Annotated in this window: 94 protein-coding genes, 2 tRNA genes and 3 pseudogenes (1 of these 99 running past the window's edge); 35 read left to right on the top strand and 64 right to left on the bottom strand. The window is 38.8% G+C overall.

The window, feature by feature from the left end; translation table 11 throughout:
* Positions 1-1,196, bottom strand: the 5' portion of a protein-coding gene (gene norR, locus BT797_RS18695; RefSeq protein WP_075473138.1) for a nitric oxide reductase transcriptional regulator NorR. Its footprint begins 424 nt before the window's first position; only the first 1,196 of its 1,620 coding nucleotides appear in the window; the start codon lies at positions 1,194-1,196; the stop codon falls past the left edge of the window.
* Between the two features lie 194 nt (positions 1,197-1,390).
* Between norR and BT797_RS23495 the strand changes: the two are divergent.
* Positions 1,391-1,968, top strand: a pseudogene (locus BT797_RS23495) (NAD(P)/FAD-dependent oxidoreductase); the annotation flags it as partial.
* Between the two features lie 52 nt (positions 1,969-2,020).
* Here the strand turns inward: BT797_RS23495 and BT797_RS18680 are convergent.
* The 3 genes from BT797_RS18680 to BT797_RS18670 form a co-directional block, all read right to left on the bottom strand.
* Positions 2,021-2,488 carry an Sbal_3080 family lipoprotein gene (locus BT797_RS18680; protein ID WP_045110570.1) on the bottom strand — a complete coding sequence of 156 codons (468 nt, stop codon included), beginning with the start codon at positions 2,486-2,488 and terminating at the stop codon, positions 2,021-2,023.
* Positions 2,489-2,575: 87 nt separating this feature from the next.
* Complete coding sequence (locus BT797_RS18675) at positions 2,576-3,076, bottom strand: GNAT family N-acetyltransferase (protein WP_045110571.1); 501 nt, start codon at positions 3,074-3,076, stop codon at positions 2,576-2,578.
* A 57-nt stretch (positions 3,077-3,133) separates the two neighbouring features.
* The gene (locus BT797_RS18670; RefSeq protein WP_075473136.1) at positions 3,134-3,655 is read right to left on the bottom strand and encodes a GNAT family N-acetyltransferase; all 522 of its coding nucleotides are present in this window, start codon (positions 3,653-3,655) and stop codon (positions 3,134-3,136) included.
* 337 nt (positions 3,656-3,992) lie between these two features.
* Between BT797_RS18670 and hmpA the strand changes: the two genes are divergently transcribed.
* The 3 genes from hmpA to BT797_RS18655 all read left to right on the top strand — a co-directional run bounded on the left by hmpA (position 3,993) and on the right by BT797_RS18655 (position 5,451).
* Complete coding sequence (gene hmpA, locus BT797_RS18665) at positions 3,993-5,183, top strand: NO-inducible flavohemoprotein (RefSeq protein ID WP_045110573.1); 1,191 nt, start codon at positions 3,993-3,995, stop codon at positions 5,181-5,183.
* Positions 5,184-5,278: 95 nt separating this feature from the next.
* A tRNA-Val gene (locus tag BT797_RS18660) sits at positions 5,279-5,354 on the top strand.
* Positions 5,355-5,375: 21 nt separating this feature from the next.
* Positions 5,376-5,451, top strand: a tRNA-Val gene (locus BT797_RS18655).
* 215 nt (positions 5,452-5,666) lie between these two features.
* On the opposite strand, the gene BT797_RS18650 is transcribed toward BT797_RS18655, so the two are convergent.
* On the bottom strand, positions 5,667-6,695 hold the full coding sequence (locus tag BT797_RS18650) for a hypothetical protein (RefSeq protein ID WP_045110574.1): 1,029 nt from the start codon (positions 6,693-6,695) through the stop codon (positions 5,667-5,669).
* A 386-nt stretch (positions 6,696-7,081) separates the two neighbouring features.
* Here BT797_RS18650 and BT797_RS18645 point away from each other — a divergent pair, with 386 nt between their 5' ends.
* A complete protein-coding gene (locus BT797_RS18645) occupies positions 7,082-8,020 on the top strand; it encodes a hypothetical protein (RefSeq protein ID WP_075473135.1) in 939 nt (312 codons plus the stop codon).
* A gap of 16 nt (positions 8,021-8,036) precedes the next feature.
* On the opposite strand, the gene BT797_RS18640 is transcribed toward BT797_RS18645, so the two are convergent.
* The 19 genes from BT797_RS18640 to BT797_RS18555 form a co-directional block, all read right to left on the bottom strand.
* Positions 8,037-9,506: an SLC13 family permease gene (locus BT797_RS18640; RefSeq protein ID WP_082293735.1), complete on the bottom strand. Its 1,470-nt coding sequence runs from the start codon at positions 9,504-9,506 to the stop codon at positions 8,037-8,039.
* Positions 9,507-9,744: 238 nt separating this feature from the next.
* Positions 9,745-10,620 carry a protease HtpX gene (gene htpX, locus BT797_RS18635; protein WP_045110576.1) on the bottom strand — a complete coding sequence of 292 codons (876 nt, stop codon included), beginning with the start codon at positions 10,618-10,620 and terminating at the stop codon, positions 9,745-9,747.
* A gap of 181 nt (positions 10,621-10,801) precedes the next feature.
* Entirely contained in the window at positions 10,802-10,987 is a 186-nt protein-coding gene (locus BT797_RS18630) for a hypothetical protein (RefSeq protein ID WP_045110577.1), read from the bottom strand.
* A 174-nt stretch (positions 10,988-11,161) separates the two neighbouring features.
* Positions 11,162-11,872, bottom strand: coding sequence for a spondin domain-containing protein (locus tag BT797_RS18625; protein WP_052678322.1), 711 nt, complete (start codon positions 11,870-11,872; stop codon positions 11,162-11,164).
* A 14-nt stretch (positions 11,873-11,886) separates the two neighbouring features.
* Entirely contained in the window at positions 11,887-12,585 is a 699-nt protein-coding gene (locus BT797_RS18620) for a spondin domain-containing protein (RefSeq protein ID WP_045110578.1), read from the bottom strand.
* Positions 12,586-12,745: 160 nt separating this feature from the next.
* Positions 12,746-13,735, bottom strand: coding sequence for a 2-hydroxyacid dehydrogenase (locus BT797_RS18615; protein WP_045110579.1), 990 nt, complete (start codon positions 13,733-13,735; stop codon positions 12,746-12,748).
* Positions 13,736-13,796: 61 nt separating this feature from the next.
* The gene (locus BT797_RS18610; RefSeq protein ID WP_045110580.1) at positions 13,797-14,144 is read right to left on the bottom strand and encodes a DUF2956 domain-containing protein; all 348 of its coding nucleotides are present in this window, start codon (positions 14,142-14,144) and stop codon (positions 13,797-13,799) included.
* Between the two features lie 303 nt (positions 14,145-14,447).
* On the bottom strand, positions 14,448-15,329 hold the full coding sequence (locus BT797_RS18605; RefSeq protein WP_045110581.1) for an NAD-dependent epimerase/dehydratase family protein: 882 nt from the start codon (positions 15,327-15,329) through the stop codon (positions 14,448-14,450).
* 384 nt (positions 15,330-15,713) lie between these two features.
* The gene (locus BT797_RS18600; protein ID WP_244534240.1) at positions 15,714-16,523 is read right to left on the bottom strand and encodes an AraC family transcriptional regulator; all 810 of its coding nucleotides are present in this window, start codon (positions 16,521-16,523) and stop codon (positions 15,714-15,716) included.
* 212 nt (positions 16,524-16,735) lie between these two features.
* Positions 16,736-17,785 (bottom strand): TIGR01620 family protein, encoded by a 1,050-nt coding sequence (locus BT797_RS18595; RefSeq protein WP_244534238.1) that lies wholly within the window; start codon positions 17,783-17,785, stop codon positions 16,736-16,738.
* Positions 17,782-19,239, bottom strand: a complete 1,458-nt coding sequence (locus tag BT797_RS18590) for a YcjX family GTP-binding protein (protein ID WP_244534236.1) — start codon at positions 19,237-19,239, stop codon at positions 17,782-17,784. Before BT797_RS18590 ends, BT797_RS18595 begins: the two co-directional genes overlap by 4 nt.
* Before the next feature lie 124 nt (positions 19,240-19,363).
* Positions 19,364-20,308 carry a metal-dependent hydrolase gene (locus BT797_RS18585; protein ID WP_045110583.1) on the bottom strand — a complete coding sequence of 315 codons (945 nt, stop codon included), beginning with the start codon at positions 20,306-20,308 and terminating at the stop codon, positions 19,364-19,366.
* 167 nt (positions 20,309-20,475) lie between these two features.
* Positions 20,476-21,765 carry a DEAD/DEAH box helicase gene (locus BT797_RS18580; RefSeq protein ID WP_045110584.1) on the bottom strand — a complete coding sequence of 430 codons (1,290 nt, stop codon included), beginning with the start codon at positions 21,763-21,765 and terminating at the stop codon, positions 20,476-20,478.
* A 175-nt stretch (positions 21,766-21,940) separates the two neighbouring features.
* Positions 21,941-22,564: a porin family protein gene (locus BT797_RS18575; protein WP_052678323.1), complete on the bottom strand. Its 624-nt coding sequence runs from the start codon at positions 22,562-22,564 to the stop codon at positions 21,941-21,943.
* Positions 22,565-22,828: 264 nt separating this feature from the next.
* On the bottom strand, positions 22,829-23,656 hold the full coding sequence (nirC, locus tag BT797_RS18570; protein ID WP_045110585.1) for a nitrite transporter NirC: 828 nt from the start codon (positions 23,654-23,656) through the stop codon (positions 22,829-22,831).
* Between the two features lie 19 nt (positions 23,657-23,675).
* Positions 23,676-24,002, bottom strand: coding sequence for a nitrite reductase small subunit NirD (nirD, locus tag BT797_RS18565; protein ID WP_045110586.1), 327 nt, complete (start codon positions 24,000-24,002; stop codon positions 23,676-23,678).
* Entirely contained in the window at positions 23,999-26,548 is a 2,550-nt protein-coding gene (gene nirB / locus BT797_RS18560) for a nitrite reductase large subunit NirB (protein WP_045110587.1), read from the bottom strand. The genes nirD and nirB overlap by 4 nt, the downstream gene beginning before the upstream one ends.
* A 250-nt stretch (positions 26,549-26,798) precedes the next feature.
* Positions 26,799-27,413, bottom strand: coding sequence for an HD-GYP domain-containing protein (locus tag BT797_RS24370; RefSeq protein WP_244534233.1), 615 nt, complete (start codon positions 27,411-27,413; stop codon positions 26,799-26,801).
* Positions 27,406-29,547 carry an HD domain-containing protein gene (locus BT797_RS18555; RefSeq protein ID WP_244534232.1) on the bottom strand — a complete coding sequence of 714 codons (2,142 nt, stop codon included), beginning with the start codon at positions 29,545-29,547 and terminating at the stop codon, positions 27,406-27,408. Before BT797_RS18555 ends, BT797_RS24370 begins: the two co-directional genes overlap by 8 nt.
* 690 nt (positions 29,548-30,237) lie before the next feature.
* Here BT797_RS18555 and BT797_RS18550 point away from each other — a divergent pair.
* The 6 genes from BT797_RS18550 (at position 30,238) to BT797_RS18525 (ending at position 39,364) form a co-directional block, all read left to right on the top strand.
* Positions 30,238-30,558 carry an isoamylase early set domain-containing protein gene (locus BT797_RS18550; protein ID WP_045110588.1) on the top strand — a complete coding sequence of 107 codons (321 nt, stop codon included), beginning with the start codon at positions 30,238-30,240 and terminating at the stop codon, positions 30,556-30,558.
* Between the two features lie 33 nt (positions 30,559-30,591).
* Positions 30,592-32,841, top strand: a complete 2,250-nt coding sequence (glgB, locus tag BT797_RS18545; protein WP_045110589.1) for a 1,4-alpha-glucan branching protein GlgB — start codon at positions 30,592-30,594, stop codon at positions 32,839-32,841.
* 50 nt (positions 32,842-32,891) lie between these two features.
* Complete coding sequence (locus BT797_RS18540; protein WP_045110590.1) at positions 32,892-35,390, top strand: glycogen/starch/alpha-glucan phosphorylase; 2,499 nt, start codon at positions 32,892-32,894, stop codon at positions 35,388-35,390.
* A gap of 60 nt (positions 35,391-35,450) precedes the next feature.
* Entirely contained in the window at positions 35,451-36,767 is a 1,317-nt protein-coding gene (gene glgC, locus BT797_RS18535; protein WP_045110591.1) for a glucose-1-phosphate adenylyltransferase, read from the top strand.
* 152 nt (positions 36,768-36,919) lie between these two features.
* Positions 36,920-38,488, top strand: coding sequence for a glycogen synthase (locus BT797_RS18530; protein WP_075473134.1), 1,569 nt, complete (start codon positions 36,920-36,922; stop codon positions 38,486-38,488).
* 327 nt (positions 38,489-38,815) lie between these two features.
* Positions 38,816-39,364, top strand: a complete 549-nt coding sequence (locus BT797_RS18525; RefSeq protein WP_045110593.1) for a hypothetical protein — start codon at positions 38,816-38,818, stop codon at positions 39,362-39,364.
* Positions 39,365-39,521: 157 nt separating this feature from the next.
* Here the strand turns inward: BT797_RS18525 and BT797_RS18520 are convergent, their stop codons facing one another.
* The 8 genes and pseudogenes from BT797_RS18520 to BT797_RS24350 all read right to left on the bottom strand — a co-directional run bounded on the left by BT797_RS18520 (position 39,522) and on the right by BT797_RS24350 (position 46,825).
* Positions 39,522-39,941: a VOC family protein gene (locus BT797_RS18520; RefSeq protein ID WP_045110594.1), complete on the bottom strand. Its 420-nt coding sequence runs from the start codon at positions 39,939-39,941 to the stop codon at positions 39,522-39,524.
* A 66-nt stretch (positions 39,942-40,007) separates the two neighbouring features.
* On the bottom strand, positions 40,008-40,208 hold the full coding sequence (gene dmpI / locus BT797_RS18515) for a 4-oxalocrotonate tautomerase DmpI (protein WP_045110595.1): 201 nt from the start codon (positions 40,206-40,208) through the stop codon (positions 40,008-40,010).
* Between the two features lie 65 nt (positions 40,209-40,273).
* Positions 40,274-40,420, bottom strand: a pseudogene (locus tag BT797_RS24365) (VOC family protein); the annotation flags it as partial.
* 15 nt (positions 40,421-40,435) lie between these two features.
* The gene (locus BT797_RS18505) at positions 40,436-41,068 is read right to left on the bottom strand and encodes a LysE family translocator (RefSeq protein WP_045110596.1); all 633 of its coding nucleotides are present in this window, start codon (positions 41,066-41,068) and stop codon (positions 40,436-40,438) included.
* A 530-nt stretch (positions 41,069-41,598) separates the two neighbouring features.
* Positions 41,599-42,492, bottom strand: coding sequence for a group II intron reverse transcriptase/maturase (gene ltrA / locus BT797_RS18500; RefSeq protein WP_244534231.1), 894 nt, complete (start codon positions 42,490-42,492; stop codon positions 41,599-41,601).
* A 647-nt stretch (positions 42,493-43,139) separates the two neighbouring features.
* Positions 43,140-43,709, bottom strand: a complete 570-nt coding sequence (locus tag BT797_RS18495) for a GNAT family N-acetyltransferase (protein WP_075473133.1) — start codon at positions 43,707-43,709, stop codon at positions 43,140-43,142.
* Positions 43,710-43,910: 201 nt separating this feature from the next.
* Positions 43,911-44,933 (bottom strand): di-heme oxidoredictase family protein, encoded by a 1,023-nt coding sequence (locus BT797_RS24355; protein ID WP_075473132.1) that lies wholly within the window; start codon positions 44,931-44,933, stop codon positions 43,911-43,913.
* A gap of 95 nt (positions 44,934-45,028) precedes the next feature.
* Positions 45,029-46,825, bottom strand: a pseudogene (locus tag BT797_RS24350) (thrombospondin type 3 repeat-containing protein).
* A 601-nt stretch (positions 46,826-47,426) separates the two neighbouring features.
* Here BT797_RS24350 and BT797_RS18475 point away from each other — a divergent pair.
* Positions 47,427-48,296: a DNA replication terminus site-binding protein gene (locus BT797_RS18475; RefSeq protein WP_045110598.1), complete on the top strand. Its 870-nt coding sequence runs from the start codon at positions 47,427-47,429 to the stop codon at positions 48,294-48,296.
* 12 nt (positions 48,297-48,308) lie between these two features.
* Here the strand turns inward: BT797_RS18475 and BT797_RS24340 are convergent, their stop codons facing one another.
* A complete protein-coding gene (locus BT797_RS24340; RefSeq protein ID WP_170860789.1) occupies positions 48,309-48,743 on the bottom strand; it encodes a TM2 domain-containing protein in 435 nt (144 codons plus the stop codon).
* 414 nt (positions 48,744-49,157) lie between these two features.
* Between BT797_RS24340 and BT797_RS18465 the strand changes: the two genes are divergently transcribed.
* The gene (locus tag BT797_RS18465; protein ID WP_045110599.1) at positions 49,158-49,577 is read left to right on the top strand and encodes a CBS domain-containing protein; all 420 of its coding nucleotides are present in this window, start codon (positions 49,158-49,160) and stop codon (positions 49,575-49,577) included.
* Between the two features lie 70 nt (positions 49,578-49,647).
* Here the strand turns inward: BT797_RS18465 and BT797_RS18460 are convergent, their stop codons facing one another.
* Complete coding sequence (locus tag BT797_RS18460; RefSeq protein ID WP_045110600.1) at positions 49,648-50,907, bottom strand: multidrug effflux MFS transporter; 1,260 nt, start codon at positions 50,905-50,907, stop codon at positions 49,648-49,650.
* A gap of 99 nt (positions 50,908-51,006) precedes the next feature.
* Here BT797_RS18460 and BT797_RS18455 point away from each other — a divergent pair, with 99 nt between their 5' ends.
* Positions 51,007-51,495 carry a MarR family winged helix-turn-helix transcriptional regulator gene (locus BT797_RS18455; protein ID WP_045110601.1) on the top strand — a complete coding sequence of 163 codons (489 nt, stop codon included), beginning with the start codon at positions 51,007-51,009 and terminating at the stop codon, positions 51,493-51,495.
* 54 nt (positions 51,496-51,549) lie between these two features.
* Here the strand turns inward: BT797_RS18455 and BT797_RS18450 are convergent, their stop codons facing one another.
* From BT797_RS18450 to BT797_RS18430, 5 genes are all read right to left on the bottom strand, one after another.
* A complete protein-coding gene (locus tag BT797_RS18450) occupies positions 51,550-52,074 on the bottom strand; it encodes a hypothetical protein (protein ID WP_045110602.1) in 525 nt (174 codons plus the stop codon).
* A 326-nt stretch (positions 52,075-52,400) separates the two neighbouring features.
* Positions 52,401-53,393, bottom strand: a complete 993-nt coding sequence (locus BT797_RS18445; protein ID WP_075473129.1) for a Gfo/Idh/MocA family protein — start codon at positions 53,391-53,393, stop codon at positions 52,401-52,403.
* 159 nt (positions 53,394-53,552) lie between these two features.
* Complete coding sequence (locus BT797_RS18440) at positions 53,553-54,272, bottom strand: tRNA-uridine aminocarboxypropyltransferase (protein WP_045110604.1); 720 nt, start codon at positions 54,270-54,272, stop codon at positions 53,553-53,555.
* A gap of 135 nt (positions 54,273-54,407) precedes the next feature.
* Positions 54,408-55,001, bottom strand: coding sequence for a hypothetical protein (locus tag BT797_RS18435; protein ID WP_045110605.1), 594 nt, complete (start codon positions 54,999-55,001; stop codon positions 54,408-54,410).
* Between the two features lie 494 nt (positions 55,002-55,495).
* Positions 55,496-56,947 (bottom strand): SPOR domain-containing protein, encoded by a 1,452-nt coding sequence (locus tag BT797_RS18430; protein WP_045110606.1) that lies wholly within the window; start codon positions 56,945-56,947, stop codon positions 55,496-55,498.
* A 564-nt stretch (positions 56,948-57,511) separates the two neighbouring features.
* Here BT797_RS18430 and sbcB point away from each other — a divergent pair.
* Positions 57,512-58,954 (top strand): exodeoxyribonuclease I, encoded by a 1,443-nt coding sequence (gene sbcB / locus BT797_RS18425; protein ID WP_045110607.1) that lies wholly within the window; start codon positions 57,512-57,514, stop codon positions 58,952-58,954.
* 110 nt (positions 58,955-59,064) lie between these two features.
* On the opposite strand, the gene BT797_RS18420 is transcribed toward sbcB, so the two are convergent.
* The gene (locus tag BT797_RS18420; RefSeq protein WP_045110608.1) at positions 59,065-60,996 is read right to left on the bottom strand and encodes an AsmA family protein; all 1,932 of its coding nucleotides are present in this window, start codon (positions 60,994-60,996) and stop codon (positions 59,065-59,067) included.
* Between the two features lie 603 nt (positions 60,997-61,599).
* Here BT797_RS18420 and BT797_RS18415 point away from each other — a divergent pair.
* Entirely contained in the window at positions 61,600-63,009 is a 1,410-nt protein-coding gene (locus tag BT797_RS18415) for a YjiH family protein (protein WP_075473128.1), read from the top strand.
* A 143-nt stretch (positions 63,010-63,152) separates the two neighbouring features.
* On the opposite strand, the gene dcd is transcribed toward BT797_RS18415, so the two are convergent.
* The 3 genes from dcd to apbC all read right to left on the bottom strand — a co-directional run bounded on the left by dcd (position 63,153) and on the right by apbC (position 65,829).
* Entirely contained in the window at positions 63,153-63,755 is a 603-nt protein-coding gene (gene dcd, locus BT797_RS18410; RefSeq protein WP_045110610.1) for a dCTP deaminase, read from the bottom strand.
* Positions 63,756-63,978: 223 nt separating this feature from the next.
* A complete protein-coding gene (udk, locus tag BT797_RS18405) occupies positions 63,979-64,623 on the bottom strand; it encodes a uridine kinase (protein WP_045110611.1) in 645 nt (214 codons plus the stop codon).
* Positions 64,624-64,752: 129 nt separating this feature from the next.
* The gene (gene apbC / locus BT797_RS18400; RefSeq protein WP_045110612.1) at positions 64,753-65,829 is read right to left on the bottom strand and encodes an iron-sulfur cluster carrier protein ApbC; all 1,077 of its coding nucleotides are present in this window, start codon (positions 65,827-65,829) and stop codon (positions 64,753-64,755) included.
* Positions 65,830-66,032: 203 nt separating this feature from the next.
* On the opposite strand from apbC, the gene metG reads away from it, so the two are divergent.
* From metG to cdd, 3 genes are all read left to right on the top strand, one after another.
* Positions 66,033-68,102: a methionine--tRNA ligase gene (gene metG / locus BT797_RS18395; protein WP_075473204.1), complete on the top strand. Its 2,070-nt coding sequence runs from the start codon at positions 66,033-66,035 to the stop codon at positions 68,100-68,102.
* Between the two features lie 111 nt (positions 68,103-68,213).
* Positions 68,214-69,404 (top strand): class I SAM-dependent methyltransferase, encoded by a 1,191-nt coding sequence (locus BT797_RS18390; protein WP_075473127.1) that lies wholly within the window; start codon positions 68,214-68,216, stop codon positions 69,402-69,404.
* 103 nt (positions 69,405-69,507) lie between these two features.
* Entirely contained in the window at positions 69,508-70,416 is a 909-nt protein-coding gene (cdd, locus tag BT797_RS18385; protein WP_075473126.1) for a cytidine deaminase, read from the top strand.
* Between the two features lie 71 nt (positions 70,417-70,487).
* Here the strand turns inward: cdd and BT797_RS18380 are convergent, their stop codons facing one another.
* The gene (locus BT797_RS18380; RefSeq protein WP_075473125.1) at positions 70,488-71,327 is read right to left on the bottom strand and encodes a 2OG-Fe(II) oxygenase family protein; all 840 of its coding nucleotides are present in this window, start codon (positions 71,325-71,327) and stop codon (positions 70,488-70,490) included.
* A 227-nt stretch (positions 71,328-71,554) separates the two neighbouring features.
* On the bottom strand, positions 71,555-72,226 hold the full coding sequence (locus BT797_RS18375) for a thioredoxin domain-containing protein (RefSeq protein WP_170860788.1): 672 nt from the start codon (positions 72,224-72,226) through the stop codon (positions 71,555-71,557).
* 414 nt (positions 72,227-72,640) lie between these two features.
* On the opposite strand from BT797_RS18375, the gene BT797_RS18370 reads away from it, so the two are divergent.
* The 3 genes from BT797_RS18370 to BT797_RS18360 all read left to right on the top strand — a co-directional run bounded on the left by BT797_RS18370 (position 72,641) and on the right by BT797_RS18360 (position 79,030).
* Positions 72,641-74,554, top strand: a complete 1,914-nt coding sequence (locus tag BT797_RS18370) for a methyl-accepting chemotaxis protein (protein WP_075473123.1) — start codon at positions 72,641-72,643, stop codon at positions 74,552-74,554.
* Between the two features lie 305 nt (positions 74,555-74,859).
* The gene (locus BT797_RS18365) at positions 74,860-76,773 is read left to right on the top strand and encodes a methyl-accepting chemotaxis protein (protein ID WP_075473122.1); all 1,914 of its coding nucleotides are present in this window, start codon (positions 74,860-74,862) and stop codon (positions 76,771-76,773) included.
* A 343-nt stretch (positions 76,774-77,116) separates the two neighbouring features.
* On the top strand, positions 77,117-79,030 hold the full coding sequence (locus BT797_RS18360; RefSeq protein WP_075473121.1) for a methyl-accepting chemotaxis protein: 1,914 nt from the start codon (positions 77,117-77,119) through the stop codon (positions 79,028-79,030).
* Between the two features lie 97 nt (positions 79,031-79,127).
* Here the strand turns inward: BT797_RS18360 and BT797_RS18355 are convergent, their stop codons facing one another.
* The 5 genes from BT797_RS18355 to BT797_RS18335 all read right to left on the bottom strand — a co-directional run bounded on the left by BT797_RS18355 (position 79,128) and on the right by BT797_RS18335 (position 85,827).
* Positions 79,128-80,591, bottom strand: coding sequence for a diaminobutyrate--2-oxoglutarate transaminase family protein (locus tag BT797_RS18355; RefSeq protein WP_045110620.1), 1,464 nt, complete (start codon positions 80,589-80,591; stop codon positions 79,128-79,130).
* Between the two features lie 53 nt (positions 80,592-80,644).
* A complete protein-coding gene (gene nspC / locus BT797_RS18350; protein ID WP_075473120.1) occupies positions 80,645-81,796 on the bottom strand; it encodes a carboxynorspermidine decarboxylase in 1,152 nt (383 codons plus the stop codon).
* Positions 81,796-83,016: a carboxynorspermidine synthase gene (locus BT797_RS18345; RefSeq protein WP_075473119.1), complete on the bottom strand. Its 1,221-nt coding sequence runs from the start codon at positions 83,014-83,016 to the stop codon at positions 81,796-81,798. Before BT797_RS18345 ends, nspC begins: the two co-directional genes overlap by 1 nt.
* Positions 83,017-83,143: 127 nt before the next feature.
* On the bottom strand, positions 83,144-84,682 hold the full coding sequence (locus BT797_RS18340; protein ID WP_075473118.1) for a pyridoxal phosphate-dependent decarboxylase family protein: 1,539 nt from the start codon (positions 84,680-84,682) through the stop codon (positions 83,144-83,146).
* A 386-nt stretch (positions 84,683-85,068) separates the two neighbouring features.
* Complete coding sequence (locus BT797_RS18335; RefSeq protein ID WP_045110623.1) at positions 85,069-85,827, bottom strand: helix-turn-helix domain-containing protein; 759 nt, start codon at positions 85,825-85,827, stop codon at positions 85,069-85,071.
* A 124-nt stretch (positions 85,828-85,951) separates the two neighbouring features.
* Between BT797_RS18335 and BT797_RS18330 the strand changes: the two genes are divergently transcribed.
* Positions 85,952-86,833: an SMP-30/gluconolactonase/LRE family protein gene (locus BT797_RS18330; protein WP_052678326.1), complete on the top strand. Its 882-nt coding sequence runs from the start codon at positions 85,952-85,954 to the stop codon at positions 86,831-86,833.
* Here BT797_RS18330 and BT797_RS18325 read toward each other — a convergent pair.
* Positions 86,830-87,954, bottom strand: a complete 1,125-nt coding sequence (locus tag BT797_RS18325; RefSeq protein ID WP_045110624.1) for a DNA alkylation repair protein — start codon at positions 87,952-87,954, stop codon at positions 86,830-86,832. The genes BT797_RS18330 and BT797_RS18325 overlap by 4 nt on opposite strands.
* Before the next feature lie 562 nt (positions 87,955-88,516).
* On the opposite strand from BT797_RS18325, the gene BT797_RS24605 reads away from it, so the two are divergent.
* The gene (locus BT797_RS24605) at positions 88,517-89,008 is read left to right on the top strand and encodes a prepilin-type N-terminal cleavage/methylation domain-containing protein (protein ID WP_075473117.1); all 492 of its coding nucleotides are present in this window, start codon (positions 88,517-88,519) and stop codon (positions 89,006-89,008) included.
* Between the two features lie 328 nt (positions 89,009-89,336).
* Positions 89,337-89,786 carry an SMI1/KNR4 family protein gene (locus BT797_RS18315; protein ID WP_075473116.1) on the top strand — a complete coding sequence of 150 codons (450 nt, stop codon included), beginning with the start codon at positions 89,337-89,339 and terminating at the stop codon, positions 89,784-89,786.
* Positions 89,787-89,852: 66 nt separating this feature from the next.
* On the opposite strand, the gene BT797_RS18310 is transcribed toward BT797_RS18315, so the two are convergent.
* Positions 89,853-91,073, bottom strand: coding sequence for a hypothetical protein (locus BT797_RS18310; RefSeq protein WP_244534230.1), 1,221 nt, complete (start codon positions 91,071-91,073; stop codon positions 89,853-89,855).
* Positions 91,074-91,305: 232 nt separating this feature from the next.
* Entirely contained in the window at positions 91,306-91,935 is a 630-nt protein-coding gene (locus BT797_RS18305; protein ID WP_045110626.1) for a LysE family translocator, read from the bottom strand.
* Positions 91,936-92,212: 277 nt separating this feature from the next.
* Between BT797_RS18305 and BT797_RS18300 the strand changes: the two genes are divergently transcribed.
* Positions 92,213-93,088, top strand: a complete 876-nt coding sequence (locus BT797_RS18300; RefSeq protein ID WP_075473115.1) for an alpha/beta hydrolase family protein — start codon at positions 92,213-92,215, stop codon at positions 93,086-93,088.
* 120 nt (positions 93,089-93,208) lie between these two features.
* Here the strand turns inward: BT797_RS18300 and BT797_RS18295 are convergent, their stop codons facing one another.
* The 3 genes from BT797_RS18295 to BT797_RS18285 form a co-directional block, all read right to left on the bottom strand.
* On the bottom strand, positions 93,209-95,095 hold the full coding sequence (locus BT797_RS18295; RefSeq protein WP_082293734.1) for an Ig-like domain-containing domain: 1,887 nt from the start codon (positions 95,093-95,095) through the stop codon (positions 93,209-93,211).
* A 75-nt stretch (positions 95,096-95,170) separates the two neighbouring features.
* A complete protein-coding gene (locus tag BT797_RS18290) occupies positions 95,171-96,130 on the bottom strand; it encodes a hypothetical protein (protein WP_045110629.1) in 960 nt (319 codons plus the stop codon).
* Positions 96,130-97,467, bottom strand: a complete 1,338-nt coding sequence (locus BT797_RS18285; protein WP_244534229.1) for a sphingomyelin phosphodiesterase — start codon at positions 97,465-97,467, stop codon at positions 96,130-96,132. The genes BT797_RS18290 and BT797_RS18285 overlap by 1 nt, the downstream gene beginning before the upstream one ends.
* 368 nt (positions 97,468-97,835) lie before the next feature.
* Here BT797_RS18285 and BT797_RS18280 point away from each other — a divergent pair, with 368 nt between their 5' ends.
* Entirely contained in the window at positions 97,836-98,753 is a 918-nt protein-coding gene (locus BT797_RS18280; protein WP_075473113.1) for a polyprenyl-phosphate transporter, read from the top strand.
* A 107-nt stretch (positions 98,754-98,860) separates the two neighbouring features.
* On the opposite strand, the gene BT797_RS18275 is transcribed toward BT797_RS18280, so the two are convergent.
* The 5 genes from BT797_RS18275 to BT797_RS18250 all read right to left on the bottom strand — a co-directional run bounded on the left by BT797_RS18275 (position 98,861) and on the right by BT797_RS18250 (position 104,865).
* Positions 98,861-99,733, bottom strand: a complete 873-nt coding sequence (locus BT797_RS18275; RefSeq protein ID WP_045110631.1) for a lipase secretion chaperone — start codon at positions 99,731-99,733, stop codon at positions 98,861-98,863.
* A gap of 2 nt (positions 99,734-99,735) precedes the next feature.
* A complete protein-coding gene (locus BT797_RS18270) occupies positions 99,736-100,677 on the bottom strand; it encodes an esterase/lipase family protein (protein WP_045110632.1) in 942 nt (313 codons plus the stop codon).
* A 549-nt stretch (positions 100,678-101,226) separates the two neighbouring features.
* Positions 101,227-102,099 carry a lipase secretion chaperone gene (locus BT797_RS18260; protein WP_075473112.1) on the bottom strand — a complete coding sequence of 291 codons (873 nt, stop codon included), beginning with the start codon at positions 102,097-102,099 and terminating at the stop codon, positions 101,227-101,229.
* A 2-nt stretch (positions 102,100-102,101) separates the two neighbouring features.
* A complete protein-coding gene (locus BT797_RS18255) occupies positions 102,102-103,043 on the bottom strand; it encodes a lipase family alpha/beta hydrolase (RefSeq protein ID WP_075473111.1) in 942 nt (313 codons plus the stop codon).
* 346 nt (positions 103,044-103,389) lie between these two features.
* Entirely contained in the window at positions 103,390-104,865 is a 1,476-nt protein-coding gene (locus BT797_RS18250) for an aminotransferase-like domain-containing protein (protein ID WP_075473110.1), read from the bottom strand.
* Between the two features lie 152 nt (positions 104,866-105,017).
* Here BT797_RS18250 and BT797_RS18245 point away from each other — a divergent pair, with 152 nt between their 5' ends.
* On the top strand, positions 105,018-105,917 hold the full coding sequence (locus BT797_RS18245) for an EamA family transporter (RefSeq protein ID WP_075473109.1): 900 nt from the start codon (positions 105,018-105,020) through the stop codon (positions 105,915-105,917).
* A 9-nt stretch (positions 105,918-105,926) separates the two neighbouring features.
* Here the strand turns inward: BT797_RS18245 and BT797_RS18240 are convergent, their stop codons facing one another.
* The 3 genes from BT797_RS18240 to BT797_RS18230 form a co-directional block, all read right to left on the bottom strand.
* Entirely contained in the window at positions 105,927-106,190 is a 264-nt protein-coding gene (locus tag BT797_RS18240) for a hypothetical protein (RefSeq protein ID WP_045110637.1), read from the bottom strand.
* Between the two features lie 211 nt (positions 106,191-106,401).
* Positions 106,402-106,944 (bottom strand): inosine/xanthosine triphosphatase, encoded by a 543-nt coding sequence (gene yjjX / locus BT797_RS18235; RefSeq protein WP_170860790.1) that lies wholly within the window; start codon positions 106,942-106,944, stop codon positions 106,402-106,404.
* 3 nt (positions 106,945-106,947) lie between these two features.
* Entirely contained in the window at positions 106,948-107,466 is a 519-nt protein-coding gene (locus tag BT797_RS18230; RefSeq protein WP_244534228.1) for an NlpC/P60 family protein, read from the bottom strand.
* 466 nt (positions 107,467-107,932) lie between these two features.
* On the opposite strand from BT797_RS18230, the gene BT797_RS18225 reads away from it, so the two are divergent.
* The 7 genes from BT797_RS18225 (at position 107,933) to BT797_RS24325 (ending at position 115,226) form a co-directional block, all read left to right on the top strand.
* Positions 107,933-109,537: a wax ester/triacylglycerol synthase family O-acyltransferase gene (locus tag BT797_RS18225; protein ID WP_045110639.1), complete on the top strand. Its 1,605-nt coding sequence runs from the start codon at positions 107,933-107,935 to the stop codon at positions 109,535-109,537.
* A 9-nt stretch (positions 109,538-109,546) separates the two neighbouring features.
* Positions 109,547-110,188, top strand: coding sequence for a TetR/AcrR family transcriptional regulator (locus tag BT797_RS18220; RefSeq protein ID WP_045110640.1), 642 nt, complete (start codon positions 109,547-109,549; stop codon positions 110,186-110,188).
* A gap of 381 nt (positions 110,189-110,569) precedes the next feature.
* On the top strand, positions 110,570-111,778 hold the full coding sequence (locus BT797_RS18215) for an NHL repeat-containing protein (RefSeq protein ID WP_075473108.1): 1,209 nt from the start codon (positions 110,570-110,572) through the stop codon (positions 111,776-111,778).
* A gap of 256 nt (positions 111,779-112,034) precedes the next feature.
* Positions 112,035-112,721: a LipL32 family surface lipoprotein gene (locus BT797_RS18210; protein ID WP_045110643.1), complete on the top strand. Its 687-nt coding sequence runs from the start codon at positions 112,035-112,037 to the stop codon at positions 112,719-112,721.
* Positions 112,722-112,975: 254 nt separating this feature from the next.
* The gene (locus BT797_RS18205; RefSeq protein WP_075473107.1) at positions 112,976-113,524 is read left to right on the top strand and encodes an ECF-type riboflavin transporter substrate-binding protein; all 549 of its coding nucleotides are present in this window, start codon (positions 112,976-112,978) and stop codon (positions 113,522-113,524) included.
* Positions 113,525-113,530: 6 nt separating this feature from the next.
* Positions 113,531-113,713 (top strand): ATP-binding cassette domain-containing protein, encoded by a 183-nt coding sequence (locus tag BT797_RS24655; protein ID WP_339391034.1) that lies wholly within the window; start codon positions 113,531-113,533, stop codon positions 113,711-113,713.
* A 49-nt stretch (positions 113,714-113,762) separates the two neighbouring features.
* Complete coding sequence (locus BT797_RS24325) at positions 113,763-115,226, top strand: ABC transporter ATP-binding protein (RefSeq protein ID WP_254796134.1); 1,464 nt, start codon at positions 113,763-113,765, stop codon at positions 115,224-115,226.
* The last annotated feature ends 117 nt before the right edge of the window (positions 115,227-115,343 follow it).

The following is a 115,343-nucleotide window of genomic DNA, read 5'->3' as shown; positions in this document are numbered from 1 at the left end:
GCCAACGTTAAGTTATTAATACCGACTTTGCGTTGGATCTTAGCAAGAAAGTTACCAGCTAATAACAAAATATCATTACCGCGTTCACGCAAGCTTGGCACTTTTAATGGGTATACAGTGAGACGATGGTACAAGTCATCTCTAAAACGTCCTTCTGCAACCTCTTTAGCTAAGTCTCGGTTCGTCGCTGTAATTAAGCGAACATCAACCTTATGTGGCTTATCACTGCCTAAACGTTGGAGCTCACCAAATTGAATAACCCGTAATAATTTGGCTTGAATAGACATAGGCAATTCACCAATCTCATCTAAAAATAACGTACCACCATCAGCAAGTTCAAATTTACCTAAACGGTTTTTAGTTGCGCCGGTAAATGCACCTGCAACATGGCCAAACAGCTCACTTTCGACCATTGTTTCGGGTAATGCAGCGCAGTTAACTGTAATTAACGCTTCATTTGCACGTTTTGATGCCATATGAATTCGACGCGCGACTAGCTCTTTACCCGAACCAGATTCACCATATATCAATGCAGCTAAGTCAGAATCAGCCACTAAGTCAATTTCTAAATTAAGCATGTTCATCGCTGAACTTGAGCCGATCATGTCCTCACTGAATTTCTCGCTAATTAAACTAGCAGTCACTTGCTCTTGTCGTTGCACTCTTTGGTCTAATGCAAAGATTAAATTGGCGGTTTTTATCACGACTTCGGTCAAGCCGATCATGGAGTTTAGGATTTGTGGGTCGAGGAAATCGAAGCGTTGTGGATTAAGCGCATCCATCGTGACAATACCCCATGGCTTGTTATCAATCACTAAAACCGCGCCCATACAATCATGGACATTAAGTTGTCCATCTGGCGTTTGGATCAAACCATCATAAGGATCGGGCAGATCACAGGCTGCATCAAAACGGAGTACTTTTTTTTGTACTTCATTTTCGTAGTTAGCTAGAATCTGCTCAAATCTTGGATGTTCTGCAATGGGAAAATGTCGCCCCATTGCTTCTATTTGCAAACCGTTGGCCGATTTAGGCACCAAATTATCGCCTTCCAGCTTGAGTAATACGCACGCGTCACATAAAAAAATATCCCGCCATGCCTGCAATAATCGGTTATATCTTTGGTGCTTAGGTAGTTCTCGAGAAAGGTCATAGATAATTGTATCTATACTCTCGATAAAACGGATGTTTTCCATTGTAACTAATCCTTAAATCGGTCATTCGATAAGTATTAGTTATAGCACCGAGTAGTCATAGTGACAACGTAAAAATTATATAATTATATTTTTCATAAAAACCAATAAGTTAAATAACCATTTTAGAGTTACAAATCAACCAGCCGGAGTAAGACTCGACATAAAAAGGAATTCTTTGTGTCTTCAGCACTACTATTATCGAAAAATCGACATTCCCACGATTTTCTATGGGCGAAAGTTTATTGCCCGCGTGTATGGAATCTCTTAAAAAAGCCGATATGTTTGATGTTGTGAACGCCGCTGGTTTCCAGTTTAAAAATGGCGCAGCTTTTCATGCTTCAGGCAAATACACTGAGTTTGATTTTACAGATAAATACACACCTGGTGAAGGTACTACATTCCAAGTGCAACGTGGACATTAACCATCTTAGATAAAGATAAAAATAGCTATGAAATAGACGCTGATTTTATCCTTGATGCCAGTGGCTTTAGCCGTGTATTACCGCGTTTACTCGAACTAGAAGAACCATCAACACAGCCTCCAAGACGCGCGATCTTTACTCATATTGAAGATAACATTACTGCCAGTCACTTTGACCGTAATAAGATCTTAATTTCCGTGCATCCAGACGACTGTAAAGTTTGGTATTTGATAATTCCATTTAGTAACGGTACCTGTTCATTTGGTGTTGTGGGTGAGTTTTTAGATCCTGTATTCTCATCTGGAATGACGATTGCGATGAAATCAGCTGAGCTTGCAACTGACTTATTAATAACGAAACCTTCCTCTGCCATTGAGGAAGGTTAATAATTGAGCTTAACTATTATATTTCACCAGAGCTGATTTTAGCTTGTGCTTCTTCAACGGTTTGCTGACCAAATAAAATTTCCATCATTGATTTAATTCGCTTATCGTCATCACCAAATTTATCAAGGTTACCGCTATTTGGTGCCTTAAATTCGACTTCACCGATGATATAATTATTTTTCAACGCTTTAACGTCCGCATCGGCGATGAAAGTAACAAGATCCCAGCTCCAGCGTGAAACATACGTCAATGTCACTTCTTCTGGATTCGGCGGAGTACCATCATTTACGACTGTACAAGTGTGATCAGTTTCTACGCACCATTCTTTCATTGTGTCTAAAAACACAGCGCGAGTAGCATCGTCTTTTACAATCGTAATATTCTTAGATTGATGTACTGGCGAAATTGGTGTCGCAGAATATTTAGGCGCAGCGCAAGCAGTGAGAAGTATAGGTAACGACAAAATCAACAACGTCTTATTCATAATTAAATCCTTTTAACAAAAGACTCATTATACATAAGTTAGATTAATTTACTTGCAAAACAATGACTTCATTATATTTTAAAATACCTATAGTAGCTTTTCTATCAGTACTTCATCGATATATTTACCGCGGATTTTAGCATGCTTTTTAGCTACGCCTATTACTTCGAATCCCTGCTTTAGATACGTTGCTAATACATCTTGGTTATCATCCCGAACATAAGCAAACAGTTTTTCATAACCTTTGGATCTTGCTAGCTCAAACGTGGCGTTAAATAAGCTGGATGCAATGCCCTGCCTTCTATAGCTACTATCAACATAGGTGCCGATGATACCAACATGATCAAATGCATGGGTATACGTTGCAAACGGTTCCACGTTTTGAAAACCGACGATGGTTAATACTTCTGAGTTTAGAGCAACATTAAAGACCCCTCTTTCAGGAAAGTCTTGGATAAATTGCTCTTCCTCCTCACGTGAAAAGGTTGTGTCGAGAATCGTATAAAGACCAGCCTCGACAATAGGGTTCAATATGTCGATGATTCCTTGCGAATCTTCTTTTTTAACGTCTCTAATGATCAGTTTCATTTTTTTCCTTTAAAATATGAATAATGTGCCGACAGTTCAACACCTATTTTTATATGCTTACAATAGCAACTGGTATATATGTAATTCCTGACTTTCACTTCCAGTATTTACATAGTTAGGTATTGAATCTACTAGCTTAGCACCCGATTTTTTTGCCACACTAATACTCGCAATATTCTTTTCAAGACATCTAAATTCAATGATTTTTGCATCGGTTCTCTCTAACAAAAAAGAAGATAGCTGAGAAATAACGTTAACGATAATACCATTGCCATGCACAGCATGTGTTAGCCAATAACCAACCTCAGCAATACCACTTTCATCTGAAATAGACTTGATACCAAAGACACCACAAACTTGCGTATTGAATTTAATTTTAAACCATCGCGAGCCAGATAATCCACTATGTAAACGCTCTGCTATGTATTTATGAGCCGATACCTCATCTAGAACACTATCAACCCAATAGAGATACTTCCCTAGTTGGGGTCGACTGGATTCAACTAAATTTAATATAGTTAAGGAATCACCTTCCTCTAGAGAAAGTAATTCGATATTTTCTGTAATATTCAATTTCATCCGGGCGTCCTTGTAACATTTCAACTCAACAACGAGTAAAGTAACGTTCTTAATTACTTTATAAACAATACCTTACAAATTTAAAGTAGCAAGGTAAACGGTTGTTAGCATTCAAGCTTTATTCCATTTAACTTACATATACGACGGTTGTCATTAGGACACCCAGTTGACTTATTGACAACTAATAATGGTTGTCATAAATACAACTAGCTTTAATGTTAAATACTAATAAGATTAAAAACAACAACTTAAAAACTTGGCACGACTACTGCTATAGAGTGAATATAAATATTGATGTAGATCAATTTATTTCACTAACCTATACAAGGTAGCTATTATGTTAACACAACACACTATTGATATTATCAAAGCGACTGTCCCAGCTGTTTCTGTTCATGCTAATGATATTACGGCGCATTTTTATCCTTTGATGTTTAGAGAATATCCAGAAGTAAAACGCTTCTTCAACCAAAGTAACCAATCGGGTAATGCCCAACCTAAAGCACTGGCGAATGCCCTTGTTGCTTATGCAGGCAACATCGAAAACCTATCTGTATTAGAAGCGGCTGTAAACCGCATTATTAACAAACACGTATCACTTAATATCCAACCAGAACAATACGAAATTGTTGGCGAGTGCTTGTTAAAATCAATTAAAGCCGTACTGGGTGACGCAGCAACTGATGAAGTGATTGATGCATGGGGACTTGCATACTGGCAACTAGCAGATCTATTAATCGCAGCAGAAGAAGCTGCTTACACAGCCAATGAAGAAAAAGAAGGTGGTTGGCGTGATGTACGTGAATTCGCAGTTACGACGAAAGTAGCTGAAAGCGAAAACATCACATCATTCTACCTGACTCCAACTGATGGCAAACCTGTTACATCATTCACACCGGGTCAATTTATAGGGTTAGTATTAAATATTGATGGTGAAGAAACACGTCGTCAATACAGCTTATCTGATTCACCAAACTCGGAATACTTACGTATTAGTATCAAACGCGAAGCTGGTGGCGTAGTATCAAATTACCTACACGATCATATTCAAGCGGGTGACACACTGCGCGTATTAGCACCTGCGGGCGACTTCATCCTAAAAGACAACAACAAACCAGTTGTACTTGTAACGGGTGGTGTTGGTATTACACCTGCAATAAGCATGCTAAACAGTTTAAAAGGAACAGACCGCCCTATTCACTTTATTCATGCAGCGATGAACACCAAGGTACATGCATTCCGTGATCATGTAACAAACCTTGCAGCTGAAAACGTAAACATCAAACCATACTTCGTTTACAGTGATGCAACCACAGAATGCCAGCCTGACGCTAAAGGTTTTATTAACTTAGCAATGCTTGAAGAAAAAATCGGTGATGATCGTGATGTAGAATTCTATTTCTTAGGTCCAAAACCTTTCATGCAAGCAATGAATGGCTTCGCACCAAAATTAGGCATCCCAGCTGAAAATGTGCATTTTGAATTCTTTGGTCCGGCAGAAGATCTAAATATCGACCCAACTGCTTAGTTTTAAAGCAAAGGGCTGATATTATTTAAAAAAGACTTGCCGATAATTTGGATGCGGGCTAATATTTGTCTCGTCTTAACGACATACCAAATTATGCTCGCTTAGCTCAGTTGGTAGAGCGCTAGCTCGACATGCTAGATGTCACAAGTTCAAGTCTTGTAGCGAGCACCATTTTTTAATGGTACAAACAACGCGTCCTTAGCTCAGTTGGTAGAGCGCTAGCTCGACATGCTAGATGTCACAAGTTCGAATCTTGTAGGACGCACCAAATAATGAAGCCTTGCTCAATGAGCGAGGTTTTTTTATATCTGAAATTCAGCGTTTGTTATATCTGAAGTGCATCGAGAATAGCTAACTAACATTAGCCTGCATAGGTTTTAGGCATATACAGCAAACCCACTAAACCAATTAATCTGCAACCGGCTTAGTAAGGTTTCAACACTGATTTAAACGCTTGGAATTCAGCATTTAAATCTTGCGTTTTCAAAGATCCGATAGGCAAGTACGACTATCAATACCCACATCGTTTAAAGCACTCAGCTGATTAATAATAATCGTTTTTAATTCAGAGACTGCAGTAGCATAGTCTGCATCAACATGTTGCAGAGCTTCGTAACCTGGGAAACTTAACCTTAGCTTACTCATTTTCTTTTCAATGCTGTTAATCACCAAAGCTGTATTTGTATGATAATTTTCAACTAGCTTATCTGCTTTCTGTTTATCAATAATAGATAAACCCTCTAAGATCCCAGCTTCATCCACAAAATGTTCCGCCATTACAAACTCAACATCTTTATACCATTCACGCACCGCTAACAGCGGCGCGATATCAGTATTCAACCCTTGGTGAGAAGCAGCTAAGATCGGAGCTTGATCAAACAACTCATCAAAGCGTTCTTGCGCATTGACGTATTTGATCATGGCTGGAAATAACAGCTTAACATCATCAAGCTTTAGCTGTTCATTAGTGGCTAAAATTAATGTTTGTTGCTTAGCATGGCGCCATTTAGATGAAAACCAACGAAACATCCCTGCATTATCCAAACAGCATTGAAGATATCTCAGCGTACTCACAGTCCCTAACTTATTCGTATTCACAAACGGCGCGAGTTTCTTATTTAACGGTTTTAAAATAGTTAACTGCTGTTGTAATTCAGCCAAACGAAAATCCATTTCATAACAATTAAAACTATCATTCCTTAACGACCATAATGCTTGCGGCGCACTTTCGATAAGTTGCACCAATGCAGAAAGCTGTTCACTGCTGTTTGCAGAGCCCTGAAAACAAATATGTAACCTTGATGGTAAATCTGTTATTAACGCTGAGTAACTATCTTGCAATTGCTGACAGCTAACAAGAACAGCATCAAGCTCAAGGGTCTGGAATTCTATCGCTTCAAGTGTCATCAAACCCGAGATACCCAAGTTCCTTAGCTGTTTAGCTGCACAAACATGAGAATCGTCGTTTAGTTTTTTATCTTGTTGTAAACGATTCGTATCCAAAGATGACATTATTTTATCCTACTCAATATAAGATTATGCAAATTAACCACATGTTTAGCTTAACATAACCAACTTCAAATATTTAACAGGCTTCAGCTTACCTTATTCCTAACACTTAATCGACCTACTTCATCTTACCCGCTATTCGCTATACTATTTAATGATATACCTTGGTTTTATAACTCGGTAATAGCAAAAGAACACACAGCTCTAACGCGTCAATAGTTCATCAAATTATTAGATCCAGCTCAATTAACAAGAAATAACTCGTACTAAGACTGGCATAGTTGTTGAATGTTAATAATTAGTTATTTAAATATTTATTAAAAACTGTTTAAATGTTGTAGTTATTATTGATGATATAAATTCAGTGAATTTAAAGAAAGTGGTGATCTATGAAGACAATGCTAGTATTAGACCAATTCATTCAGCGCCATCAGTTGGATGCAGACTATTTAACCTATGCATCAGAAAATTTTTCGAGTGCACTATTGAGTATCGTAGCGCACCAAAAACAAGCAAAAAAAACCTTCCTAGTTGGTATCAATGGCTGTCAAGGTTCAGGTAAGTCAACGCTTGCTGATTATTTTGGTACTCGCCTAAGCACAGAGTTCGACTTAAACGTCGCGGTATTATCACTTGATGACTTTTATTACAGTCGACATCAGCGCAACGAACTGGCTAACCAAGTTCATCCTTTATTGCGTACCCGCGGTGTTCCCGGCACGCACGACATGAATCTTGCTAATACGACATTAGATAAACTGTGCGCAGGCGCAACCGAAAGCAAACCGGTGAAATTACCGAGATTTAACAAGTTTGCAGATAACCCTTACCCACAATCACAATGGCCAATTGTTGCTCGCCCTATTGATGTAATTATATTAGAAGGTTGGTGTTTAGGTGTGCAACCCCAACTAATGAAAGATCTTATTTACCCGATTAACAAGTTAGAAGCAATAAAAGACAAGTACGGCATTTGGCGCAGTTATGTTAATCAACAATTAAAACAGAACTATCAGGGGTTATATCAACGCATTGATCATTGGATAATGCTTAAAGCACCAAGCTTTGACAGTGTACAAGCATGGCGATTAGAGCAGGAAAACAAACGTCAGACACTTGAAGAAAATACTGACAATAAGCAAAAAGAAACATTCATGACAAGTGCAGAGGTGCGTAACTTCACCGCTTATTTCCAGCGAATTACCGAGCAGTGCTTAGCCACGCTACCCAACCAATGTGATTGGGTATATGAACTCGATAATCAACGTAACATCGTCAATATCGTACATCAACAATCACTAGGCGAAACAACTGCAGATTCAATTTAGCTGATTATCGCTAAACCTAATTAATAGTAACAAAAAACAGAATCACTGCATAAACAAGAGTTAAACCAGCAAGACCCATGATAAGTCCCACTCTTGCCATGTCCCTGCTGGCTACTAATCCAGTTGCATACGCCAACGAATTAGGTGGCGTTGAAACAGGTAATATCATTCCTAACGAAGCAGAACAAGCCACCACAACCAACATCACCAATAATGATAAATCATCCATCGATGTCACGACCGCTGCAGCAATTGGCATTAACAAATTCGCCGTTGCTGTATTTGAGATAAAGTTTGCCATCAACCAACACACAAAAGACATAACCAAGATAACTAACAGGGCTGGTAACACAGAGTAATCAATCGAATTTGCCATCACTCCCGCTAACCCTGTTTTATCTAATGCAATACCAATCGCAATACCACCAGCAACCAGCCATAACACATCCCAATTGATTAACTTCAATTCATCTTTGCCTATGATGCCCGTTAACGTAAATATCGCCAGTGGTACAATCGCTACAACATAGGTATTCATGCCGTGTAGACTAGTACTCATCCACAAGATAATCGTTAATGAAAAGGTGATATAAACAACGATGGCTTGCCAACTGCATTGAAAGTCACCACCAAGCTGTAAATGTAAGCTATCGCCGCTAAAAGGGAACAGCTTTTGTAATAACCACCATGCAAAAGCCACTAACACGATAACAAAGGGTAAACCAATCATCATCCAATCAAGAAAACTGACATTATAAAGACTGTCTAAATACTGCAAGGCAATCGCATTGGGCGGCGTACCAATCGGTGTCGCAATACCACCAAGGTTAGCAGCAATGGGCACACTTAATACTAATGCTTTGACACCCTTTTCTTCTTTCGGTACAGACATCAGAATTGGCCCTAACAAAGACAGCATCATCACCGTCGTTGCGGTGTTTGACATAAACATAGAGAACAACGCAGTGATCATCATCAAGCCAAGCATAATCATAGCGGGCTTAGTGCCAAATGGTTTTAATAATACATTAGCTAGATTTGTATCCAAAGCATATTTATTTGCTGCAATAGCAAGTGAAAAACCACCTAAAAACAACACGATAATCGGTGACGAAAAGGCAGCGAAAATATCGTTATAATGCATCAGCCCTTCGATATTAGTGGCGGGATCGAGCCCATCATAAAAAAAACGAAAACTGTAAAGCCCTTGATCTGAGAGCATCACTAACTCAAGCGTTATAATTAAAATAGATGTGGCAAAGACAGGCACAGGTTCGAGGATCCACAACAAGGCAGCAAGGACAAAAATGGCTAACAATCGATGTTGAATAATACTGAGGTTATCAAAGGGTAATTGTGAGGTAGGGACAGAGAGTAAAAACAGCGGAATACCAAACGCAATTAATAGTTTAACTAATCTAATCATTAACAAATGGCGACCGTTACCGTCAACCACAGGTACTTTATCTACAGTTATATTCGTCATTAGCTTTAACCTCATAAGCCACTAATTCATAACATATAAAATACACTTTTTTGATATTTATTATTCGTTTGTCTATCACGTTTTAAACGTATAAAAACATTTAGATAACCATAAAGAGATACTTTAATTGGTAATCTAACAGAAAACAAAAAAGCCCCAAAGGTATAATCTTATTTTTAGTAAGACTATCAATGGGGCTAACTTAGTCATCAAAAATGACTATTTATACGTCCGTAAATTAAAGGTTACGTAATGCGTTAATACGGTTTTGAAGCGGTGGATGACTCATTAATAATTCCATCATCGTCTTCTTACCTGTAATACCAAACGCCATCATCGAACCTTCAAGTTGTGTTTCTTGACTTGTTTTAAGACGCTCTAGTGCTGCTATCATTTTATCTTTACCAACTAGCTTTGCTGCGCCTGAGTCAGCTTTAAACTCACGTTGACGGCTAAACCACATTGTTAAAAAGCTTGCTAAGAAACCAAATAACATTTCTAACACCATTGATACGATAAAGTAAGTCATAAAGCTACCACCTTCGCCCTCGCCTTCTTCATCATCCGATGTGAAACCACTTACTGCATTAGCAATAATACGTGATAAGAAGATAACAAACGTATTCACAACACCTTGCATCAAGGCCATTGTGATCATGTCACCGTTAGCAACATGATTGATTTCGTGGGCAACAACCGCTTCAGCTTCATCACGTGTCATTTGTGCTAATAGACCCGTTGATACCGCAATTAAGGCGTCATCGCGTTTAGCACCCGTTGCAAATGCATTCATATCGGCAGCATCATAAATAGCAACATCAGGTGTGCCAATACCCGCTTGTTTTGCTTGTCGAGTAACGGTTTCTAATAACCAATGTTCATTCGAGTTACGAGGCTCTGTGATGATCTCGCCGCCAATTGAACGTAGCGCCATTTTCTTCGACATCATTAATGAGATTAATGAACCACCGAAACCAAACAATACCGCCATCACCAACAACCCAGAAAGGCTACCTGATTGAATACCGGTAGTTGCATAGATAATGTTTAATACAATACTAAAAACCACCATTACGGCCAGGTTGGTTGCAAGGAATAGCATAACGCGTTTCATATATATGTTTTCTCCAATAAAAATAGAGTGACATAATATGACAAAGTTTATAAAACGCAAAGAGATGTCATTGTAAAGTGGAGTAAAGAATAAAAAACGACCTTTAAATGCTCAATACATCTAAAGGTCCAAAATACGAATGTCGCTGAGTGATGACACTGTATGTACTACAAAATAAAAATTAATTAACAGCTATGTGGATAAGGTTAATAAGCTCTGTTTCTGTCGCAGGTTCACGAGCAAGGTCTAACTCGGGAGCCGCGCCACCACTTAGAGAATAAACTTTCGAGCCACAGTGATCGTAATGATACCAAGTTCCATCAATACACACGTCCGTGTAACATTTAGGGTTCCGTAATAATTCCATATTTACCACCTTTTAATCACTTTACATACTGTTCACATTGACTATAAACGCATAGACTAATACCAGCCATTGATACAGATCAACAAATAATCTATTTCGCCATTATTGCGATCTTTATTTTGCTAACTTGCAACATAGACACGAGCTTCAGGTGGTAAATTAGATCTTACTTAACTAATTAATACGCGTTATCACCAAGCGCCCTACATTACCTGAAATACGATGTTCGGGTAATAATACCGAAGCTGCATCATCGGCCTGTGTAACAAGACCAGGATGGCGCGTCACTTTATTCATAACATCATCTCGTACCACATTATAGCCCTCACCACCATCGGCAGGTCCGGGAATACTGCCCGCGGCTTCGCTATTAGCCTCGGTACCAGCATCATAGACAGGCAAATTGTAGGTCATACTAACGCCGACCTCTAAGTTGCTAATATCGACTGCATTTAGACCCGAAAATGCATCATTCGTATTAACCAACATGCTACTAAATGACAACTGCGTAGCATGACTTTGATTGGCGCTGATAGTGAGCAATTCATTGCTACCAGGAGCAATAGCGCTTGAACCTGAAACAGCGACATCATAGCCTTTAAACAAGGCAAGTAACTCGGTATTACTCCCGCCTTCAGCCATATTCTCTAAGGCGCTACTGGCGTCAGACCCGACCGACCATAAACTAATATCTGAATTGTGCAGCGCTACCAAAATCGGCGAAAATGGTTGTTCTGCAGTATCGTTGTAGACAATTACTTCATACTCAAGCACAGCTTCAGTTGCATTGTTATCACTGCCACATGCACTAATCCCTGTTGCCAGTAGCGCGATACCCAAGGACTTTTTACTAAACACTGATTTATTAAACATTGAAATAGCCATAGATCCTCCCAGATTTATTTAACGGTAACAACAACTTTGCCGACTGGGTTTAACCAGCGGTGGATCCGACTATCGAGGTCACTCACGCCACCACTTATATCACTATCTCCTACATTCCCTGGATGTATATGAATATTACTGTTAGCCGACGAGCTACTCACTCCGCTACCACCTGTACCGCCATTCGCCCCTGGGTTTGCAGGTATACCAGGCACACCTGAAGCGCCACCGCCATTGACAATTTCGTCGTTAGCTTCGGTTCCGGCATCATAACCATTCATATAAAAAGTATAGGTGCCAGTCTCACTCGGAATAGCCCAGCTGTCTTTGCCTACAAAGCCATCATTAGTGGGTAGCATCATAGCGGCGATTGTTAATACGTTATTGCTGCCAGTGTCTAAATCACTCACCATGGTATAACTCGATGGAGCAAGTAAACCAGCAGCTGGATTAGCAGCCGATACTGCTGATAGACCATCAGCAATGGCCACTAAATCTGCAATGGCGCCGCCTTCGGCCATCGCTTGTAGTGCTGGTGAAGCTGCTTTTCCTACTTCAAATAGATGAGCATCACTGGTGTGGGCCGTAACAAGTAAGGGTGTAAAATAGATACCTTGAGTAAGATTAGTTATGCTTACGTCGACCACTGCAGCTTGACTTACTGTGCTAAGCGTTAATAGCGGCATGGCTAATAAAGATAATTTTAAATACATAGAATACTCCTTTGTGTGTCGTTTTTAATTGTCACACTCAGAATAAACAACGGATGTAGTGAGGGGGTCACGAAGTTGTCACAATTTTATCACTGACGATGTTCCCCCCTAGAATACCCGTGTAGAGTCGAAGAGCAGCTCGTTAAGCTCTCACTTTAGACTACGTAAGCACCTGATTAGCGCAAACATTCCCTACTCCAATATCGTTTAAATTATTGAGAGTAGTTTCGGCAATACTAACTAATGCTTCTTTGGTCAAAAAAGCTTGATGGCCAGTAAAAATGACATTGTGACAAGCAGACAATCGACGGAAAGTATCATCGGTAATGATTTCACTGGAATGATCATTAAAGAATAAATGTTCTTCTTCTTCATAGACATCTAAACCTAACCCACCAATTCGCCCTGATTTTAAAGCTTCGATTGCATCATTCGCATTTAACAAACCACCACGGCTGGTATTAATAATCGTCACACCATCTTTCATTAACGCAAACGTATTTTCATTCAATAAATATTTATTTTCAGAGGTTAATGGACAATGTAAACTAATCACATCACTGTGAGTAAACAGAGTATCTAGGTTGACATATTCAGCACCTAATGCAATTGCATGCTCTGAAGGATAAGGGTCAGACGCTAAAATTTTACAACCAAAACCTTTAAAAATAGCCATGGTAGCAAGACCAATTTTACCTGTGCCTATAATGCCGACAGTTTTGCCGTGTAAATTGAATCCCACTAAACCGTCTAAGGAAAAGTTAGCATCACGGGTACGTTGATACGCTTTGTGAATACGACGATTGAGTGTCATTAATAACGCGATGGCATGTTCGGCAACAGCCTCTGGTGAATAAGCAGGGACACGCACGATGGTGATTCCAAGTGCTTTAGCACAATCTAAATCAATGTTATTAAAGCCAGCACAGCGCATTGCTATACTCTTTATACCCATTTCATTAAGTTGAATTAAAACAGGGGCACTTAAATCATCATTAACAAATGCACAAACAGCATCATATCCTCTGGCTAATGTGGCGGTTTGTTGATTTAGCTGAGCATCAAAAAAATTAATACTAATAGGATCTGATATTAATGGCTCAAAGTATTGAATATCATAATTACGGGCGCTAAACATGATAACTTTCATAAACGGTTCCTCATATTAATTTATGTGGCTGCTATTTGTTTGTGTGGCGAGTAAGAAATGTTTAACCTATGCTAAGCACACCATTTTGTACAAGATAACCTGCAAAACCAGCCCAACTTAACGCTAATAATGCCCAAGGTAATCGACTTGAACTTGATTTTGTTTGTTCAATTTCAATCTCTGCTTCATTGTCTTTTGCTGCAGCCACGGTATTAGATCTTATTTTTTGTTTTTTTTGCTTATCAAGCTGGCGAACTTTGGCTTTATGCTGTTTTTTGTATTCAGCAATTCCCTTCTCAATACCTGCCGCGATCAATTTAGTCTGTTCTCTGCTTTGACCTGGTTTTTTTATACCGTTAGCAATACGTGTCGATTCAGTTTGCACTTCTGTTGATACTTTCTGTGTCATGGATTTTTCACTCTTAATTCGGTTATCTTGATGATAAATAACTCAGGTCCATGTTGCAAGTTAGCAAGATTATATTCCAAGTTTCTTATGACCTATTTCTGGAAAACAGTGCCGTCATGTACTCTATGGAATATGTTGAAAAACAAATAATCAAGTTAACTTATTAAGGGGTCAGTTCACCTTAGCATGCACACAGCTTAGGGCGATTACCCTAAGCCATTGATGGACAGGACTGCGTTAGATTTAATATCTCTAACGCAGTGAACTTAGATTAGGAAAAGTATCCTGAAATATTAAATTTTGTTAGCTAATACTAATTGCGGGAAGCACTTCTGCGAAATCATTATCCAGCATATCTAATACACTCTCATAACCATATTTCGGCTGCCACCCTAATTCTAATTGCGCCAAACTAGAGTCATAAACTCGGTCGAGACTTTTAGGTAAATGCCAAGTTCGATCTGCGAAGTCTTTTGCAAGCTTCGCGGCATACTCTTTTACGACATCATCAGCGTTTAGATAAAGCTGCTCACAACATGTCTTATTAAATGGTGTTTTTCCAGAAATAATATAACGTCTGAACCCCGAAAGACGTTTTTCGATGGCACAAGCATGAGCATTCGCTACATCTCGAGCATCAATGCCACGCGTAAGACGATAGAGAGCCATTAAATTTGCAGGTTCAGGAAAGCAGCGAGACATTTGAAGTACAGTGACAGGTAAATTAAACAAGTTTGAGATATTTTCCAAAATCTGTTCTGCTTGTATCTTGGATTTGTGGTAAATCGTTTTAGGTATAGGAGTAACCGTTTCATTGACCCATCCTGCAACGTCATCAGGCGTTGAAGAAAAACCATAGAGGGCAGTAGTGCTCGTAAACACAAAATGTTTAACCCCTTTTTTTACTGCTAATAGTGCTAGCTGCTCCGTTGCTTTTATGTTGATATCTTCGAATTCGTGCTCAGATACCAAGCCTACATGCGGCGCATGCAATGCAGCAGTATGAACAATGACATCCACATCCTCTACAGCCTCAGTTAACAAACCAATATCACGAATGTCTCCAACATAGTCTACTGTAGAGCAAGGAGTTTTATCTATTCCTACGACTTTGTGAGTCTTCATCAATTTTATATAAATTGCACGTCCTACTCGACCAGCTGATCCTGTAACTAAAATTTTCAACTTTTACTACCTGTTTGAATCCAAGAGTCTATTCTATCAGTTTACGAATGGTATGGTCTTCCTCTTCGGTATTGCATTGACCAAAAAATACCGCAAACAAGTATTTATGAATTAGAAAAATTCAGTCAAAATGCTGTTACTGGATAATGTGTGAGTTTTAACCCTAAGACTAAAAGGGGCAATTTCGAGTTAGCTAAGCAAGCTAACTCGTTCATAGACTAAAGTAAATGGATCATTTACTTTAGTAGTTAAGTGTTTGAGTTAGAAAAGTACCATTATATATCTTTCAATTTAACGTGAATTTCCATTTCAATATAACCATCAACTCTTGCATCATTGAAATAATACTCAAGCATGGGAAACTCATCCGGTTCAAATCCACTATCAGGCAGGCAGCCAATCAGAATAGATACTCAATTGGGCCTTAATTGCCTCCTCTGGATGACCTTTATAATAAAGTACAGCATACTTACCCTTTGGTATTTCAGATAAGGTAAATGGTGAGTTAACCTGAATATCATCGCCAATTACAATAGAAGTAGAATAACGACATTTATCTACAGGGGTAACCGTAGGGTTATCAAACGCAAAGGCAAATCGTTTTTGCTCCTCAGGTGTTATTCCGTTACCGACAGCCCAATCTATCAACTTATCCCAAGCTTTATATATGGCTTCAGCTTCATAACCTCCTGCTGAAGCTAAAGTACATACTCGCCTTTTATCAAATTCTCTTACTTCAACGTTCATAGTTGTATCCTTTAAGTTAATTGTATTCATCACTTCATGTGTGATGCGAGTAGGATACAAATCTGAGGGATTAAAATCTTTTCCATACTTGCTAGATATTTTTCCAATCTTGCTATCTTTGACTTTATCTGGATTCCTAATTTCTGACGGACTAAAACCAAAATGAAGTCTAACGGCTTTTGAAAAGTTGGCGCTCGATGAAAAACCACTATCTAAAGCAATTTGAGTAATGGATAGTTCTGTTTTAAAAATTAGCAAATTGACAGCTTTTTCTAGCCTCCGCCTAGCTATATAATCATTAACGGTCTCACCGACAATACCGATAAAAATACGGTGAAAGTGGAATACCGAAAAATGACTTACTTCAGCAAGGGATATTTTGTTAGCCAAATGAGCCTCAATATACTTAAGCACCCTATCAATACGAACCTTGTATGCTTTGTTCATAATTATCTAATTCAGATTATTGTTCAGATTGAAATTATCATGGGGCCTATTCTAATTTAAAGCATATAGCGACAACGGCCACTTATTATATCTGTTGCATAATTTGTTGAATGTTTAAACCTTCAACTGACCTTAGATCCTCGAAGCGTGGATTATTAATTCCAAACAATACTGGTATTCGGCTGGGAACAAACCTATTTATATTCACGAATTTAACCATTCATACGTTGTATTATACGCTTTATAAAATCTTTCATTTTTGGTTTATTCTCTGCTGAAAAACTAATCGGTCGACAAGCTGTCATCGCAGCCAAACCAATACGTGCAGTATACACCCCAGCACCAACGCCTTGACTTAAGCGAGCACCGGTTATTCCCGCTAAACTTGTTGTGCCAAATTCTTGTAACATTTCATCAAGTGCAAGTTCACTCACACCAATTAATGCCAAGTAACGGATCACGCTCTTTAATAACTTGTAACGGTTGGCCAATGAAGGTCTCATGCCATATACCTGCCCGACTTCGTCAATCATTTTCATACTACGCCATAATGCTAATAGCATATCAACTGCCGCCCAAGGACTCGCAGCCACCACCACGCCGGTTTGTAAGCTGTGTTTAGATACACGGCGTAGTGCTTCTTTATCTAATGGTGCTAAAAACACCTGTTCAAGATGGACTATGGCTTCTTTATCACTGCTGTAATCAGGCATGGTTGTAATGCTTTTAGCCAGCAGTGACGCTTGTGGTTTACCTTTATAAAACTGCGTTAACTTAGCGATAAACCCCTTTGCTTGACCAACATCATTGGTCACTTTTAATTGCTCGGCCTTATCTTGTAACCCTGCTAACGCAGCCATATTTTCTTTGTCAGCCATAAAACTAAACATGCTACGTAAGGCCAACATAGCAACAATGATAATCAATCCTGAAAAACCAGCAGCAGCGATCCAATGCAGGGCTAAGGCGCTTTGGAATACGGTATAGATTTGCCATAACGACATCACACCAAAGATACTCGCAATACCGATAACAAACGATTTTAACCCTTTGATTGGTAATGCTTCGAGCGTTAACCCACGGTAAGTATCATCAACCACATCTTCAGCAGTAATTGATGCGGGGACTTTACTTAAGTCATTATCGAGATCGGGCATGAATATTTTTGCTTCACGGCTCACCGTCACCACAGACTCTTCTGCTTGCATATCGATGGTTTTACCCTGATTACGTGCTGTACTGCTATCCACTTGCTTGCTCATAGGCATTTGTCCCCTATTAATTCATTTAAAATAGTATCAATTCGAATATGTGGTAATACATCCTGATTACTGTACGACAGCCCTTGTGGTGGATTTAACAAGGGTATTTGCCAATCTAAAAATGGCTGCCACTGTTCTTTCTCGGGGATACGCGTTGGTATGGTTGGATGAATGTAACCAATCGGTTCACCATTCACACCACGTCCCGCTATACCACGATCGCCTTGATGCTTTATTTCTTTAGAAGAACGAACCGCCGCTGTGGCTTCACAAATTGGTTGTACGCCTTCATGCTGCGCACTTTTATAAGCTTGTTTGACAATGACACCCAATAGCTGACGAACCGCATCGTGATCCTCACTTAACACTTGATCGATTTTAGTTGCGGCAAACACAACCTTGTCTATTTTAGGCTTAAATAATTGCACTAATCGATTTTGACGTCCATACGAAAAGCTCTCAGTAATGCTAGTTAATGCTTGGCGCATATCATCAAGATATTCAGGCCCTGAATTTAAGGTATTAACTACATCCACCAGCACTAATTGTCGGTCAATACGGCTAAAGAATGTTTTGTAAAATGGTTCAACCAAATGCTTCACATAGCCTTGATAATTACGCTGGCAATACTTGTAATAGCTGTTGTCAGCCGCACCATTAAGCACATCGTCGCTATATTGCTGACAGCCAAGTAAAGGCACGAAGTTCAATAGTTCTGTATCCTCAACCGTACCCGGTAATAAGAAACGCCCAGGTTGGATCAAACTCAAACTGCTGTGTTTATATTTACAGTCATGAAGAAACTGTACAAATTTAACGTTTAGTGATTTTAGAACGTCTTCATCAACGACTGATAATGGGTCTAGCTGTGTTAATTCGTCGAACAACTCCCCTATCAACGCCCGTCGTGGTGATACTTGATACTGCGCTTGGCATTGTTCGCTCCAACGTGCAAAGCTCATTTCACGTAAAGGTAAATCGAGTAGCCACTCGCCCGGATAATCACGAATTTCAAGAAACAAAGAAAACTGCTCTGCTTTTAACGGATTTAAACGTCGTCCCGAACGCGATAGTCTTAATTCAAGTAAACAACCGCTAATATTAGTGGTTGATGCAGGCCATTTGGCTTCTGATTGCGTTAGACTTTGGTAGTTCTTATCATACGGAAATACCGGAATATCAGCATCCGCTAGCGGGTGCATTTTAACACCAAGAAGACGTTCACTTAATACCGGTGAAAAACCAGCGAGGCTTGCTTTTTCATGGTGCATCAATTGATTAATTAAGCTAGTGATAAACGTCGATTTACCACTTTTACTTAAGCCTGTAATACCAATACAAAAGTAACGGTTCTGCAGCTTAGCAATACTCGCCAGCCCTTCTTCTTTAAGAGAGGTAGCTTTGCGGGATGCTTTATTCATTAATTTGGAAAATTTTTTGTCTGAGTCTCGCATATACCTGCTTCATGATTAAAGGAAGGAGAACAATGATTACTATTAATATCAGTTTACTATAGATAAATAGTTTACTATAGATAGGGATTATAGCCAAACCAGCTGAACCGAAGATGAATTAAGATTATAATCTTAATGGCGAGATTTCCTTCCAACCATCCGTATCCTTTTCTGCCAGCGCAAACTTAAATGCATAACCAACAGAGCCGGTTTTCATTCTAAGGTCGGTGGCGACTAAACGTCCATCTACATCTTCTAGGCGAATAAAACCATTAGTAAACCAGTTTAAAGACGCCAAAGCAGACGTTGTCACTTTAACAACGCCATATCCCAATTCTTGCTTCAGGGACATATCGAGAGAATTAGTCAGTACATTTAATGTCACATCATAATAAACGTTGTTATCAACCACGATAGCAATCCACCAGTTAAGGCTTGGATAAAGCGGTGAGATAAACACTTTATCACTGGGAATACCTTTACTCTGTAAAGCCAATTCAACTTTGTTAAGCATCTGCGTTTGAATCAAGACACTCAATAATAAATAACCACTACTTAGCATTAAGCCAATATGATTAACTCGCCTTGCTTTTCGTTGCTCCTTACTCTCTTTATCTCCTTTACCGCGCCACAGATAAATACAACCGACTAATAATGGCAGCGTATACAAGGGATCAATTACAAATATCGAGGCGATAGAAATCGGGTGTCCCGCTAACGGCCAAAATAGCTGCGTACCATAACTGGTAAACGCATCAAGAATAGGATGGGTAATCAAGGTTAAACAACAAAGCCAAAACAGCCGTTGGTTAGAAATGACATCGGTTTTAAATTTAAGCTTAAGTGTGGCAAAACAGATAAATGCAAAAGGAAACAACACAAATAAGGAATGTGAGAAACTGCGGTGCTCGGTGAAGCTCTCAACAGCATCAGCCGCTGGCATAAAAACATCTAAATCTGGTAATGTACCTAAGATACCGCCAATAACTAACGCACTTCGGCCTAGTTGTTTATGCCCGATAGCAGCACCAATAGCGCCACCTAATACGATTTGTGTAACAGAGTCCATGTATCGACCTTAATATAAAGTGACTTTGAGTCCTGTTATTAAATTAATCGTATTCCATCACCGAGGCAAGTTTTGCAGAGAAGCGACAAACAAAAATGGCTAAGGTCTCTCAACCTTAGCCATTCATATGAACGAATCTATTTATAATTTCAACGTAATCAATCGAATTAACGACTTGGTTTTACGTCTTTCTTCGCGCGATTATTCGTTTTCTTACCGTAAGAACGGTTTTTAGCACGACGTTTGTCATCAGTACGGCCATTTCCTTTACTTTTACCGCCACTATTACGACCATCATCAGCAGGCTTGCTCAGGTCAGGTTCATAACCCGGTAACCATTGCGCCACTAAACGAGTATCAAGCAGTGTTTCAATTTCTTCTAACAACCAGTTTTCACCAATGCTCACTAATGACGTAGCAGTACCAGATAAACCAGCACGACCTGTACGACCGATACGGTGAATGTAATCTTCTGCTTTAAACGGTAATTCAAAGTTGATTACGTGTTTAAGTTGTTCGATATCAAGGCCACGTGCAGCCACATCAGTTGCTACTAATGCGCGTACTTTACCGTTTTTGAAATCTTCAAGACCACGTTCACGTGCACCCTGTGATTTGTCACCGTGTACAGCGATTGTCTTAATACCATCTTTACACATTTCTTTTGCTAGGCTATCTGCGCCCTGCTTAGTACGAGTAAAGATAAGTACTTGGTGCCAGTTGCGAGAACCGATCAGGTAAGACGTTAATTCACGTTTACGATCGGTATCAACTGCATAAACAATTTGTTCAACTTGTTCTGCTGCTGCATTACGGATATCAACTTCCACTAATAATGGATCGTTTAATAAGCTTTTACTTAATTTAAAGATCGCATCATCAAATGTTGCCGAGAACAACATAGTTTGACGTTTTTTCGGTAGGTGCTTCAGGATACGACGAATCTCTTCCATAAAGCCCATATCTAACATACGGTCAGCTTCATCGAATACGATCTTTTCAACAAACTCAAGTGATAGCGTTTCACGATCTAATAGATCCAATAAACGACCTGGTGTTGCTACTAAGATGTCGGCACCTTGTACAAGCGCTTTAACTTGTGGGTTAATGCTCACGCCACCGTAAACAAGTTCAGCTGTTAATTCACTGTCTTCACTATATGTAACAAAGCTTTTGTGTACTTGCTGTGATAATTCACGCGTTGGCGTTAATACTAAAGCACGGATTTGTTTTTTAGCGGTTGAGTTAGCAGTTAACTGCTGGGCCATTAACTGGTGAATTATAGGCAATGCAAATGCTGCCGTTTTACCAGTACCAGTTTGAGCACCACCCATAATGTCGCGCCCTTCCAGAATTGCTGGAATAGCTTGAGCTTGAATTGGTGTAGGCATTTCGTAGCCTAACTTGGTAACAGTATTAATTAAATTTTGATTAAGATTTAAAGCAGAAAAACCCATAATGACCTTACTAAATACAACAACAAAAACGACATGCCGCGCAGTTTAGCAGAAGTATTACAAGATTGCAGATAAAGTAGGTAAAGCAATGATTTTAAGAACTAGTGGCGAATTTATGCATATAAAAAAACCAACCGCTTTAACGATTGGCTATCACTTAATGCATTAGTTAAGTTTAAAACTTATATGCTATAGAGGCATAGAATGAGCTTAGCGTAAAACTATTTGACTCAGCGTAGTCATCATCATCAATGACAAATAAATCCACTTCATATCCAACACGGGCACTTAACCCACCCAAGGCTGTAGGTGCATACTCAAGTCCAAAACCATAACGAACGCCAAGCTGCTTATCTTCTGCATTTGTCTCGTATGACTGTTCTAAATCGATAGAAGATATTCCAACAACGCCAAATGGTCTTAACCCATTAGGGAAGATATACCCTAAATTTGCAGAGATTGAAATTGCCGATGGTGACCAAGCATAATGAGTATACTCATTTTCGATGTCACTATATTGGGTATATTGACCTTCAAGCGCAAATACTCGGCTAAACTGATAACCCGCTATAAACTTAAAAGTATTACCATCGTCTTCAAAATTTGGAGCATCAAAGTCAAGGCTATCAAATGCTGTAGTACCAGTACCAACACCTAGATAGAAACCTTTCACTTTTTGTTCTGCTTGTACGGCTACTGACGCAGATTGTTGAGAAGCACTGCCTTCAGTCGTGCCAAACTTAGCATGCGCAGCAGAACTTGCTAAAACTAAAACCATCAGTCCAATTGTTTTATTCATAATTATTCCCTTAATTATTATAATGTTAACCAAATAAATTATTGTTGATTTATAACACAGCCGCGCTAACTAATACTAACCAAAGTAGGCCTAATCAACCTTTCTCATGAGTAAATGGTACTAATGGATTAGTGTTTATATTCAATAAACTAACCACCATAAGATACACAAACAAAAACGCCTCCTACATTCATTATGAATACAAAAGGAGGCGTTTATTAATTTTAACCCAGACTAATTTAAACGAGTCTGCTTGAAAGTATATTAAGCTTTAGCTGTTTTATTTACAGATACTGTAGTTTCGACTGTTGCTTGATTTACCACAGGACGTTCAGCTTTTGGTGTTGAGTACCAGTAGCCTAAACCCATAAATGCAGCACCAGAGATGAAGTTACCGAGTGAAACCCATAATAAGTTATGACCAACACCAACGAGGTTGAATGCCTCTTGGCTATCACAAAAATATGACATTGCAAAAATAGTCATATTAGCGATTGAATGTTCGTAACCAGAAGCGATGAACGCCAATAAACACCACCAAATAGCGATAAACTTACTCGAACCTTCAACACGCTGGCACATCCAAATTGCGAGACAGACTAACCAGTTGCATAAGATACCTTTGAATAGTAGAACTATTGCTGGTGCTGTTGTTTTCGATAACGCAACTTTGTGTACCAAACTTTCTGAGTTACCTAATAATTTACCGCCACCCGCGTAATAAAAGAGCGCGGCGACTGCGATTGAACCCAATAAGTTATATAACCATGTTTTTGGTAAAATACGAAAGTTATCACCCCAAGTAATGGCACCTGTTTTAGCGCCTAAAGTTAAAAACATAGTATGACCAGTAAACAGTTCAGAACCCGCAATAATAACCAAGGTTAATGCGATACCAAATGTTGCACCCATCACTAATGGACGAATTGATGGATCAACTACATTACCTAACGTGAAGATCAAAATAATACCAAGACCAACATACGCACCGGCCATTGCACCGCTGATAAGAAAACTAATTGGATCAGTCTTGTCTAACTTTACGATTCGAGCAGCGTTAGCTGAACATTTTTTAATTGTGTCTGCATACATGAAGAAACGCCCTTTCTAATTAAATATTAATTTCAACACTGTCTTTATTCACTCGAACTTTATAAGAAATCAGTGATACAAGATCATTTTCTAAACATTGACCCGTTGCTAAGTTGAAGCGTTGTTTTTTCAACGGACTTGCGACCCAAAGCTGGTCGTCATGTTCGCAAATAAGACCGCGTGAAAGTACATTTGATTTAGCAAACGGGTCCATGTTATCGATAGCAAATAACTCATCGTTGTCACGTGGACGGAAAATCGCAACTTGTTTACCTTTAACCAGTGCACACACACCTGTTTTTGGGTTGATATCGTTTAGTTGGCAAACGCTAATCCATTTACTCATGCGTATTCCTCCACTGTGATTGTATAAGTATTTGCTTTCTCTGCAATGGAAGCAGGACGATGTTGGTCACGTGCACTCACAAAGCGCACATTACTATCTTGTGCATCACTATTAATAAAATGAGCGAAACGTTTTTGCTGATCTTCACTTTCGACTACTTCAGACCATTCACATCGGTATTCAGTAATCAGTTTATTGATATCAGTTTCTAGTTGTTCATTGATACCCAGTTTGTCATTAACAACCACTTCGCGTAGGTAATCAACACCGCCGTCTAAGTTATCCATCCACACCGACGTACGTTGTAGCTTGTCTGCTGTACGCACATAAAACATTAAGAAACGGTCGATATATTGAAGTAATGTTACTTCATCTAGATCCGATGCGAGTAAATCTGCGTGACGCGGGTTCATGCCCCCATTACCACACACATACATATTCCAACCAGTGTCAGTTGCAATAAGGCCTAAGTCTTTACCCTGTGCTTCAGCACATTCACGTGTACAACCGGATACACCAAACTTCATTTTGTGTGGAGTACGAATACCTTTATATCGGTTTTCAAGTAGTACACCAAGGCCAACGCTGTCTTGCACACCAAAGCGACACCAAGTACTACCAACACAGGTTTTAGCCATACGCAATGCTTTTGCATACGCTTGACCAGTTTCATAACCACCAGCAATCAATTTCTTCCAGATTGTTGGTAAGTCACCTTTGTGAGCGCCGAACAAACCAATACGTTGTGCGCCAGTTATCTTGGTATACAAGTTATATTCAGCAGCAACATCAGCCAGTACAGCCAGTGCTTGTGCTGTAACTTCTCCACCAGCCATACGTGGAATAACTGAATAAGTACCGTCTTTTTGCATGTTTCCTAAGAAGTTATCATTAGTATCTTGCAGGCCAACATTATCACGACTTAATACGTGGTCACCCCAACACGATGCTAAGATGGAACCCACGGTTGGTTTACACACTTCACAGCCGTAACCTTTACCGTATTTAGTCAGTAACGCTTCAAAAGTCTTGATACCTTCAATACGAATAAGGTGGAATAGCTCTTGGCGAGAATATTCGAAGTGCCCACATAAATGGTTTTTTACTTCAATCCCTGATTTAGCCAGTTCTAAATTCAACACCTGTGTGATAAGTGGTAAACAACCACCACAACCTGTTCCCGCTTTAGTAACTGCTTTTATTTCGCCTATTGTTGTGTGTCCATCGGCAACTGCAGCTGCAATTTTACCTTTAGTAACATCAAAACAAGAACACAATACCGCAGTATCCGGTAAAGAATCAGCTCCCATTACTGGCTTACCGCCGCCTGCGTGCGCTGGTAAAATCAAACTATCTGGATGCTCAGGTAGGTCCATATCGTTCAATTTAAGTTGTAATAAGTTACCGTAATCAGATGTATCACCGATTAATACTGCACCCAGTAATTTCTTGCCATCTTCAGAAATAATAATACGTTTGTATACTTCCTCTGTTTCATCAAGGTATACGAAACTCTTGCAGCCCGGTGTACGGCCATTTGCATCACCGATACTCCCTACTTTTACGCCAAGCAGTTTGAGTTTTGCACTCATGTCCGCGCCTTCAAATGCACTTTCATGCCCTAGCAAGTGGTCAACAGCAACCTGTGCCATTTTGTAACCTGGTGCGACTAATCCAAAGAACTGTTCGTTCCAAGATGCACACTCTCCGATAGCATACACATCGTTATCGCTCGTCACACATTGGTCAGTAATAGTAATACCACCACGGCGGCCAGTTGCTAAGCCTGATTGATGAGCCAACTTGTCTTGTGGGCGAATACCGGTTGAAAATACGATGAAATCAACTTCAAGCTCGGAACCATCAGCAAACTTCATGGTATTACGTGCCGTTTCACCCTGCGCAACAATTTCTAATGTATTCTTACTGGTATGCACTTGCACGCCCAGCTTTTCAATTTTTTTACGAAGCTGTTCGCCACCTTCACGGTCTAGCTGCTCAGCCATTAATACTGGCGAAAACTCGATAACGTGTGTTTCAACACCCAGTGCTTTTAATGCGCCTGCCGCTTCTAGACCTAATAAACCACCGCCTACAACGACACCGCTTTTACTGCGTTTTGCCGTTGCTTCAATAGTTTTTAAATCTTCAATAGTACGGTAAACAAAGCAATCTTTACTTTCGTTACCTTTAATTGGTGGTACCCAAGGCGTTGAGCCCGTAGCCATAATCAATTTGTCGTATTTGATTTCACGGCCTGAGTTTGAATAAATGATTTTCTGAGAGCGGTTAATATTAATAGCACGTTCACCAATTAACACATTGATATTATACTTGTCGTAAAAACCTTCTTTTACCAGAGATAATTCATCAGCAGTGTGATGAGAAAAATAAGAAGATAGATGGACGCGATCGTAGGCTACGCGGGGTTCTTCACAAAATACAGTTATATCAAAATTTTCGATTTCAGCTTTTTCTACGAAGTCTTCTATGTAACGGTGACCAACCATACCGTTACCAATAATAACCAGTCTAACTTTGCTCATAAGTATTCCTATATATTTATTATATAGGCATTTTGAGGTATTACTTAGGTGATAAGTATGATTCAGATCAACTCTATTATCGAGTTAACGTGAACAAGATCAAAAGTGTGAACTAAAACGTAACTTTATAACGTCATATGGGATTTAATAACGAAAAGTTATATATAACGTCATTAATGTAATTAAAAAACAACATAACGACCAATACGAATACTCATAAATAAATAATTGTGAGTATTTTGTTATTTAATTACAAAAGTATCACATCGCTAATATAAATAGCTCTAAGCCCATCAACATCGACAAAATCAAGTTGTTCCGGTTTTAAGTATTCATCTGCATAAGATTGGTAGACACCTTTTGTTAGAAACAAATCAAACACATCATGATCAAGATGCTCATCTCTTACCATAAATGCCATTATTTTTAATGCTTGACTTAGCTTTTTGGCATCTTTATAGGGACGATCAGATGCTGTCAATGCTTCAAAAACATCTGCAACAGCAATCATTCGACCACCAATCGGGATCGCTTCCCTTTTTAATTTGAGAGGATAGCCTTCACCATTCATTTTTTCGTGATGACTACCTGCAATTAAAGGGACATTCTTTAAGTATTCAGGATACATAATCTGATCAAGCATTACATATGTTTGCACAATGTGGTCGTTAATGTGGTACCGTTCTTCCTCTGTTAACGTTCCAGTCTTAACGATGAGATTATGTATCTCACCACGGTTAAAGCGATGCGCAGGTTGTAGTATTTTAAAATCACGTTCACTGTGCTTATTTTGCTTTTCTTCCCATGCCCATAAATGTTCTAATTTGTCCGCTAACACATTTTCAATAACAGGTAGCTTATTCACCCCCCCCTGATTTTTTCGCTAATGCTTGTTGAGAGATGCCAATATCATCAGGTAATGTTCTTAACCAAGTACGTTTTGATATCTCGATTAAACGCTGCTGTTTTTCAGGTACTAAAAAATCACGACCAGGATTACAGCTTGCTATAAATGCAAACTCTTTATCTAATTCCGCTTTTAGTTCATAACAAACTTGCTGGGCTCGAAACTTATCCATCCCATTTGCTATCGACTGCCAATATGCAACATCAGCATCACGTTTTAATACTTCATAGCGCATTCGTATTTCATGAATTCGATCATAAATAGTTTCAAGTTTCGTTGCTTTGTCCATCACATAATCAGGCGTTGTTACTTTACCGCAGTCATGTAACCAAGCAGCAATTAATAACTCTTCCCAATTTTTTGAGGTTAACGAAAAATCAGCAAATATGTCAGTATCAGACTCAGCAGCTTCCGCTATCAACTTGGTAATTTCTGGTACACGTTGACAATGACCACCAGTGTAAGGGGATTTTTTATCTAATGCGGTCGCTGTCATCATCACAAAAGAATGGAATAATTCCTGTTGTTCCTGTTCTTTCTCTAAATGCTCTAACACTATTTCGTTGAACCCAATAAAGTTTCGAACCAAGCGAATTCTATCATAAACGGCTTTGTCTATTTGTCCTTTAAAACCAATAACTAAAACACCAACATTCTCTTCTTTACGATTCATTAAAGGAATAATAAAACCTGTTTTACAGGGCCCGCCAGAAAAAACAATTTGACCGTCTTGCTCTGACAATTTGTACACATGTTTATCTAGTACAGCTTTGTTATTAGCTGCAAAAGCCTGTAAATCAAACTCAGGGATATTTCCCGAACTTGCGTTAAGATTGAACTTTTGTCTATTTTTTCGGCTGTTGATAAATAGCTGACAACTACTTGCAAACAAAATAGATTCTGTCTGCACCACAATAGAAGCAGATAATTCCTCGGGCTTAGACGATCGTGCAACATCATAAAGATTATTAAAGAAATCAACTAACACACTTTCCATCAACAGCATGGTTTCATTAAGTTGATCAATTTCCACAATGTTTGATGGTTTATATTCCTTACGGCGATACTTAAATGTTTGGATATTAACCAAAGATTCATTTAAATATATAAGCGGCTTAGCGATGCGCCGAGTCGAAAAAACACTAATAATCAAAAAAATTAATGTTAAAAATAGCATATTCTGAATATTAAAGTTGGAGCTTAAATAAGCTGAAGTGGCCAAAAAATCTTTCTCTTTCAGTAAATTGACTACATAAATAACATGATCATCACCAATTCTTAATGGCGTGATTAACAATCGGGAGAGCTCGCCACGATCAGTCATTGGCTCAATGATTGTTTTAAAAGCCATCAAATGGTCCAACTTGGCTAATGCATTAGCCAAGTCAGGTTCACTTTCCGCTAAAGAATACGAGTGATCGGCATCACTAAATTTAAGGTTACTTGCAATTACATCTTGGGTCGATGTTAATAAAAATGTTTTGGCATGTTCAGAATATTCCATATCACTGGTGAGCCGCGATAAGGATTTATAGTCAAAGTCAGCAGCAACAACACTCGTACCGTCGTATGAACGACGCGAAAATGTGATACCTAAATGCTGGGAGGGGTAAAACTGATAAGGCTTAGAAATTAAAATACGACCATCAAATTTTGAGCCTTGAAACCAAGGTCTCTCTCTTGGGTCAAAACCACCATTATCATAATATTCCCAAGAAACAACTTGTAACTCTCGATTCAAAAATACACGGCGTTGCTGCCCGTTAACCTGATTAAAGTTAATATTAAATACAGCATTCGTAGGGAATAACTGTTCAGCACTCCGCATTTCGTCTGTTATTCGATAAATAAATACCGACTTGCCCGCTTGATTCGCCGCATATAATGAGGTGATATAAGGGTTCTTAATTAACGTTGTAGTTATAGGCGCCAGCCATGTTAAATCTTTGTCATTATTTTCAACCAAGTTAACGACTATCAACATATCAAGTGAAGTAAACGCGGGGATCGAAATAAGTTTAATTTGGCTTTGTAAATTGCTGGTATATTTCTTTACATACTCGTTTGTGCAATTCGCTTTTTCTGATTCCATATAGTTTATACAAGCCAGAATTGTCGTTAAACTAAATATACTAAAGAGTAAAATGAAAATGCCTGAGATATAAGTTCGGAAAGTGATGGGTTTCATATTATATACAATACTTTTATGAGCGCATTGTATCGTTAAATCAACCATCAACTAAGAAATACAAACGGTTAAAACTATATATGTAAAAGTTAACGAATTATTGTTCTATTTTTACACTAAGTGAATATCAAAAAAACACCTACTTTAATCAAGTGTTTAGCTTGTTAGATAGATAGTCCTTAATACATCCTCAACAACTTCATATGACTATCGATTGGGATCCTTCTTTTGAGATAATTCTTGCTATGAGATACCAATATCATCGAGTAAAACTAAAAACTAAGCTAAATTCCGAATCATTGATATATATCATCTCACTCATCTGTCCAGACAATTAATATTACTAATTGGTTAGTTTTTGGCTAAACTATATCAAAATATTAACTTATGTATAAGAAATAACACCTTATTACGAATGAAATAGATAAAGATGATTCAGATCGCGTTTTATGTGGTTGTAACTTTAAATAACACCGAACATTCATAATAATACCTATATATGAATACCCAGTTAAGTGGGTAAGCTTAATTCAAACGTGTAAATGAAATTTGACTTGAGCGATGAAAGCTACGACATATGACAAGGAAGATAACATGTTAAAAAAACGTTTTTTTAAAACAAAAGCCGAAGCCGATGTGACTTTTGAATTTGCCTGCGACGCCACTACAACATTGATTAGCAGTGATACTGTCGAATTGTTTGCTGATTTTAATAATTGGCAAGCAATTCCAATGAAATTCATAAAAAAAGACAACGTTTTCCGCACTAAGGTTCGTTTACCCGAAAACAGGCAGTTTCACTTTCGCTACTTAATTAATAATAACAAATGGCATAACGATCACAACGCCGATTTATATTTACCTAATACCTACGGTACAGAAAACAGCGTTGTATCAACGTTACGTACTCAATAGATAGCTAACAATACGTTTAATCCAGGATGGATCATGACTGACATTTCGACGATAGCAACAAAAATGCCAAACCTTGAAGAACGCTTCAGTCATCAAATAGATGAACTAAATCAAGGCAAACTCTATGACCCTTTTTCTTTTTTAGGTCCACACCAAATCACAAGCGATGAGTACGAACTTAAAGTTTTCATCCCCGGTGCGCAACAGGTATTTTATCAAGATAAAAACCACCAACGACGTTATCAACGTGTTGGTACTAGCGACCTGTTTGTTCTTAGCTTATCAAAAAAACAATACAATGCTAATTATCAACTCACCATCGCATATCCATTTTCGACCATAGACGAGCAAGACCCTTATAAATTTGCGTCAACCCTAGATCCAAAAGCCGTTTACTTATTCAACGAAGGTACGTTAGAGCAAGCCCAACGCCACTTAGGTGCACATTGGACTATCACCGGTAATATTGAAGGCGTTCGTTTTACGGTATGGGCACCAAATGCAAAATCAGTCAATTTGATAGGTAATTTTAACCATTGGAATCCAACACGTCATCCAATGCGTAAACACCTTGATGCGGGGATCTGGGAGATATTTATTGCCGATATTGCTGATTCTGATACCGACAATAATTACAAATTCAGTATCATTACCGAAAGTGGTGAGCGCTTAGAAAAAGCCGACCCATTTGCCTCATCAATGCAGTTACCACCACAAACAGCATCGTGTGTCCCCACTAAAGCCACCTCTGGCGTATGGCAGAAATCACCAGCAAAAGCATGGGCAGAACGTGCAGAGCGAAACGCGATTAATGCACCTATTAGTATCTATGAAGTGCATGCAGGTTCGTGGAAACGTGACGAAAACAATCAGTTTTTAAGTTATAAAGCCATGTCTGAACAGCTTGTACCTTATGTAAAAGAGCTTGGGTTTACGCATATCCAATTGATGCCAATCTGTGAGTTCCCGTTTGATGGTTCGTGGGGTTATCAGCCAGTTGGCTTGTTTGCTCCGACCAGTCGTTTCGGTAGTTTAGCTGACTTCCAATTTTTTGTTGATGCTTGTCACGCTGCCAACATCGGCTTACTCATTGATTGGGTACCAGGACATTTCCCTGCCGATGCCCATGGCTTAGCACAATTTGATGGCTCACATCTTTTTGAACATGCGGATAAACGTCAAGGCTTCCATCCCGATTGGCAAACCCATATCTTTAATTATGATCGCGCCGAAGTACAAAGCTTTTTAATTTCAAATGCGCTTGCTTGGTTTGATAACTTTGCCATTGATGGTCTACGTGTTGATGCTGTGGCATCTATGCTGTATCTCGATTACAGCCGTAAAGAAGCTGAATGGATCCCAAATCAGTATGGGGGCCGTGAAAACCTAGGTGCCATTGAATTATTAAAGCAAGTGAATCAACGTTGCTATAAAAATCATCCCGGTATCATGATGGTGGCCGAAGAATCCACAGCTTGGCCAGGTGTCACAGCGTTCACAGACCAAGGTGGTCTTGGATTTGGTTATAAATGGAACATGGGCTGGATGAACGACAGCTTAGAATACATGAGCTGCGACCCACTATATCGTCAACATCACCATCACGAAATGACCTTTTCATTAGCTTATGCATTCAGTGAAAACTTTATTTTACCGCTAAGCCATGACGAAGTTGTACACGGTAAAGGCTCACTGCTTAACAAGATGCCCGGAGATGATTGGCAAAAATTTGCTAATTTACGTGCCTATTACGGTTTCATGTGGGCACATCCAGGTAAGAAGCTACTGTTTATGGGCTGTGAGTTTGGCCAACGTGCGGAATGGAATCATAATCAATCACTCGACTGGCATTTACTTGAGCAAGCAGAACATCAAGGTATTCAAGCGCTCATAAAAGCCTTAAATAACAGTTACTGTCATCAACATGCCTTATTTGAGTTAGACACAGATCATCAAGGTTTTGATTGGATCGACGCAAGCAATGCCGAGCAGTCCGTATTTAGTTTTTTACGTTATAACAAAGCAAAAGATGAACATGTGGTCGTGGTATCGAATATGACACCTTCATGCCACTCAACCTACCGCATTGGTGTACCGAGTATCGGTGAATATGAGGTTATCGTTAATACCGATGATACTCAGTTTGGCGGTAGCGGTTTTGCAAGCCAAGCGAGTTACACACCCGAATATGTTGAATGGCAAGGATTTACACAAAGTATTTATATAGCGCTACCACCGCTATCAACAGTGTACTTAGCACCCAAAACGAATAGCAAAAAATAACCACAGTAATAAAAAATAGTTAGCCAAAATGTCATAATAAAGGAAGTAATATGTCATTAAAAAAGCATAAATCTAAAACAAACAAAGTTTGTACGTTAGAGACAAATAATGGGCCAGTGGTGAATGTCAAAACTTTGCCTGAAGATTTAAAACGTCATTTCCATTATACCCTTGGTCGTGATGAAGTCGGTGAATCACCACAATATCTATACCATGCTTTGGCATTAACAATCCGTGACCGCTTACTGGAAAAATCACGCGCGACAAAAAAACGACAGCAAACGCAACCGACACGTCGTGCGGCTTATATCTCATTAGAATTCTTAATGGGTCGCGCATTAGGTAACGCGGTACTAAACCTTGATTTAGAAGACAGTGTTCGTAAAGGTCTAAACCATTATAGCTGTGAATTAGAATCCATTGCAGATTCAGAACACGATGCAGGTTTAGGCAATGGTGGCCTAGGTCGATTAGCCGCTTGTTTCCTCGATAGTTGTGCAAGTTTAGCACTACCCGTAACAGGCTACGGTATCCGTTATGAATACGGTATGTTTAATCAAAGCATCGAAAATGGTCACCAAGTCGAACATCCTGATAACTGGCTACGTGATGGTCATCCTTGGGAAATCCCCGCGCCAGAGCATAACCGCCGTATTAAATTCTTTGGCCATGTCGAAACCTATCAAGACAAAAAGGGTCACACGCACCATCAATGGATTGGTACCGAAGATGTACTCGCTGTGCCTTATGATGTGCCCGTTCCTGGTTATCAAAACGGTATCGTTAATACGCTACGCCTTTGGAAATCAGCCGCAACAGATGAATTTGATCTAGGTGAATTCAACGCTGGTAGCTACACCGAAGCGGTTGCACGTAAAAATTTAGCTGAACAAATTACCATGGTGCTGTATCCAAACGACGCCAGTGAAAACGGTAAAGAGCTACGTTTACGTCAGCAATACTTTCTTACATCTGCTAGCTTACAAGACATCCTTGCAGAATGGGTAAAAGTACACGGCAGTGATTTTACTGATTTTGCTAAATACCACGTATTCCAACTTAACGATACGCACCCAAGTGTGGCAGTTGCAGAACTCATGCGCCTACTCCTGGATGAGCATGATTTAGATTGGGATCTCGCGTGGCAGATCACAACGTCTACAATGGCGTACACCAACCATACCCTGTTGCCAGAAGCATTAGAAAAATGGTCTGTACATTTATTCGCACACCTATTACCTCGCCTGCTTGAGATCATTTATGAAATCAATGCACGCTTCTTAACTGAAGTCGCTTGTCAGTGGCCTGGTGATACAGACAAACAACGCGCGTTATCAATTATTGAAGAAGGTGATGATCCACAAGTCCGCATGGCTTACCTTGCAATTGTTGGTAGCTTCTCGGTAAACGGTGTTGCTGCATTGCATACCCAGTTATTGAGTGAAGGTTTATTCAATGATTTTTATCAGCTTTCTCCAAACAAATTCAATAACAAAACAAACGGTGTAACACCACGTCGTTGGTTAGCGCATTGTAATCCAAAACTAAGCGAACTGATTAGCGACAAGATTGGCAATGACTGGACCCGTGACCTAAGCGAAATCAGTAAACTGCGTCGTTATTATGACAACACCAAGTTCCATGCAAAATGGCAAGACGTTAAACAGCACAACAAACAACAACTCGCCAATTTAGTCAAAGAAGCCTGTGGTGTTGAATTCGATACCAACATGATGTTTGACGTGCAAGTAAAACGTATGCACGAATATAAACGCCAGTTACTTAATATCCTGCATGTTATCCACCTTTACGACCGCATTCGTCGCGGTGATACCGACGGCATGACACCGCGCTGTGTATTAATTGGTGGTAAAGCAGCGCCGGGTTATTTCATTGCTAAGTTAACGATCAAATTAATCAATAACGTTGCCGCAACGATCAATGCCGACCCCGTAGCACAACCTTGGCTACGGGTTGCATTTTTACCAAATTACAACGTAACCGCGATGGAAACTATCTGCGCAGCAACCGATTTGTCAGAGCAGATCTCAACGGCAGGTAAAGAAGCGTCTGGCACAGGGAACATGAAATTCATGATGAATGGTGCGGCAACAATCGGTACGTTAGACGGTGCAAATATCGAAATCCGAGATGCTGTTGGTGCAGATAACTTCTTCTTATTTGGCGCTCGTAGTGAACAAGTAGCAGATATCCGCGCGAACTATAACCCAACGCATATCATTGCCAATGATGACAAACTCAACAATGTCATGACATTACTCAACAGTGGTCATTTCAACTTATTTGAAAATGGTTTATTCCAACCATTAATCGACTCAATTTTAAATCCGCATGATCAGTGGTTAGTTGCCCATGATTTTGCAAGCTACTGTAACGCACAACAATCAGCCGCCCTCGCCTATCAAGATAAAGAAGCATGGACACGATTAAGCATTCTAAACACAGCCGCAAGTGGCGTATTTTCAAGTGACCGAACAATTAATGAATACAATCAAGACATTTGGAAGCTAACACAGCTGAACGCTTGATGCTCTTATTTACAAAACGTATTTAAACCGAATTTCGACAAAAGCTTATGGAGAAGTAATATGTCAAAAGGTACACATCGCTATATCAGTAACTTAACTAAAGATACTTATGCCCTGATACTTGCAGGCGGCAGAGGTAGCCGTTTGCATGAATTAACTGATTGGCGAGCAAAACCTGCTGTATTTTTCGGTGGTAAATTCCGCATTATCGATTTCCCATTATCTAATTGCATTAACTCTGGGATCCGTCGTGTTGGTATCGCTACTCAATACAAATCACACTCATTAATCCGCCACGTAAACCGTGGCTGGGGACATTTCAAGAAAGAATTGTCTGAGTCTGTAGAGATCTTACCGGCATCACAACGTTACGGAAACGATTGGTATTCAGGAACTGCAGACGCAGTATTCCAAAACATCGATATTATTCGTGCAGAAATGCCAAAATACGTCATGATATTGTCTGGTGACCACGTATATCGTATGGATTACGGTGATCTAATTGCTAAGCATGTAGAAAATGGGGCTGACATGACGGTATGCTGTATTGAAGTCGCGACAGAAGAAGCGGCTGGCCAGTTTGGTGTAATGACAGTAGACGAAGATAACCGCGTTAAGCGTTTCGACGAAAAGCCAACTCAACCAAATGAGATACCAGGTAAACCAGGCCAATGTTTAGCATCAATGGGCAACTATGTATTTAATACTGAATTCTTATTTGATCAATTAGAAAAAGATGCGACGCGTTCAACATCTGATCGTGATTTTGGCAATGACATCATTCCTGCAATTATTGAAGATCATCAAGTATTTGCATTCCCATTCAGCGATCCGGATAGTGACCAACAGCCGTACTGGCGTGATGTAGGTACGCTTGACTCATTCTGGGAAGCAAATATGGAACTGGTGACACCTGAGCCACAACTTAATCTTTATGATTCAAGCTGGCCTATTTGGACATACCAAGAACAACTCCCACCAGCTAAATTTGTGTTTGATAACGATGTGCGCCGTGGTATGGCTGTTGATTCAACTGTTTCTGGTGGTTGTATTATTTCTGGTTCATCAATCCGTAAATCTCTGCTATTTTCAAATGTACATGTGCACTCATACTCAACAATTGAAGAATCGGTCATATTACCGGGTGCCGATATAGGTGAACATTGTAAATTGCGTCGTACTATCATCGACAGTAAATGTGTATTACCAGCCGGATTAATCGTAGGCCACGATAAAGAACAAGACTTAGCAAACGGTTTCCGCGTATCCGCAAAAGGAATTACCTTGGTAACATCGGATATGCTTAAAAGAATGGCAGAAAAAGACGCAAAATCAGCACTAGAAAAAGCAGCTAAGCAAACTGCAGAACTCGTTTAATCAATAACTGAAAATCAATGTTCTATAAGTAATAAGTCACTTAACTAAGTGACTTATTACTATTTTTGTTTTATAACAATAAGTCACTTTAATTCCACGATTATATTTCAATAAGACAACTTTAATATTCTGCTTTTAAGGACAATTTATTCATGCACGTTTTAATGATAGCCGCCGAAAATGATGCGATACCAGGTGCTAAAGTTGGTGGCGTTGCTGACGTCGTTCGGGATTTACCAAAAGCTTTACCTAACCATGATGTAAGCGTTGATGTTGTGATACCTGATTATGGTCATTACGCACAAAAGTTTGAGTCACGCCAACTTGCAAGTGTAAAAGTTGAGTTTGCAGCACAAATCGAAACCGTTACTCTATTCGAACTGTTCTTACCGGAAACACCCAATAAAGTACGTCAATTTGTACTGCAACATCCTCTATTTGGTCAAGGTGGGCATGTTTATAGCCATGACGAAGGCAACCGCCCTTTTGCTACTGACGCAACAAAATATGCTTTGTTTAATCTTGCTGTGTGCCAACTTCTTATCGAGTCGAAATTCACCCTACCTGATGTATTACACTTACACGACTGGCACAGTGCAACAATCGCCGTATTAAACCAATACGCACCGCAATATAAAGAACTTGCTAATATCCACTCGGTTTACACCGTGCATAATATTGCCTTGCAAGGTATCCGTCCGATTGCAGGCGATGAATCAAGTTTACGACATTGGTTTCCAACACTTAATTTTGATAAAAATGCCATTTGCGATCCGCGGTATAAGCATTGTTATAACCCAATGCGTGCTGGTATCAATCTGTGTAACAAAGTCCATGTGGTATCACCGGCTTATGCGGAAGAAGTATTACACGCCAGTGATGCTAGCAATGGTTTCTTTGGTGGCGAAGGACTAGAACAAGATCTAGCAAACGCAAAACAGCAAAATCGTTTAGTCGGGATTTTAAATGGCTGTGAATATACAGACACAGTCAGTAAAAAACGTGCTAAACCATCTGTACTAAGTACTTTTTTAGCCCCTGCACAGCAACAAGTTAAGCGCTGGTTAGCGCAGTCTGAACATTTAAAAACGGTACATTACCTTGCGAATGAACAGATCAACAGTTGGAATATCCAAGCACCTTTCACTGATTTTTTAGTGACCAGCATTGGTCGTTTAACTGATCAAAAAGCACTGTTATTACGTCAGCCTTATCAAGGTAAAACAGTATTGTCTGTGTTACTTGATGATCTTGCACGCGTGAACGGCCGCATGATAATTCTAGGTTCTGGCGATACTCGCATTGAATTTGAATTCATGCAGTTAATGGCAAGTCACGATAATTTCTTATTCTTAAACGGTTATGGCCAAGCATTGTCCGATCAAATGTATCTACATGGTGATCTGTTCTTAATGCCAAGTTCATTTGAACCTTGTGGTATCAGCCAAATGTTAGCCATGCGAGCTGGTCAGCCTTGTCTCGTCCATGCTGTGGGCGGTTTAAAAGATACTGTTCAGCATCTAGAAAATGGCTTCAGTTTTAACGGTTCATCACTGCAAGAACAAAGTAATAACTTGATTAATGCCTTTAACGACGCAATCAAACTGCACGCTAGCAAACCTAAAACATGGGCAAAGATTACAGACAACGCGAAATCAACCCGTTTCAGCTGGCAAGAAAGTACAAAGCAATATCTAGAACTCCTCTATACACACGAATAGAGTGGCTAGTTTCAGGCTCATACAATGATAAATATCTAAACCACCCTGCTTTGCTCGGTGGTTTTTTTCGATTAAAAATCAATACCTCACTGAGTATCATCTCAATCTTAGTCAATTGAAACACCCAAATAAGATCTTAACTTAATTCATAACACTAAAAATAAGATATAACCCATTCTATCTCGATCTATCTCTATCAATAACTAGTACTAATTGACATAAACACAATAATTTTGATAATGATAACTATTTTCATTTGGGCGTAAGATATTATGAATATGTTCTAGGAGAAGAACTTAAATTTGTCATTACAACAAAGGATTAACAATGATTAAAAAATTATCGCTATTGTGTATTTCGGGTTTTATCGCAACATCTGCACAGGCTGGTGTAGACATTCAGTGTCATAATACAGTGGAAAACCTACCGGTATCATTCAGCATCAACAGTTCTACGGCTGGATATGAATTAACTGCAACCAATGCATTAGCGACCCCTACACATTCATCTTATACGACAAGCTCTCACGTCTCAGGTATTCATCAAGCAACAATAAGACTATTTAGCGGCACAAATAATGCTGATGTTGAATTTTCTCTTTATTACCCGTCAGTTCATGAGAAAATAAAGTCTCGTCATGAAGGTACTGATGAATATGAATATGAAGTTGCTTCGCTATTTAATAACTTTACCGTGACACCTCAAAATCCAGAGAAAGTTCACGAAGTACCCGCGAGAACTTATGACACAACTCATTATAAAGTAAAAGGCTATAATCTAGCATCAGCTAGATATTGGGATGGTAGTCAAGGTCATTCTTATTACGGCTGCCATATTGTAAATAGCCCAGTGACACCTCACACTACAAAAAGTTAATTAACCAAATTTAACTTAAAAATTAAAACCGTTAAATAATACGTCCGAACACGACCAATCAAGGACGTATTATTTATAACAAAACATGTGCTCACCATGAACAATATCGCCAAGCGGAACGAATCCACTCGTTCACGTTTAGGCAACTTACATACCTTTATTCGTATAAAAACTTCTCGCTAGGATCTTGAGTACTGTACTCAATTAACTCCCACTCAAATCCAAAATTATCAAAGAAATACAATCTTTTGCGGTGCTTTTCTATCGGTGTATCAATACTTCGTTTGTATCCATGCTTCACTAAATCACTTTCGACTTTCAAAAGGTCATCAACAACAATGGCTATATGATTAACACCGTAGTTCTTATATGTTTTTCGTGGACTATCAGGTTCTGAACCTAAGTGTGGTTCCTGAAGGGCGAAATAATATTCATCATTACCAATATGAGTCCAACGATAACTAGAAGGTGGTTTTACATCCTTTCTTACTTTGAAATCAGGCGCGACTATTTGAATAAACTTTATCGCCTCATCTATATTTGGAACCGTGATATTTAAATGTTCAATTCTCGTCATGAATTACTCCCATTGATATATCGCCCGTCAAATGACAAGTAGTCATATTGCAGGCGCTTTTTATATTTATTTTGCTAAGTCTTTCTTGATCTGTTTAACGCTTTTACCACCAACAGCAATATTTTCATCTGGCTGTTCTCGAATTGAAACAAGAAATAACTCTTTTGGTATACCTGTAATTTCGACGGATACATCTGTTAACTTTTCTATCAACTTCTCTTTTACATCGTCAGTTAGTTGACCTGATTCAAATGCGATAAATGGCATAATTTCTTCCTTAAAATATCCGTAATACGGATTATGACAACACATAACGCCGTTTTTTATCCTGATTAACTTTCTTGTGAGGCGCGTTTATCTACGCGCCATGGCGGATTGAGCCTATTTTCACCAGCCCAATACAGTTTAATTTTATTGTCAGATGGATCGTGCAATATTACTTCTCGCCACAGGTAATTTTCATCTGTAGGCTCTTGCTCAGATTAAGCCATCGTTTATATATCATTTTTTATAGATGCCATTTTTACGCCTGCAAAAATAAGCATCATTCCAGCAGACCGATTAATAAATTTAACCATTGCTGGTTTTATGCCAACGCGGGTTGATTTGAATCCCAAATATCCATAAAAAGAGTAGCAACAAAGATCTAAAATAAGCGTAATTAAACACAGTAATGCTAACTGAGGCAGAATTGGATTAGATATGTCGATGAACTGGGGTAGCAACGCCGAAAAATACAAAAGAGCCTTAGGGTTAGATAACTCTAAAACAAACCCTTTTAAAAACGCTTTGTATCCACTGCCTTTTGTATTACTAGATGCATTTATACTGAAAGGTCCCGCATTACTGAAAATAGCGGTGAAACCAAGATATAGAAGGTATGCAACGCCCACCCATTTTATTATGGAAAAAAGAGTATGTGAGGCAATTAAAAGCGCCGCAATTCCGGTTGCAGACAAAACGAAAAATACGACGTTTGCAATCGCGATACCTAAAATGACTAAAAAAGATCTCTTGAACCCATTAGATGCAGATTCAGCTGTTACTGCAATTGCCGCAGGTCCAGGCGAAAGTACAACCACAAATGTAGTTACGAGAAAAAGCATTAGTGTTTCAAATGGTATCATCAGGTCTTCCTTGAATAGATGTAAATAATCGTGGTAGAGCGACCCATTACTGGGCCGACCCCACACAGATCCGGACATGCGGAACTACCGCATCCGGCTCTTCAGTTATATATTCGCTCGTGTAAAACACGGCCCTAGTACCAATCGATTAGCACAAAACGCTTGCTGACCTTTGGACTTTCAATCTGGAAATACTCTAACATCTTCCTGAAATTACTCCAGTTATAACTTCGTCGACCACTGCGTCTGTTCAACCATTTATACAGACTATGCAAAACGTAGTCGTACATACCTGATAAACTTCTGCTGTTGTCGGGTAAACCAAAGTAATTTCTAAACCCTATTAGTTTGCGCCTTAACTGTGGCAGCCAGAGCTTCAACTTATATGAGCGCTTGGCTTTGATCCATTGGTAATACTCACTCAACGTTGCCTTTTGCTTCTTAGCACCAGTTCGCCGCCTGAGTCGAGCCTTACCATTTGAATCTGTCCCCCAGTAAAATTCAAACCCTAGAAATACAAAATGACGTTTTCAGCCAACATGAAATCGGCTGAACCGCATTAGTGATGTTTTATCTTCTGCGACGTCTAAGTTGAACTTCTTTAATCGTTTCGGTAATACTTTATAAAAGCGCTCTGCGTCATTCGCAAATTGAAATGCACAGACAAAATCATCTGCATAGCGGATCATCATTGCTCCGCCACGCATTGTCGGCTTTACTTTCTTTTCGAACCAGAGATCTAGTGCGTAATGCAGATAAATATTAGCCAACACAGGGCTGATAATGCCGCCTTGTGGACTGCCACTCGTTGGTTTGGTGAAGACGCCATCGGGTGATTTTATCCGTGCTTTTAACCACTGGTTAATTAAGTTAAGTATTGCCTTATCATCGATGCGTTGTTTAAGCATTTCCATCAGCCATTCATGGTCAAGGTTATCGAAGAAACCTTTAATATCAGCCTCGACGATATAACCATAGCCTTTGAATTGCAGATTTAGTGTCAAACTGTGCACAGCTTGGTGGGCACTTTTATTCGGTCGATAACCATAACTGTTACGCAAAAAGTCTTGCTCCCAAATGCTTTGCAGGATCTGGCTAACACTTTGTTGCACGAGCTTGTCGTCAACGGTGGGTAGACCTAAAGGTCGTAACTTACCGTTCGATTTAGGGATGAAGATGCGCTTAATATCATTAACTCGGTAACATTTCTGCTTGAGTTGCTGACCTAAACGATCAATATTTTCAGTGAGCTGAACCTTGTATTTAGGCATGGTAATGCCATCAATACCAGGTTTAGCGTGTTTATTGAGTTGCCCCCAGCTTTGATACAGGCTGTCAGTATTTAGTAATCCATATAAATTCTGAAACCTGTGCTTGGGGTGGGTTTGTGCTTTAAATGCGATGGTATTAAGTGTTGTTGTCATCGTGATCCCAGCCCTACTTTGTCCGGACTATGTGTCTGCTCAATACAGAATATAACTGTCAGCTCCTTCGCCATGTACAAGGCTTTCCCCAGCTCCGACTACTATGGGCTGATCTGACTTCCAGAGGGCCATCGTTCGTCTTGCTTTTGGCTAGACTTCCCTACCACTATCCTTGTGGAGCACCTTTGGATCTCTCAAGTTCTCAATACATCTCTTTATACATGCCACGACTTGATAACCCCGCTGACTCGCCACAACCTTACCAACACGGCTGCTTTGCATGGACTTCGATGGCGTTACAAACCTCGTCAGTCAGACCTAATATTTATCGGAGCGATACCAGTACTTCAGGATCACGACAACCCCTATGGCCTATATAATTCTCTGTGTACGCTTCACCAATTTTGTTCGCTTGATTGTGATCGCTCACTGAAAAGCATCGGCTAATCTCAAACTCCGCCAAAGGCGCAACACTCGATACAGGTGGTTGGTTAAACCTTGCCTGACAGGGACTTGCACCCTGCAAGATGCATCAAGCTTCGCTTGACGCACTAACGCTGTATTAAGCGGACTACAATTGTTAGTTACAATGTGTAACACACGGAACATAACCAACTTTTAGTTCCGTTTAAATACTTTTTTAGCAGTTATAACATATAAGAATAGGTGTCGGCTGCGTGATTGCTGGTGCTCAGCATCATCGTAATTTCTGACACAGACTCTCCGTCAATACGATAACAATCAGACATTTCACCAATGACTTTGAAACCACATTTCAAATATAAGTGCTTAGCAGGAAGATTGTTTGAAAGGACGTTTAAATCTAGCCAATCAATACCGTTAGTCTCCTGACAAAACTGGATGACTGATTCTATTAGTTTGATGCCTAAACCTTGTTTTCTTACGCGACGATCTATACCCATACCTAACAACACACGGTGAAAACTATATTCTCCGCTATGATGGCGCAAATCAATGTGACCAAGAATATGTCCGCTAGCGTCTTTGACCAACCAAAGCTTTCGCCAACCAGGTTGACCAACTCTAGATTCAAAACCATCTCGAAACTTAGACTGAAGTTGTTCTGAAACTTGGCAGTGTTCCTTGGCAATAGGTTGAAAAAGCGGAGAGTCGTTGGAAGCATTATCTAAAAGCTGCATACCTAAATATTCAAAGAAAAATTCGAAGTCCGCTAACCTTGCTTCTACTATTTCCACGTATTCTCCTGATTGCGCATAACAGCACGTTAACTTAATTATCATAAATAGTAACAATTTTATCATTAATTACAAATAGATAATGGAAAATAATGGTTATAAATCAAATAATACCGAGGACAAGTTGGAGTTGTATTTCTATAAACGATGTCAAAGCCACCTAACATTATTAGGTGGCTTTTAACCATTATTTAACCCTAGCTATAGAGAGCGTAAAAAGGCAATCAAAGCTTGTCTATCAGCCGTTGATAGGTTTTGGTAATTTTCATTAGATAATTGACCCTCACCGCCATGCCATAGAATCGCTTCTTCAATAGTCCTTGCACGACCATCATGTAGATAGCTTGCATCTGGTGAACAAACTTCATCGCCCCGCTTATTGCGGTCGACATCAATCACACCGCCTGTAACACAAGCTGAAAGACCTAGCCCCCAAAGTGGCGCAGTCCGCCATTCTGATCCTGTAGCTTGACCCTCACCTAAGTTATCAGCCAAGCCAGTCCCCATATCATGAAGTAACAGATCCGTATAAGGATGAATAGTTTGGTCTCTAAGTTCTGCAAATGGTGCATATGAACTTGTTTTCATCGTATCTCGATGGCAGCTTTCACAACCAATAGCATTGAACTTTTGCTTACCAACGATGACCTGTTGTTGCTCAATATCACGCTGAGGTCTGACACCTAACAAAGCAATGTATTTAACTAAATTGTCAAGATGCTCATCAGAAAGCTCAGCGCCTTGATTATTATTACAATTTGTTTGTTCTGAGCCACAATCAGGCCTCGGTAGCACACTCGTCATCACACCCATATCAGTATTTAAAGCACCCGCAATTTGATGCTTCAAACTAGACGATCCAGCTTTATAACCAAACCGACCTAGACGAGTTTCACCAGTGACGGGATCAGTTACCTTTTGAGCTCGACCTGAAATACCATCTTGATTTGTATCTTGAGGATCTTCACGTTGTAAAATAACATCTTCACTAACCGCTTCGAGTAAGCCTAAGCCTACAAGTTGGGGGGCAAGTCGTGCAGAAAATTTGGCTGGTTTATTTTTAGAAAACGCATAATTTGGTGAACGTAAACCATTAGATTCACTCCAAGTACCAAGCGTAACCGAGCCTTCACCATTTTGTTCCGCAATGCCAACATTATTTGGTTGCAGTACAGAACCAATAAGTGGATGTGAATTACCCTCACTATCAGCAACCTTAAACACCCACTTATCTAATGTTTCGCCAATTTCAGCAACAGGTGCGCGACCATTTCTGGCATGGCAAGAAGAACACGAGTTATTAACGTAATGTGTCCCAGCTATATTTTTAAGCGCATCAAAACACCATTTTTTACTGACTCATCATGCATCCCTGTAATCATATCAGTATGATGAACACGACGGCCTAAAACAAAAGGTTGGCCATTAACGCTAGATAGATTTGTCGCCATCTGCATAAAGTGATTATCTGGTTCGGCAGTGTATTGATAAGGTAGCGTTGTTTTACCACCTAACCAAGCAGACTCATTAATAGGTTTAGAATTTTCACGTTCAGAAGACTGGTCAAGAAAGTCGCCCACAGTTTTCCAAGGAACCATACCGCCTGCACCAACTTGATAGAGGTAAGTTGTGCCGTAATAGTTATCACGACCTTCTGGGGCATTATCAAGAAATTGACTAACTTCAATCTCCATATACTGACCGACCGCTAAATTACGTCGAGTACCATCAAGTGCAACGTATTCATCAATAGTAAGTCGATATTTATATTGGTTTCCATCATTACTTACCAACTCCAAATTATCATCGAAACTACCTTTCGCTATTTCTTGAACATGATTCTCATAATTACCATGATATTCGGCTACAGTGCCAATTCCTCTATACCAAGCCCTAAACTCTTTAACGCCCAGTTTCCACTCTGTAACAAAAGTAATTTCAATATCACTACCGCCTTTAGCGACAGTATCAACAAATTTAAAACGAGCCGTTCTGTGGGTCCAATAATGTGAAAGGTAATGATCGTATGCTTGGAAATGATCTTCTTTTGCGTGACGGTCACGACCACGGTCTGCAAAACGGGTTATCACAGCATTATTCGTCTCTGAAATAACACTTGGTTCCAATACTGTGTCAGCATTAAATAAAGGCGTGATATCAGCTTCATTGATAGGACAACCGAACTCATTGACTGGAATACCCATTGGCGTATTTCCACACTGATCTATTGCATCGTTAATACCATCACCATCAGAGTCAATTTCAGGCTCGACTTCACAACCGACCTCATTAACAACGACATCTGGTCTAGTATTAGGGCACAAATCAATACTATCAATTACGCCATCGCCGTCAGTATCATTTACAGAACTAGATTCAAGTGTATAAGTTTTACTTTCAGTGTCAGTTGCAGACTTTCCAGTCCAGTAGGTAAAGCTATAAACTATCGAATCACCAATAGACAGGTTATTTAACTGAAAGTGATTACCATTTCCAGATTCAAGCATGCGAATATTTCACTGCCCTCCTCCGTTGACCTTGAAATGAACGTCAGCCCAAGCATTGTTATTCACATAAAAATGAACTGTATCTGAGCCAACCTGTTCGATCCCTGTCATTTCAGTTGCCAATTCGCAACCATTTGTATCAACAGCCTGACCACTTTGAGTATTTGGACACTGGTCTAAACTATCAACCACACCATCGTTGTCACTATCAAGTTCACAACCAACGTCATTAACAGTAGTTCCTTGACGAGTTGCCGAGCATTGATCAATGCTATCAACTACACCATCATTGTCCGTATCTTTAGCTTGTTCAGATTGGAGTGTATAATTTTGAACGGAAGTAACAATCGCAAATCCTTCACTTCCCCAATAAGTAAATCGATAGTTAACTGAATCCCCGCTAGATAAGTTGTTTAGCTGGAACCTATTGCCATTCTTAGATAACGTCATACGGATATTTCTTTGATTTCCGCCGTTAACCTTATAGTGGACATCTGCCCAGTCATTACTATCAAGGTGGAATTCAACCGCATCGTCGTTAATCAGTGTGATCCCAGACACTTCACCAACGGCTCTCACTTGGTTTACATTTAAAATTAAAAGACCCATAATCATCAATAATTGAACAGTCATTCTATTCATTTTTATTATATTATTTTTTATCATTGCTCACACTCAGCATAAAAAGTGGAATTCAGTTATTCATTGCTAATAACTAAATGTATTTAAAATATCTAAACCGCTTATTACATAACGATTTAACTGACATTAGTTAACGCCGCTTACACTAGCTAACATTAACTGACACTAACTGACACTGGTGCGTTTTTAAAATTCACTTTATTTTTAATAACATTCTTTAAATCTCATTTATTTTCATCCAAATTTCTGCACATATTCCGACTTAAACGCTGCTATTTTATTGTTATATAATAATATTTGAGTACGAACACAGCCCAAGTACGTCAATAAATAAAAATAAGGAATTGTGAAGTCAACAATCACAATATAAATACTGAATAACGGTATATTTCAAAGAGAAAACCAAGCCTACTGAAACCTTTAAAGTTGGTAGCATCACAAGATCGATCAACGAATGATCAGCGATGATCACATAACGATCACCCTGCGCCCTAGCCTATTGCATGATGGTCTACTCGTTACTATGCTAGTTATCAATAGCATAAATTAACGAACAATAGGATTAAACATGACTAATATTAAAAGCTTATTTGATCAACTCACTTCAGATTTAGAACGATTAAAAAAACTGTTAGCAAATACGCAGCCAGTACAGGCATTAGTCAGTCGGATCCCTGCAGTACTAAAAGGCCAAGAACAAGCTGTAATAAACGAAATCATTCCCGAGTTAACGACTGATATGTTGGCAATGAAGTTAGCCGCAGAAGCCTTTAAAGACATTCACATTAAACACCCATTTTCGCAAAAATCAGCTCGCCGTTATGTCGGTATTATTCATTTACATCCCGATCACGAAAATACAGAAAAAATCGTTACACAGATTAATGCAATCAATACGATAAAAGCGAAAATAGAGCATGCAGTTGTCAGCGAGAATGACTCTCGCCAAGCACGGTTCAGCGCGATACACGATAATTGCCCAAGAGTGATGACTGTACACTTATATCGAAAGATACATTGTGTAGACGAGGAGTTAGTTAAATCAGTGCGTTTTAGTTGGCAGCGTAAAGATTCATTACACCAACCAGATAAGGTAAAGTTATTAGCACAAATTACGATTGAACAAGAAAGAGCGACACCAGATAACCAATTAGCACTCATGCAGCTATATCAAAAAATAGCCACGACACCAGAGCATGCATTACGTATTCGTCGGCCTGTAAAAGTACAACCCGCAGCAAATATTGTAAAAGTAACGGGATTAAAAACAGTCACAGCACCATTACCGATCATTGTTGTGCAGAAAGAACCACTAGAAGCAAACGAAGTCGCAGATTTTGTTGCATCACAGGTGCGAAAACAACGTTCGGATAAGCGTAAAAATACAGTGTTGGGTACACTGACGGGACATACTATTGAGAAAATAACCGCGGTATAATAACTCTGATGATTAGAACCAAGGACGGTTTTCTAATACATATTCTTGTTCAAATTCAACATCTGATTTAAACAAATAGATAACAAACTCAACCAAAGCAATAATCGCAATAACCATCGAAGGTAAAGCTAAAAACACATACCCAAATACAAACAATACCAACATGCAAATACCTTGCTTGTGGTATCCTAAATAAAATTTATGAAAGCCTAATACACCAAAGAAAAAAGCCAATAATACAGCGCCCATTTTCTTTGATTTCCCCATTGTAGTCATTCTTGCTGAAACAAGTTTACCGGAGTTTAAAGTGAAATTAACTTTCCTGTTAACCTGGGGAGGTCGTGGGCTCACCCACTGATCCATATTAAATCGATAACGACATCCATCCTCACCAGAAATAACGCCGTTCTTACTTCTGATATCAAACTCAAGGACCGATCCCTTCATAACTAACTCCATCTATAAATATAAGTAATTAAATTATCACACAATTATCAACAACGACACCGTAATGACATACAGTTACATGACGAAACGCAATCAACAAATAACGATGAAAATATTAGTGCCAAACAATAATTAACATTTTTATATGCATGATTGTAAATCCATTATATTTATTGAAAGCAAAGCAAACAACAATTTATATTATATTACTAATATGTATATTAAATTACAGAATTAACATTTCTGGTTAATTATCACTCGAACTTATTAAAATAAAATTTAAATCATCAACACGATTGCTATTAACTTGCTGATAAATTGAATGCATTTATACTTATTTTAATCTTAATATCGCATTCTATTAATATTTGGGTATACTAAATAAATCGGCACAACATAACACGGAACGAATGTATGAAAGTAAGAGATATAATGGCACACAATATTATTTGTATTAGCCATAAAGCCAGTTTAAAAGATGCACATGAACTCATGCAAACCCGTGGTGTGCGCCATTTACCCGTTATCTCTGAAGACGATGGCACACTCGTTGGTATTCTGACTCATAAAAAAATGATCAGCACTGTTATTTCAATGATAAACAAATACGGTACTGACATACTAGCAAGAAAAGAACGTGGTCAATTAATCGAAGATTTAATGGAATCAGACTTTCAGAAGCTAACCGAAGATGAACCGCTTAAAATTGTTGTTGAATACTTTATTGGTAATAAACTCGGTTGTCTTCCAGTCATTGATAATCAGAACAAAGTAATTGGTATTGTAACCTCATCTGACTTTGTAAAATTATGCGCGAAGTTACTAAATGAATAATTACACTGTTTATTTATCTGCAGTAAGCCATAAGGCTGGTAGTTCCTTTACCAGCCATTGTTCAATACTGTTATGAAACAGTTTTACGACAATAAGCCGCCGAAATTGTGGCGCCTGTAAGCGCAATCATAGATGAAAGCAACATCATAATAACGACCGGCTGAATGGATCCCAGACTAATAAAGGCAGATAATGCACTCACGGTCCCACCGATTGTATACTGAGTTGCCCCTAAAACTGCAGAAGCAGACCCTGCATTATGCCCAAAACGCTTCATAAAGCATGCACTCGAATTTGAAATAACCGCACCATTTGCCGAAATAGCAATAACAAAGCCGGCGACAACCACATATAAAGCATCAGGCACAATCACAGATGCAGTCACTAATATTATGCCACCCAACACTTGCAAGCTTAGAAACCCTTTTAATAGAACCTCGGGTTCAAACCGCGCTAATAAAAATGTATTCGCGCGGTTAACAACAACCAGACCACAGATATTTGCAAAGAATAGCATTGAAAACTGTTTTGGCGTTTGACCAAACACTTCCATATACATCATCGACGCATTCGTTAAAAATATCATCATCACTGAATAGGCGAACGCCTGTGCGACCATAAAACCTAATGCACGTTTTTCACTGAATACCGACAATAACCCAAACTTTTTCTGTATATCTGAAGACTCTGATTTAAGTGTAATGCTCTCCGTTGGTTCAGGCATAAAGCACATAACAAGAATAGCCACCAACACAGCCATGATCGCCAGCATATAAAAGATCCAACGCCAATCCCCTAACGACATAATAATGGTACCCACTGTCGGGGCGATGGAAGGTGCAATCATCATAATGAGGGCAATCAACGAAAACAACTTAGCGGCTTCTTTACCACTAGTTGTATCCCGAATTGTTGCAGGGACACCAACCACGGCCATACCACCACCAATAGCTTGCAGCACACGCCATAACCACAAGACTTCAATTTTGTTTGCTGTGGTTAATAATATGCTCGCAATCGCAAACACAACTAAACCTGCGATCATCGCAAAACGACGGCCTTTCTTGTCTGACAAAGGTCCACCGATTAACTGCCCTATCGCCAATCCAAAGATGTATAAGCTCACTGTCACTGACATCAAGGAAATATCAACGCCTATTGCTTTTGCCATGGTTGGCATTGCAGGTAAATAACTATCAATGGTAAAAGGAGTTAACGCAAATACCGCAGCCAACGTCACAATCAGTGTCTTATTCATTTTTCCGGTATTATCTATTGAATCAATTTTGATCTCACTCGTGGCAAGTACCGAACCATTATTTTCTGTCATTTTAACGCCTCTAACTTATCTTTCCAGAAAGATAGTAACTGGACTTTAGCTTTCTAGCAAGATATATTATCGAGGCTATCAAACAGATAAGGATGAATGATGACGAATAGCATTAATGACATACTTGAAGCAATGGATGAAAACTGGCCTCAATGCGCAGACACAGTTTCTCCCGCATTATTACGCTTACTCCGAGTCAGCAATCTATTTCACAATCAAATGGAAACGCTTGTTCAACGTTATAATTTACAACGCGCAGAATTCAGTGTGTTAGCGACATTAAGACGGAGCCCGATACCTTATTGCCTGTCACCAACGGCACTATCTCAGTCAATGATATTTAGCTCTGGTGGACTGACCAAAGTATTGCATCGCTTAAACCAAGCAGAATTGATTGAAAGAGTTGATAACCTAGAAGATAAGCGCAGTAAACTGGTGCAATTGACGAGTACAGGTAAGCAATTAATTGAAACAGTAATGCCGCAATTACATCAAAAAGAAAGGAATGTATTAAGTGTGTTATCACCAGATGAGCAACAACAACTTAACTCGTTTATGCGGCGTATTTTAGAGGCCCATGAGCCGTAAGATAATAACAGTGCAAGACTACGATCCCCCTGCACTCTTATACTTTTACGTCACCTAAAATATGCCGATACTCATCTCTACGCTGGCATTATGGAACACCTGCAAAGACGGTAATTCAGGAATTGCCATGGCTGTCTCTTTATGTTTGATAAACAAAGAAACTGGAAATTGTTTAGACGATGCAAAATAAATTGACAATAAATGCAGCCCATTCTCATGATGTAGCGGTTGGGTTTCGAGCGACAGCGCTTCCAATTTATCCGCATTTTCGAGCCAAGTTAAAAAACCTTTAAAATCATCCTCTAGCACGTCTTTACTGATAAAGCTTATACGTAAAAAATCCAATTCAAGAAATGACCATAAAGGCTCTAGCTCTGATTCGTCACACATATCTATTTCGATATTAATACCATTAATACAATAGCCATAATGTGTCAGGTGCTTGATTTGGCTTATATCACAGGCATGCTTAGTATTAGCAATGTTGATTTTAGCACCAGGGGTTTGTTGTAATAACGTTTCCACCTCCTGCGTAGTTGGCACATATTCGAACATAATTTCTTTGGGAGGCAATTCCATTTAGACACCTTATTTATCCATATAAGCGACGTGAGCAACCAAACATAAACACACTGTCTTGTTTATATATGACTATTACATATATAAAAAGTCATCAGTCTTTCATTTATGATAAATTTGACCCAAACGATATAAAAATGGAAATAAAGAGGTAGTTTTGTGATAAGCTCTAAAATAAAATGAGTCTCTATTTCGAGAGAAAACTACAAAAACACAACAAACAAAATAAATAAACTACTTAGTATACAATTAGATAAGTATCTTACTTACCAGTTACCCACCACATTTACGTCTTCGTAACACCCAATAATTCTTATTCGACACAGTTATTTATCGCCTAATATCTGCTCCATTACCCAACTGGTATGTAAAGCCGTTTTACCGCTAGATGGGTGGTCAATATGATTAACAAGATGCTCCCTCATATTCTGTACATGATAGAGCTGAATATTTTCAGGATTCTCAATGATGAATTCTTGGCGTTGAGTAAGGGTTTGTAGAATAACAGCCGCTTCATCAAAAACAGAAAAATGGATTTCACCTTTGCTGCCAGAGATCACAACACGATCTTCCCTTGTACAACCACCGAAATTCCAGCTTCCAACGCCTGTCACACCACTTTTATGCTGCCAGCATGCTGATACCGCATCTAACGATGAATACAGGCCTTGCTGATTTGTACCAAGGCCTTTAACAATATCAAATTCACCCAGTAAATAAGCAAACAGATCGAGTCCATGACTCGCTAGATCGTCAAAGTAACCACCAACAGCGACGTCTTTATCTGTTCGCCAATTAAACTCCCCCGATAAATCTAATGCATTGGCGGGTTTATTCAGAAATGCATTAATCGTTCTTACTTGGCCAATAGCGCCGGCTTCAAGTAAGGCTTTCACTTTATTAAAACGGGGTAATGAACGACGGTAATAAGCCACAAACAAGGGAATATTTTTATCATTAAACGCATTATAAATTTCGAGACTATCCACATAGCTTGGTGCTAACGGTTTTTCGATACAACAAGGTTTACCTGCTTGTGCAACTTGCAAGGCATAAAACTTATGACTGTCGGGAGGGGTGGCAATATAAACGGCATCAATATTATTGTTATTAATAATATCAGCGGGATTTGATGAGTACGCTTCAACCTTATGTCTTACGGCATAATCTTCAGCAAGGTCAAAATTACGTCGCATCACAGCTGAAAGTTTAAAGCCATCGACTTTTTGATATGCAGGACCACTTTTTAATTCAGTTACATTACCACAACCGATAATTCCCCAACGAATGGGTAATATTATTTCATTTTTACTCTGCATATTCTATCCATGAAGGGTTAAATCGAGTGTAATACCTCAAAGATAAGAATATAGGCTATTAATATTAAGAAGAAAAGAGAATTAACAAGGAAAGGTAGAAAGTATCAAAATTGGCAGTACACATTTCAACATGCGTACAACCATTCTGTTCTATAACAGCTAAGCCATTAATGTATGCAAACGTTTAAGCGCCACATCAACACCGACGTCAATCTGTTTCGTTCCTGCGAGATAACGTTCACGGAAAACATCAAACCAGCAAGCAAGAATGTCAGCATTTAGTGCTTCACCGTGATGACCGAGAACAAGTGACGCAACTTCTGCTGTTGCTAGCTGATTGTCTTTTGCTGCTTTACGGATTTGATATTGTGAAACAACCTCAGGATCAAATGAAATAACCGGAATACTTTCTAACCAGGGGCTTTTTTTGAACATTTTCTTCGCTTCACGCCAGCTACCATCAAGTAGGATATATAACGGACGTTTACCCGATTCAATGATTAATGGCCCTGTTTGTACCCGCTCACGCTCAACCACATACTCCTCAGGGAAAATAATGAACGGCTGCCAGCAATCTGTATTGATGATATCGATCATCTCTTGATTAGGCTCAGTGCGTGACCATTGATAAGCAAACGTATCTTCAATCACATCGGCAATCAAACGGCCCGTATTACTTGGCTTAATCATTTCATAATCAAACATCACCAGCATAAAACCAGCAGTCGACTTAACGAGTGGTTGATGATCACAAATACAGAACTGCTTGCCTAACATGCAATAATCGCAACGACGTAATCGACCGCCACGAGCTTTAAAAGGTTTGGTGCTGTCAGCTAAACGCTGTGTCGCTAATCGATGAACATTATGAATGCGCATAAAGTGATACCACTTAGAAATAAATTGCCAAATTGCAGATAAAAAAATGACCCAGTAACAAGTTCTATCTCCACCGTCGTGGGATAATACCTGTTACTGAGCCATTTACATATTTAGGTACGCGTCTAGCGTCACTTAATTATGGTGCTTACGATCTTCCAATTCAGATTTAGTCGCACGAACCTGACGCATAAAGAAGTTAGCCATAGATGCAGCAGCAGGTTTCTTTTCTGGTGCTGGCGCTTTTGACGTAATTACGCGTGGTTTCGGTGGCACTACTGGTGCAGCTGCAACAACAGGTTTTGCAACTTCCGGCTTAATAGCAGCAGGGGTTGCAGTTGCATGTACAGGACGAACCTGATTTGTCGCAAATTGTGACGATGCAACGTGTTGTCTCTGTTGTTGTGCTTGTTGCACTTGTTGCCCACCCACTTGTGGACGTGTTCTAATCACTTCTATCGAGTAAAGTTTACTTGAGATAGAGTTTGTAGACTGTGAGACTTGCTCACGACGTAAACGTTCACCTGTTGATTTGAATTCTTGGTATTGTACTGCTAACCAATTCTTCAAATGCATTAACATACCTGCTTCAACTAACTCTAGGCAAGTTCGGTTGTTATACTCAACCAGTTTCGTTTCTGAAAAATACGTCTTGGCTTCTGCTTCTGAGCCGATGCGTTCGACTAGTTCGAACCATGTTGATAAACCTAAAACTGTGTAATGACTCATTGTCTACCTTGCAGATAACCAGCTACATTTTAGTAGCTTTCTAGAAAAATTAGGAGCGGAATTCTATACCTTTGCCGCTGAGATTAAAAGCATATTTACGAAAAAAACTTAAAAATAATGTGATAACTCATAAATATGCAGTTTCAGCTCTATTTAGACTAGACTAAATTAATTTTTTAGTATTCGAAAAAACTAAAAAATAATAACATAATTTTTTAACCTAGTAGATGCCGATTAAGATTCTAGAATCGATTATATCAGACTCTTCTGATTTTCCTTGAGGTTTCGAATTGCCCCTGTGCTTATGACAGACTAAATTTTATTTATTAAAGGAAATGCTTAGAAACCAATACCGTCGAAAATTGGAACTTTAGATTACTCGATCATCCTTAACCAATTAGAGAAGCAAGGTAGACAGTATTATAACTCACCATCTACCTGTGCTTAACTCAAACATGGACTAAGATTTTGCTGTACAACCGTGCCACGTAATTTTACTTAGTAGCACTTTTCAAAATCGAATCAAAATTACGGATCCATGGGTAGTTCGTTTTCAGGCGAAGTGGTAAAATACTCATTGCAGCCTGCGCCTCAGTAAAGCTGGCAAAGTCACCGTAGTACAAGTTATACCAATCACGCTGAATATGTAGGCTCTTATTAAAAGAAAGTAATTTCCCAGTCAATCCTATTTCATTTTGATTCACATAAGAAACTAAGTAGCTTTCGTCATAAGCACCCATCAACTGAATTGTATAGTGAGCAGGATTACGCTGGGCTATCCAGCCAACATTATTAAGTGGTACTAACGGTTGTGTTACTGCTCCATTTTTATTTCCTGGGCCTTCAACTTGAAACTTCAAGTCATCCATATCCGTTTGAACTGATGTAAGAGTCGCTGTGAGATGACCTAGCTGAACAGTGCTCTTTTCTATCTGGGACTGTAATGCTAAGCGCTCTGCACTACGTCGTTCATCAATGGTTTCAGTCTTGGCTTCGAGTTCAGCAAATTTTGTCTTCACATCTGCGACATCACCTATTAATTCGCTACGAATTTCTGATTGCAGTGCCGTTTCAGTTTTAATTTCGGTCACTGAGTTATTAAGCGTCGATAACGATGATGTCAATTCGGACAATTCAATTTTTACAAACTCAGGGACAGCGGTAGGATTCAATTCAAGCAACGTTATCGCGGAGGCCAGAGTAATAGTCACCCCAATACCTACACCCGCAACAACTTTAAAGCCTTTTCGCGTATAGCGCTTCAAGCGACTCGCGTTCAACTCGATGCTATAGACTTTATCAGCCAGATCGTTAACCTGGCTTTTTAGTGATTCATGTTCTTCGGATAATATGACAAGTGATGTTTTCTGATCTTGATGCTGTGCTTTCAATCCTTCTATGTGGGCTTTGTTAGCTTGAATTTTTTGATAAGATTCTCGAGTGAGTGTTTGTAGTTCCTCGTCAGCATCATCAGCATGTTTTTCAAGCCGTTTTTGCATTGCCTCAAAAGCAGCTTGAACAGTGAGTAAACGCTTGAGCTGCTCGCTCTGTTCAATAATGGATTCATTCGCATCCTCAAATCCACCAGTTAGTGTATTCAGTTTAGTCTGTATACGCTGTTCTAGGGCATCTGATAACTTGACTTGTTCCAAAGTAGATTGACTTAAATTAGAACCGACGCTTTCAATCTTCTTATCAAGTTTAGCGTTGCGACTTCGTAATGAACGAATAGTTGAGCCCAAGTCGTCCTGAGCTTCAGAGAAATCTTTAGTTAGCGTTTCAAAATGGATTTCAAAATCACCCATTTTGCTATTAATATCCCTTGCAGAGAGTAATTTAGCATCCTGTTCTGGAAGCTCAATAATACGTGAATTATCTTGACTCGGAATTATAGGTTCTTCTATCGTTACGGATTCAGGATAATAGGCTTTTTTTTCAGCAGACATGGTAAACCTCCAACTGTGGAAAGTAAGTCATTTTATGAATATTTAATGTTCGACATGAAGGTAGGATCTCACCTACCTTCAATAAAGAAACTCGTAATCACACCCGAAGTACTTCAAAGTTTTGGCTACCAATACACCTTAGATTTACCCATTAACTGCTCAGGAATTTAAAATCTGAACCTTTTCTTCGTCGGCTTGTTACTCGTACCTCCGATTAACACTTGGCCACATCAATGCTAGGCCAATAAATTAGAATATTCATCCAACGTTCACTCCTATATATTACATCTCACAATCAAACATTTAGAATTGATGATTATTCTGAATAAGATTGCGGTCATTACCATCAAACATAGATTTACGACGCTTAATAACTTGCTCTCACGCTTCGCTTAGCTTAATCTCTGAATATCACCCTAGAAACATTCTTTACGGTGTTAAAAACAACTAGAAATGAAAATTAAACGTGATGTAAATTGTAATGCAAGTTTATGAACCAACTAAGCAGAACAAGAACAAAATAAACATCTAATTAGATAAAAATGAATAAGAACAAGGCGTAGTATGGATAACAATTCGAACAAAACAGCAACAGATCTGCCCACTTTTTACTGGCATGATTATGAGACTTTTGGCTTAAGTCCGTCACTGGATCGCCCTTCTCAATTTGCTGGTATTCGCACCGACATGGACTTTAATGTGATCGGCGAACCAGATATGTTTTACTGCCGCCAATCAGATGATTACCTTCCTTCGCCAGAAGCTGCCATGATTACTGGGATAACACCTCAAAAGACCCAAGCAGAAGGTGTAAGTGAAGCAGAGTTCAGTAAACGTATTGAAGCGCAATTCAGTCAAAAAAACACCTGTATCATTGGTTATAACAACATTCGCTTTGATGATGAAGTAACACGTAATATCTTCTACCGTAATTTCTACGACCCATACGCACACACCTGGAAAGATGGTAATTCGCGCTGGGATATTATTGACTTGATGCGCGCTTGTTATGCTCTGCGCCCTGAAGGTATTGTATGGCCAGAAAATGATGATGGTCTACCAAGTATGCGTCTTGAATTATTAACCGCCGCAAATGGCATTGAGCACGCTAATGCCCATGATGCTACTTCTGATGTATATGCAACTATCGCGATGGCGAAGCTAGTTAAAGAAAAACAACCTAAGCTGTTTGATTTCTTATTTAACCTACGTAGCAAACGTAAAGTTGAATCCTTGGTTGATATCATCAACATGACACCATTAGTGCATGTAAGCGGCATGTTTGGTGCAGATCGCGGATTCACAAGCTGGGTAGTGCCACTGGCTTGGCACCCAACCAACAACAACGCTGTGATTGTAGCTGACTTAGCCCAAGACATTACGCCATTATTAGAATTGAGCGCGGATGAACTGCGCGAACGTTTATATACGCCAAAGAAAGATCTCGGTGACTTAACCCCTATCCCGCTGAAACTTATTCATATCAACAAGTGTCCAGTACTCGCGCCAGCGAAAACTCTATTACCTGAAAACGCAGAACGTTTAGGGATTGATCGCAGCGCCTGCCTCGCAAACCTAAAACGTTTAAAAGAAAGCGCAACACTGCGTGAAAATGTTGTGGGTGTTTATCAAGTAGAACGTGAATATCCAAAATCAACCAATGTGGATGCAATGATCTACGATGGTTTCTTTAGTGCAGGTGATAAAGCAAACTTTGAAATACTACGTGAAACAGCACCAGAGCAACTTACAGGACTGCAACTGAAAGTCAGTGATTCGCGTTTTAATGAATTATTCTTCCGCTATCGAGCACGTAACTTCCCGCATTTATTATCAATGCCTGAGCAACAAAAATGGCTTGACCACTGCCGAACTGTGCTAGAAGACAGTGCCCCAGCCTATTTTGCACGTTTAGATGCATTAGCGATCGAAAACAGCCATGACGAGCGAAAAATGAAACTACTTCAACAGTTATACCTTTATGGTCAAAAAATAATTGGCGCATAACGGCTAACGAAAAAATTAAAATGAGCGTATTAAAAAGCCTGTTAGTGATCTTTCACTAGCAGGCTTTACGCTAACTAACCAAACTTAAACTGCTTATCTTAATTCTCAGATTAGAATAATTTTTTCAAACCTCTAAATATTTCATTCTTAATTTTATTCTTGTCTTCATCTGATCCAAGATACTTATCAATCAGTTTATCTTTTTCAAGTTCTATCACTTGTTTAGTAATATCACCAAAATCAAACTTGATACTTGGCGTTGCAAAGCTGCCTTTCACTTCAACAGGAAGACGTATATCACGTACAGCTTTCATTGTTGAACTTGATTGACCACCAATATTTTCAGCAAGCGAAGCACCAAAAGTAAAATCAAGCTTTTCACGCATCAGATCCGCATAACCGTTACCATCTACCTTGATCGCGGGTGAAGACAAATCGATTTTTGTCGATGTTAACTTACCCCCACTTAGTTTAAAGTTTGCAACCATCGCGCTGAAATCAGTCTGTTCACTTTGATCCGTATTATCGACAGGTTTTTTGCCAAACATAGCTATCGCTTTACGCACTTCTTGTGCCACATTAACCCCTAGCACAGCACCGTCAGAGAAGCTTGTATTAATCGACCCTTTCGTCGCGGACTTGAGTTTAGTCAGGGTTAACCCTTTACCGCTTAAACGCATGTCAACATCAACCAAACCAGTTAACAATTTTTTGCCTGCTGCGATCGTAATCAACTGCTCTGACTGTACTTTCTCTAACGTACTATTCAAATTAAATGTAGCGGGTTTCTTGTTACTGTCTAATAACGCTTTAACCATTAACTTACCTTCATAAAGATCTGACGATAATTTCGTTAACTGGAATATGCCGTCTTTTAACTTACTCTGTACCTTAACGTTATCCAAGACATACTCGCCTTGTTTAATTTGAGTAATCGTCAATGACCCTTTTTGATTCACACTTGATAATGCACTCAAGTCAGGTTCTACGTCTGCAGAGGAATTTTCCCCCTGCTTATCTGTCGAGGTCTGAGTGACGCTTTTACTTGTCGCTTTCGATGTATTCTTTTTATGTACAGGCTCAGTCTTAGGCAACCAATCATCAATAACAAGTCTATTCATGGCTAAGTTGTATTCAAGGCTCGGTTTTGAAAATACATCAATAGACAGATCGCCGGTAATATTAAGTTCATCAACGTCTAATTTAAGTCCTGCCAATTTCATTGTTTTATAAGCATTATCGTATGTCATGTCACCTTGCAATGAAATATTCATTTCTGGTCGCGGTAATAACTTACCCGTTAACGCGAGTTTATTATCAAGCTCCGATAATTTTATTTCATTAAATTGCTCATCAATCGTTAATATCATGCTTGTTTTTAGTTTAGCCGTTAAGTCATTGGTTCGGTAATTTGCAGCTAACGTAATCGCAACAGGCTTAGCAAAGGCAAACTCACCGACGGTTAAGCTACTGTCAGATAATTTATGGTAGGTACCATCTTGACGGTTATTCAATGATAATTGTGCGTTGGAGATATTCACCGATTTAATCACAAACTTATATTCGCTCTTCGCAATTTCACCTTCTGGTGTGACTTTAATCGCTTGAATATCGTCGTTTGATAATGGCTTTTCTGGTGGTGATAATGTGGCAAATAATTCATCCATGTTATTACGGCCATCGACTAATGTTTCGACATTAACGGTCAAACCATCCACTTCCACATTTGTTACCACTATCGTTTTGGTAAATAGTGACATCAGTTCGACAGCAACCTGTACGCTTTTAACTTCAGCTTGCTTTGAATCTGCATATTCATGCTTATTGAATAAAGTCACTTTTCCTAGCTCAAAACCAATTTGTGGATAGAAAGTTAAATTTAAATTACCTTCAATTGTGACGTCTTGTTTAGTGAACTGCTTTGCTTGCGTTATTAAGTTATCTTTAATTAGCTCCTCATTAACTAAAAACTTAATTGCAATAAATCCCACGACGATAATAATCGCAATGAGCCCACTAATACCAAGGAGTACTTTTTTCATCCTGAAACCACCTTATAGAAATATATCTTAATCAACTAAGACAACACATAGAAGATTATGTTTACACTATCGACTCTAAGAATATCATGTAATTACCAGAAAGGCAGAAAGATACCCAATAAAAGCCCGAGCCGACATAAAAGGTAAGCAAAGTGCATTTAGATTATAGAAGATAACTCATATATTCAGTGATACGAAAAATCAGCTTAAAAAAGGAACATAAAATCAACTTAGTTATTTACACATTATTCACAAATACAGACAAAACACGAAAATATAATCACGTTTACTGCATATCTATTAAATATCGATATATAAAACTAGAAAAATCACACTAATCAATACAATCGGCCTACATTAAAATCTATTTATGTGACATGAAACACCTAAAGTAACATAAAAGATTTTATTTTCATGACACCCGACACATGGTGTTAATAATATGTTTCTCGCATGTATGTTCGCAGTTACTATCTCCAGCAATTAAGTTTACGGCAGTTAAAAACACCTAATCTTAAAAAAATGGAAGATGGAATACTTAGTGACAATACTGTTATATCGATCTGGTAATCAGTAATTAGTCCTATAAAAGGGAACAATTCAATGAAAGATAATAATATTTACGCGGAATCACCGCGTAATCTAAATAAAACAAACACAGATGCTCAGAAACACACAGGTAATAAATCATTATTACGATTTTTACTGCCTTCATTAATCGGCTTATTTTTATTTATGACCCCGGTGACTTATGAAGGTGACATGACAATTCCAGTCGCGTTGTTAGCAAAAGTACTCATGGCAGCACTCGACGGTTATTTGCTTCATATCATTACCGTCATCATTTCATTTATGGCGCTGGCATCAACATTAGCGGTTTTACTTAAGCCTAAGTTTATTACTCAGAGTAAATTCCTCCATGAGTTATTCATGCCGACACCACTCTGGCTAGCCGTTCGAATTATCAGTTGTGCATTTACTATCGCGACTGTATTTCAGATTGGTCCAGAATATATCTGGAATGCAAATACCGGTGGCCTTGTGCTTAATGACTTGCTGCCGACTCTATTTGCAGTATTCATCTTTGCAGGCCTGCTACTGCCTTTATTGCTTAACTTTGGGTTACTAGAGCTGTGTGGTTCGCTATGTACAAAGATTATGCGTCCAATTTTCAATCTACCAGGTCGCTCAGCGGTTGACTGTATCGCCTCTTGGTTAGGTGATGGCAGCGTTGGTATTTTATTGACCGATAAACAGTATCAAGAAAAATTCTATACTCAGCGTGAAGCGGCCGTTATTGGCACCACATTCTCGGCTGTATCGATAACATTCAGCCTTGTTGTTATCGCACAAGTGAATTTAGAGCAATACTTCTTACCTTATTACTTAGCAATTACATTATCGGGCATTGTAGCTGCGATCATCGTACCTAAATTACCCCCGTTATGCTGGAAGAAAGACATCTATATCGATGGAACTAAAAAGACCCATGATTTAGAGTCAATTCCTACTGACCATAATGTTTTCTCATGGGGTATTAACCAAGCAATTGAGCGCGCATCAAAAGTAACCTCGTACCAAGCTGTATTTATCGAAGGTCTAAAAAATGCGGCACATATGGTGTTTGGTATTTTACCGGTAGTGATGGCAATAGGTACAATTGGTTTGTTAATCGCAGAATACACCTCTCTATTTGCGATTCTTGGTAAACCATTTATGTATTATCTTCAATTCATGAACGTACCAGAAGCGGCACAAGCATCTGAATCGTTAGTGGTTGGTTTTGCCGATATGTTTGTACCAAGTATTCTTGCTACTTCTCTCGAAAATGACATGACTCGTTTCATCATTGCGGGTGTATCGGTATCGCAACTTATCTATATGTCAGAAGTAGGTGCATTACTGTTAGGCAGTAAAATCCCGGTTAACATCGTCGATTTATTTGTTATCTTCGTACTACGTACAATCATAACACTGCCGATTATCACCGGCGTTGCACATCTTATCTTCTAATTACGATAAGCTAATAAAACAAAACGAATTATAAAACAAAAAATGCCCATCACTTTAACGGTGATGGGCATTTTTATATTTGAATTAAGTGATGTATCAAGAACTTATATATCCAAGCTACTCATTATATTACTGAGTAACCATTATGCACTTTGGTTGTCATTATCATCTTGGTTAATACGACTTGAATCAGCACCATGCTGGTTTTTATACTTGGCATCTTTACGTTGATTGTAAGGACGTGCAGCAGGCGCGGTCAGTGTTTCAAAGTTTAACGCTGCAATAGTCATTTTCGGACGTAGTGCTAGCGGCAACTTACCACTGTTATAAAATTCAAGTACGATACGACCAGACCAGCCTGGATCAATACGGTGTGCCGTTACATGTACCATAAGACCAAGACGCGCTAATGATGACCGTCCATCTAACCAACCCACAATATCAGCTGGTAACGTTACTTTTTCAAACGTCACAGATAAAGCAAATTCACCGGGATGTAAAATAAAGGCTTCACCGTCAGGAACAACGATTTCATCACTCATTACTTTATCAAGTTGGGTAGCAACTTCTTCTTTTGGACCACTCAAGTCAATATAAGGCGCATTATGTGCCTGAAAGACTCTAAATTCATGACCTAAAGTAACATCAACGCTTACGCCACTAATTTTACTTTGCTCAGGCCTTGGCTCTATCGAAATTCGACCATCATCTAAGTATTTTTCAATATCTGTATCACACAGGCGCATGTTTTCTCTCTTTAATAAGTGCAGTGTTATACCAATTGCATTAAATAAGTGATCAATTATTTCGCTGGGAAAATTGACAATAACAAGGCGTTAATTACCGTAACTAGTTATTCTAATTACAAAATTAACAACTCTGTTAGAGTCTGTTTTACCAGAAAGAGTGATCATCTATTTATTGTGGTTGGTATTAATTATAGTGCTTTTCGCGTTGATACTAAGACATTTAGTTGTTTAATAACTGGCAAATTTTTGCTTTTAATGTATCAATCGCGAAGCGGTTTTTACCACCACGCGGTACAATAAGATCCGCATATTGTTTTGATGGTTCAATGAACTGTAAGAACATTGGACGAACCGTGTCATTGTATTGTTCAATTACCGATTCCATTGTTCTGCCACGTTCAGCAACATCACGCTGTAAACGACGGATAAAACAAATGTCTAACGGTGTTTCCATAAATACACTTGCGTGAATTATGTTACGGATATTTGGATCTGTCAGTAACAAAATACCTTCTAAGATGATCACTTTCTTGGGTGTCAATTTAGTTGCTTCAGCCATACGCGTATGTTCTGTATAGCTATACGTAGGTATTTCTACTGCCTTGCCGTCACTTAAACCCTGTAAATGACTGCACAATAACTTATGATCCATCGCTTGTGGATGGTCATAATTTGTTTTAACTCGCTCTTCCATCTCGAGGTGACTTTGATCACGGTAATAACAATCTTCGGTAATGACTGCAATTTGTGATTCACCAAATTCAGCAACAAGCTCATTATAGATTGTTGACGAAAGTAAGCTTTTACCAGATGCAGAAGCACCTGCGATTGCGATGATCACACAAGAGTTAGATGTATTATTCATTTATAAAATGATCCGTTAGGGTTTAAGACTTCGTTATTATAGAAATTTATAGTCTGTCATTCTAGAGTAAACCGAAAAATACCTATATTAAGTTATAATTAATCTACATTAAGTCACAATATACCCATATTAAGTTAACCTAATTGGGATTTCTGTTGATATTGTGTGCGTTTGAAAAAACATTTTACTAACAATATCATTTGCTAACTGCGCATAAATTGCTGAAAATGCAGAATCAGGTCGTGCCGCAACAGTTGGGGTACCCGCATCAATATCCGCACGCAGGTCAATATGTAACGGTAATTGAGCAACACATTCAGTGTCAAAACGAGCCGCCATTTTAACCACACCACCCGTACCAAAAATAGCTTCTTCGTGACCGCAGTTGCTGCAGATATGCGTACTCATGTTTTCGACAACACCCAATACCGGTACTTTTACTTGTCTAAACATGCTAATGCCTTTAGCTGCGTCAGCAAGTGCAACATCTTGTGGGGTTGATACGATTAACGCACCTGTTACTGGTATGTTTTGACTCAGTGTTAATTGAATATCACCCGTGCCCGGCGGCATATCGATAAATAGATAATCCAGTTCACCCCAATGGGTTTCACTTAACAACTGCATTAATGCTTTACTCGCCATTGGTCCACGCCAGATCATCGCTTGATCATGTAACGCAATAAACCCAATACTGTTAACCGCTAATCCATGTGCGTCAATAGCTTTCATGCTGTTACCATCGTACTGCTCTGGGCGAGAATCACTCACACCAAGCATTAATGGTATTGAAGGCCCGTAAATATCTGCATCCATGATGCCAACTTTCGCACCCATTTTAGCCAATGCGAGTGCTGTATTAACGGTTGTCGTTGATTTACCGACGCCACCTTTACCAGACGCAACCGCAATTACATTCTTCACTCCATGAATCGCAGGCGCGTCATTACAACGAGCTAAAGTCGCAATGTCTAACTTTATAATCCATTGAACGCTTTCTACGCCCCTCATTAGTGCTACTTTTGGTTCTAATTTAGTTTTAACTTCGTGTTCAAAATCCAACGATGGAAACGGCAAACGTATCTGAATCTCAACACAACCATCCTTGTTGCTAATCGTTTCTAATACATTACTGTCGCCAATATTTTTTAACCAACTTTTAGGTTGAAAAATACCAACGAGCTGAGTGATCTTTGCAATATCCATAACCGCCTCTTTATTTGAGCTTGTAAGTGTTTAGCTTTTAAGCATTTATACTTTATTAATCTACTATATCAATGATAAAGCAAAGAATCACAAATAAATACGCTAAAAATCGCAGGGTTTTTAGTCTAACATCTATGCTTTATAGGTCGTATCAGGTAACATCGGATAACTTTATTTTTCACCACAAGATGAATCAGATTTTTATGACATCAGAACGCAAAATCTTAGTAACAAGCGCATTACCCTATGCCAATGGCCCTATTCACTTAGGCCATATGCTTGAGTATATCCAGACTGACATCTGGGTTCGTTTCCAAAAGCAACGTGGTCACACATGTACATATGTATGTGCAGATGACGCCCACGGCACACCAATCATGCTTAAAGCGCAAGAGCGCGGCATTACGCCGGAAGCAATGATCGCGCAGACTAAAATTGAGCATATGGCTGATTTTGCTGATTTCAATGTTGGTTTTGATAACTATCATTCAACTCACAGTGATGAAAACCGTGAACTTGCAAGTATGATCTATACGCGTCTACGCGACAATGGTCATATCAAAACACGTGTAATTTCACAGCTATTCGATCCTGAAAAACAAATGTTCTTACCAGACCGTTTTGTTAAAGGCATTTGCCCAGAATGTAAGAGTGAAGATCAAAATGGTGATAACTGCGACAACTGTGGCGCAACGTATTCTCCAACGGATTTAATCTCTCCAAAATCAGTTGTTTCTGGTGCAGAACCAATTCTTAAAGATTCAGAGCATTATTTCTTCGATCTACCTGCATTTGGCGACATGTTACAAACATGGACACGCTCAGGTACATTACAAGATGAAATCGCGAATAAACTTGCAGAATGGTTTGAAGCTGGCCTACAACAGTGGGATATCAGCCGTGATGCACCTTACTTTGGTTTCGAAATTCCTGATGCACCAGGTAAATTCTTCTATGTTTGGTTAGATGCACCAATCGGTTACATGGGTAGTTTCAAAAATCTTTGTGATCGTCGTGACGACCTTGATTTTGATGAATACTTCAAAAAAGACTCAACGACTGAGCTTTATCACTTCATTGGTAAAGACATCGTTAACTTCCACAGCCTATTCTGGCCTGCAATGCTTGAAGGCACGAGTTTCCGTAAGCCAACTGGTGTATTTGCACACGGTTTTGTTACTGTAAACGGTAAGAAAATGTCTAAATCACGCGGTACATTTATTATGGCGCGTACTTACCTAGACAACCTAAACCCAGAATACCTACGTTATTACTACGCAGCAAAACTAAGCAACAAGATTGTTGATTTAGATTTAAATCTAGAAGATTTTGCACAGCGCGTAAACTCTGACGTTGTAGGTAAAGTAGTAAACCTTGCAAGTCGTACAGCTGGGTTCATCTACAAACGTTTTGATGCAAAACTAGCAAGCGAAATTTCAGAACCTGAATTATTAGCTGAATTCGTTGCTGCTGGCGATACTATTGCTCAATATTACGAAACACGTGATTTTAGCAAAGCGATTAAAGAAATCATGGCACTTGCTGATAAAGCAAATGCATACATTGCAGATAAAGCACCGTGGCAACTTATTAAGCAAGAAGGCTGTGAAGCAGAAGCGCACCTTGTTTGTACTATGGGCATCAACTTATTCCGTATCTTATCGGTTTATTTGAAACCTGTGCTACCAGAAATGGTTGCTGAAGTTGAAAAATTCTTAAACGATGATTTCAATTGGGATAGCTACAAAACAGTATTAACAGACCACGAAATCAACAAGTTCAAACCGTTAATGCAACGTGTTGAAATGGACAAAGTTGAAACGATGGTTGAAGCATCTAAACAAAACTTAGTGGTTGCTGAAGAAGAGAAAGAAGAAAAAGTTGTTGTTGAAGAAACACCGCTTGATCTTGCTTCTGATAAGCACCTTAAAGATGAGCCAATTGGTGAAATGATCGCATTTGATGATTTTGCAAAAGTTGACTTACGTATTGCTAAAATTGTAAAAGCTGAACATGTTGAAGGCGCTAAGAAATTACTTAAGCTAACCTTAGATGTAGGCGGCGAAACGCGTCAAGTATTTGCTGGTATCAAATCAGCTTACGAACCAGAGCAACTTGAAGGTCGCTTAACGGTTATGGTTGCTAACTTAGCACCGCGTAAGATGAAGTTTGGTATGTCAGAAGGTATGGTACTTGCCGCAGGCCCTGGCGGCAGCGATATTTTCGTACTTAACCCGGATGAAGGTTCTGAACCTGGCATGCGCGTAATGTAAGACGGTTTAGTCATAAAAATAGTGTTTCATCGCTATTATTATTACTCACTTTAAAGGGACTCACACTGAGTCCCTTTTTATCTATTTACTATAGAAGAATAAGAGATTTAAATGACAGCTCAAATTATCCTTGCTAAAGGCAAAGAAAAAGCACTTAAACGTAGACACCCGTGGATTTTCTCTGGCGCAGTTTCAAAAGTAAAAGGCGAAACAGCAGCTGGTGACACAGTTGATATCATGAGTGCGGGTGGTGAATGGCTAGCATCTGGCAGCTACTCTCCAGAATCTCAAATTCGTGTACGTGTGTGGCATTACGACCGTGGCGTAGAAATCGATCAAGCATTCTTTGAAAAGCGCATCAAACAAGCACAATCACTACGTGATGAATTAATCGAAGAAAAAGGTCTAACTGGCTACCGTTTAATCGCAGCTGAATCTGATAGCCTGCCAGGTATAACGATCGATCGTTATAACGATTTTTTGGTATGTCAGCTATTATCAGCGGGTGCAGATTTTCACCGTGACACACTTGTTGCAGCATTAAGTGTTCTTTACCCAGAATGCAGCATCTACGAACGTTCAGATGTAGCCGTGCGTAAAAAAGAAGGCCTAGAACTAGTACAAGGTGTCCTTAAAGGTGAAGAGCCACCAGAAGTAGTTGTCATCGAAGAAAATGGCGTTAAAATTGAGGTTGATATTAAAGGTGGCCATAAAACTGGTTTCTACCTTGATCAACGTGATAACCGTCAAGCTGCTGCAAAATATGCAAAAGGCAAAGACGTACTTAACTGCTTCTCTTACACAGGTGGTTTTGGTGTTTACGCACTACAAGCTGGCGCAAAATCAATCACTAATGTTGATTTATCGCAACCTGCGCTGGACATTGCAAAACGCAATATGGAACACAACGAGTTAGATCTTTCAAAAGCAGAATTCGAACGTGCTGACGTATTCAAACTACTACGTAGATACCGTGAAGAAGGCCGTACATTTGATACCATCATTCTTGACCCACCTAAATTTGCAGAAAACAAAGCGCAAATGAAAGGTGCTTGTCGTGGTTATAAAGACATCAACTTTGTGGCAATGCAAGTACTTAAGCCAGGTGGCACGCTGTTAACATTCTCATGTTCAGGTCTTATGGAAGATGGTTTATTCCAGAAAATTGTTGCGGATGCAGCACTGGATGCTGGTCGAGATGCTTATATCGTTGAGCGTTTATCACAAGCAGGTGATCACCCAACGGCTAGCTTCTATCCAGAAGGTTATTATCTAAACGGTTTAGTACTAAAAGTTTTATAATTTAGAGCTTTAACCTTGTAATAAATTGGATTTAGTTGCAAAGTGGCACACAGATAGAATTTAATTCTCTATTCAGTGCCACTTTTTAATAAGGCCAATTTTTATGAAAAACAATCTTCAAACAGCACTTTCTAGTTTACCTAAATCACTTCAAAGCCATATTCTACCTATAATCTCTAAACCTGATTTTAAAGGTGTCATTAGCGCTGACGATGTCGACTTATTACAACTGCACTCCGCACTTGAAACGCCTGAATTATTATTCAGTTTATTGCCCCTCGCTGCAGCCTATTCTGTTGCACCGATCTCAGAGTTTAATGTCGGAGCAATTGCACGAGCAGGATCTGGTAATCTCTATTTCGGTGCTAACTATGAATTTACGAATCAAGCATTATTCAACAGTGTTCATGCTGAACAAGCCGCTATCAATAATATATTTAGTCACCATGAAACAGAAATTTTAGATATTACAATTACCGCAAGCCCCTGTGGTCACTGCCGCCAGTTTATGAATGAATTAAGCTGCGCAAACGAATTGATTGTGAACCTTGAAGCCAGCGGTAGCAAACCACTGTCAGTCCTATTACCCGATTCATTTGGCCCAAGTGACTTAGGTGTAACCTCTCCCCTTCTTACTGCAGAAGCGGTATCACTTTCATTTAATACCAACTCAGCAGTTAATGATAGTAATTCAACGCTTGCTAATGTGGCTCTACAGGCCGCAAATACGAGCTATGCACCTTACAGCCATTGCCATGCAGGTATTGCATTAAAAACGACGAATGGGACAGTGATTAGTGGCCGTTATATTGAAAATGCGGCATTTAATCCATCTTTATCGCCACTGCAATCAGTATTAATTAATTTGAATTTAGCGGGATATGAATTGGCAGATATAGAAGCGATGATATTAGTTGAAGAAATAGGGACTAAGATGAGTCATGCACAAGCAACACAAGTGTTAGTATCTGAACTAGGTATTGTGAATTATCAATCTTTATTCGCAAACTAAACAATAAACGAAAACATCAACTATCCAAGTGATACTTGATGTTTTCGTTATTACATACTTAAAGTAGAATATTAAAGAACACCCAACTCACGCAATCTTTCAGTTAAATACTCATCTGCAGTATAACGGTCTGATAATACAACCTCTGCATTAGGATGTAAAAATAGCGGTAACGAAACGCGCGCTTTAGTCATATCAGCGCCTTCTGGGTTAATCACCCGGTGCGTTGTTGATGGGAAGTAACCACCAGATGCTTCTTGCAGCATATCACCAATGTTAATTATAATGTTACCAAAATCACTTGGTACATCTAACCATGTACCATCTTGTTTCAGTACTTGTAAACCTGGCTCATTAGCAGCAGGTAACACAGTTAGCATGTTAATGTCTTCATGCGCGGCAGCACGAATAGCACCAACTTCTTCATTACCTGTCATTGGAGGATAATGTAATACACGTAGTAATGTACGTGTACTTTCTTCAACCATCTTTGACAATGGCATGCTGTATTTTGCAGATACTTCAGCTGGTGAAAATTTTTCAACCCAGTCAAGTAGCTCAGCAGCAAGTGCATTTGCTTGCTCGTAATACGCTAGAATATTTTCTTTTAATGACTCAGGAATACGACCCCAAGTATATACATGGAAATACTCTTTAATATCTTTAACACTGTGGCCTTTTGCTGTTTCAGAAACCGTTGCAGGAAAAAAACCATCTTGCGTTTCAGGTTTAAACAAAAAATCGTGCTTTTCTTCAGTTTCAAAGAATGCTTGCCATTCAGTGTAAATCGCTTGGACTAATGCCGGATTAATAGGGTGATTAGTTAATACACCAAAGCCTGTTTCACGAAGTGATTTTACAAACGCTTCGCCGCCGTTCTCTGCATGGTAATCAATTGCTGCTAATGCCATTTTATATACTTCTCTGTCTAATATTGCTGGAGATAATAAAATTCATTAAACATAATGTCTACTGTTATAAAACAATTTTGCCACACAAATAGCCAACAACCATCATACGTAATTACTGGCGCTCACAAACAATACAATATAGTTTTGAATGAAAGGTAATATAAAAAAAGGGCTACATAAATGTAGCCCTTTTAGTGGTTATTACTATGATAATGATTTATTTAATACTATTGAGTTAAACCACTTAAATAAGTAATAGTCGCTGCCAAATCTTCTAATGTTTTATGTGCACCCGAATTAACTAAGTACTTACCTTTGACTAAGAAAACAGGTACAGATGCGATATTAGCGTTAGTCACAATTTCTTCTGCTTTAACCATTTTCTGATATACAGCTTCATGTTCAGCTTCACTGAAATCGATTGGGCTCTTCATATTGTATTTTTCAAATATTGCAATCATCTGTGCTTTTTTTTGTGCTGGCGTTATTACTTCTGCAGCTTCTTTTTTAACGTCTTCTCCACCATGCCCATGATCATCACTACCGTTTTGTGTGTAGGCAAATAGTTCTGCCATCATCTCTGAACTCGGTTTACCACCATTTTGATTTGCTGCTGCATAATAAACATAAGCCGAACGTTGTGCACTTTCATTAAATGTTACATGGGTTTTAGCTATATCTACTTTAGCCATACCTTCAATTGTAGGAATCAATGATTCCATATTCCGGCAATTTCCACATGCAAGAGAGAATATTTCTACAACATCAGGTATATCAGACATTGCTGTTGGAATGATTGAATATTCTTTTCCTTCTTTAGGGCCATTATCTTCGCTGCAACCAGCAAGGGCAAAAAAAGAAACAAAAACGAATAATAACGGCTTAAAGATAGATTTCATAATAAATAGAGGACCATAAGTTGGAAAGCTCGAGAGAATATAATGTATTGTCGATAGTGTCGAATAATATTACCTTGGTTTACTTTCACCATGATATAGATCAATTAAGTCGCGCCATAACAACTATCATCGAATTTTCATTCAAATATTGAAATCTAAAACACCAAGATAAATAAGTTCATAACGCTACTACCTACTAATTTCCTAGTCATTAAGCAATGAAAATAACTACAATCACAAAATTAATAGGTAGCTGGCCACAATTAAAGTGATCTAGATGCAGATTATAATATAAAGAAATATACAATAAAGAACCATATGGATATTATCCTGCGGGCGATGCCGACAGGTACCGAATCTACCACTCTCGACTTCTACTATCAATTAATACCGTTATGTAAGGATTAAGTTAACGTGAATTTTTTATCCAGTTTTAAAGGCCGTATCATTACAGTAGTAATATTACTCGTTATTTCCTCACTCGTGATATCGAGTTTTATTTCTTACCGACAATTATCTACTTCTATCGTAGGCAATATTGATAAATATTCGCAACTACAAGTCAATAGTACTGCCAATAAAATTAATAGTTGGTTTCAAAATATCAAAAAAGGTTTAGCTGCAACAGCGCCTGATTTTGCAATCCCTCGTGATGATGAACAATTATTACTCATGGTGAAACAAGTATTTCTCGCTACCGACGCAAATGATATTTTGGCTGCTTATGAAGACGGTAAAGCAATTACAGCGATAGACGGCAAGCTAAGTTTAGAAAGCTATGATCCACGTACTCGCGACTGGTATAAAGACGCAAAACAAAAAGGCTCAACAATCATTACCGGTATTTACAGTGATGCTACAACGGGCGGATTAATGATAAGTATTGCTGAACCCTTCTATTATAATGGCCAATTTTCAGGGGCATTATTAGCTGATATTCGCTTAGAAACAGTAAGTAACTTTATTAAAAATTCATCATTTGCAGATACCACGCTTAATTTATATGACATGACAGGCATGACCATCGCGTCAACAGATGATAGTCAAATCGTAGGTAAGCCGATGGACTCAGCTAATGCTACATTGACACGACTTAAAGACATGATCTCAAGTAACGAAGAAGGTACTTTCGAATTTAGCCAAGATAAGAAAACAACGCTTGCGTATTTCACAACATTAAACCTTAATGATACTATTTCTTGGAAAGTAGCTATCACAGTAGACAAATCTTCTCACTTTATCGAGATTGAAGAGGGTTTAAACAGCGCACTTATCACTGGATTCATCCTCGTGATTATGGCATCTATTATTAGCTTATTATCCTTAAACCGTTTATATCGCCCTATCCTCACACTAAAAGAAACAATTGTAGATCTTGCTAATGGCAATGCTGATTTAACCCGCCGTATCGATGTTCAAAGCAATGATGACTTAGGCCAGATTGCAGACGCAGTGAATAAATTCACGCTTAATTTACAAAGCATGATGTTAGACATATCACAATCAACAACCTATATCTCAGACGGTATTGAAGCACTTCGTTCGCAGACAGTACACAATAATAATGTATTACTAGAGCATGCAGCTGAAACAGAACAGATTGTTGTTGCTATTACAGAGATGAGTTCTACAGCAGATAGCGTTGCTCAAAGTGCTGCGCAATCGGCTACCTTCACACAAAAATCAACGGATGAAGCTAAACGTTCTAAAGAAGTGGTTAAAGGTGCGGTATTTGGCGTTGCAGAACTCGTTACAGAAGTGGATAAGATGGCATTGAACATTCAAACCATGAACGAAGATACCAATAAAATTAATTCAGTATTAAGCGTCATTGGAGAAATTGCAGACCAAACGAATTTACTCGCATTAAACGCCGCAATTGAAGCTGCTCGAGCAGGTGATCAAGGTCGTGGATTCGCCGTCGTCGCAGATGAAGTGCGAACGTTAGCAGCCAGAACACAACAGAGTACTTCTGAAATTAACGATATGCTAACCCGATTACGTAGCGGTGCAGACTCTGTTGTGCAAGCAATGAAAACCACAAAAACGAGCTGCGAACAAACAGCAGAAACAACTGAAAGTGTTAATGAAAGCCTAGATTCAATGACAGAATCAGTACTTCAAATAAACGATCTTGGCATTCAAATAGCCACAGCGGCAGAAGAACAAAGTTCAGTAACTGAAGAAATTAATCGTAACATGACCACGATTCAGCATATGGTACAGCAATTAACAACTAACAGTGAAAAGACACTCAGTAGCACCCATAACTTAGCAAGTAGCAATGCACAGCTAATGGGTATTGTTAGCCAATTCAAACTTAAATAGTATAAGTAATGCGTTGAACCTTATTCAACTTTGGAACAACGCATTAATTCATTGTTAACGCCCGCTAAAACCTCACAAATATAACCACTCTAAGTCCCTCAAGACTCAATCCAACCCAGCATATGCATTAATACTTAATGATTAGAGACACTAAAATTTAGTGACCAAGATCAACTATTGAGCATTAAAAATGCGATGTCTATTTCCCCTGCCGATAAGCTAATAACAATGTAATTACGATAGTGTTGTCGCGTTATTATGCGTATTAACACTCCCGATACTAATGATTATAAGGATGTACCCACGTGAATTTCTTATCAAGTTTTAAAGGCCGGATAATTACAGTAATTTTGTTACTGCTTATTACAACGCTAGCAATATCAAACTTTCTTTCGTATCGCCAACTCTCTTCGTTAATGAAAGAGAATATCGATAATTACTCAACTCTGAAAGTCAGCAGTACCTCTGAAAAAGTAAATGTTTGGTTTCAAACAATTAAGGATGGTTTGATTGGTACCGCCCCCGATTTTTCTTTACCACGTGATGATGACCAGATTAATTTGATGGTGCAGCAAATTAATGCTTCAACGAAAGCAACGGATATCCTAGTCGGTTTTGAAGATGGGCGATCTTATAGCGCGACTAGCGGCAGACATGATGCATCTGAATACGACCCTCGTGCACGAGGTTGGTATGAAGAGGCAAAACGTAAAGGCACAACGATTATTACACCTATGTACAAAGATGCATTTACAAAGAATTTATTAGTCAGTATTGCCGAACCATTTTACAGTAATGGTCAGCTACAAGGTGTACTACTTGCCGATATAGAACTTAATGTCTTAGAAGACATAGTTAAAGCATCTGCGTTTGATCATGCAACCACCAGTTTATTCGATGAAGTCGGTACTACGATTGCGTCTACGGATAAAATCGAAAACCCAGGTGAATCAAAGCTTGCTGATAACACTGCACTTACCCAATTACAGCAGCAAATGCTCGCAGAACAAAAAGGTAAACTAACTCATTCGGTTAATGGTAAAGAAAAAATTAGCTATTTTGAATCAGTTAAACTCGATAACCAATTAAGTTGGCATATATTAGTCACTCTGGACAAAGAAGCGCACCACGCCATCATTTCAGACAGCTTAGAAGATTCGCTTATCACTGCGATTATAATGACGCTTATTGTGACTTTGTTAATATTCATTTGTCTGAATAAACTCTATCAACCAATCATCGCACTAAAATCGACGGTTCAAGACCTGGCGCAAGGTAATGGTGATTTAACCCAGCGACTTGAAGTAACAAGTAAAGATGATTTAGGGCAGATTGCTGAAGCGGTAAATACCTTTATTGCTAATCTCCAAACAATCATGTTAGAAATATCGCAATCAACAACACATATTTCTAGCGGTATTGAGCAACTTAGATCCCATACAGAACACAATAATGCTGTATTAATTGACCACGCAAGTGAAACCGATCAGGTCGTTGTCGCAGTAACAGAAATGAGTTCGACCGCTGACAGTGTGGCTCAAAGTGCTGCGCAAAGTGCAACCTTCACACAAAAATCAACCGATGAGGCACACCAATCTAAAACGGTCGTTCAAGGTGCAGTAAACGGGGTTGCAGACTTAGTAAATGAAGTTGAAGCAATGGCGTTAAACATTCAAACTATGAATGAAGATACTCACAAAATTAGCTCAGTATTAAGTGTGATTGGTGAAATTGCAGATCAAACTAACCTACTCGCGCTTAATGCAGCGATTGAAGCGGCGCGTGCAGGTGAACAAGGTCGAGGCTTCGCAGTGGTTGCAGATGAAGTTAGAACGCTAGCGGCAAGAACCCAGCAAAGTACCTCAGAGATTAATGAGATGCTAACTCGCTTACGCAATGGTGCTGATACCGTTGTAAAAGCCATGGACACAACAAAATTGAGTTGTCAGCAAACCGCAGATACAACAGCAAGTGTGAATGTAAGTCTTGATTCTATGACAAATTCAGTGATGCAAATTAATGATCTCGGTATTCAAATTGCGACAGCTGCAGAAGAACAAAGCTCAGTAACAGAAGAGATTAACCGTAATATGACTATGATTCAAAATATGGTTTCTCAGTTAACCCAAAATGGTGAAAAAACCATGGACAGTACGCATACTCTGGCAAGCTCGAATGATCAACTTGTTGCCATTGTTGGACAGTTCAAGCTGCAATAATTTAAAAGGAAGAAATCAACCGTAACATGACGATGATCCAAAACATGGGCGACACACGTAATCTAGCTAATTGTAATGAACAATTATTGCCTATTGTAGGTCAATTCAAACTAAAGTAATCACAAGATAAAATATTAAACGTTGTGGTATTTCATAGCCACAACGTTTTCAATATCATCATAATCAAGAACTTCCCACCAAACTAACATTGCATAATCTTACAAAACCCTACCGAAACCCTCATGTGAATGATAAGATGTTCAAAAAACTGCCATAATCTGAATATATATTGGCAAATCAGCTGTATAGCAAAACTTTTAACTATTAAAGGGTATTGATTCACGTGGATTTTCTATCAAGTTTTAAAGGGCGAATAATATCTGTCATTATTCTGCTCTTAATAATCACCTTAACTATTTCTAACTTATTTTCTTATCGCCAGCTATCTTCTTCAATGTCGAGTAATATCAACGATTACTCTATATTAAAAGTGGATACCACATCGGCAAAGATTAATACGTGGTTTCAAACCATTAAAGAAGGTTTAATTGCGACTGCACCCGATTTTTCGCAAGTTCGTGATGACGAGCAATTACACCTTATGGTTCGACAAATCACCGCAGCCACCAAAGCCAGTGATATCTTAGTTGGTTTTGCTGATGGTCGCTCTTATGGCGCAGCAAGTGGTAAACGGGATTTAGCAAGTTACGATCCTCGTACTCGTGACTGGTATACTTTAGCACAACAAAAACGCACCACGATCGTGACAGCTATGTATAAGGATGCACTAACCAAGCAATTACTTATTAGTATTGCTTCACCGTTTTATAAAAATGGTCAACTTGAAGGTGTACTGCTTGCAGATATCGAGCTAGGCGTTTTAAATGATATGGTTCGTGCGTCTGCATTCGCCAACGCGATAACAAGTTTACACGATAACCAAGGCACGACAATCGCATCCACAGAGCAGATCCGTAACCCAGGACAAAGCAAGCTAGCGGATGAAATGGGTTATGCGCAACTACAACAAGAAATGCTCAGTAAAGATGAAGGTGTAACAAACTTCACTGTTAATGGTGCTGATAAAGTAAGTTACTTTGAAACCATCAAGCTAGATGACTCGATGAGCTGGCATTTACTCATCACTATTGATCAGTCTGCTCACTACGCCACAGTGCAAGAACTATTAGAAGACAGTATATTCAGTGCCCTGCTACTTATTATTGTTGCATCCGCTATCGTATATGCCGCACTTAATCGATTATACCGCCCAATTCTGGCATTAAAATCAACAGTTCAAGACCTTGCTCAAGGTAATGCAGATTTAACACAACGCTTAGCTGTAAACAGTAATGATGATTTAGGCCAGATAGCTGAAGCAGTAAATCGATTCGTAATCAACTTACAAGATATGATGTTAGAGATATCACAGTCGACAGATCATATTTCCTCAGGTATTGAGCAATTAAGATCGCAAACTGAACACAACAACACGGTATTAATCGATCATGCAAGTGAAACAGACCAAGTTGTTGTCGCAGTAACAGAAATGAGTTCAACCGCAGACAGTGTTGCTCAAAATGCGGCACAATCAGCAACCTTTACCCAGCAATCAGCAGACGAAGCGCATAAATCAAAAGCGGTTGTAGAAGGTGCTGTACACGGTGTTGCAGACTTAGTGAATGAAGTTGAAGCGATGGCGCTTAATATTCAAACAATGAATGAAGACACCCATAAAATCAGCACTGTATTAAGTGTGATTGGTGAGATTGCCGACCAAACTAACTTACTTGCACTGAATGCTGCAATTGAAGCCGCACGTGCTGGTGAGCAAGGTCGTGGTTTTGCGGTTGTAGCTGATGAAGTACGTACGCTAGCTGCACGTACACAACAAAGTACCTCTGAGATTAATGAAATGTTAGCCCGTCTACGTAACGGCGCAGACATGGTTGTTCGTGCTATGGACATCACCAAAGCCAGTTGTCAGCAAACAGCGACGACCACGGCAAGTGTTAATGATAACCTTGATTCAATGACTAACTCTGTCATGCAGATTAATGATCTAGGTATTCAAATAGCAACAGCAGCAGAAGAACAGAGCTCTGTAACGGAAGAAATCAACCGTAACATGACCATGATCCAAGCTATGGTTAATCAACTGACCGATAACGGTGAGAAAACCATGGACAGTACACGTAACTTAGCAAGTTCAAATGAACAGTTAGTCGCGATTGTTGGTCAGTTTAAGCTGAAATAAGACGTTGTAAGTAACAAACTCAGAGTACACGAACAAAAAAGGCCTTTAGTTAATACTAAAGGCCTTTTTATTAAGTTAAATTGTTAGTGCTAATTATTTAACCAACTGAGTTAATCGCATCTGTTAAGATAGTGACAACCACATCAATCTCTTTAGGCTGAATGATCAGTGGTGGTAACATGCGGATAGTCGAACCAAAACGCCCACCTAGTTCAATAATTAAACCACGACGTAATGCCGCTTGTTGAATGTCTTTCGCACGTTGACCATCTTGTGGAAAGTTACCTAACGCATCACGTTCGCCATTCGGATCAACAATCTCAATACCCAACATCAAACCACGGCCACGAACATCACCGATAACGTCACTTTCAATCGCTTCTAAGTCGTGTTTTAACTTAGCACCCATTGCACCCGCATGTAAATGCAGTTGCTCTTGCGCAAGATGACGCATTACCACCAATCCTGATGCCATTGCTAACTGGTTACCACGGAATGTACCTGCGTGAGCACCTGGTTGCCATGTATCAAAATCACTGTGATAAATGACAGCAGCTAATGGCTGACCGCCGCCTAAGGCTTTAGAAACAACAATCACATCCGGTTCAATATCAGCATGTTCAAATGCAAATACTTTACCCGTACGGCCCATCCCCGCTTGAATCTCATCAATGATAAGAACAATACCGTGACGTTTAGTAATATCACGTAAGCCTTTAAGCCATGTTGGATCTGCGGGTAATGAACCTGCTTCACCCTGCACTGCTTCAACGATGATAGCAGCTGGCTTAGCTACGCCCGATTCAGGATCGGTTAACATTGTTTCTAACTGGTAAAGGCTGGCTTTAATCCCTGTTTCACCTAGGCCATACGGACAGCGAGGTGCGTATGGGAATGGCATAATTTGCACATCCGCGCCCGTCATGCTCAATGCTGATTTAGGCCCTAAGTTACCCATCATTGCTAACGCTCCATGCGTCATACCATGATAAGCGCCTGAGAATGCCAGTATCGAACGACGGCCAGTAGCAATTTTAGCTAGCTTTAGTGCGGCTTCAACTGCATCTGAACCACAAGGGCTACACATTTGAATGCGTGCATTTTCAGCCATATTACCCGGTAGCAAATCCAATAATTGCGTCATAAACTGATCTTTAACAGGTGTCATCAGATCTAACGTTTGCATTGGTACTTCTGATTGCACAGCTTGTATCAAGGCTTCTGTAACATCAGGATGACTATGACCCAGTGCTAACGTACCAGCAGCTGCTAAACAATCAATAAAAATCTGTTGTTCAGTATCTTCAACAAAGATACCTTGGCCGCGTTTTAACGCAAATGGCAAACGACGCGGATAACTGCGTGCATTTGATTCACGCTGTTCTTGGCGTTGTAAATAGCTATTAGTCGCTAGCACACGTGCTGGCTGACTCAGAAACGAAGCAAGATTTAACGCAGCAGGCGTTTGTGGACGCATCACTGACTCATCATTATTCATTTCTGTCACATAATTTAAAACTTCGCTCACGTCGTTTCCAACCTTCTCTGATCTTTTATTCATAATTGCCACCTTGTGAAAGGTATCAGTCATATTGTTACTTACATTCGGCAAGATTAATCTTGACCCAACGTGGCCTTGAAATCCTGATAATCAAATTGATTCAGGGTTTCTATTTTGCCTTCAACACGCGTCCCATTAACGTCATCGCTAGCAATACGCTTATAGTAGATACTTGGCATTTTAAGGCCGTTAAACCAGTTCAGTTTCACCATGGTATAACCCGCTGAATCTTTAATAGTTAAACGATCGCCGACTTGTAGTTGCTGTGGAAAATTGGCTTCACCAAATATATCCCCTGCCAAACATGAACAGCTGCCAATAATGTAAGGATGTTCGCCATCTTCTGTTGCTTCAGCAAAACTCGCAGGCTCATTATAGATTAAGGTATCTAAACGATGTGCTTCTGTTGCGCTATCTACAATCGCGGTTTTTTTATCGTTTTCAACAACATCTAATACCGACACAACTAAATCTGTCGTATCAGTAATAACCGCTTCACCCGGTTCTAAATAAAGCTGTACTTGGTGCTTTTCAGCAAAAGCTTTAAGCGCTAATGCTAAGTCCGCCACAGGGTAACCCGGATAAGTGAAGAACAAACCACCGCCTAAGCTAACCCAAGATACTTGATTCAAATGCGCAGAAAACTGTTCTGAAATTGTGTTCAGGATAGTGTTATAAGCAACAAAATCCTTATTTTCACAATTCATGTGGAACATCAAACCATCAAGTTTAGACACTGTTTCAACAGTAAGACCCGCTTGTTTAACACCTAAACGAGAATAAGCGCGCGCAGGATCAGCAAGATCTTGTCCCGCATAACTCACTTCAGGGTTAATACGCAGACCAACGCTGCTCGCGGCATTAAGCAAAGGCTGCATGCGTTCGAGTTGTGATACCGAGTTAAAAATTATTTTATCGGCAATATCACGCACAGCAATCACGTCATCTTCGCTGTAACCTACGCTATAAGCATGTGTTTCACCGGGAAATGCTTCGTGACCGAGCTGAACTTCGTACGGCCCACTGCTTGTTGTACCGTCTAAATATTTACTGATGGTGTCGAAGGTTCCCCATGTCGAGAAACACTTCAACGCTAACACCAATTTTACACCAGAAAGATCTTTTAACTGCTTACAGATCTCAAGATTACGCAACAGTTTATCTTCGTGGATAATGAAATAAGGTGTTTTCAAAGACGCCAACATTATTTGCAATCCAACTCTTGAACTTCCCACGTTAGACCAATACGTGGCATCAATTCTAAGAAGTCATCTGGATTAAGCTGTTCTACGTTGAACAAACCAGCATCGCTCCACTTACCTTGGAAATAAAGTAGTGCGGCAGTGATTGCAGGAACGCCCGTTGTATAAGAAATCGCTTGATGCTCAACTTCTTTGTATGCTTCTTCGTGGTCACAGATGTTGTATACAAATACACTACGTGGCTTGCCAACTTTCGTACCACGTACCCATGTACCGATACAGGTTTTACCAGTGTAACCAGCAGCAAGTGATGTTGGATCCGGTAAGATCGCTTTCAATACTTTAAGCGGTTCAACAGTAATACCGTCAGTTGTCGTAACAGGTGTTTGGCTTAATAGACCGATATCACGCATTACGTTGAAGTAGTTTAGGTAGTTATCAGAGAACCCCATCCAGAATTCAATACGTTTTGCAGGAATGAATTCTGCCAATGAACGTACTTCATCGTGCGCCATTGAGTAAACTTTTTGTTGACCAACAACTGGGAAATCAAATTCCATTACACGGCTGTGGCAAGGCACTTGATGCCATTCTTTGTTCTCGTAGTAGAACGAATCACCTAAGATCTCTAACATATTTGTTTCTGGATCAAAGTTAGTTGCAAACCGTTGACCGTGATCACCCGCGTTTACATCCATTACGTCGATGCTGTCGATTTCATCAAACAAGTGCTTGTATGCATACGTTGCGAATACGCTTACTACGCCTGGATCAAAACCAGCACCAAGAATACCTGTGATACCGGCTTTTTCGAAATCGTCACGGAATGCCCATTGTGGATCATAAGCTTCAGGAACTTGTTGACCTTCACTGCATAAATCAGTTGCAACAGATGTGTCTAGGTAAGCCGTTTTAGTTGCTACACATGCAGCCATGATTGCTACGTTAACCCACGGAGGACCGGCGTTGATGACTAAATCTGGATTCACTTCTTCGATAAGAGCGATCAGTTCATCTTTGTTATCAACGTTGATTTCACGTGATACTAAGCTGCGAGTCTTGTCTTTTAAGTTGTCGCGGTGATGAACACTTGTGATGATCTTGTCACATTTAGCGATTGTACGTGAGGCGATTGTGATATCACCAAACACGTCATTATTTTGAGCACATTTATGCGCAATAACCCAACCAACACCACCAGCACCAATTTGTAATACAGACATATTTATTCCTTAAACTTATTCTTTTTTGTTATTTATTAATTAGCTTTTAGATTCAATATCTAAACAGCCTATCCTGTCACTAATTGGCGTATTCAAGAAACGCCAACCAGTATTATCTTTGCGTTGTCTACTTGATATAATCTTGCTCTGCAGCAAAATCAGCAATCTTGGTAAACAGACTTTCAAAATCACTTAACTGCAAGCATGGATTCAAAATCGTCAGTTTCAGGCAGGTATAACCATTAATTTTGGTTTCACCTAAGACAGCTTGCCCTGCGGTTAACAAATCTAAACGTAAACGCTGATTGATCATGCTGATTTCTTCTTCATGCTCAATGCTTACATCGCTGTTTGTAGATAAATGGTTATACCTAAATAATACGGTGCTTAATTGCGGTTGCGCCAACAGTTCAAATTTGTCTGTCGCTGTCACTAACGCTGCCACATCTTGAGTCAGACTGATTAGGTGATCGTACATTGCACCAAACTTGTCCGTACCCAAAGCCTGCATAGACATTAGTAGTTTTAACGCATCAAAACGCTTTGTCGTGGCAATCGATTTGTCCACCAAGTTTGGTAGTTCATCGGTTTCTCGATTAAGGTAGTCAGCATGATGTAACAAGTATTTAAAATTGTGGTTATCACGAATAAGCAATGCGCCACAACTAATAGGTTGGAAGAACAACTTGTGAAAATCGGTACTAATCGAATCCGCCAGCTCAATACCAGCCAAACGATCTTTGTGTGAACTCAAGATCAATGCACCACCGTATGCGCCATCAACGTGGAACCACATATTATGCTGTTCGCTGATAGCCGCAATCGCTTGCAGATCATCAATTGCACCAAGGTCTGTCGTACCTGCCGTACCAACCACACAGAATGGGATCAAGTCTTGCGACTGTAGATCGGCAATCGTTGCAGTTAGCGCGTTCATATCTAAGCAACCAAACTCGTCAGTCGCCACAGTAACCACGGCTCGTTCACCCAGTCCCATTAACGAGGCTGACTTTTGCACGGTAAAATGACTTGTCTGTGAACACAGAATCCGCAACTTTTTCGCGTAACTTGGTAAACCGTCCTTCTGAACGCTTTCACCGGAGATCTGTTCTACCGCACGGTCACGAGCCAATAACAGACCCATTAAGTTACTTTGTGTACCACCACTGGTAAACACACCATCAGCACCATTATGTGTCGCCGACTCCACAAGATCATAACCAAACAATTCACATAACCAATCTGTCATTTTCTGTTCTACATAGGTAGCAGAAGACGCTTGGTCCCATGAGTCCATAGATTGATTTAATGCAGATATAATCGTTTCAGCAGCCAGAGCAGGGATTAACGGTGGCGTGTGTAAATGCGCAATACAATGCGGGTGTTGCACAATAATTGCGTTTTTACCAATGAGATTCACATTATTTGAAATGATCTCAGCAAGAGGTGCAATCGGTGCTTTACCAATTGGCATTGCCATGATTTGTTCATTTAATTGCGCAGGTTCAAGCCCTGAATACGGTGCGTCAATAGCAGTAAACATCGCTGATAATTCGCGTGCTGAATGCTCGATAGCGTTAAGGTAATGCGGCTGTGCTTTAGGATCTAGATGTATAAATACATCAGACCAATCGTTGTTTTGGTTTTGGTTTGAGTTTTTCATCATTCTTCAAATTTTAAATAAAAAAATGCATATTCGAATGCTAAATCACGCTAAAAACGGTTTAAACAAGCGAACAGGTAAGCTGCGCTGGGCAACAGATAGAAAATGCTAAATTTTAGGCAAAGCGGTAAAGCACTTGCGCTAATCAGAGATCAGAAGTACGGTAGGGAAATACGAAATGTGTGATTAATGGTTTCTATCACTGTATTTTAAAGTCCATATAAAAACAAAATAATCGAGGAGCTCGATTTAATGGCGACAATGTAATTTAAATGTAATTTAGATGCAAGCAGTTTATGTCGCATTTATTATAAATTAATCTGTAAATACAAGATTACTTAGTTATAACAACCAGAGCAATAACAAGCTATAAACATATTTAAGATGTTTTAACGCGTAAATGCTGGCACTTTAAAGTAGCTTGGCAGATCGAACGGTGTTGTAGTAGCAACGAGTTTAAACGGTTTAAGCTCCTCTGTCGGATAAAACATTTGATCTAATGTCGCTTGTTGCTGAAAACGGAAATAAAGATTATCGACTTCTTGATAGAATTGCTTGCTACTGGTCTCACTCAATAAACGACTCGCAGAATAAAATGGATAATTAGTCCCTGTATGTGAAGAGATCGCCTCCGCTATAAAACGCTTATTGACCCTCACTAATGTTTGGAGCATTGGTCCATCAGAACGCCATTTAATAGGTCTGTTCACAACAAAGTAAAACTGATTACCTTGCCCTAGTCTAATCAAAGACAGTTTTTCTAATTCACGCAAATATAAATATATATCCGTTTGCTGTAAATTATTTTGTGACGCTATCGTTTTTAAGTCAAAGTCACTCACCAGCAACATAAAAAATGACATCAGACCCGGATTACCCACCAGCGCAGATTCAATTTCTATAGACAGAACGGTCGGTTCTGTAGGGCTATTACTGGATAACTCTACTAAATCCGTAAAATTGACCCCAATCACTTTACAGATATCCATCAACCGACTTAGCTTACAGTCTTGATCTTTAAATAACCGTTTAATGGTGGGTTCTGACGTATTCATCAACTCAGCAAGATCGCGATAACGCAGCCCTTGTGACTTTAAAACTTGCTTAAGCGTACTAAATAGCCCAGTACGTTGTCGTTGTTCATCCATAATCTGATCCTAAACTTAACAATAAGTATCAATTCCTAATACTCAATTAGGCAATAGTTGTGTCGCGCTCAACTATTGATAACCTAATTAGCGTACTTAATCAACAAACTAAAGGAACTGAGCCATGAGTAACTGGAATAAAATAAAGAAAACAACGTTAGCCCTATCTATTATTACAGCATCCCTAACAAGCTACGCAGTTAATGCTAAACAGCCCGTATGGACAATAAATAATTTAGATCAACCAGAGTCTGTGGTAACCAGTATTGATGGACAATTTATCTATATCAGTAATATTAATGGCCAGCCTATGGAACTCAATGGTCAAGGTTACATCAGTATCGCAAATGCAAACGGTAAGATGCTTAATCAGCATTGGCTTAAAGGGTTAGATGCGCCAAAAGGCTTAGCACTATCCGGTCAGCATTTATATGTCGCTGATATGCAAAAACTAGTAAAGATAAATACCAGCACAGGCAAGGTAGAAAATACATACAAAGCACCAAACGCTAAAATGCTAAACGATGTAACGGCCACTACTGATGGTACGATTTATGTGAGCGATTTACTTGAAGGCACAATTTATCGTCTCAAGAATGGTAAGTTTGAAGCTTGGTTTAAAAGCAGCGCATTACCCCACCCTAACGGCTTATATGCACAGCAAGGTGAGTTATTAATTGGTAGCTGGGGTAAAGGAATGAACAGCGACTTTTCGACCGCCGAACTCGGTTCACTATTACGATTAAACATTTCAGAACAGCAATTATCAACAGTGCCAACCGGATACAAACTCGGTAACCTCGATGGTGTTATTATGACAACGGACGAGTCTATCTATGTCAGTGACTGGCTTTCAGGTGAGTTGTTTAAACTACAAGGAAAAGAACGTAAATTGGTTTTAAGTTTAAAACTGGGTTTAGCGGATATAGGCGTGAACAAGCAATATCTATTCACACCGATGATGATGGACAATGAAGTTAATGCATGGAAACTAAGTGATTTTTAATCCGTTAATTCAAAGCTATACAGTGCGCCTTTGTCAGGATTGACCTCGCTTTCTTGGCCATTAATAATAATGGCCAATTTATGTATACCTAAATGAAATACACGGGTACTGATCACTTTAAAGCTTTGATGGCGGCCTATCTGTTCTTGTGCATTAGTGTCTATTATTCTCTCACTGATTTTAAACACTTTACGGGCTAAGTTGCCATTCTTCTTGAGATAATATAGTCCGTATTCCAAACGTAATTTTTGAGGTTGTTGGCTGGTATTTTCAATCGAAAAGTTAAATTTAAGCTTATCTCCCACTTTTACAACAGGCGTGGTGATAGCCATTGCGGTGAGTTTTATCTGATCTTGCTGAAAGCCAAACAGCGCCATAATCTCTGGCTGTGCTTGCTTGAGTAAAGTCCGACACGCATGTTTAACGAGTTTGTCCGTCAGTTCATTGTCACCTAGCCACTGCGTTGCTATTTGTACTACTACATCGCTGTTATCTTTAGCAATGTCATTGAGGTTATTCGCCACACTGCGCCTCACAACTTCACAGTCATCTTGTTTCAATGCAGTTAAAATAGCTAACAAAGGCGTCGGATCTTTTTTAAATGCAGGTAATGCCATCGCCCAAGGTAATCTCGGTCGTGAACCTTCGCTGGCTAAGCGGCGGACATGGCGACTCTCATGTGCAGTCCATGCCAACATCTGCGCTAACATCTGCGTCGGATAACGTATAATGAAAGGCCTAACCGCAAATTCACAACTGGTATATTGAGTTACAAATTCAAAGCCATCAACAGCAGTGTCATAATCATCAAGCCCATACATTTCGATATAAGCAGGCAGGCACATATACTCAAGACTTTGCTCTTTAATCCCCTCAGCCCTCAATTCGAGAATAATGCGTTTAAGCACTACAACTGCATCACTAAAATCAACGGGCATAAAATAATGAAGGACTTCCGCCGTATGATGCATACGCTGCTTTAGTTCATATTCCACGAAGCTATCATTAAAGATCATTTGGTGAAACTTAACTGAATCAAAGTCAGGTAACACCTTCGTTAGTACACCCGAGAATTGCTCATAAAATGCAGTGCAATAAACGTCCTTAAATAACTCAGCCATAAATAAACTTTCATCCTAATGGTAATCAATGCGGCGATTGATAAAACTGTATAGATAAAACTATATAGCAAGAGTGGAATAATTTAAATGATTTGGACTAGTGTGATAACTAAAATCCCCAACTGAAAGCATTTCGCATATCTGGTAAATTTTTGTTATGAAATCCTTGTTTATTAGCCATGGTATTTTTCCTTATGTGTTATCCGTTTAGTCCTTGCAGACCCGATAACGCTACTTTGCCAAAATCCATACATATCGTCCAATTGATAATTTATATAGCATTCATTGTTTATAAGAATGTAATTTAATAATGCAACTAATCATCCATACTAAATTGTCTATGGCTGACCAGTCGTTCGAGTTAATGCCGTAACGACGCTTACTGCAAAAATCATGTAATTCTGTATACACAAAATCAAATAAGCACAAATATTGTATTTTAAATACCATAAAAATTTGTAAGGGAGCATAATTTTCATTATGGTTACACTAATGAAAAGTATTAGGCAAAATTACGTGTAATACACAGCTAGCAATAATTACTTAAAAACGAGTCTTCTACATGTTAAATAGAAATGTCAGCAAGGGTTTTACACTAATAGAACTCGTTATCGTGATTATAATTTTGGGTATACTGACCGCTACGGCAATCCCTAAATTTATTGATATTTCAAGAGATGCGCGTATTAGTGTTTTAGAGTCAATTGCGGGGAGCATGAGAAGTGTTTCTTCTTCAGTGCACATGAAAGGTATAATACAGAACACGCCAGATACAGGACCAGATTCGCTAAGGGCTATCCAAACTAATTTAGGACCGGTTGATTCATGGTATAAATACCCTGAAAGCAAAGGCGAACAAGGTGTTGGTCTTGGAATTGTTGAATTAATATCCCTCGACGCTGAAGACATACAAGTTTTTAGCGAAGACAGATCAGATCCAGATTGCTGGTTTATTAAGGTAGGTTATGATGAATCCGTTTGTTATGTTCAATATAAAGAAGCATGCAGTAGCAGTATTCCCCCAGAAATACCTGTAGATTCAACGGGTTGCTAATGCGGCGTAGCAGCATCTAAAAATAGGTTTGGATGGGCATACCTGAACCTGATGGTGCAGATTACCGCTGTAGCATTGAAATTATAGGGATGGAAGTTTTATTTACCTCAAGACTTAAAGTGTGAATTTGACATATTATCAGCTTACTTCCCTCACCATTAGCACCGAATTAACCGCTACTTAATAATACTCCCTGTCAAATAATGAATATATCAATAATAAATTGAATCATTTGATCATCATGTGTATCTTGTTTTTATTATAAAATTAAGACAATTTTAATCGTAATAATGGTAATAAGCCATTAGCGAGCTTGGAGTATTTTTAAATGAATAGCATTGATACATTTGTAAAAAACTGGGGCAGTAAAAACGCCATGGTACCAATAAATACTCAGGATATTGCAGAGCTTGAATCAAAATTACAGGGTATTTTACCTGACTCATATAAATATTTAATATCTACATACGGCTTAGTTCACACGCCAAATGTATTAACTAAAATTTGCGATTTGAATTCCGATATTTCTGAAGTACAAGATTTCTTAAGCCTGGAAGATGTCGCTTCACTATCACAGCTATATGAAATGGGCGGTATGCCAAAGGGCCATATTTTATTTGCGTCAGATTGTAAGGGCAACATGTTTTGTTTCAAACTTAGCGATTGTGCAAATCAACAAACAGATGCGCCAGTATGGTTTTTTAACTATGCTGCTTGCAGTGTTACGCAAGTATCTAATTCTTTCACCGAATGGCTCGATGAGTTCAACGAACTTTAAGAGAGCCTACAATAAAGTGAGTAATATCTATCAATATTGATAGATATTACCTCCAAGAATTTGGATTTACAATTTTTCAATCGCATTGTTAAACTTCAAGCTTTCTATTTTTTGAAGCGTGACCTTTCCATCACCACTATCTCTATGATCTTCAACTAAATATGAGTTACCACTTAATTTAGTTATTGTATAGTTGCCTACATCACCAGAAAATATAACGGTATTACTACCAGAATTCCCTGTAATATTATTGTCGAGTTCATTCACAACAACATTCGTGTTTTTATTGCCCGTTAAACTGACGTCTTTTAGGTATCGAGAATGGTTTGTGTAAGGCTTTAACTCATTATATCTAAGGCTGAATGTCCCATCGAAACTTTCATCTATTCGAGCATTGTAAGTTAAATAAGGGTGAAAAAAATCCCCTATTAGAGCAGCACCTAAAGGATCTTTTGTTTTAATATCAGCCCTTGTTTTTGCAAGATATATTCCCCACATTCCTCCGCTGTTCAAGTCTTTCTTTTTCCAAGCGCCCCATAAACCATAATAAGAGTCGATAGCAGCTGCAAGATATTCCTGAGATAAACTATTTTCTGTTGTGAGTTCTACAATCCAGTCTTTATTGTCATTGCCCAAACCCCATATACCATCTGTCATTGCCCCGACTTGTGCGCTTCGAATATCGCTTTGATATGCAGGTAGTGAACCTATAAACTCTTCATTTTGGTCAACACCAATACCTGTGTCATGAACCATATGCAAAATTTCTTCAAATGTTGCATCTCGGTGTTTATAATCTTGCTTGATATACCACTCATCTCCTTCAACTTGTATCTCATTTTGATAGAGCGGTTGACCATCTAATTCAGCTGCCGGATTCTTCCCATCATCACTTCCATTTAGTAATAGTAACGTCGCACCATTCCCTGCCATTTTATTAGCAACCGAAGACTTATCACTCCCATACTTAGATGAAGTATAATTCGTTAAGTAATGAGCTAGAACCGAACGAGCTCTGACTATTTGGTTATTGCTTAACTGATCTTGAGCAATAATATGTATTGGCTGTCCATTTGGTGCAATGACAGAAGTGTATCGATCAAACCTAAGCGCTTTCGTATATTTGTCTGAAAGCGCTTTAGGTACTGATGAAATACCAACTACTATCACTGGTGATGAAGAACTAGAACTAGAACTAGAACTAGAACTAGAACTAGAACTAGTGTTACAGCCAACTAATAAAAAAGTAATAATCACTGCGGCTATACTCGATTTTTTTATTCCCATAAGAGTATTCTCGTTTATGTAAAATTCGAAATGAAAATATCAAAAATCAAATAAGCATTCTGTATTAGATCTCTTACTTTTACACACACATACATATCTTATACACACTCTGACACACGATTAATCACGTTTAGAGGCTTGATAACACCCATTTATTTCTATTGTTTATTTGTAGTTTGCTTATAAAAAAATGAATAACTCTTCGTACAACTAAGGAGCAAGAAAGAAAATATTACACCCGAGTACTGGCTAAACTCACGCCAAAACTAACAAAGAGTCCACCGCTGACATAGTTTAACCACTTCGCTATTTTAGGTGTTGTCAGCAACGCTTTAAGCTTCGTAGCAAAAAGAATGACTACAAGGAACCAGCTAGCCACAACCAACGCCTGAACAAGCCCTAGCATCATGCTTTGTTCTAAAATATGTTGTGGCGAAATAAATTGGGGGAAGATAGACAAATAGAACAACACAATCTTGGGATTGAGTAAATTGGTTAACAATCCTTTTGTAAAGCTACTGAGTAAAGACGGATTAATCGCGCGTTTATTCGGATCTAATGTTAATTCAGACAGCATTAGGCCGTTTTTGATATTACTCACACCTAGCCACAGTAAATAACCGACCCCGAGCCATTTAAAGAGATTAAAAGCCACAGCAGACTGTGACAGTAACAGGCTTAACCCTTGTGCTGATACAAAAGCATGAATCAGAAAACCAAAACCGACACCGACTATATTAACGAACGCAAATCGCTTTCCCTGGGCCAATGAGGTATACAAAATGAGCAGTGCATTGGGACCAGGGATTATGGCCAATAAAAAAACAATGCCAGCAAAGGCCATTAAAGTATTAATCGTCATTTTTGAATCCTAATAAAAGTCTCAGCAACATGCTAAATAAGCATGTGTAAAAGCGTATTATAGTGACATTAATAACTAAATAGCGAGTGACGATTAACTCTATCCACCAGTACTCAGCAGACAATCAGGCTTGTGTCATGGATTAAAAACCTAACAACCTTCAGTCCTTCCTTCCGTTATAACACTAAATACCTTTATTTTTCGGATGAAGTGTTGCAACTGGTATGACCTCACGTACAATATTGTTGAAATGTTACTCTAAGCATATGGACTTGAAATGAATGATTTTTTAATAAATGAAGTAGACGTTTATTGCCAAGATGGTTGCAAACTTTCCGCCACTCTTTTCAAACCCAAAAGTGAGGTGAAAGCGGCAGTATTGATCGGCCCTGCTACAGGAATAACACAACAGTTTTACAAAAGTTTCGCCAGTTTTTTAGCCCAGCATGGATATGCAGTAATAACCTTTGATAACCGAGGCATTGGAAAGTCACTATCGGGTAAAATCAGTGCCAGTACCGCATCATTGCAGTGTTGGGGCGAGCAAGATATGCCCGCAGTCCTTGAATTTCTTAAAACAACCTATCCAGACAGCGCTTATCACCTGATTGGCCACAGCGCCGGTGGGCAACTAGTCGGCTTAATGCATAACGCAAAAGATCTCAGTTCAATCTTCACTTTTGCCAGTTCTTCTGGCCGATTAAAGAATATGAAAATGCCTTATGCTTTAAAAGCACAATTCTTTATGAACCTGTTCATCCCAATGAGTAACCTGATTTTCGGCCATACAAAATCGCAGTTACTAGGCATGGGAGAACCCTTGCCTAAAGCTGTTGCCCAGCAATGGCGTCATTGGTGTAATGGACAAGGTTATGTGAAGACAGCCTTTGGAAAATCGATACATAATCACCTGTACAATACACTTTCAACGCCTTCCCTATGGGTAAACGCCACCGATGATGACATCGCCATTGATGCTAATGTCGCTGATATGCTGGCCGTTTTTGAAAATATGAACGCAGAAACAATGACCTTATCACCTGAAGCATGTAATTTAAGTGAAATCGGCCACATGAAGTTTTTTAGTCGCAAGGCCTGTCATCTATGGCAGCACCCTTTAACTTGGTTGGAAAACAATGCTCCCTCGCTGTAGATTGAAGCATTTTAATATAACAAATAATCCCCAACCTTAAACAAGATTAGGGATTATAGCCTGGCGGTAGGATCGCTGAAGTTTTATGGAGTGATTAGTCTTTTTACAATGTTGTTATTGCTACTCTTGCCATGATTTACTGTTATGCCATGATGACCACCAATTACCGAGATCTTTTTGTTCATGGCTTAACTCAAATACGTCATCTTCAGGTGTTGCTGTACTTTGTCCTGCAGTTATTATCCAACGACCTTTTTCGGTTTTTTTCGCATTCATTAAATCGATCAAGGAGTCAGTCGTGGTCGATGCAGAAAAGCCACTACTTATATCTTTAGCATCAAACGCCATTTGCCATAAATACCAAAGTCGGCCATTCACATGCTTCTGACCTAGTTTTTTATATTCATTTGTATGAATCCAAGGCGTTTTAAGATAACTGATTGCTGCAATATCTCGCTCTGGAGTATTTAAACCACCATAATAAACACCCGAAACACCTGAGAATCCGTCACTAGTGCTAGATACGTCATAAAAGGCAATTGCAACGTTATCTAAAGCAAGTTGTTCGGCAATCGATCGGTTGATCTCTTCATTCCAAGGTCGTCCAGAATAACCAGGATTGTAGTAGCCAGATAAACCTGTGGCTAATGCAGCCTCTCTATCTGTGTCCCTATGCTCTGTAGCCGTTGTAACCAGTGCTTTTGCCGGATGCTCATCCCAGTAATCATCAGCTACGTTTGCCCCCGCCCAGTATGGGTCAATCAGCGCCAACCTATCAGGAATTAAAGCCGCACTATTCTTGTTTTCACTTAAAATATAAGCCGCCCCATGCACCATCTGGCTTCCAAGAGAGTGACCTGCAAGTCTAAACTCATTATCATCCATTTCATCAAGTGCACTCTCCAAAATTTCCGCCAATATAACTGACATAGGTTTAGTCGGGTTATTTACGTCTTGGCGATCATATTCCCACACATCCTCTGGCTTAATCGGTTTATCCTGACGTGCAGAACCCGTTAGTGAATAAGGTGATACGGCATAACGCATTTGAATTGTATTCCAAATCTTAGACTCAGCCTTATAGGGTACAGCAGCTCCGACTGAAGATTTTGCATTATCATCATCATCCGCTATCTGATTCCAATAGAATGCGCCAAAGTTCCAGCTCTTATCTTTCCAAATACTCACGAGATCCATAGTTTCAGTCATTCCACTGGAAAATCCTGAGGTTTCACTGTTAACAAAATGGTTAAAACCTTCCCGTCTATAGTCTGCAACAACACTTTCTTGCTGCCAGCCGTGAGCATAAATTAAAGTATCATTTTCAGGAGCATAGTAAGATTTATCAATTTCTCGCCCCGGGATATATTTAACTGCATCCGTTGAATTTTTAAACCAATATAAACCGTAATCTACATCCGTAGTTTTGAACGTCCATGTTAACTCTTTAGCAGGAGTGCTTAACACAGCACCGTCGGCAGATTTTATACTTTCAGAAATAGTTACTTGATATTCATAGCCTGGTTTTAGGCCATTCCAGTTAGGCTTACTTTCCGTATAGTAAGCAAATGTCGAGCGATCTAAATAAGGTTTATAAGCAGGTTTAAAAGTAAGACTTTTATTGTCAGTACTTAGAACCCAATTACCACTAATTATATTATTATTATTGAGCTCAGAATCTGCAAAAGGGGTATCTTCCATATGCAGCCTTTTAATTTGAACTGTACTATCTGTAATTGAGACAGGATCAACCTCGTTGTCAAATTCAATAACTACATAGCTATGTATTTCTACATTTTCTTCAGTGAAGTTATTGGAAAAGGCATTTTCATAATTTTGGCTTTTATCAAAATGTCCTTTGTCGTAATAATGCCCTGTTATATAAATTGGTTGTTTAACATCTGGTTCATTAATATCTGATTTATTAACGTCTAACTTATCATCCCATTCACAACCTGCCAGTGAAAGTATAATGGCGATAAAAAATGACATTCTTATTGTGTTCATATATTCCCTCTGGGTAATTTAAATAATGTAAAGAAACATGACTTTTTCATTAAGCTTTTTAATACAAACTAAAAACTAAAAACTAAAAAAGTTAAGACGATATTGATATAAACGTTCCGCTTTATAAACCTGCCAATCTTCATCATTCATGGTTTTCTTTGATGTTGCTCGTTCATTAGCAAGTGTTACCTCAAGTTCATTTAATCCTTGCTGATAATCCGTTATTTCTTGCTCTTGCTTATCAACTTGCTGATCTCTGTTAACAATGGACTGTTGCTCGTTAGCAGTAAGATATTGCGAAGCCAATTTAGCCTTAATTCTAGCTGTTTCATCTTCAGGCATAGACCGTGGAATTAACGCTAACGCTTCTTCGTACTTCGCAATATCAGAACTTAACGCAAAGCTATCTAGGTCAACATCCCGCTCTGCCAACATACTATTATATTCATTGATAAAGTCATCAGCATTCTGAGCCTGATTAAATCTATTTTCAGGGTCTGCTAGCGCTAAACGGTAGTCATAATAAGCATCTTGATGCTGAAATAACTGCGCTGCATCCTTACCCCACACCTGCTCTCTAATCGCTTTAACATTGGCAATTTTATCCGCCAAACTTGCATCCTGACTGATTAACGATTCCCCCATCAAACGTTGCTCTTCCTGCTGCTTCACAGGAAAGTTAACTAACAATTGATAACGATCATCGTCAAGTAGCAACCGCTGTTTAGCTAACAGCTCATCACAATTGTTATGCCTGCGACATTGCTGCCAAAATGACGTTATCGCCGTCATTAACGTTTGACCTTGTGCGTCTTTCAATAAGGTATCTTGCTCGGGCATACCTTCATTAACTTGCATCTGCTCTTTAGCTTGATTCGATGCAATTTCTGTCGATTGTATTGCTGAATGAACCATTTCAGATGATGCAGGTATCGAACTTTCTTGCTTCTCTGCATTCAATTCATTTTCATTGATGATGAAAAAATAAACGCTGCCAATAAAGGCAACGCTTATTAATAGTAATGTTAATCGCATTAACGAATCACTGCTTTAACAGGAAAATGGTCTGATAAATTCCAATGTTTCCATAAACTAGCAACCGTTGTACGCGGTATTTTGACTGTATTTATGTTCTCGTTTCGCTTAGCAAACTCGTTACTAACAACAACATAATCAAGATATTCGATGTTTTCACCACCCGATAGAGCACTACCTGCATAGGCATTAATACGCGGGTCGAACGTTGACTCTGTATAACCCGCATATTGCGGTTCATCAGCGCTAAGGTTCATAAACATCTGTTGATAGTCAGTTGGGAATTTAAGCTTATTCACATTAAAATCACCACCATAGACGACAGTATCAGTGGCTGGGATATTCTGTGCCTGTGCAAAATCACGCATCTGGCGGAATTGACGTTGACGATATTCACGTGCGGTATCTGTATCAAACGACGCGGTATGCGTTGCTAATAAATGGTACGCTTTACCATTTTTAATTACTTCAGCATAGTTTACGCCTTTATCTGCAAAGCAGTCTGTACCAGAGCAATCAGGATAAACATACTGTCCTTCATTAACAATTGGATAGCGACTCACAATCATTACACCACCATCGTAAACATTAATCCCAGAGTAATCTAACATCTTAGTTTGATACGGGTATTCTTTAGCAAGATCACGCAAAAATTCATCACGACCAGAAGCAAATACTTCCTGTAGCATGAGTACATCGTAGCCTTTTAAATGTTTCGGTATTTCCTGAAAACGGTCACCGATGTGCTTTGCAATCACAGGCAGAGCCCAGACGTTATATGACATGACTTTGAGTGTATCAGCGTCAGCTACAGGCTTCTCATCAATTTTCTGCGGGGTGATAGTGTAATAAATATCATCATAACGACCAGTCGCACTCGCTTTAAACGCGATTTCAGTAGTGTTACTGCTACTGTTATACTGCGATTGATAACGGTAAGTATCACGATCATCCGCCCAATTTAGCGCAACATCATTGGCACTAGCACCATGATCAAGTGTTGATTTATACCAATATCCTTTCACTTGTTGTAGCAACGACAGCGACTCGCCATTTTCATTCGTTACAAGCGTTTCAAACTGATAAGTATCACCAGACTTAACCCCTTCCCAACGATTAAAACTTAATACCATTTTAGTTTCCCATGGTTTAAGTGTCTGTACATGTTGTTGCCACTCAGCGCCTTCTTCAAGTAAATCTGAACCGGTATGGTTAACTTGAATCGACATAGCTTGGTTTGAGTTATTAGTAAGGTAGATATCACTGTCGGCAAGTGCAGACGCACTCATAACACAAGTGAGGCAAGTGGTTGTTATTACATTTTTTAGTATATTCACATCAAATCCTTTGATTGTTGTTACAGCGAATATGAGGTTAAGTTAAGAATATGACATTTAAAATACAATAATATTAAATATTTAGCTGGGATCACAATTAAACATAAACATATATAAAAAGCGTGATCGCTGATAATAAACACCAAAGTAAGAACAAAAATAATCCGCTTTATCACTTCACCTTAAACCAACCACGGATCACACTTATATCACTTTCTATATAAGTTTCGCTCAAGAAATAACATGTAGAACTGTAAGATTATTTATACGAAATGAAAAATGTATTTACGATAATGACATTTTTTTCACTCAAACAGTTTATAATGCGGTTAAATTTGACCTTTAATCAATAAATTATACGGAGAATCATGAGTAAAGTTTCTATCTTTATAAAAGGCATGGCGATGGGTGCAGCAGACGTTGTCCCTGGTGTTTCAGGCGGTACAATTGCCTTCATTACCGGCATTTACGATACTCTGTTAGGCAGTATTAGTCGCATTACTCCAAGCCTAATCGGTATGATCAGAAAGGATGGTCTAAAAGCGACTTTTGATTACATTAATGGCACATTCTTAATCGTGTTACTGGCGGGTATTCTGACGAGTATCTTTACGTTAGCGCGTGTTATCACTTGGATGCTCAACACGCACCCTATTCCACTGTGGTCTTTCTTCTTTGGTTTAATCGTCATCTCAGTAAACCACATGTTTAAACAGATCGAATTTTGGAAAATAAGCCGTTTTATAGCTGTCATCGCTGGTATTGGTTTTGCTTATAGCATTACCGTGCTGCAACCGCTTAACCTTGAGCCGACATCGATCAATATCTTACTTGCAGGGTCTATTGCGATCTGTGCAATGATCTTACCGGGTATTTCAGGTAGTTTTATCCTGTTGATGTTAGGCATGTATGCACCAATTCTTGCGGCTGCCAAGTCTATCGACATTGTCACGCTAGGTACGTTTGCCGCAGGTTGTGTCATTGGTATCCTGACTTTCTCGCACGTGCTGACGTGGGTACTAAAACACTACCGCGATATCGCTTTGACGTTTTTAACCGGACTAATGATAGGTACGCTTGGTAAAGTATGGCCATGGAAAGAAACGTTAACATGGCGAACGAATTCAAGTGGCCTTGAAGTGCCATTATTAGAACGTAATCTTTCACCATTTAGCTTTGAGCAAGTAACGGGCCAGCCAGCATTATTAGCGTATGCTATCGTGGCAATGCTTGCAGCTATTATTCTTATCTTGGCGTTAGAAAAGACCGCAGAAAAAGCATCTTAACAATATCTGTTCTATATCAAGAACAAAAATACGGCCGTTAATTCAGCCGTATTTACAACTACCGCAACCAGTGAAACGCTATGAAGGTGAACGATTATATTTAATGACTATGAGCCCTTACTAGCATCATTAATTCGTTCCAACGCTTTAATACGGCGTTGTTGTTGAGAAGAAAAGCTCACTTCACGTAATTCTGTTATCGCTGACTCTAGCTCCTCCTTCGTTAAGCTATCATCAGTCATTAACGCTTGTCGTTCATTTAAATAGTTATTAACGTCTGTGTTAAACACCTCGTTCTTTGCATCTAATTCAGCCAAACGTTGTGCTCCTTCGGCCCCTACCAGTTCTTGGCGTATCAAATACTGTTCTTGAGGACCCATGCCTTCTGTATTTACCAACGACCCCATTAAGGCCGCATTTTTATACGCTACCTGTTCTTCTTCTGGAAGTAACTGTAATTCTTGTTGCCACAGTACATTAAACTCCTCTTCTGACGCTGTAGCTTGCTGAAGTTCTAGTTTTTTCAATGTCATCATTCTTAATTGATTTTCTTCTTCGAACAGATTTTTTTGTTGTTCTGCTGTAAAAAACTTAAGCTGAGCAGCAAGTAATTGATCATTTAACGCAATCAAATCTTCTAAACCAAACTCAGCAGAACTAGCATTAGATTCTAGTGTCTGTAAATAGGTTTTATAGTTAATATATTGCTGAAATAGTGCCTTATCTATTTGTGAGTCAGCAGGACGTTGCGAATTAAACTGTATAAATTTATCTTGTAAAGCATCTAATTCAGTCTCTTCTAAACCAGATAAAAAATACTCAAACGTATCACGATGAGATGTTGAATCAATAGCCGTGTCCAACTGCGATTTAGACTGTAACGATGACGTTTGTATTTGCTTATTAGTGTTATTCGAATAGATAAAAATCGCAGTAACGACTGCAATTAAAACTACCGACGTTAATGCGATTTTTTTCATGTCTATAAGCCTTGTAATTGTAAACGGTTAGCGTGTTGACGATATAAGGTTTTTGGATCCGTCTCAAACAGATGATGAATACCAAATGTATGATTAATTTCATCGACATGATTCATTTTATAATCATCCCGAATTACTTTACCTAAATGCGAACTGCACGCTGATACTAGACCATCACTAGGCTCACTAAAAGCAGACCCAGTCAAAACAAGTGCCGCATCAAGTGGGTCTAACAAATTAGTGAAATTAGCGGAACCACTCCATGAATAATAATAAATACCATTATCAGCCAGATACTCACCTTCACCACACTCTGTTGTAGGAATACCTTCTGGATATGATTGGTTAAATTCTAACGATCTTTTAGTTGTTAACGATTCTAATGCCGCAATTGGATCTTGTGGTAAGTCATTATCACCAGAAAGGAAGTTGATTAGGTCACTAAAAGCAGCAGTGATCGTAACAGCTAACTCTTCAGGTATTGAACCTTCTGGTACTTCTTCACGTATGATATCAATAATAATTGAACCTTTATTAACACCGCCAATACTGGTTACTGATGCCACATATTGCGGCGCAACCGATGCCACATAACGTGCTGTAGGCCCACCATGACTATGCCCAATTAAATTAACTTTATCTGCTCCTGTAGCAGCTAAAATCTGTTCAATCTGTGTTAATAGCTGTTCACCACGTTCTTCTGTTCGATTCGTTGCAGAAACCTGAGCAACGTACACCACAGCACCACTTCTTGTTAACGCATGAGGGATGCCATAAAAATATTGGACTCCAACAATTGAATCAAAACCAAAAAGTCCATGAACTAAAACTATTGGATACTTCGTTTCGGTATAACCTTTTTGCTCGGTTCTATCGCTCGATTCAGCTGCCAGACTACTAAAAGCAACCAAACACATAGTTAAAAATGCAAGAAATTGTTTCATTTATTCACTCCTAATTATCAAATTAAAATTAACAAGTAATTCAACTCCAAAACAGAGCTGTACTTAAATAAATACAAAATCATAATATAAAGAGATATTATTAATAAATGTGATGAAGTTCAATGAGTTGCTAAAGAAAAATACACATAAGACATAACGGACATCCATCAATATAAATTATGCTTAATAATGATTGAATATTGAATTATTCGCCTGATAGAATCTAACCTTTCAACACAATAACCCCACAAAAGCCATCATATTTAGTTTATTAAACTAAATTGATCTTAAACAAGAAATCTAAAAAAAATACGAATCCAACACAAATAATCAGCTAACTATCGACGATGTTACTTTGCGATAACCACGCCAACCAAATAGCATAATAAGAAACAAGGATCGAAGCCACAATACGTAAGTTCTTAGTTCAAATTTAGGTTTATACAAACCACATCAACAAACAAAGAAATATTGATATATAGGATACTCGACGAATAACCCCCATGAATAAAACATTTATTTATACCATTCCCTTATATTTATTAATGACTATGAGCCCTTACTAGCATCATTAATTCGTTCCAACGCTTTAATACGGCGTTGTTGTTGATAAGAAAAGCTCGCTTCACGTAATTCTGTTATCGCTGACTCTAGCTCTTCCATCGTTAAGCTATCATCAGTCATTAACACTTGCCGTTCATTTAAATAGTTATCGACGTCTGTGTTAAACACCCCGTTCTTTGCATCTAATTCAGCCAAATGTTGTGCTCCTTCGGCCCCTACCAGTTCTTGGCGTATCAAATACTGTTCTTGAGGATCCATGCCTTCTGTATTTACCAACGACCCCATTAAGGCCGCATTCTTATACGCTACCTGTTCTTCTTCTGGAAGTAACTGTAATTCTTGTTGCCACAGTACATTAAACTCCTCTTCTGACGCTGTAGCTTGCTGAAGTTCTAGCTTTTTCAATGTCATCATTCTTAATTGATTTTCTTCTTCGAACAGATTTTTTTGTTGTTCTGCTGTAAAAAACTTAAGCTGAGCAGCAAGTAATTGATCATTTAACGCAATCAAATCTTCTAAACCAAACTCAGCAGAACTAGCATTAGATTCTAGTGTCTGTAAATAGGTTTTATAGTTAATATATTGCTGAAATAGTACCTTATCTATTTGTGAGTCAGCAGGACGTTGCGAATTAAACTGTATAAATTTATCTTGTAAACTATCCAACTCAACCTCACCTAGCCCCGATAAAAAATATTCAAATGTATCGCGATCAAATGTTGAATCAATAGCAGTATCCTGCTGCGATTTTGACTGGAACGATTTCGCTTGTATTTGCTTATTAGTGTTGTTTTTATAGATAAAGATCGCAGTAACGACTACGATTAAAACTACCAGCGTTAATACGATCTTTTTCATTTCTATAAACCTTGTAGTTTTAAACGGTTAGCATGTTGACGATATAAAGTTTTTGGATCCGTTTCAAATAAATGATGAAGACCCAAAGTTTGATTCACTTCATCCATATGATTCATTTTATAATTATCGCGAATGACTTTACCTAAGCGTGAACTGCACGAAGAAACAAGGCCATCATTTGGAACATTAAAAGCCTTACCAGTCAACGTAAGCGCCAAATCCATTGGGTCTAACGCGTTAGTAAAGTTAGCACTACCGCTCCATGAGTAATAGTAGACCCCATTTGCAGCAACATAATCACCTTCACCACATGCAGTAATAGGCACTCCTTCTGGATATGATTCATTAAATTTAAGCGAGTTCTTAGTTGTTAATGCTTCTAATGCCGCGACTGTATCTTGTGGTAACTTTCCTCCACGAGAAAGAAAAGTAATTAACTTACTTAAACCATCAGCCATAGAAGCTATTAGTTTCTCAGATACTGACCCCTCAGGTACCTCTCCACGTAAAATATCAGCAACACGAGAGCCTTTATTTACACCACCAATACTTGTAACTGACGCTACGTATTGTGGTGCAACAGATGCAACATAACGCGATGTTGGCCCGCCATGGCTATGACCAATTAAGTTAACTTTATCTGCACCAGTAGCCGCTAAAATCTGTTCAACCTGCGCTAATAACTGCTCGCCACGAACTTCGGTCGTATTCGCCGCAGAGACTTGAGCCACATACACTTCAGCACCACTTTTACTAAGAGCACGGGTAATGCCATAAAAATAGTCAATACCCAACATGGAATCAAAACCAAAAAGCCCATGGACTAAAACGATGGGATATTTCGTTTCTGTGTAACCCTTATAATTCGAACTATTCGTTAAACCTTTAGCCTGACTGCTAAATACAATCAAACATAGAGTAAAAAATGCAAGAATCCGTTTCATTTGTCTATCCTTATTATTAGATTTAAGTTAACAAATCAGTTCAAACAGCCAGAACTGAGCTTTACCAAATAAAAGCAAATAAACATTACAGGTAGTCACGACAAATAAATGTGATTAAGATCAATAATTTAAGACGGGATATTTGTGTGTAAAGTTTGATTTTTAGCGCTATATTTTAAATGTGGAATTTTAATCTAATTAGAGATTAGATTATAAAAAAAACAATATAACCGACCTACAAACACCCCTTAATAGGTATTAAATTCTGGAGAATTCAAGGTTTAGAATTAGTATATAAGTAAAATAAAATTAGTTAGCTATTGATACTGTTACTTTGGTTATCGGGTTATTTGACTCCATCAGGTTCTGGTTTCGGTATTAAGGGCAACGTAATTGACGTAACATCTTCATTAATCAGTCCACACAAGCAAATCAGTTGTGCTCTCAATGCTAACGATTTTTCTTGTTTCTCAGCGCTGTCTTTCTCATTTTTAACAATCGACCAGCCTATGTTTAGTCTTAGGCAGTTTTGATAATACTCAAGCGTGGTAAACTCACTCCCCGCACGAAACGAAATCCCTTTTTTCAACGCTTCATTTAATACGCTTTGACTATCCATATTATCGAGTTGTAACCAAATAACCATACCACCTTCGGGAACACTGATTTTAGTGTTTTTAGGCAGTAATTCCCTTAGTAAGCTATGGTACTGCCGAGCATGTGCCGCTAGGGTTGCCGTTAATTTTTTAAGGTGTTTTGAATAATGCCCCGTATTAATAAACTCGCATACCGTGTGTTGGACGATATTATTGACACCAAAAAATTGCACACTGCGCAACTGTAAGTATGCATTAAAAAAACGCCCTGGCTCACACCAACCTAACCGATATCCCCCAGCAATAGTCTTAGATACCGAGCTACACCATAATACCCAGCCAGACTTATCCCAATACTTAATTGATAAAGGGGTAATGTTCGAATAGCTTAATTCCAAGCAAATATCATCTTCAATGACAGGCACTTGGTAATCCGCAGCAAGCTCAGCAATACGTTGCTTTTGTTGATTACTTAAACAAAACCCTTGTGGATTTATATGGTTAGCGCTAAATAAACATACAGAAATACGCTTATCTTTGAGTAAAGATTCAAGTTGATCTAAGTCTAGCTGAGATTGATAACAAGGTATCTCAAGCACTAATCGCCCCATGTTCTCAAGTAAGTTCAATAAACCATTAAAACAAGGTGATGAAATCGCTACCGTGTCTCCAGGATTAGTCGTGATCTCAATAGCACTTCGAACAGCATCAATACAACCATTGGTAATAACCAAATTATCTGATTTTAGAGGTAAGTGTTGTTGTGAAAAATGATTTGCTAATGCAGAACGAAGAGCTACATCACCTTGATGATCTGGGTATGCGAACAAGTCTGATCCGATCCGTTGATTTACGCGTCGTAAACAACGATTTAAAATATCCTGAGGGATCAAATCCTCAGGTAACTGTGCGGTATAAAATTGACCTCTTAATCCTTGAACAATGGATTGATCAACTTTCGGCGTCGCCACTTGAGCATTGAATTGAGGGTATATTGGGGTATTTTGTTTATTCAAAGGCTGAGTTATAAAATAGCCAATTTTCGGCTTTGCATACAACCAACCTAAGTCGAGTAAACGCTGATAACAATTATTAGCTGTTGTCATACTCACATTATGCAACTGGGTAAACTGCCGTAACGACGGCATTCGTTTATCGACAAGCAATATACCTTTATCAATGTCGTTAATAATATTATCTGAAATTGTAATATAAAGTGCGGCCATCCTGCCCTACCCATCAAAATGAAAACTGTATCTATCAAAACTAACTTGAGCCTTTAAAACAAACTGTACTCTAAAAATTAACAAAAACTGCATCTGTTTATTATTTGTGAAAACAACATACTAGTCAAACAATAAAACAACGGAGTATTCATATGCACAGAAGTTCAATATCACCTATTCACTTAATCATCATTGTCGCGGTAACTTGTTTATGGGGCTTTAATTTCTCTGTTATCAAGGCGGGAGTGGATAACCTAGATCCGTTTATTTTAGCGGGACTACGTTTTACTTTTGCAGCATTCCCTGCGATCTTGTTTGTCCGAAAACCAGATGTAGATTGGCGCTACATTGCACTATATGGTATTACTTTTGGTGTAGGTGTTTGGGGGATGATGTCCATGTCAATTTATATGGGTTTATCCGCAGGGATCACAAGCCTCACCTTAGAATTTAGTGCATTCATTAGTGTACTGATGGGGGTTGTTTTTCTGAAAGAACATATAAATATGAGTTTAAAAATAGGATTAGCGTTATCTTTACTTGGCCTCGTTTTCATTGCCAATATTACTGATGGCTCTGTTACTTCCATTGGTTTAATTCTTGCCCTCATTGGCGCGTTCAGTTTTAGCAGTATCAGCTTAATGGTTAAAAAAATTGATATTAATGACATGTTTGCTTTTATAGCTTGGTCTTGCCTATTTGCACCGCTGCCGTTATTTGCAATGGCATATATGGTAAATGGGGTTAACCTATATAGCGAATTAACAATACTCAATCTTACATCTTTTGGCTCTATTTTATTTCAGGCTTATCCAACAACATTGTTAGGTTACTGGATATGGAACAAAATGCTCACCAAATATCCATTAAGTATGATGAGTTCGTTTAAGCTGTTAGTGCCTATCTTTGCATTAATAGGATCGGTCATCTTTTATGACGAACAATTAGGAATAAACAAGATAATTGCATTTTCATTGATTATAACAGGAGTTGTAATACCATTAGTCGCTCCTTTTATAAAATCGGTATGGTTTAAAAAGTTACAGCCTTAGCATCGACTATCAATCAGCATTAATTTCAATTAGTGCTGATTTTTCAGTCCTCACTTTGTCATCTTTAATATCTTCACAATAACCACTATTACACTGCTGCGTACATGATTTAGTGCAATGAACTCGTTTATTACAGCTCCATAAACAAAGTTGCCACACTTGTTGCTTAGACTCTGGATCTAAACAGTTTAAATCTGCTGCACAAAGATGACCCGCCCGGATCAATTCTGCAAGTTTCGAACTCGATATACTTAAATTAACCTTAGAAGACATGATTTAGTCCCTTATAAACGCGTTATAACTCCATGTATTCATAATAACCTCAATTGAGAATGATTATCAATAGCGGTTATTATGTTTGTTTACACTAAATTACAAAGCGTTTAAATAACAATCTAAAATGATGACTAAACCAAAGTGACAGCATATAAAGGTGACTGTTTATATAAGGATATTAGCGACACAGATCATGAGCGATTAAAGATCACTGACTATAAAGTTCAGGGTATAAGAAGGGTGCCATTGCTAATGTCAGCGCTTGAGTATAATTACTTTCGCGGGTTGCATGCCCATTCGTTAACAAACCAATCGCCCCTCCTTTGTGTTTAATATTGACTGTCTTAAACAATTTATCCATCACAGGTCCCAACTCTTCACCATTGAGTAATGATTGATAAATCGGTGCTGGTAATGGTAACGCAGCACTTCGCCCTACCGACTGTTGCTCTTTATTCGCAATAACAACATACGCGAATGTTGCAGGTCCATCGGCGAGTAAATCAACACCACCTTCGATTGCAATATAAAAATCAGCATCTGCATGCTGTTGGCAATATTTAGCGCGGTTAATAGCACCTTCACGGGTCTCAGCCGCATCCATCGGCTGATCTTGAACATTCGAAGGAGCATCTATACCATCACATTGCACAGCGTGATCGGGATACAATTCAGCAATCACTACACGAGAAGCATTTACTTTAACTGGATTTTTAGATCCAACAACAACTTTAATTAATTTTTGTTCTATCATTTATAAATCAACTCTTCTTGATTGCCAATAGTGGCTGTTCCAATATGGATTATCCAAACGAGATAAGATGACACCACGGCTGCTTGAAGCATGAAAAAATTGTAACTCATCAACCATAATACCGACGTGGCGTACATTAATCCCTGTTTTAAAAAACACGAGATCACCGGTACGTAATTGCTGGCGTTTGATAGAATACCCGACTTTAACTTGTTCGGCAGTCGTACGAGGAAGATAGACAGAAAACTGCTGCTTAAACGTAATTTTAACTAAGCCAGAACAATCTACCCCACTCTTACTTGTTCCACCCCATTGATGAGGCGTCCCATGCCAATCTTTATATTGCGTTAGTAGCTGACGTTGGACATAGTCAAGTTCCGCTGTTGATCGATTAACTGTAATCCTTGGTTCTGAATATTTTATCGCTACCTGCTGACTACAGCCTGAAATTAACACCAACAAAATAGAGAACCAAAAAGACTTAAACACTACCACATCATCCATTACAACCCACTTCATCTTCGTATTCTACCTTTACTCATTGTTTCAAAACAACCAAGTTATGACGTGTTTTATAGATCGGGCTGTTTCTCAGACTTAATCCGTTCGTCAATATATTTATATAAAATAATTTTCAATATTTACCAGACACCTCGTTATGTTACAAAGACAACACATGTTAGCGTTAACATTGTATCATGTAGTTATCACTATCTAGCTAACCCTTTTTGTATACTGCGTTCGTGGTATATAACCGCAAAATTAAGATTTAACAAATCACCAATTTAAAAACAGGTGTAACACAAAAAATAGTACATTTAATACTATTTTCATACGCTTAAGGTTTAAGTTAACACTTTGTCACTATTTACAAATGTAAAACAAGAAGCTAACATATACCCATATAGTTATAGATATATAGAAAAGTAGAGCTTAGTATCTAAACACTCTATTTTATGAATTTACTGCATAGGGATTAGATAACATGCAAGCACTAACGCTAGTTGATATGGGTTTCTTATATACGGAAACGGTTGCCAGTCCTAAACATGTAGCCGGATTACAAATTTTTACTGTACCTAAGAATTACGAAGGCAACTTTACTCGAGATCTGTTCGACAGCTTGATGTCGCAGGATGAAATTAAGAAACCATTTAATTTAAAACTGAAAAAACAGCTTACTGGACAATATTACTGGAAAGAAGATGACAATATTGATCTCTCTTACCATGTACGATTTGCAATGCTACCGCAACCAGGCAATGAAAGTCAGCTGCTTCACTTTATTGAACATCAGCATGAAACACTATTAGATAGAAATAGACCTTTATGGGAAATGATTCTGATTGATGGCTTAGAAGATAACAAATTTGCTATCTACCTAAAAGCACACCACGCGTTCACTGACGGCGCAAAAGCCAACCAGCTATTAATGTCGTATTTAAGTAAGAATACTGATGCGCCAATGACAGCATTTTGGAATGTTGAACTCGAGCAAAAAGAAAAACACCTTGATAGCATGCTTTCGTCACTAACAAAAACGTCCAAAAAACTGACAGACCAAGTTAAGTCAATCCCATCACTGACTAAACTAACGACCAAATTACTTTTTCAAGCCGCTAATGTGTATAAAGCGGATATGCCAACACCGTTTATGGCGCCGAAAACACCTTTCTCAGTAAGCCCCAAACGTGCACGCCGTGCTGCTGTTTCAGCACTGTCGTTAACACGTGTTAAACGCATAGGTAAAATGACTGGCGCAACAATCAATGATGTAGTTGTAACCATCTGTGATATGGCTATTCATAACTACCTTGAAAGCAAGAATTTTAAACTTAAAAAACCGCTTGTTGCTCAAATGCCAATGAGTTTACGTGATGCTAGCGACACTGTAACGAACAACCAAGTTGCAATCAGTTTAGTTGAATTAGCTTATCATGGTGAATCACCACTTGAACGTTTAATGACAATTAAAGATTCATGTATCAAGTTAAAAAATGAAACACGTTTACTGACAAAAGAAGCACTAACAAGCTATACAATGGCAAGTCAAGGTCTCGCTGTCGTTAGCGAATTTTTCAATTTAGATACTGTATTACCTCCAATGGGTAATGTGCTAATTTCAAATGTTCCAGGCCCACAACATCCCCTGTATATGATGGGTGCGAAAATGGAACAATGCTTCCCTATTTCGGTACTTCCACCAGGAATGTCTTTAAACATTACATTATATAGCTACAACGGATTGATCAATGTTGGCTTAGTATCATGCCGATCTGCCCTACCTGATTTAGCAGATCTTGCTGATGATGTTAGTAAAGCATTTATTGAACTTGAAAACGAAGTACTAAAAAGTGCATCAGTCTCTGTTTCAGAACAAATAGCGCTATTAACAATGAAAAATGCTAACTCCGATATTAAGCAAGAAAGCTTAGCAGTAATCGAACAAATATTAGCTGACACACAAAATACAATTAATATCGAAACTCCGCCAGTAAAACAGCAACCAAAAAGCAGTCGTGTTGATACACCACCAACCGACATAATTTCTACTGATACAGAAATCAAAACTGTATCAGCATCAGTTTAGGAAAAAGTGATGAAAACACGCGATAGGATATTACAGTGTAGTTTAGAAATGTTTAGCCAATACGGGCACGTCAAAGTGTCCACGGTTGAAATTGCCAATGCTTTAGAGATCAGCCCTGGTAATTTATATTATCATTTCAATGGCAAGGAACAGTTACTCACCGAATTGTTCTACGAATACGAAGCTGCAATCAATAAATTAATGTCATTTTATGAAGATGATGTGCAAGCATTTGAAGATTATTGGGCATACTTAAATGTGTATGTTGGTTTGATTCAACAATACTCATTCTTCTATCGTGATATGAAAGTTATTTTTGATGAAAACAAATTGCTAAAACGACGTTTTATGCGTTTAGTTCATAATCATCACAGTTTTTTCTTAAAAATGCTCGTGTCATTAAATGAAAATAGTGAAATCAAGATGACGGAAGCACAGCAAAGCTCGATGGCTGATACGATCTGTTTAATTGCGACTAACTCATTAGATACACAATTAGCTGAAGAAGATTACGATCTTCAAGAAATTACACAGCGTATCGTATTGCGTATTATCATGTTAGTTGAACCTTATTTTTCTCACGAATCTAAAGAAAAATATTTACACGAAGTTGAACAAAATCCTGTTGAAGCAACAAGTTTGTTTAGCTAAGTAACTTAGTTTTTAAAGCACTGCTTAAATAAAAACCTAGTGATAATTAATCCACTAGGTTTTTTAGTTTAAGGCTATTTATTTTCGAGATAAATCTTTCACCAAGCATACATAATTTACAACATTTTTTATTAAAGATGCCAATCAGTCACTTTCACACAAATAACACCGCAGATCACTATATAAGATCATCATCATCACCTTATACAAAACAACCATCCAAAACAACATAACCACTTGATTAAAATGGGTTTAATAGCATTGTCACAACTCTTGTTTATTGCTATCGTATACGAATATTTAGAGTAAAGACTCTTTTGGTGCTGTTTGTTGTCACACTAATAAATTCATGCAACATTTTAATTCAACAAGGACATTTCAATGAAAAATTCAATATTTAAAACCAGTTTATTAGTAGCGGCCCTATCCTTAAGTGGTTGCGATGTCACTTTCATTACGCCTGACTGGGTTAAATTTTACGACAACAGTAAAACGGAAGAAACAACAGTAGAATGGTTGTCTGCACAAGTGATCGATAGTGTCGGTAATATAATCCAAGCTGGTGAGACAATTAAAACAGGCAGTGATCGAGTTCAAAACATGCTATTAGTAAAATACGGCACATCTGGTAATACAATCTGGACTGTCGAACATGATGTTACTTATGGATTATCACGCAGTGATGAAAATATAACAGCGATGGTTATCGATGATAAAGACAATATATATATCACTGCAACAGTCTATCTGCAAAACAATGCTCTAGGGCCTCGTGCATCACTACTCGCTAAGTTTTCTACCGATGGAAGCATAATTTGGGAACAAATAATCAGTAATGAATATGACGTTCGAGATCTTGAGCTTAAAAATAACAAGCTTTATGTAACAGGGCTAAATACTAAAATCTTTAACACTGACGGTGAACAACAGTTAAATATTGAGCACCCTGAACAGCGAGCTTGGGATATAGCAGTCGATATGGATGAGAATATGTATGTCTCAGGCCGTAAAAGCATTAGTAAATACAATACATCGGGTCAATTAGAATGGATGCAGCTACAAACTGAAGATACATTCGCAGAAGCAGCAACAACAATCCTCACTGACGGTTCTGTTCTTTCTATCATCATGACCAAAGATCGAAATCTACAGATTCAAGCTATTGATATTAACGGACAGTTATTATGGCGTAATAACGTTTATGGTAACCAAGACAGTTATGCGCTACCTGGCCCTGTTATCCTCCAAAAAAATGCGCAAGATGAATTATTTATCGCGTTTTCAGATGCGTCAAATAGAGATCTAATCAAGATGCAAGCGAACGGCGATATTATTTGGCATGTGAGCAATCAGCAAGGTGAAATCAGTGCAATTAACCTTGATGATAACGGGGGAATATTTGTTGTCGGTAATGGTAATAATGAAAAGTATACTGATGATGGAGTATTAATTGCGGTTGCTAACACCGAATATGAAGTACAGCAACGCACAGGTAGTATCGTCCGTAAAGGTAACGACGTTTATGTTGGTTACAGTACTTTCATTAATAATAACTTCGATTTCTATCTTGCTAAATACACTGATAGATAACGTCTTCCCCCCTCCCAAGCTACCCGTAAGATAATAAGTGATGGCATGCCAATAGTCGTTATTTTAAATATCTATTTAGTATTAATCCCGAGGTATTAGCAAGTGTTAGGTTTATAAATTGAAAATTTGCGTCAAGTCTGATTTTCACTGATTAATTGGTATTGAATTAGTGTTGAATCAATTGATTATCGTAATATGTTGAATAAATACACTATATACTGGCGACTCATTTATATATTGATTTAAGGATAGAATTTTGAAAAAAGGAATTGCAACTAAATTATTACCATTATTAGCAATCATTACACTTACAGGTTGTATGTCTACTGGTCCACACCTAAAAAGCTCCAATAAAGAAGGCATAGCTGGTATGGAAATGCGTGCTCCATATATTAACTATACTAATTATTTTGGTTATGTTGATGATAGCGTAACGCCAGATGGTAAAATTAAAGGTAAACCAGCATATTATTTATATGCATGGGTTCCTGCTGTAATTGACGAAATTGGTGTATCTATGATATCTCCAGCTGAAGCAACTCCAGCTGAAGGTGATTTCGTACAGAGCACATTTGAAGCAAGTCTTCAATCTGCTCCAAATAAGTTTTTTGATACATATATTACACTTGATCGCCTAAACATTGTTGATAAAGCAAAAATCAATAAAGGTGGTAAAGTACTTCAAGCATTAAACTATAATGACGATACTTCAGAATTACCAGCTAACCCAAGTGGTTCTTCTTATAACTCATTGTTACGTCAAGTATCTGAAGTCAGCAGCCCAACTAAAGCGCTTGTTCGTGGTGTATACCGTATCTCATTCACTTCATTCCGCTCAGCAATTGAAGGCTCTTTTGAAGCAACTATTGGTACAAATGTTCCAGGTGTTAAAATCGCAGCCTCTTTAGAAGAATTACATGAACTCGTTAACAAAGAAGGTTAATCCTTTTTAATTAATTCGGTAGTCGTCATGATAACCTGAGATAATGTAATTAAACGGCGCCTCTTGCGCCGTTTATATTTTCCTTTATGTAGCGATTCGCAACGATTAAGCACAATGTACACACCCACCCACACAAACTAATAACCTAAACGCTGGTTAAAAGAAAACCACTTTAACTTTATTTCCTTAATAGTCTGTATTCCTGTACAATTCGCACCTTAAATTTTCCGTGTTAATTTATATCCAAGGCTTATATGAATCTTTCAGCTAAAACTGTTGTTGTGATTGCAATTGGTGGTGCTTTATATGGCATCGGCGGGTTACCAATGTATGGTATACCGGTATTTGCAAATACCACACTTAAACCTGCGATGGCAGTGCTTGCTCTCTTCTCGGTATTATTTGGTCCATTAGTTGGTTTTTTAGTAGGCTTTATTGGTCATTGGGTTACAGATTTATTCTCTGGCTGGGGTGTTTGGTTAACGTGGGTATTAGGCTCAGGTATTGTTGGTCTTATCATCGGCTTATTCCCTAAACTGACAAAAGGTCGTTTAGAAAAAGGTCAATTCTCGATAAAGGATATGGCACTCTTTGTTGTACTTGCCTTAATCGGTAATACTGTCGGCTATGGCGTATCAGCACTACTCGATACCATTCTTTACGCAGAACCATTCAGCAAAGTCATGACACAATTAACAATTATCGCTGCAGGTAATACGATATTAATCGGTATGGTTGGCTACATTCTACTGACAGCATTTGCAAAACGTAAGAAACAAAGCCGTAATCTGACCGAGGGTTAATCAACAATGACTATCGAATTTTCTGACTTCTCTTTTAAATATGCTTCGCAGGATAAAGCGACACTAAAAGGCATAAATCTAAGGATAGAGAAAGGAGAGAAAATCGTCATTATTGGTCCAAGTGGCAGTGGTAAATCAACCCTTGGACAGTGCTTAAACGGTCTGTTCCCCCCATGCGATAAAAGGTGATATTTCTGGCACCTTAACCATCAATGATACGCAGGTATCAGGGTTACGCATGCAAGATTATAGCGAGACAGTAGGCACAGTATTGCAAGATACCGACAGTCAGTTTGTCGGTTTAAGCATTGGTGAAGATATCGCATTTTCGCTTGAAAACAATATGGTATCTCAAGTCGAAATGCTACCTATCGTGCAAAAGACCGCCGCGATGGTTGACCTTGAGGACTTACTTGACCATTCACCTTATGCATTATCAGGTGGTCAAAAGCAGCGTGTATCACTTGCTGGTATTTTGGTTGATGATACTGACGTCTTATTATTCGACGAACCCCTTGCCAGCCTTGACCCAAAAACCGGTAAAGTAACTATCGAAATTATCGACCAATTACATCAAGATACTGGCAAAACCGTTATCATTATCGAACATCGCCTTGAAGATGTGCTGCACCGCCATGTCGACCGTGTAATATTAATGGAACGTGGTGAAATCATTGCAGATATGAGTCCTGATGAATTAATTATTTCGCCATTATTACAAGTCCACGGTATTCGTGAACCACTATACATTACTGCGTTAAAAGCGGCAAAGTGTCCGATTTCGATTTCTGATAATCCAGCTTATATCGAAAAGATGGATCTACAGAAATATCAAACCCCATTAACCAATTGGTTTAATGCGCAAGCCCCGATGGTCAAACCACAGACCAGCGAAGTATTACTCGAAATTAACGATTTAACGTATTCTTATACAGGCGAAAAAAATGCCTTAGAAGATATTTCGTTTAGTATTAATCGCGGCGAATTTGTTTCTATTTTAGGTAAAAATGGTTCAGGTAAATCAACGATAACCAAACTTATCATGGGTATTATCGCACCAGATACAGGTAATATTAAGCTTAATGGCGAAGACATAGCCAACTTATCTATCTTTGAGCGCGCTCAAAAGGTTGGTATTGTGATGCAAAACCCCAATCACATGATCTCTAATCACATGATTTTTGACGAAATTGCTTTTGGGCTGCGTAACCGTGGTCATAACGAAGCGTTTGTTGAAACGAAAGTATTAGAAGTACTTGATCTATGTGGATTAAGTAAATACCGTCACTGGCCTATTGAAGCGCTTAGTTATGGTCAGAAAAAACGAGTAACAATTGCATCTATTCTAGTACTCGAGCCTGAATTACTTATTTTGGATGAGCCAACTGCAGGACAAGATCACCGTAACTACACATCGATGTTATCCTTTATCCAAACACTCAATAAAACACTTGGCATTACTGTTCTTATCATATCTCATGATATGCATTTAGTTTTAGAGTACACCACCCGTTCGATTGTTATTGCAGAAAGTAAGTTAATTGCCAATGCACCAGTCTCACAAGTTTTTAGCAATCCCAAACTACTTGACCGAGCAAATTTAAAAATAACGAGCCTGTATACCCTTGCAAATGCTGTTGGTATCAAAAATACAGATAGTTTTATGCAGCAATTTATCAAATCTGAAGTGACGCCTTCATAATGACGCGCAACACGAACCATAAAAACAATATGAATAAAAGTAACGTTAATAAAACTAAAAAAATCGATTTTGGTATTAACTATGTCAATACTAATTCTGTAATGGTCAACTCAAATC

The sequence above is a fragment of the Moritella viscosa genome (assembly GCF_900120065.1).
GTDB lineage: Bacteria > Pseudomonadota > Gammaproteobacteria > Enterobacterales > Moritellaceae > Moritella > Moritella viscosa.
This window is presented reverse-complemented; position numbering and strand designations above follow the sequence as displayed.

What these genes read in the sequence shown, in the direction of transcription:
- BT797_RS18445 (WP_075473129.1), bottom strand. Translation starts at nt 53,393, where the DNA reads ATGCAGAGTAAAAATGAAATAATATTACCCATTCGTTGGGGAATTATC.
- BT797_RS18240 (WP_045110637.1), bottom strand. Translation starts at nt 106,190, where the DNA reads ATGTCTTCTAAGGTTAATTTAAGTATATCGAGTTCGAAACTTGCAGAA.
- BT797_RS18290 (WP_045110629.1), bottom strand. Translation starts at nt 96,130, where the DNA reads ATGCGATTAACATTACTATTAATAAGCGTTGCCTTTATTGGCAGCGTT.
- BT797_RS18415 (WP_075473128.1), top strand. Translation starts at nt 61,600, where the DNA reads ATGAAAGATAATAATATTTACGCGGAATCACCGCGTAATCTAAATAAA.
- BT797_RS18630 (WP_045110577.1), bottom strand. Translation starts at nt 10,987, where the DNA reads ATGGAATTATTACGGAACCCTAAATGTTACACGGACGTGTGTATTGAT.
- ltrA (WP_244534231.1), bottom strand. Translation starts at nt 42,492, where the DNA reads ATGACAACAACACTTAATACCATCGCATTTAAAGCACAAACCCACCCC.
- BT797_RS18380 (WP_075473125.1), bottom strand. Translation starts at nt 71,327, where the DNA reads ATGGCATTAGCAGCAATTGATTACCATGCAGAGAACGGCGGCGAAGCG.
- BT797_RS18245 (WP_075473109.1), top strand. Translation starts at nt 105,018, where the DNA reads ATGCACAGAAGTTCAATATCACCTATTCACTTAATCATCATTGTCGCG.
- dmpI (WP_045110595.1), bottom strand. Translation starts at nt 40,208, where the DNA reads ATGCCATTTATCGCATTTGAATCAGGTCAACTAACTGACGATGTAAAA.
- BT797_RS18440 (WP_045110604.1), bottom strand. Translation starts at nt 54,272, where the DNA reads ATGCGCATTCATAATGTTCATCGATTAGCGACACAGCGTTTAGCTGAC.
- BT797_RS24605 (WP_075473117.1), top strand. Translation starts at nt 88,517, where the DNA reads ATGTTAAATAGAAATGTCAGCAAGGGTTTTACACTAATAGAACTCGTT.
- hmpA (WP_045110573.1), top strand. Translation starts at nt 3,993, where the DNA reads ATGTTAACACAACACACTATTGATATTATCAAAGCGACTGTCCCAGCT.
- dcd (WP_045110610.1), bottom strand. Translation starts at nt 63,755, where the DNA reads ATGCGCCTGTGTGATACAGATATTGAAAAATACTTAGATGATGGTCGA.
- BT797_RS18355 (WP_045110620.1), bottom strand. Translation starts at nt 80,591, where the DNA reads ATGAATAAAAGATCAGAGAAGGTTGGAAACGACGTGAGCGAAGTTTTA.
- BT797_RS18260 (WP_075473112.1), bottom strand. Translation starts at nt 102,099, where the DNA reads ATGAAAAAGATCGTATTAACGCTGGTAGTTTTAATCGTAGTCGTTACT.
- BT797_RS18455 (WP_045110601.1), top strand. Translation starts at nt 51,007, where the DNA reads ATGACGAATAGCATTAATGACATACTTGAAGCAATGGATGAAAACTGG.
- htpX (WP_045110576.1), bottom strand. Translation starts at nt 10,620, where the DNA reads ATGAAACGCGTTATGCTATTCCTTGCAACCAACCTGGCCGTAATGGTG.
- BT797_RS18580 (WP_045110584.1), bottom strand. Translation starts at nt 21,765, where the DNA reads ATGGGTTTTTCTGCTTTAAATCTTAATCAAAATTTAATTAATACTGTT.
- BT797_RS18225 (WP_045110639.1), top strand. Translation starts at nt 107,933, where the DNA reads ATGCAAGCACTAACGCTAGTTGATATGGGTTTCTTATATACGGAAACG.
- BT797_RS18680 (WP_045110570.1), bottom strand. Translation starts at nt 2,488, where the DNA reads ATGAATAAGACGTTGTTGATTTTGTCGTTACCTATACTTCTCACTGCT.
- BT797_RS18520 (WP_045110594.1), bottom strand. Translation starts at nt 39,941, where the DNA reads ATGACGAGAATTGAACATTTAAATATCACGGTTCCAAATATAGATGAG.
- BT797_RS18460 (WP_045110600.1), bottom strand. Translation starts at nt 50,907, where the DNA reads ATGACAGAAAATAATGGTTCGGTACTTGCCACGAGTGAGATCAAAATT.
- BT797_RS18600 (WP_244534240.1), bottom strand. Translation starts at nt 16,523, where the DNA reads ATGAACAAAGCATACAAGGTTCGTATTGATAGGGTGCTTAAGTATATT.
- BT797_RS18525 (WP_045110593.1), top strand. Translation starts at nt 38,816, where the DNA reads ATGATTAAAAAATTATCGCTATTGTGTATTTCGGGTTTTATCGCAACA.
- metG (WP_075473204.1), top strand. Translation starts at nt 66,033, where the DNA reads ATGACATCAGAACGCAAAATCTTAGTAACAAGCGCATTACCCTATGCC.
- BT797_RS18315 (WP_075473116.1), top strand. Translation starts at nt 89,337, where the DNA reads ATGAATAGCATTGATACATTTGTAAAAAACTGGGGCAGTAAAAACGCC.
- BT797_RS18640 (WP_082293735.1), bottom strand. Translation starts at nt 9,506, where the DNA reads ATGACGAATATAACTGTAGATAAAGTACCTGTGGTTGACGGTAACGGT.
- BT797_RS18330 (WP_052678326.1), top strand. Translation starts at nt 85,952, where the DNA reads ATGAGTAACTGGAATAAAATAAAGAAAACAACGTTAGCCCTATCTATT.
- BT797_RS18325 (WP_045110624.1), bottom strand. Translation starts at nt 87,954, where the DNA reads ATGGCTGAGTTATTTAAGGACGTTTATTGCACTGCATTTTATGAGCAA.
- BT797_RS18590 (WP_244534236.1), bottom strand. Translation starts at nt 19,239, where the DNA reads ATGCGAGACTCAGACAAAAAATTTTCCAAATTAATGAATAAAGCATCC.
- nspC (WP_075473120.1), bottom strand. Translation starts at nt 81,796, where the DNA reads ATGTTGGCGTCTTTGAAAACACCTTATTTCATTATCCACGAAGATAAA.
- BT797_RS18550 (WP_045110588.1), top strand. Translation starts at nt 30,238, where the DNA reads ATGTTAAAAAAACGTTTTTTTAAAACAAAAGCCGAAGCCGATGTGACT.
- BT797_RS18220 (WP_045110640.1), top strand. Translation starts at nt 109,547, where the DNA reads ATGAAAACACGCGATAGGATATTACAGTGTAGTTTAGAAATGTTTAGC.
- BT797_RS18650 (WP_045110574.1), bottom strand. Translation starts at nt 6,695, where the DNA reads ATGTCATCTTTGGATACGAATCGTTTACAACAAGATAAAAAACTAAAC.
- BT797_RS18450 (WP_045110602.1), bottom strand. Translation starts at nt 52,074, where the DNA reads ATGGAATTGCCTCCCAAAGAAATTATGTTCGAATATGTGCCAACTACG.
- BT797_RS18625 (WP_052678322.1), bottom strand. Translation starts at nt 11,872, where the DNA reads ATGGCTATTTCAATGTTTAATAAATCAGTGTTTAGTAAAAAGTCCTTG.
- BT797_RS18280 (WP_075473113.1), top strand. Translation starts at nt 97,836, where the DNA reads ATGAGTAAAGTTTCTATCTTTATAAAAGGCATGGCGATGGGTGCAGCA.
- BT797_RS18615 (WP_045110579.1), bottom strand. Translation starts at nt 13,735, where the DNA reads ATGAAAGTTATCATGTTTAGCGCCCGTAATTATGATATTCAATACTTT.
- BT797_RS18465 (WP_045110599.1), top strand. Translation starts at nt 49,158, where the DNA reads ATGAAAGTAAGAGATATAATGGCACACAATATTATTTGTATTAGCCAT.
- BT797_RS18435 (WP_045110605.1), bottom strand. Translation starts at nt 55,001, where the DNA reads ATGAGTCATTACACAGTTTTAGGTTTATCAACATGGTTCGAACTAGTC.
- BT797_RS18305 (WP_045110626.1), bottom strand. Translation starts at nt 91,935, where the DNA reads ATGACGATTAATACTTTAATGGCCTTTGCTGGCATTGTTTTTTTATTG.
- nirB (WP_045110587.1), bottom strand. Translation starts at nt 26,548, where the DNA reads ATGAGCAAAGTTAGACTGGTTATTATTGGTAACGGTATGGTTGGTCAC.
- BT797_RS18585 (WP_045110583.1), bottom strand. Translation starts at nt 20,308, where the DNA reads ATGGACTCTGTTACACAAATCGTATTAGGTGGCGCTATTGGTGCTGCT.
- BT797_RS18620 (WP_045110578.1), bottom strand. Translation starts at nt 12,585, where the DNA reads ATGTATTTAAAATTATCTTTATTAGCCATGCCGCTATTAACGCTTAGC.
- BT797_RS18505 (WP_045110596.1), bottom strand. Translation starts at nt 41,068, where the DNA reads ATGATACCATTTGAAACACTAATGCTTTTTCTCGTAACTACATTTGTG.
- BT797_RS18230 (WP_244534228.1), bottom strand. Translation starts at nt 107,466, where the DNA reads ATGAAGTGGGTTGTAATGGATGATGTGGTAGTGTTTAAGTCTTTTTGG.
- BT797_RS18430 (WP_045110606.1), bottom strand. Translation starts at nt 56,947, where the DNA reads ATGTCTGCTGAAAAAAAAGCCTATTATCCTGAATCCGTAACGATAGAA.
- BT797_RS18300 (WP_075473115.1), top strand. Translation starts at nt 92,213, where the DNA reads ATGAATGATTTTTTAATAAATGAAGTAGACGTTTATTGCCAAGATGGT.
- BT797_RS18530 (WP_075473134.1), top strand. Translation starts at nt 36,920, where the DNA reads ATGCACGTTTTAATGATAGCCGCCGAAAATGATGCGATACCAGGTGCT.
- BT797_RS18275 (WP_045110631.1), bottom strand. Translation starts at nt 99,733, where the DNA reads ATGAAAAAAATCGCATTAACGTCGGTAGTTTTAATTGCAGTCGTTACT.
- BT797_RS18540 (WP_045110590.1), top strand. Translation starts at nt 32,892, where the DNA reads ATGTCATTAAAAAAGCATAAATCTAAAACAAACAAAGTTTGTACGTTA.
- BT797_RS18345 (WP_075473119.1), bottom strand. Translation starts at nt 83,016, where the DNA reads ATGTCTGTATTACAAATTGGTGCTGGTGGTGTTGGTTGGGTTATTGCG.
- BT797_RS18270 (WP_045110632.1), bottom strand. Translation starts at nt 100,677, where the DNA reads ATGAAACAATTTCTTGCATTTTTAACTATGTGTTTGGTTGCTTTTAGT.
- BT797_RS18295 (WP_082293734.1), bottom strand. Translation starts at nt 95,095, where the DNA reads ATGAACACAATAAGAATGTCATTTTTTATCGCCATTATACTTTCACTG.
- nirC (WP_045110585.1), bottom strand. Translation starts at nt 23,656, where the DNA reads ATGTATGCAGACACAATTAAAAAATGTTCAGCTAACGCTGCTCGAATC.
- sbcB (WP_045110607.1), top strand. Translation starts at nt 57,512, where the DNA reads ATGGATAACAATTCGAACAAAACAGCAACAGATCTGCCCACTTTTTAC.
- BT797_RS18575 (WP_052678323.1), bottom strand. Translation starts at nt 22,564, where the DNA reads ATGAATAAAACAATTGGACTGATGGTTTTAGTTTTAGCAAGTTCTGCT.
- BT797_RS18595 (WP_244534238.1), bottom strand. Translation starts at nt 17,785, where the DNA reads ATGAGCAAGCAAGTGGATAGCAGTACAGCACGTAATCAGGGTAAAACC.
- BT797_RS18205 (WP_075473107.1), top strand. Translation starts at nt 112,976, where the DNA reads ATGAATCTTTCAGCTAAAACTGTTGTTGTGATTGCAATTGGTGGTGCT.
- BT797_RS18215 (WP_075473108.1), top strand. Translation starts at nt 110,570, where the DNA reads ATGAAAAATTCAATATTTAAAACCAGTTTATTAGTAGCGGCCCTATCC.
- BT797_RS18670 (WP_075473136.1), bottom strand. Translation starts at nt 3,655, where the DNA reads ATGAAATTGAATATTACAGAAAATATCGAATTACTTTCTCTAGAGGAA.
- nirD (WP_045110586.1), bottom strand. Translation starts at nt 24,002, where the DNA reads ATGAGTAAATGGATTAGCGTTTGCCAACTAAACGATATCAACCCAAAA.
- apbC (WP_045110612.1), bottom strand. Translation starts at nt 65,829, where the DNA reads ATGGATATTGCAAAGATCACTCAGCTCGTTGGTATTTTTCAACCTAAA.
- BT797_RS18375 (WP_170860788.1), bottom strand. Translation starts at nt 72,226, where the DNA reads ATGAAATCTATCTTTAAGCCGTTATTATTCGTTTTTGTTTCTTTTTTT.
- BT797_RS24325 (WP_254796134.1), top strand. Translation starts at nt 113,763, where the DNA reads ATGCAAGATTATAGCGAGACAGTAGGCACAGTATTGCAAGATACCGAC.
- BT797_RS18255 (WP_075473111.1), bottom strand. Translation starts at nt 103,043, where the DNA reads ATGAAACGGATTCTTGCATTTTTTACTCTATGTTTGATTGTATTTAGC.
- BT797_RS18250 (WP_075473110.1), bottom strand. Translation starts at nt 104,865, where the DNA reads ATGGCCGCACTTTATATTACAATTTCAGATAATATTATTAACGACATT.
- BT797_RS24340 (WP_170860789.1), bottom strand. Translation starts at nt 48,743, where the DNA reads ATGAAGGGATCGGTCCTTGAGTTTGATATCAGAAGTAAGAACGGCGTT.
- BT797_RS18555 (WP_244534232.1), bottom strand. Translation starts at nt 29,547, where the DNA reads ATGGAATCAGAAAAAGCGAATTGCACAAACGAGTATGTAAAGAAATAT.
- BT797_RS18340 (WP_075473118.1), bottom strand. Translation starts at nt 84,682, where the DNA reads ATGATGAAAAACTCAAACCAAAACCAAAACAACGATTGGTCTGATGTA.
- BT797_RS18475 (WP_045110598.1), top strand. Translation starts at nt 47,427, where the DNA reads ATGACTAATATTAAAAGCTTATTTGATCAACTCACTTCAGATTTAGAA.
- BT797_RS18420 (WP_045110608.1), bottom strand. Translation starts at nt 60,996, where the DNA reads ATGAAAAAAGTACTCCTTGGTATTAGTGGGCTCATTGCGATTATTATC.
- cdd (WP_075473126.1), top strand. Translation starts at nt 69,508, where the DNA reads ATGAAAAACAATCTTCAAACAGCACTTTCTAGTTTACCTAAATCACTT.
- BT797_RS18335 (WP_045110623.1), bottom strand. Translation starts at nt 85,827, where the DNA reads ATGGATGAACAACGACAACGTACTGGGCTATTTAGTACGCTTAAGCAA.
- glgC (WP_045110591.1), top strand. Translation starts at nt 35,451, where the DNA reads ATGTCAAAAGGTACACATCGCTATATCAGTAACTTAACTAAAGATACT.
- BT797_RS24655 (WP_339391034.1), top strand. Translation starts at nt 113,531, where the DNA reads ATGACTATCGAATTTTCTGACTTCTCTTTTAAATATGCTTCGCAGGAT.
- BT797_RS18675 (WP_045110571.1), bottom strand. Translation starts at nt 3,076, where the DNA reads ATGAAACTGATCATTAGAGACGTTAAAAAAGAAGATTCGCAAGGAATC.
- glgB (WP_045110589.1), top strand. Translation starts at nt 30,592, where the DNA reads ATGACTGACATTTCGACGATAGCAACAAAAATGCCAAACCTTGAAGAA.
- BT797_RS18610 (WP_045110580.1), bottom strand. Translation starts at nt 14,144, where the DNA reads ATGACACAGAAAGTATCAACAGAAGTGCAAACTGAATCGACACGTATT.
- udk (WP_045110611.1), bottom strand. Translation starts at nt 64,623, where the DNA reads ATGAATAATACATCTAACTCTTGTGTGATCATCGCAATCGCAGGTGCT.
- BT797_RS18310 (WP_244534230.1), bottom strand. Translation starts at nt 91,073, where the DNA reads ATGGGAATAAAAAAATCGAGTATAGCCGCAGTGATTATTACTTTTTTA.
- BT797_RS18390 (WP_075473127.1), top strand. Translation starts at nt 68,214, where the DNA reads ATGACAGCTCAAATTATCCTTGCTAAAGGCAAAGAAAAAGCACTTAAA.
- BT797_RS18645 (WP_075473135.1), top strand. Translation starts at nt 7,082, where the DNA reads ATGAAGACAATGCTAGTATTAGACCAATTCATTCAGCGCCATCAGTTG.